At 39.5% G+C, this 113983-nt stretch carries 135 protein-coding genes and 1 riboswitch (1 of these 136 cut by a window edge); of the genes, 99 read left to right on the top strand and 36 right to left on the bottom strand.

All coding sequences use genetic code 11. From position 1 onward, the window contains the following. The 29 genes from rpsC to rpsI form a co-directional block, all read left to right on the top strand. Positions 1-423, top strand: the 3' portion of a protein-coding gene (gene rpsC / locus ACFSX4_RS10295; protein WP_377774272.1) for a 30S ribosomal protein S3. 222 nt of this gene lie to the left of the window's left edge; the window shows 423 of its 645 coding nt (coding positions 223-645); its start codon lies off the left edge, out of view; the stop codon is at positions 421-423. Positions 424-438: 15 nt separating this feature from the next. Continuing rightward, positions 439-873, top strand: coding sequence for a 50S ribosomal protein L16 (gene rplP, locus ACFSX4_RS10290; protein ID WP_377774270.1), 435 nt, complete (start codon positions 439-441; stop codon positions 871-873). After that, on the top strand, positions 863-1072 hold the full coding sequence (rpmC, locus tag ACFSX4_RS10285) for a 50S ribosomal protein L29 (protein ID WP_377774268.1): 210 nt from the start codon (positions 863-865) through the stop codon (positions 1070-1072). Before rplP ends, rpmC begins: the two co-directional genes overlap by 11 nt. Positions 1073-1090: 18 nt before the next feature. Next, positions 1091-1354 carry a 30S ribosomal protein S17 gene (gene rpsQ, locus ACFSX4_RS10280; RefSeq protein ID WP_377774266.1) on the top strand — a complete coding sequence of 88 codons (264 nt, stop codon included), beginning with the start codon at positions 1091-1093 and terminating at the stop codon, positions 1352-1354. Positions 1355-1382: 28 nt separating this feature from the next. Continuing rightward, positions 1383-1751 (top strand): 50S ribosomal protein L14, encoded by a 369-nt coding sequence (gene rplN, locus ACFSX4_RS10275; protein WP_377774264.1) that lies wholly within the window; start codon positions 1383-1385, stop codon positions 1749-1751. A gap of 27 nt (positions 1752-1778) precedes the next feature. Continuing rightward, on the top strand, positions 1779-2111 hold the full coding sequence (gene rplX, locus ACFSX4_RS10270; RefSeq protein WP_377774262.1) for a 50S ribosomal protein L24: 333 nt from the start codon (positions 1779-1781) through the stop codon (positions 2109-2111). 26 nt (positions 2112-2137) lie between these two features. Beyond that, positions 2138-2677, top strand: a complete 540-nt coding sequence (gene rplE / locus ACFSX4_RS10265) for a 50S ribosomal protein L5 (RefSeq protein ID WP_377774260.1) — start codon at positions 2138-2140, stop codon at positions 2675-2677. Positions 2678-2696: 19 nt separating this feature from the next. Next, a complete protein-coding gene (locus ACFSX4_RS10260) occupies positions 2697-2882 on the top strand; it encodes a type Z 30S ribosomal protein S14 (protein ID WP_377774258.1) in 186 nt (61 codons plus the stop codon). A gap of 30 nt (positions 2883-2912) precedes the next feature. Next, positions 2913-3311, top strand: coding sequence for a 30S ribosomal protein S8 (gene rpsH, locus ACFSX4_RS10255; RefSeq protein WP_377774256.1), 399 nt, complete (start codon positions 2913-2915; stop codon positions 3309-3311). 23 nt (positions 3312-3334) lie between these two features. Continuing rightward, positions 3335-3871, top strand: a complete 537-nt coding sequence (gene rplF, locus ACFSX4_RS10250) for a 50S ribosomal protein L6 (RefSeq protein WP_377774254.1) — start codon at positions 3335-3337, stop codon at positions 3869-3871. A 25-nt stretch (positions 3872-3896) separates the two neighbouring features. Then, entirely contained in the window at positions 3897-4259 is a 363-nt protein-coding gene (gene rplR / locus ACFSX4_RS10245; RefSeq protein ID WP_377774252.1) for a 50S ribosomal protein L18, read from the top strand. Between the two features lie 21 nt (positions 4260-4280). Then, positions 4281-4781, top strand: coding sequence for a 30S ribosomal protein S5 (rpsE, locus tag ACFSX4_RS10240; RefSeq protein ID WP_377774250.1), 501 nt, complete (start codon positions 4281-4283; stop codon positions 4779-4781). A gap of 15 nt (positions 4782-4796) precedes the next feature. After that, complete coding sequence (rpmD, locus tag ACFSX4_RS10235; protein ID WP_377774248.1) at positions 4797-4976, top strand: 50S ribosomal protein L30; 180 nt, start codon at positions 4797-4799, stop codon at positions 4974-4976. Between the two features lie 28 nt (positions 4977-5004). After that, positions 5005-5445: a 50S ribosomal protein L15 gene (gene rplO, locus ACFSX4_RS10230; RefSeq protein ID WP_377774246.1), complete on the top strand. Its 441-nt coding sequence runs from the start codon at positions 5005-5007 to the stop codon at positions 5443-5445. Further along, positions 5446-6744: a preprotein translocase subunit SecY gene (gene secY / locus ACFSX4_RS10225; protein ID WP_377774244.1), complete on the top strand. Its 1299-nt coding sequence runs from the start codon at positions 5446-5448 to the stop codon at positions 6742-6744. It abuts the gene before it with no gap. A gap of 13 nt (positions 6745-6757) precedes the next feature. Continuing rightward, positions 6758-7405 (top strand): adenylate kinase, encoded by a 648-nt coding sequence (locus ACFSX4_RS10220; RefSeq protein WP_377774242.1) that lies wholly within the window; start codon positions 6758-6760, stop codon positions 7403-7405. A gap of 146 nt (positions 7406-7551) precedes the next feature. Further along, positions 7552-7770, top strand: coding sequence for a translation initiation factor IF-1 (gene infA / locus ACFSX4_RS10215; protein ID WP_017547668.1), 219 nt, complete (start codon positions 7552-7554; stop codon positions 7768-7770). Positions 7771-7800: 30 nt separating this feature from the next. After that, positions 7801-7914: a 50S ribosomal protein L36 gene (gene rpmJ, locus ACFSX4_RS10210; RefSeq protein ID WP_003156543.1), complete on the top strand. Its 114-nt coding sequence runs from the start codon at positions 7801-7803 to the stop codon at positions 7912-7914. Between the two features lie 23 nt (positions 7915-7937). Beyond that, a complete protein-coding gene (rpsM, locus tag ACFSX4_RS10205) occupies positions 7938-8303 on the top strand; it encodes a 30S ribosomal protein S13 (protein WP_377774238.1) in 366 nt (121 codons plus the stop codon). Between the two features lie 24 nt (positions 8304-8327). After that, the gene (gene rpsK, locus ACFSX4_RS10200; RefSeq protein WP_377774236.1) at positions 8328-8717 is read left to right on the top strand and encodes a 30S ribosomal protein S11; all 390 of its coding nucleotides are present in this window, start codon (positions 8328-8330) and stop codon (positions 8715-8717) included. An 84-nt stretch (positions 8718-8801) separates the two neighbouring features. Further along, on the top strand, positions 8802-9746 hold the full coding sequence (locus ACFSX4_RS10195) for a DNA-directed RNA polymerase subunit alpha (RefSeq protein WP_377774234.1): 945 nt from the start codon (positions 8802-8804) through the stop codon (positions 9744-9746). Between the two features lie 19 nt (positions 9747-9765). Further along, positions 9766-10164 carry a 50S ribosomal protein L17 gene (gene rplQ / locus ACFSX4_RS10190; RefSeq protein ID WP_377774232.1) on the top strand — a complete coding sequence of 133 codons (399 nt, stop codon included), beginning with the start codon at positions 9766-9768 and terminating at the stop codon, positions 10162-10164. A 148-nt stretch (positions 10165-10312) separates the two neighbouring features. Further along, complete coding sequence (locus ACFSX4_RS10185) at positions 10313-11101, top strand: energy-coupling factor transporter ATPase (RefSeq protein ID WP_377774230.1); 789 nt, start codon at positions 10313-10315, stop codon at positions 11099-11101. Next, on the top strand, positions 11098-11961 hold the full coding sequence (locus ACFSX4_RS10180; RefSeq protein WP_377774228.1) for an energy-coupling factor transporter ATPase: 864 nt from the start codon (positions 11098-11100) through the stop codon (positions 11959-11961). Before ACFSX4_RS10185 ends, ACFSX4_RS10180 begins: the two co-directional genes overlap by 4 nt. Next, on the top strand, positions 11951-12748 hold the full coding sequence (locus ACFSX4_RS10175) for an energy-coupling factor transporter transmembrane component T family protein (RefSeq protein ID WP_377774226.1): 798 nt from the start codon (positions 11951-11953) through the stop codon (positions 12746-12748). The genes ACFSX4_RS10180 and ACFSX4_RS10175 overlap by 11 nt, the downstream gene beginning before the upstream one ends. 10 nt (positions 12749-12758) lie before the next feature. Beyond that, on the top strand, positions 12759-13490 hold the full coding sequence (gene truA, locus ACFSX4_RS10170) for a tRNA pseudouridine(38-40) synthase TruA (protein ID WP_377774224.1): 732 nt from the start codon (positions 12759-12761) through the stop codon (positions 13488-13490). 28 nt (positions 13491-13518) lie between these two features. After that, positions 13519-14172 (top strand): Yip1 family protein, encoded by a 654-nt coding sequence (locus ACFSX4_RS10165; protein ID WP_377774222.1) that lies wholly within the window; start codon positions 13519-13521, stop codon positions 14170-14172. 207 nt (positions 14173-14379) lie between these two features. Beyond that, entirely contained in the window at positions 14380-14817 is a 438-nt protein-coding gene (rplM, locus tag ACFSX4_RS10160) for a 50S ribosomal protein L13 (protein ID WP_377774220.1), read from the top strand. An 18-nt stretch (positions 14818-14835) separates the two neighbouring features. Beyond that, entirely contained in the window at positions 14836-15228 is a 393-nt protein-coding gene (rpsI, locus tag ACFSX4_RS10155) for a 30S ribosomal protein S9 (protein ID WP_377774218.1), read from the top strand. Between the two features lie 97 nt (positions 15229-15325). Here rpsI and ACFSX4_RS10150 read toward each other — a convergent pair whose 3' ends face one another. After that, positions 15326-15559, bottom strand: coding sequence for a tyrosine-type recombinase/integrase (locus ACFSX4_RS10150; protein ID WP_377775377.1), 234 nt, complete (start codon positions 15557-15559; stop codon positions 15326-15328). A gap of 506 nt (positions 15560-16065) precedes the next feature. Then, positions 16066-16599, bottom strand: a complete 534-nt coding sequence (locus tag ACFSX4_RS10145; RefSeq protein ID WP_377774216.1) for a hypothetical protein — start codon at positions 16597-16599, stop codon at positions 16066-16068. Between the two features lie 433 nt (positions 16600-17032). Here ACFSX4_RS10145 and ACFSX4_RS10140 point away from each other — a divergent pair, with 433 nt between their 5' ends. The 24 genes from ACFSX4_RS10140 to ACFSX4_RS10025 all read left to right on the top strand — a co-directional run bounded on the left by ACFSX4_RS10140 (position 17033) and on the right by ACFSX4_RS10025 (position 38228). Beyond that, entirely contained in the window at positions 17033-17473 is a 441-nt protein-coding gene (locus ACFSX4_RS10140; protein WP_377774214.1) for a LytTR family DNA-binding domain-containing protein, read from the top strand. Further along, positions 17470-17922, top strand: coding sequence for a DUF3021 domain-containing protein (locus ACFSX4_RS10135; protein ID WP_377774212.1), 453 nt, complete (start codon positions 17470-17472; stop codon positions 17920-17922). Before ACFSX4_RS10140 ends, ACFSX4_RS10135 begins: the two co-directional genes overlap by 4 nt. Then, positions 17900-18808 (top strand): hypothetical protein, encoded by a 909-nt coding sequence (locus tag ACFSX4_RS10130; protein ID WP_377774210.1) that lies wholly within the window; start codon positions 17900-17902, stop codon positions 18806-18808. The genes ACFSX4_RS10135 and ACFSX4_RS10130 overlap by 23 nt, the downstream gene beginning before the upstream one ends. A gap of 192 nt (positions 18809-19000) precedes the next feature. After that, complete coding sequence (locus ACFSX4_RS10125; protein ID WP_377774208.1) at positions 19001-19612, top strand: DeoR family transcriptional regulator; 612 nt, start codon at positions 19001-19003, stop codon at positions 19610-19612. 169 nt (positions 19613-19781) lie between these two features. After that, positions 19782-21125, top strand: a complete 1344-nt coding sequence (locus ACFSX4_RS10120) for a PepSY-associated TM helix domain-containing protein (RefSeq protein WP_377774206.1) — start codon at positions 19782-19784, stop codon at positions 21123-21125. Positions 21126-21227: 102 nt separating this feature from the next. Next, a complete protein-coding gene (locus ACFSX4_RS10115; protein WP_377774204.1) occupies positions 21228-21650 on the top strand; it encodes a FixH family protein in 423 nt (140 codons plus the stop codon). A gap of 97 nt (positions 21651-21747) precedes the next feature. After that, positions 21748-22350 (top strand): SCO family protein, encoded by a 603-nt coding sequence (locus ACFSX4_RS10110; protein ID WP_377774202.1) that lies wholly within the window; start codon positions 21748-21750, stop codon positions 22348-22350. A 215-nt stretch (positions 22351-22565) separates the two neighbouring features. Then, positions 22566-23699, top strand: coding sequence for a M20 family metallopeptidase (locus ACFSX4_RS10105; protein WP_377774200.1), 1134 nt, complete (start codon positions 22566-22568; stop codon positions 23697-23699). Positions 23700-24015: 316 nt separating this feature from the next. Beyond that, positions 24016-24573: a bifunctional transcriptional activator/DNA repair enzyme AdaA gene (locus tag ACFSX4_RS10100; RefSeq protein ID WP_377774198.1), complete on the top strand. Its 558-nt coding sequence runs from the start codon at positions 24016-24018 to the stop codon at positions 24571-24573. Next, complete coding sequence (locus ACFSX4_RS10095; RefSeq protein ID WP_377774196.1) at positions 24566-25093, top strand: methylated-DNA--[protein]-cysteine S-methyltransferase; 528 nt, start codon at positions 24566-24568, stop codon at positions 25091-25093. Before ACFSX4_RS10100 ends, ACFSX4_RS10095 begins: the two co-directional genes overlap by 8 nt. A gap of 224 nt (positions 25094-25317) precedes the next feature. Continuing rightward, positions 25318-26505: a Bcr/CflA family efflux MFS transporter gene (locus ACFSX4_RS10090; protein ID WP_377775375.1), complete on the top strand. Its 1188-nt coding sequence runs from the start codon at positions 25318-25320 to the stop codon at positions 26503-26505. Between the two features lie 207 nt (positions 26506-26712). After that, positions 26713-27951, top strand: coding sequence for an MFS transporter (locus ACFSX4_RS10085; protein ID WP_377774194.1), 1239 nt, complete (start codon positions 26713-26715; stop codon positions 27949-27951). 147 nt (positions 27952-28098) lie between these two features. Beyond that, positions 28099-29193 carry an NADH-dependent flavin oxidoreductase gene (locus ACFSX4_RS10080; RefSeq protein WP_377774192.1) on the top strand — a complete coding sequence of 365 codons (1095 nt, stop codon included), beginning with the start codon at positions 28099-28101 and terminating at the stop codon, positions 29191-29193. 261 nt (positions 29194-29454) lie between these two features. Further along, positions 29455-30135, top strand: coding sequence for a response regulator transcription factor (locus ACFSX4_RS10075; protein ID WP_377774190.1), 681 nt, complete (start codon positions 29455-29457; stop codon positions 30133-30135). Positions 30136-30440: 305 nt separating this feature from the next. Further along, positions 30441-31499, top strand: coding sequence for a siderophore ABC transporter substrate-binding protein (locus ACFSX4_RS10070; RefSeq protein WP_377774188.1), 1059 nt, complete (start codon positions 30441-30443; stop codon positions 31497-31499). A gap of 18 nt (positions 31500-31517) precedes the next feature. Continuing rightward, a complete protein-coding gene (locus tag ACFSX4_RS10065) occupies positions 31518-32534 on the top strand; it encodes an ABC transporter permease (RefSeq protein ID WP_377774186.1) in 1017 nt (338 codons plus the stop codon). Next, positions 32531-33589, top strand: a complete 1059-nt coding sequence (locus tag ACFSX4_RS10060; protein WP_377774184.1) for an iron chelate uptake ABC transporter family permease subunit — start codon at positions 32531-32533, stop codon at positions 33587-33589. Before ACFSX4_RS10065 ends, ACFSX4_RS10060 begins: the two co-directional genes overlap by 4 nt. Then, positions 33586-34338 (top strand): iron ABC transporter ATP-binding protein, encoded by a 753-nt coding sequence (locus tag ACFSX4_RS10055; RefSeq protein ID WP_377774182.1) that lies wholly within the window; start codon positions 33586-33588, stop codon positions 34336-34338. The genes ACFSX4_RS10060 and ACFSX4_RS10055 overlap by 4 nt, the downstream gene beginning before the upstream one ends. Positions 34339-34474: 136 nt before the next feature. Beyond that, a complete protein-coding gene (locus tag ACFSX4_RS10050; RefSeq protein ID WP_377774180.1) occupies positions 34475-34600 on the top strand; it encodes a hypothetical protein in 126 nt (41 codons plus the stop codon). 188 nt (positions 34601-34788) lie between these two features. After that, positions 34789-36069 (top strand): alcohol acetyltransferase, encoded by a 1281-nt coding sequence (locus ACFSX4_RS10045; RefSeq protein WP_377774178.1) that lies wholly within the window; start codon positions 34789-34791, stop codon positions 36067-36069. Continuing rightward, positions 36062-36718 carry a DUF6320 domain-containing protein gene (locus tag ACFSX4_RS10040; protein ID WP_377774176.1) on the top strand — a complete coding sequence of 219 codons (657 nt, stop codon included), beginning with the start codon at positions 36062-36064 and terminating at the stop codon, positions 36716-36718. Before ACFSX4_RS10045 ends, ACFSX4_RS10040 begins: the two co-directional genes overlap by 8 nt. Before the next feature lie 30 nt (positions 36719-36748). Then, positions 36749-37726, top strand: a complete 978-nt coding sequence (locus tag ACFSX4_RS10035; RefSeq protein ID WP_377774174.1) for an alpha/beta hydrolase fold domain-containing protein — start codon at positions 36749-36751, stop codon at positions 37724-37726. A 39-nt stretch (positions 37727-37765) separates the two neighbouring features. After that, positions 37766-38023 (top strand): hypothetical protein, encoded by a 258-nt coding sequence (locus ACFSX4_RS10030; protein ID WP_377774172.1) that lies wholly within the window; start codon positions 37766-37768, stop codon positions 38021-38023. Next, a complete protein-coding gene (locus ACFSX4_RS10025) occupies positions 37992-38228 on the top strand; it encodes a GNAT family N-acetyltransferase (protein WP_377775373.1) in 237 nt (78 codons plus the stop codon). The genes ACFSX4_RS10030 and ACFSX4_RS10025 overlap by 32 nt, the downstream gene beginning before the upstream one ends. A 167-nt stretch (positions 38229-38395) precedes the next feature. Here ACFSX4_RS10025 and ACFSX4_RS10020 read toward each other — a convergent pair whose 3' ends face one another. From ACFSX4_RS10020 to ACFSX4_RS10010, 3 genes are all read right to left on the bottom strand, one after another. Then, positions 38396-39616: an amidohydrolase gene (locus ACFSX4_RS10020; RefSeq protein WP_377774170.1), complete on the bottom strand. Its 1221-nt coding sequence runs from the start codon at positions 39614-39616 to the stop codon at positions 38396-38398. A gap of 17 nt (positions 39617-39633) precedes the next feature. Beyond that, a complete protein-coding gene (locus tag ACFSX4_RS10015; RefSeq protein WP_377774168.1) occupies positions 39634-40848 on the bottom strand; it encodes an amidohydrolase in 1215 nt (404 codons plus the stop codon). 82 nt (positions 40849-40930) lie between these two features. Next, entirely contained in the window at positions 40931-42496 is a 1566-nt protein-coding gene (locus ACFSX4_RS10010; protein ID WP_377774166.1) for a glutathione ABC transporter substrate-binding protein, read from the bottom strand. Between the two features lie 250 nt (positions 42497-42746). Here ACFSX4_RS10010 and ACFSX4_RS10005 point away from each other — a divergent pair, with 250 nt between their 5' ends. The 8 genes from ACFSX4_RS10005 to allB all read left to right on the top strand — a co-directional run bounded on the left by ACFSX4_RS10005 (position 42747) and on the right by allB (position 50882). Continuing rightward, on the top strand, positions 42747-43640 hold the full coding sequence (locus ACFSX4_RS10005) for an ABC transporter permease (RefSeq protein ID WP_377774164.1): 894 nt from the start codon (positions 42747-42749) through the stop codon (positions 43638-43640). Positions 43641-43651: 11 nt separating this feature from the next. After that, positions 43652-44572 (top strand): ABC transporter permease, encoded by a 921-nt coding sequence (locus ACFSX4_RS10000; protein WP_377774162.1) that lies wholly within the window; start codon positions 43652-43654, stop codon positions 44570-44572. A gap of 14 nt (positions 44573-44586) precedes the next feature. Continuing rightward, positions 44587-45597, top strand: a complete 1011-nt coding sequence (locus tag ACFSX4_RS09995) for an ABC transporter ATP-binding protein (RefSeq protein ID WP_377774160.1) — start codon at positions 44587-44589, stop codon at positions 45595-45597. Then, on the top strand, positions 45590-46615 hold the full coding sequence (locus ACFSX4_RS09990; protein WP_377774158.1) for an ABC transporter ATP-binding protein: 1026 nt from the start codon (positions 45590-45592) through the stop codon (positions 46613-46615). Before ACFSX4_RS09995 ends, ACFSX4_RS09990 begins: the two co-directional genes overlap by 8 nt. Before the next feature lie 43 nt (positions 46616-46658). After that, positions 46659-47435, top strand: coding sequence for a sensor histidine kinase (locus tag ACFSX4_RS09985; protein WP_377774156.1), 777 nt, complete (start codon positions 46659-46661; stop codon positions 47433-47435). 1 nt (position 47436) lies between these two features. After that, positions 47437-48123 (top strand): response regulator transcription factor, encoded by a 687-nt coding sequence (locus tag ACFSX4_RS09980; RefSeq protein ID WP_377774154.1) that lies wholly within the window; start codon positions 47437-47439, stop codon positions 48121-48123. After that, positions 48120-49421, top strand: a complete 1302-nt coding sequence (locus ACFSX4_RS09975) for a hypothetical protein (RefSeq protein ID WP_377774152.1) — start codon at positions 48120-48122, stop codon at positions 49419-49421. Before ACFSX4_RS09980 ends, ACFSX4_RS09975 begins: the two co-directional genes overlap by 4 nt. Positions 49422-49517: 96 nt before the next feature. Continuing rightward, complete coding sequence (gene allB / locus ACFSX4_RS09970; protein ID WP_377775371.1) at positions 49518-50882, top strand: allantoinase AllB; 1365 nt, start codon at positions 49518-49520, stop codon at positions 50880-50882. 116 nt (positions 50883-50998) lie between these two features. Here allB and ACFSX4_RS09965 read toward each other — a convergent pair whose 3' ends face one another. After that, entirely contained in the window at positions 50999-52102 is a 1104-nt protein-coding gene (locus ACFSX4_RS09965) for a 5-methyltetrahydropteroyltriglutamate--homocysteine S-methyltransferase (protein ID WP_377774150.1), read from the bottom strand. Positions 52103-52274: 172 nt separating this feature from the next. Between ACFSX4_RS09965 and ACFSX4_RS09960 the strand changes: the two genes are divergently transcribed. From ACFSX4_RS09960 to ACFSX4_RS09940, 5 genes are all read left to right on the top strand, one after another. Continuing rightward, positions 52275-52616, top strand: a complete 342-nt coding sequence (locus ACFSX4_RS09960) for a hypothetical protein (protein ID WP_377774148.1) — start codon at positions 52275-52277, stop codon at positions 52614-52616. 4 nt (positions 52617-52620) lie between these two features. Then, positions 52621-53778 (top strand): FAD/NAD(P)-binding protein, encoded by a 1158-nt coding sequence (locus ACFSX4_RS09955; protein ID WP_377774146.1) that lies wholly within the window; start codon positions 52621-52623, stop codon positions 53776-53778. A 92-nt stretch (positions 53779-53870) separates the two neighbouring features. Next, positions 53871-54419 carry a GNAT family N-acetyltransferase gene (locus tag ACFSX4_RS09950; protein ID WP_377775369.1) on the top strand — a complete coding sequence of 183 codons (549 nt, stop codon included), beginning with the start codon at positions 53871-53873 and terminating at the stop codon, positions 54417-54419. A 25-nt stretch (positions 54420-54444) separates the two neighbouring features. Beyond that, positions 54445-55455 carry a DUF2332 domain-containing protein gene (locus ACFSX4_RS09945; protein WP_377774144.1) on the top strand — a complete coding sequence of 337 codons (1011 nt, stop codon included), beginning with the start codon at positions 54445-54447 and terminating at the stop codon, positions 55453-55455. 11 nt (positions 55456-55466) lie between these two features. Continuing rightward, the gene (locus tag ACFSX4_RS09940) at positions 55467-56243 is read left to right on the top strand and encodes a hypothetical protein (protein ID WP_377774142.1); all 777 of its coding nucleotides are present in this window, start codon (positions 55467-55469) and stop codon (positions 56241-56243) included. Positions 56244-56615: 372 nt separating this feature from the next. Here the strand turns inward: ACFSX4_RS09940 and ACFSX4_RS09935 are convergent, their stop codons facing one another. Genes ACFSX4_RS09935 through ACFSX4_RS09925 form a run of 3 tightly spaced genes read right to left on the bottom strand, consistent with a single transcriptional unit; the run spans position 56616 to position 57600 of the window. Continuing rightward, the gene (locus ACFSX4_RS09935) at positions 56616-56882 is read right to left on the bottom strand and encodes a GNAT family N-acetyltransferase (protein ID WP_377774140.1); all 267 of its coding nucleotides are present in this window, start codon (positions 56880-56882) and stop codon (positions 56616-56618) included. Then, a complete protein-coding gene (locus tag ACFSX4_RS09930) occupies positions 56879-57085 on the bottom strand; it encodes a hypothetical protein (RefSeq protein WP_377774139.1) in 207 nt (68 codons plus the stop codon). Before ACFSX4_RS09930 ends, ACFSX4_RS09935 begins: the two co-directional genes overlap by 4 nt. 11 nt (positions 57086-57096) lie before the next feature. Then, positions 57097-57600: a GNAT family N-acetyltransferase gene (locus ACFSX4_RS09925; protein WP_377774137.1), complete on the bottom strand. Its 504-nt coding sequence runs from the start codon at positions 57598-57600 to the stop codon at positions 57097-57099. A gap of 101 nt (positions 57601-57701) precedes the next feature. Here ACFSX4_RS09925 and ACFSX4_RS09920 point away from each other — a divergent pair, with 101 nt between their 5' ends. From ACFSX4_RS09920 to argH, 7 genes are all read left to right on the top strand, one after another. Then, positions 57702-58061, top strand: coding sequence for a cupin domain-containing protein (locus tag ACFSX4_RS09920; RefSeq protein WP_377774135.1), 360 nt, complete (start codon positions 57702-57704; stop codon positions 58059-58061). Positions 58062-58063: 2 nt separating this feature from the next. Beyond that, a complete protein-coding gene (locus tag ACFSX4_RS09915; protein ID WP_377774133.1) occupies positions 58064-58465 on the top strand; it encodes a VOC family protein in 402 nt (133 codons plus the stop codon). A 16-nt stretch (positions 58466-58481) separates the two neighbouring features. After that, positions 58482-59435: a D-2-hydroxyacid dehydrogenase gene (locus ACFSX4_RS09910; RefSeq protein WP_377774131.1), complete on the top strand. Its 954-nt coding sequence runs from the start codon at positions 58482-58484 to the stop codon at positions 59433-59435. A gap of 50 nt (positions 59436-59485) precedes the next feature. After that, positions 59486-59656 carry a hypothetical protein gene (locus tag ACFSX4_RS09905; RefSeq protein WP_377774129.1) on the top strand — a complete coding sequence of 57 codons (171 nt, stop codon included), beginning with the start codon at positions 59486-59488 and terminating at the stop codon, positions 59654-59656. Between the two features lie 207 nt (positions 59657-59863). Further along, positions 59864-61177 (top strand): hypothetical protein, encoded by a 1314-nt coding sequence (locus tag ACFSX4_RS09900; RefSeq protein ID WP_377774127.1) that lies wholly within the window; start codon positions 59864-59866, stop codon positions 61175-61177. Positions 61178-61344: 167 nt separating this feature from the next. Further along, the gene (locus ACFSX4_RS09895) at positions 61345-62859 is read left to right on the top strand and encodes a Na+/H+ antiporter NhaC family protein (RefSeq protein ID WP_377774125.1); all 1515 of its coding nucleotides are present in this window, start codon (positions 61345-61347) and stop codon (positions 62857-62859) included. Positions 62860-62907: 48 nt separating this feature from the next. After that, positions 62908-64224 (top strand): argininosuccinate lyase, encoded by a 1317-nt coding sequence (gene argH, locus ACFSX4_RS09890; RefSeq protein ID WP_377774123.1) that lies wholly within the window; start codon positions 62908-62910, stop codon positions 64222-64224. A 70-nt stretch (positions 64225-64294) separates the two neighbouring features. On the opposite strand, the gene ACFSX4_RS09885 is transcribed toward argH, so the two are convergent. Continuing rightward, positions 64295-65200 (bottom strand): LysR family transcriptional regulator, encoded by a 906-nt coding sequence (locus tag ACFSX4_RS09885; protein ID WP_377775367.1) that lies wholly within the window; start codon positions 65198-65200, stop codon positions 64295-64297. A gap of 117 nt (positions 65201-65317) precedes the next feature. On the opposite strand from ACFSX4_RS09885, the gene ACFSX4_RS09880 reads away from it, so the two are divergent. After that, positions 65318-66499, top strand: coding sequence for an MFS transporter (locus ACFSX4_RS09880; protein WP_377774121.1), 1182 nt, complete (start codon positions 65318-65320; stop codon positions 66497-66499). Positions 66500-66535: 36 nt separating this feature from the next. Here ACFSX4_RS09880 and ACFSX4_RS09875 read toward each other — a convergent pair whose 3' ends face one another. The 5 genes from ACFSX4_RS09875 to ACFSX4_RS09855 all read right to left on the bottom strand — a co-directional run bounded on the left by ACFSX4_RS09875 (position 66536) and on the right by ACFSX4_RS09855 (position 71017). Further along, positions 66536-67216 (bottom strand): hypothetical protein, encoded by a 681-nt coding sequence (locus ACFSX4_RS09875; RefSeq protein WP_377774119.1) that lies wholly within the window; start codon positions 67214-67216, stop codon positions 66536-66538. A gap of 15 nt (positions 67217-67231) precedes the next feature. Continuing rightward, positions 67232-67588, bottom strand: a complete 357-nt coding sequence (locus tag ACFSX4_RS09870) for a hypothetical protein (protein WP_377774117.1) — start codon at positions 67586-67588, stop codon at positions 67232-67234. A 15-nt stretch (positions 67589-67603) separates the two neighbouring features. Then, a complete protein-coding gene (locus ACFSX4_RS09865) occupies positions 67604-68203 on the bottom strand; it encodes a TetR/AcrR family transcriptional regulator (RefSeq protein WP_377774115.1) in 600 nt (199 codons plus the stop codon). Positions 68204-68400: 197 nt separating this feature from the next. Next, positions 68401-69939, bottom strand: a complete 1539-nt coding sequence (locus ACFSX4_RS09860; RefSeq protein WP_377774113.1) for a metal ABC transporter solute-binding protein, Zn/Mn family — start codon at positions 69937-69939, stop codon at positions 68401-68403. A 28-nt stretch (positions 69940-69967) separates the two neighbouring features. Then, positions 69968-71017, bottom strand: a complete 1050-nt coding sequence (locus ACFSX4_RS09855) for a ZinT family metal-binding protein (RefSeq protein WP_377774111.1) — start codon at positions 71015-71017, stop codon at positions 69968-69970. Between the two features lie 188 nt (positions 71018-71205). On the opposite strand from ACFSX4_RS09855, the gene ACFSX4_RS09850 reads away from it, so the two are divergent. Together ACFSX4_RS09850 and ACFSX4_RS09845 are read left to right on the top strand one after the other, a co-directional pair. Then, complete coding sequence (locus ACFSX4_RS09850) at positions 71206-71934, top strand: SAM-dependent methyltransferase (RefSeq protein WP_377774109.1); 729 nt, start codon at positions 71206-71208, stop codon at positions 71932-71934. Between the two features lie 3 nt (positions 71935-71937). After that, on the top strand, positions 71938-72129 hold the full coding sequence (locus ACFSX4_RS09845; protein ID WP_377774107.1) for a hypothetical protein: 192 nt from the start codon (positions 71938-71940) through the stop codon (positions 72127-72129). Between the two features lie 147 nt (positions 72130-72276). On the opposite strand, the gene ACFSX4_RS09840 is transcribed toward ACFSX4_RS09845, so the two are convergent. The 4 genes from ACFSX4_RS09840 to ACFSX4_RS09825 form a co-directional block, all read right to left on the bottom strand. Beyond that, positions 72277-73782, bottom strand: coding sequence for a TcaA NTF2-like domain-containing protein (locus ACFSX4_RS09840; protein ID WP_377774105.1), 1506 nt, complete (start codon positions 73780-73782; stop codon positions 72277-72279). A gap of 21 nt (positions 73783-73803) precedes the next feature. Beyond that, positions 73804-74595 (bottom strand): zinc ribbon domain-containing protein, encoded by a 792-nt coding sequence (locus tag ACFSX4_RS09835; protein ID WP_377774103.1) that lies wholly within the window; start codon positions 74593-74595, stop codon positions 73804-73806. Positions 74596-74891: 296 nt separating this feature from the next. Continuing rightward, positions 74892-75584, bottom strand: coding sequence for a type 1 glutamine amidotransferase domain-containing protein (locus ACFSX4_RS09830; protein WP_377774101.1), 693 nt, complete (start codon positions 75582-75584; stop codon positions 74892-74894). A 20-nt stretch (positions 75585-75604) separates the two neighbouring features. Continuing rightward, positions 75605-76606, bottom strand: coding sequence for an NADP-dependent oxidoreductase (locus ACFSX4_RS09825; RefSeq protein ID WP_377775365.1), 1002 nt, complete (start codon positions 76604-76606; stop codon positions 75605-75607). A 154-nt stretch (positions 76607-76760) separates the two neighbouring features. Between ACFSX4_RS09825 and ACFSX4_RS09820 the strand changes: the two genes are divergently transcribed. After that, the gene (locus ACFSX4_RS09820) at positions 76761-77360 is read left to right on the top strand and encodes a TetR/AcrR family transcriptional regulator (RefSeq protein WP_377774099.1); all 600 of its coding nucleotides are present in this window, start codon (positions 76761-76763) and stop codon (positions 77358-77360) included. Positions 77361-77458: 98 nt separating this feature from the next. Here ACFSX4_RS09820 and ACFSX4_RS09815 read toward each other — a convergent pair whose 3' ends face one another. The 3 genes from ACFSX4_RS09815 to ACFSX4_RS09805 form a co-directional block, all read right to left on the bottom strand. Further along, complete coding sequence (locus ACFSX4_RS09815) at positions 77459-77821, bottom strand: hypothetical protein (RefSeq protein ID WP_377774097.1); 363 nt, start codon at positions 77819-77821, stop codon at positions 77459-77461. 15 nt (positions 77822-77836) lie between these two features. Continuing rightward, on the bottom strand, positions 77837-78358 hold the full coding sequence (locus ACFSX4_RS09810) for an acyl-CoA thioesterase (protein WP_377774095.1): 522 nt from the start codon (positions 78356-78358) through the stop codon (positions 77837-77839). A gap of 116 nt (positions 78359-78474) precedes the next feature. Further along, complete coding sequence (locus ACFSX4_RS09805; protein ID WP_377774093.1) at positions 78475-79359, bottom strand: LysR family transcriptional regulator; 885 nt, start codon at positions 79357-79359, stop codon at positions 78475-78477. Between the two features lie 246 nt (positions 79360-79605). On the opposite strand from ACFSX4_RS09805, the gene ACFSX4_RS09800 reads away from it, so the two are divergent. Beyond that, positions 79606-80070, top strand: coding sequence for an SRPBCC domain-containing protein (locus ACFSX4_RS09800; RefSeq protein WP_377774091.1), 465 nt, complete (start codon positions 79606-79608; stop codon positions 80068-80070). A 69-nt stretch (positions 80071-80139) separates the two neighbouring features. Here the strand turns inward: ACFSX4_RS09800 and ACFSX4_RS09795 are convergent, their stop codons facing one another. The 4 genes from ACFSX4_RS09795 to ACFSX4_RS09780 form a co-directional block, all read right to left on the bottom strand. Next, entirely contained in the window at positions 80140-81198 is a 1059-nt protein-coding gene (locus ACFSX4_RS09795; protein ID WP_377774089.1) for a hypothetical protein, read from the bottom strand. After that, a complete protein-coding gene (locus ACFSX4_RS09790) occupies positions 81191-81730 on the bottom strand; it encodes a sigma-70 family RNA polymerase sigma factor (RefSeq protein ID WP_377775363.1) in 540 nt (179 codons plus the stop codon). Before ACFSX4_RS09790 ends, ACFSX4_RS09795 begins: the two co-directional genes overlap by 8 nt. A gap of 128 nt (positions 81731-81858) precedes the next feature. Next, positions 81859-82059, bottom strand: a complete 201-nt coding sequence (locus ACFSX4_RS09785) for a hypothetical protein (RefSeq protein WP_377774087.1) — start codon at positions 82057-82059, stop codon at positions 81859-81861. Positions 82060-82142: 83 nt separating this feature from the next. Continuing rightward, entirely contained in the window at positions 82143-82784 is a 642-nt protein-coding gene (locus ACFSX4_RS09780; protein ID WP_377774085.1) for a FusB/FusC family EF-G-binding protein, read from the bottom strand. 270 nt (positions 82785-83054) lie between these two features. Between ACFSX4_RS09780 and ACFSX4_RS09775 the strand changes: the two genes are divergently transcribed. Further along, positions 83055-83705 (top strand): MOSC domain-containing protein, encoded by a 651-nt coding sequence (locus ACFSX4_RS09775; RefSeq protein ID WP_377774083.1) that lies wholly within the window; start codon positions 83055-83057, stop codon positions 83703-83705. A gap of 140 nt (positions 83706-83845) precedes the next feature. Here ACFSX4_RS09775 and ACFSX4_RS09770 read toward each other — a convergent pair whose 3' ends face one another. Beyond that, the gene (locus ACFSX4_RS09770) at positions 83846-84868 is read right to left on the bottom strand and encodes a hypothetical protein (protein ID WP_377774081.1); all 1023 of its coding nucleotides are present in this window, start codon (positions 84866-84868) and stop codon (positions 83846-83848) included. A 202-nt stretch (positions 84869-85070) separates the two neighbouring features. Here ACFSX4_RS09770 and ACFSX4_RS09765 point away from each other — a divergent pair, with 202 nt between their 5' ends. Continuing rightward, a complete protein-coding gene (locus ACFSX4_RS09765) occupies positions 85071-86834 on the top strand; it encodes a metallophosphoesterase (RefSeq protein ID WP_377774079.1) in 1764 nt (587 codons plus the stop codon). 35 nt (positions 86835-86869) lie between these two features. Here the strand turns inward: ACFSX4_RS09765 and ACFSX4_RS09760 are convergent, their stop codons facing one another. Next, the gene (locus ACFSX4_RS09760; RefSeq protein WP_377774077.1) at positions 86870-88054 is read right to left on the bottom strand and encodes an MFS transporter; all 1185 of its coding nucleotides are present in this window, start codon (positions 88052-88054) and stop codon (positions 86870-86872) included. Positions 88055-88265: 211 nt separating this feature from the next. Between ACFSX4_RS09760 and ACFSX4_RS09755 the strand changes: the two genes are divergently transcribed. The 8 genes from ACFSX4_RS09755 to ACFSX4_RS09720 all read left to right on the top strand — a co-directional run bounded on the left by ACFSX4_RS09755 (position 88266) and on the right by ACFSX4_RS09720 (position 95556). Next, positions 88266-89198, top strand: a complete 933-nt coding sequence (locus ACFSX4_RS09755; protein WP_377774075.1) for an AEC family transporter — start codon at positions 88266-88268, stop codon at positions 89196-89198. 44 nt (positions 89199-89242) lie between these two features. Next, positions 89243-89887 (top strand): phosphoribulokinase, encoded by a 645-nt coding sequence (locus ACFSX4_RS09750; protein ID WP_377774073.1) that lies wholly within the window; start codon positions 89243-89245, stop codon positions 89885-89887. A gap of 133 nt (positions 89888-90020) precedes the next feature. After that, positions 90021-90124, top strand: a riboswitch (SAM riboswitch). Positions 90125-90195: 71 nt separating this feature from the next. Continuing rightward, positions 90196-91293, top strand: a complete 1098-nt coding sequence (locus tag ACFSX4_RS09745) for a 5-methyltetrahydropteroyltriglutamate--homocysteine S-methyltransferase (protein ID WP_377774071.1) — start codon at positions 90196-90198, stop codon at positions 91291-91293. A 30-nt stretch (positions 91294-91323) separates the two neighbouring features. Further along, a complete protein-coding gene (locus ACFSX4_RS09740) occupies positions 91324-92430 on the top strand; it encodes a 5-methyltetrahydropteroyltriglutamate--homocysteine S-methyltransferase (RefSeq protein ID WP_377774069.1) in 1107 nt (368 codons plus the stop codon). A 127-nt stretch (positions 92431-92557) separates the two neighbouring features. Next, complete coding sequence (locus ACFSX4_RS09735) at positions 92558-93553, top strand: zinc-binding dehydrogenase (RefSeq protein WP_377774067.1); 996 nt, start codon at positions 92558-92560, stop codon at positions 93551-93553. 109 nt (positions 93554-93662) lie between these two features. Further along, complete coding sequence (locus tag ACFSX4_RS09730; protein ID WP_377774065.1) at positions 93663-94070, top strand: hypothetical protein; 408 nt, start codon at positions 93663-93665, stop codon at positions 94068-94070. 33 nt (positions 94071-94103) lie between these two features. After that, positions 94104-94886, top strand: a complete 783-nt coding sequence (locus tag ACFSX4_RS09725; protein ID WP_377774063.1) for a Cof-type HAD-IIB family hydrolase — start codon at positions 94104-94106, stop codon at positions 94884-94886. Between the two features lie 205 nt (positions 94887-95091). After that, positions 95092-95556, top strand: coding sequence for a Dps family protein (locus ACFSX4_RS09720; RefSeq protein ID WP_377774061.1), 465 nt, complete (start codon positions 95092-95094; stop codon positions 95554-95556). Between the two features lie 161 nt (positions 95557-95717). Here ACFSX4_RS09720 and ACFSX4_RS09715 read toward each other — a convergent pair whose 3' ends face one another. From ACFSX4_RS09715 to ACFSX4_RS09680, 8 genes are all read right to left on the bottom strand, one after another. Next, positions 95718-96644, bottom strand: coding sequence for an ABC transporter substrate-binding protein (locus ACFSX4_RS09715; RefSeq protein WP_377774059.1), 927 nt, complete (start codon positions 96642-96644; stop codon positions 95718-95720). Between the two features lie 187 nt (positions 96645-96831). Further along, positions 96832-97488, bottom strand: coding sequence for a metal-dependent transcriptional regulator (locus tag ACFSX4_RS09710; protein ID WP_377774057.1), 657 nt, complete (start codon positions 97486-97488; stop codon positions 96832-96834). A 46-nt stretch (positions 97489-97534) separates the two neighbouring features. Next, positions 97535-98629, bottom strand: coding sequence for a metal ABC transporter permease (locus ACFSX4_RS09705; protein WP_377774055.1), 1095 nt, complete (start codon positions 98627-98629; stop codon positions 97535-97537). After that, the gene (locus tag ACFSX4_RS09700) at positions 98626-99498 is read right to left on the bottom strand and encodes a metal ABC transporter permease (RefSeq protein ID WP_377774053.1); all 873 of its coding nucleotides are present in this window, start codon (positions 99496-99498) and stop codon (positions 98626-98628) included. Before ACFSX4_RS09700 ends, ACFSX4_RS09705 begins: the two co-directional genes overlap by 4 nt. After that, positions 99498-100223: a metal ABC transporter ATP-binding protein gene (locus tag ACFSX4_RS09695; protein WP_377774051.1), complete on the bottom strand. Its 726-nt coding sequence runs from the start codon at positions 100221-100223 to the stop codon at positions 99498-99500. The genes ACFSX4_RS09700 and ACFSX4_RS09695 overlap by 1 nt, the downstream gene beginning before the upstream one ends. A gap of 24 nt (positions 100224-100247) precedes the next feature. Next, positions 100248-101177, bottom strand: coding sequence for a metal ABC transporter substrate-binding protein (locus ACFSX4_RS09690; protein ID WP_377774049.1), 930 nt, complete (start codon positions 101175-101177; stop codon positions 100248-100250). A 146-nt stretch (positions 101178-101323) separates the two neighbouring features. Beyond that, entirely contained in the window at positions 101324-101740 is a 417-nt protein-coding gene (locus ACFSX4_RS09685) for a hypothetical protein (protein WP_377774047.1), read from the bottom strand. Between the two features lie 12 nt (positions 101741-101752). Beyond that, the gene (locus ACFSX4_RS09680; protein WP_377774045.1) at positions 101753-102469 is read right to left on the bottom strand and encodes an SDR family NAD(P)-dependent oxidoreductase; all 717 of its coding nucleotides are present in this window, start codon (positions 102467-102469) and stop codon (positions 101753-101755) included. Positions 102470-102578: 109 nt separating this feature from the next. On the opposite strand from ACFSX4_RS09680, the gene kynU reads away from it, so the two are divergent. From kynU to ACFSX4_RS09625, 11 genes are all read left to right on the top strand, one after another. After that, on the top strand, positions 102579-103844 hold the full coding sequence (kynU, locus tag ACFSX4_RS09675; RefSeq protein ID WP_377774043.1) for a kynureninase: 1266 nt from the start codon (positions 102579-102581) through the stop codon (positions 103842-103844). Then, positions 103844-104470: a cyclase family protein gene (locus ACFSX4_RS09670; protein WP_377774041.1), complete on the top strand. Its 627-nt coding sequence runs from the start codon at positions 103844-103846 to the stop codon at positions 104468-104470. Before kynU ends, ACFSX4_RS09670 begins: the two co-directional genes overlap by 1 nt. Beyond that, positions 104463-105305 carry a tryptophan 2,3-dioxygenase gene (locus ACFSX4_RS09665; protein WP_377774039.1) on the top strand — a complete coding sequence of 281 codons (843 nt, stop codon included), beginning with the start codon at positions 104463-104465 and terminating at the stop codon, positions 105303-105305. Before ACFSX4_RS09670 ends, ACFSX4_RS09665 begins: the two co-directional genes overlap by 8 nt. 13 nt (positions 105306-105318) lie before the next feature. Continuing rightward, positions 105319-105639, top strand: a complete 321-nt coding sequence (locus ACFSX4_RS09660; RefSeq protein ID WP_377774037.1) for a hypothetical protein — start codon at positions 105319-105321, stop codon at positions 105637-105639. 209 nt (positions 105640-105848) lie between these two features. Next, a complete protein-coding gene (locus tag ACFSX4_RS09655) occupies positions 105849-107150 on the top strand; it encodes a pyrimidine-nucleoside phosphorylase (protein ID WP_377774035.1) in 1302 nt (433 codons plus the stop codon). A gap of 9 nt (positions 107151-107159) precedes the next feature. After that, the gene (locus ACFSX4_RS09650) at positions 107160-108323 is read left to right on the top strand and encodes a UTP--glucose-1-phosphate uridylyltransferase (RefSeq protein WP_377774033.1); all 1164 of its coding nucleotides are present in this window, start codon (positions 107160-107162) and stop codon (positions 108321-108323) included. Then, positions 108323-109030 carry a PAQR family membrane homeostasis protein TrhA gene (trhA, locus tag ACFSX4_RS09645; protein WP_377774031.1) on the top strand — a complete coding sequence of 236 codons (708 nt, stop codon included), beginning with the start codon at positions 108323-108325 and terminating at the stop codon, positions 109028-109030. The genes ACFSX4_RS09650 and trhA overlap by 1 nt, the downstream gene beginning before the upstream one ends. 77 nt (positions 109031-109107) lie before the next feature. Then, positions 109108-109920: a pyrroline-5-carboxylate reductase gene (proC, locus tag ACFSX4_RS09640; protein ID WP_377774029.1), complete on the top strand. Its 813-nt coding sequence runs from the start codon at positions 109108-109110 to the stop codon at positions 109918-109920. 63 nt (positions 109921-109983) lie between these two features. Further along, on the top strand, positions 109984-111531 hold the full coding sequence (locus ACFSX4_RS09635; RefSeq protein WP_377774027.1) for an amidohydrolase: 1548 nt from the start codon (positions 109984-109986) through the stop codon (positions 111529-111531). A gap of 82 nt (positions 111532-111613) precedes the next feature. Next, positions 111614-112666 carry an Mrp/NBP35 family ATP-binding protein gene (locus tag ACFSX4_RS09630; protein WP_377774025.1) on the top strand — a complete coding sequence of 351 codons (1053 nt, stop codon included), beginning with the start codon at positions 111614-111616 and terminating at the stop codon, positions 112664-112666. A gap of 13 nt (positions 112667-112679) precedes the next feature. Then, a complete protein-coding gene (locus ACFSX4_RS09625) occupies positions 112680-113453 on the top strand; it encodes a KinB-signaling pathway activation protein (protein WP_377774023.1) in 774 nt (257 codons plus the stop codon). The last annotated feature ends 530 nt before the right edge of the window (positions 113454-113983 follow it).

Raw genomic sequence — 113983 nt, 5'->3', positions numbered from 1 at the left:
GTAATCGGTAAAGGTGGTAGCGAAATTGATAAACTTCGTACTGCTTTAACTAAATTAACTGGCAAAAGAGTACACATCAACGTTATTGAAATCAAAAAAGTTGATATGGACGCTAAACTGGTAGCAGAAAACATTGCCCGTCAATTAGAAAACCGTGTATCTTTCCGTAGAGCACAAAAGCAAGCGCTCCAACGTGCTATGAAAGCAGGAGCTAAAGGTATCAAAACACAAGTATCTGGTCGTTTAGGCGGTGCTGATATTGCACGTGCTGAAGGATATAGTGAAGGAACTGTCCCACTTCATACTTTACGTGCTGACATTGATTATGCACATGAAGAAGCTGACACAACATACGGTAAATTGGGTGTCAAAGTATGGATTTATCGTGGAGAAGTTCTTCCTGTCAAAAATGACAATAAGTAAAGGAGGAAATTTGGAATGTTATTACCTAAAAGAGTAAAATACCGTCGTCAACACCGTCCCGACACTAAAGGTCGTTCAAAGGGCGGAACACAAGTAACATTTGGCGAGTACGGTTTACAAGCGACAACAACATCTTGGATCACATCAAGACAAATCGAATCAGCACGTATTGCAATGACACGTTACATGAAACGTGGCGGTAAAGTATGGATCAACATTTTCCCACACACGCCGTATACAAAGAAACCATTAGAAGTACGTATGGGTTCAGGTAAAGGTGCAGTTGAAGGATGGATTGCAGTTGTAAAACCTGGACGTATTATGTTTGAAATTGCTGGGGTGGAAGAGGAAGTAGCAAGAGAAGCGCTTCGTTTAGCTAGTCATAAACTTCCAGTAAAAACTAAAATCGTTAAACGTGAAGAATTAGGTGGTGATACGAATGAAAGCTAAAGAAATCCGCGATTTGACAACAACTGAAATTGAAACAAACGTTAAAGAATTGAAGGAAGAACTCTTCAACTTACGCTTTCAGCTAGCTACAGGTCAGCTAGAAAACACTGCTCGTATCAAAGAAGTAAGAAAAACTATCGCAAGAATGAAAACTACTATCCGCGAGAGAGAGCTGGAAGAAGCTAAGGCTAATCAATAATTATAGGAGGGTTATACAGTGGAAGGTAAAAACGAACGCAAAGTTTACCAGGGCCGCGTAGTATCCGACAAAATGGATAAGACAATTACGGTAATGGTTGAAACTTATAAAAAACACCCTATCATTGGTAAACGTGTAAAGTACTCTAAAAAGTACAAAGCACATGATGAAAAAAACACTGCTAAAATGGGCGATATCGTACGTATCCAGGAAACTCGTCCGTTATCAGCAACTAAACGTTTCCGTCTAGTGGAAGTCGTTGAAGAATCAGTAATTATCTAACAATCGAAGATAAAGGAGGTCCATTCGCATGATCCAACAGGAAACCCGCTTAAAAGTGGCAGATAACTCAGGTGCTCGTGAAGTACTAACGATCAAAGTTTTGGGTGGAACTGGCCGCAAAACTGCGAATATTGGTGATGTTATTGTTGTAACTGTTAAGAATGCAACACCAGGTGGCGTTGTCAAAAAAGGCGACGTTGTCAAAGCTGTAATTGTAAGAACTAAATCAGGCGTACGCCGTGAAGACGGTTCATATATTAAATTTGATGAGAACGCATGTGTAATCATCAGAGACGATAAAGGTCCTAGAGGTACTCGTATCTTCGGTCCAGTTGCACGTGAACTTCGCGAAGGAAACTTCATGAAGATCGTTTCACTTGCACCAGAAGTATTATAATCATAAATAATAAGGAGGTGCGCTTCCATGCACGTAAGAACAGGAGATAAAGTCGTTGTAATCAGCGGCAAAGACAAAGGCAAACAAGGTACTATTTTAAAAGCCATCCCTTCAAAAGACCGCGTTGTCGTTGAAGGTGTGAACATGATTAAAAAGCACCAAAAGCCATCTCAAATGAATCCTGAAGGTGGAATTCTTGAAACAGAAGCACCAATTCACGTTTCAAACGTAATGCATGTTGATCCTGAAACAGGAGAACGCACTCGTGTCCGTCATGAAATCAAAGAAGACGGTACAAAAGTGAAAATTGCTGCTAAGTCTGGTAAAGAAATCCCGACAGTAAAATACGAAAAGAACTAAAGCATTAGTGGAAGGAGGTCAATATAGTGGCACGTTTAAAAGATAAATACAATGAGTCAGTAAAAACTGAGCTTGTAAACAAATTTAACTATTCTTCTGTAATGGAAGTACCAAAAATCGAAAAAATCGTTGTGAACATGGGTGTTGGTGATGCAGTTCAAAACTCTAAAGTACTAGATACTGCAGTTGAGGAACTTGAAGCAATCACTGGTCAAAAAGCACTTATCACTAAAGCGAAAAAATCAATCGCAACTTTCAGACTTCGTGAAGGAATGCCAATCGGCGCTAAAGTAACACTTCGCGGTGAAAGAATGTATGAATTCCTGGATAAACTAATCGCAGTTTCATTACCACGTGTAAGAGACTTCAGAGGTGTTTCCAAGAAATCATTCGATGGTCGCGGTAACTACACATTAGGTGTTAAAGAACAGTTAATTTTCCCTGAAATTGACTACGATAAAGTATCTAAAGTAAGAGGTATGGATATCGTAATCGTTACAACTGCGAACACAGACGAAGAGGCGCGCGAACTTTTAACACAGTTTGGTATGCCATTTCAAAAGTAAGCTATAAGGAGGCGAAATTGTGGCTAAAAAATCAATGATTGCTAAACAGCAAAAAGAACAAAAATATAAAGTTAGAGAATATACACGCTGCGAAAGATGCGGACGTCCGCATTCAGTAATTCGTAAATTCAAACTATGCCGTATCTGTTTCCGTGAACTTGCTTACAAAGGCCAGATTCCTGGTGTTAAAAAAGCAAGCTGGTAATCGCCATAAATTGAAAGGAGGCAAATTGTAATGACAGTATCAGATCCAATTGCAGACATGTTAACACGCATTAGAAATGCGAACATCGTTAGACATGAATCATTAGAAATCCCTGCATCTAACATCAAAAAAGAGATTGCAGAAATTCTTAAATCAGAAGGTTTCGTAAAGAATGTTGAATATATTGAAGATGATAAGCAGGGCGTAATTCGTGTATTCCTTAAATACGGTGCGAACAACGAACGCGTTATCACTGGACTTAAAAGAATCTCTAAGCCTGGCTTAAGAGTATACGCGAAGAGAGAGGAACTGCCTAAAGTACTTAATGGTTTAGGTGTTGCATTAATCTCTACTTCAGAAGGTGTGCTTACTGATAAAGAAGCACGCAAAAGAAATACTGGCGGGGAAGTACTCGCATACGTTTGGTAATAAACTTTTAGGAGGTGCAATTAATGAGCCGTGTAGGTAAACGTATTATTAATATCCCAAATGATGTTACATTAACAATCGACGGATCAACTGTTACAGTTAAAGGTCCTAAAGGTGAACTTGTAAACACTTTTAATGAGGATATGTCTTTTAATCAAGAAGAAAATACTCTTGAGGTTGTAAGACCAACTGATTCTAAAGAGCACCGTACGATTCATGGTACAACTCGTGCCCTGATCAACAACATGGTTGTTGGTGTTTCAGAAGGATTTTCAAAAGAACTTGAGCTTGTCGGTGTAGGTTACCGTGCTCAAATGCAAGGTAAGAAATTGGTTCTTAATGTTGGACTTTCTCACCCGGTTGAATTTGATCCTTCAGACGATCTTACTATCAGCGTTGATGGTAATACTAAAGTTAAAGTTGAAGGAATCAACAAAGAATATGTTGGAGCACTTGCTTCTAAAATCCGTCAGGTACGTCCGCCGGAACCTTATAAAGGTAAAGGTATTCGTTACAAGGATGAGCGTGTTCGTCGTAAAGAAGGAAAAACTGGTAAATAATTATTAAAGTGAGGAGTGAATATTAATGATCTCGAAAATTGACAAGAATAAAGTACGTCAGAAGAGACATCAACGTGTGCGTAACGTGTTAAGCGGTACTAGCGAAAGACCACGTTTAAACGTTTTCCGTTCAAACAAAAACATTTATGCACAAATCATTGATGACAGCGGGCAAGTCACTTTAGTCAGCGCTTCTACACAGGATTCAGATTTCAAAGGTGAAAATGGTTCTAACATTGAAGCTGCCAAAGAAGTTGGCGCACTTGTTGCAAAACGTGCTAAAGATAAAGGTATTGAAAGCGTAGTATTTGACCGCGGAGGCTATTTGTATCATGGGCGAGTACAAGCTCTTGCAGAAGCAGCGCGTGAAAATGGACTGCAATTCTAATAGAAGGAGGGAATAACATTTATGGCTCGTAGAGAAGAGAAAGTACAGGAATTCGAAGAGCGAGTAGTTACGATTAATCGTATCGCTAAAGTAGTTAAAGGTGGACGTCGTTTCCGTTTCTCAGCACTTGTAGTTGTCGGAGACAGAAAAGGACGTGTTGGGTTCGGTACTGGTAAAGCACAGGAAGTACCTGAAGCAATCAAAAAAGCGATTGAAGCTGCTAAGAAGGATTTGATCAATGTACCTATGGTAGATGGAACTATTCCACATGAAATCATTGGTCGATTCAGTTCAGGCCGTGTATTTATGAAACCAGCCGCTCCTGGTACAGGGGTTATCGCAGGTGGACCGGTTCGTGCCGTATTAGAGCTTGCAGGTATCACTGATATCTTAAGTAAATCACTTGGTGCAAACACACCAATCAATGTGGTTCGTGCAACAATGACAGGTCTTGAAGAACTTAAAAATGCTGAAGACGTTGCGAAATTACGCGGCAAATCAGTAGAAGAGATTCTAAATTAAGGAGGGACATCAATAATGGCAAAGATTAAAATTACCCTCAAAAAAAGTATCATTGGTAAGCCGGAAACTCAAAGAAAAACTGTTGCTTCATTAGGTTTGAGAAAGCTTAACCATTCTGTTGAGCATGAAGATACACCTCAAATCAGAGGACAGGTTCGAAAAGTGAGTCACTTGGTTACAGTAGAAGAAAAATAATGATATTATAAAAATGGGAGGTGTACACATGAAATTACATGAGATGAAACCAGTTGAAGGTGCTCGTAAAGCACGTAACCGTGTTGGGCGTGGTATGTCTTCAGGTAATGGTAAAACTGCTGGTCGTGGTCATAACGGTCAGAACTCACGTTCAGGCGGTGGAGTTGGTCTAACTTTCGAAGGTGGACAGCTGCCTTTATTCCGTCGTATCCCTAAGCGTGGTTTTACTAACATCAACCGTAAAGAATACGCAATCGTAAGCTTGAGCGATTTAAACCGCTTTGAGGACGGTACTGAAGTTACTCCAGCATTACTAGTAGAGAACGGCATTGTTAAGAATGAAAAGTCTGGTATCAAAGTACTCGGAAACGGTACTCTTGAGAAGAAGTTAACAATTAAAGCTCATAAGTTTTCTAGTTCAGCTGCTAAAGCAATTGAGGAACAGGGCGGAACTCCAGAGGTGATCTAATTGATTAATACGATCTCCAATTTCTTTAGAATTAAAGAAATACGCAACAAGATATTCTTCACTTTGGCAATGCTTGTGATATTTAAAATAGGTACTTATATCCCGGTGCCGGGTGTTGACCCAAGAGTATTCGATATGAATATGGGTGAACAGGGTATTCTCGATTTGATGAATACTTTCGGCGGCGGCGCATTAATGAACTTCTCCATCTTAGCGATGGGGATTATGCCTTATATCACGGCCTCTATCGTAGTACAGTTACTGCAGATGGATGTTGTGCCGAAGTTTGCTGAATGGGCTAGACAGGGAGAAGTCGGCCGTCGTAAACTTGCACAGTTTACAAGATATTTCACAATTGTTCTGGCATTTATCCAGTCAATCGGTATGTCTTATGCATTTAACCAAATGTTCGGCGGTATGTTGATTGATAACAATCACTACAGCTCGTACTTACTCATCGCACTTGTATTGACTACAGGAACAGCATTCCTTTTATGGCTGGGTGAGCAGATTACGAGTCACGGAGTGGGTAATGGTATTTCAATCATTATCTTCGCAGGAATTCTTTCCGCACTTCCGAATGCATTGATTCAGTTATATCAACAAAGATTTACCGGAGCAGAAGATACAACAATGGCAATTATAGAAGCTGCTGCATTAATCATCTTTTTACTGCTGCTTACTGCTTTCGCAGTATTCATATTACAGGCAGTACGTAAAATACCGATTCAATATGCGAAGCGTCAACGAACGACTTCACAATTGGCACCGCAGTCAACATTCCTGCCGTTGAAAGTGAATCCTGCCGGGGTTATTCCGGTTATTTTCACAATGGCATTCTTTATGCTTCCGCAGACCTTATCGTTATTCTTCCCGGATGCTAACTGGGCTCAGCAAGTAGCAAGATTCGCCGACCCTTCAAATTGGCTTGGCATGATTTTCTATGTAATAATCATCATTGCGTTTACGTACTTCTATGCTTTTGTACAGGTAAATCCTGAGAAAGTAGCTGACAATCTGCAGAAGCAGGGCAGCTATGTACCAGGAATACGGCCGGGTAAAAACACACAGGATTATATCACTTCAGTGTTATACAGACTTGTGTTTGTCGGTTCACTGTTCTTAGCTGGAATTGCAGTACTTCCGCTGATTATTACGAACTTCATGGATCTGCCGCCCGCAATTCAAATTGGCGGTACAAGCTTACTCATTGTTATCGGTGTTGCATTAGAGACAAGTAAACAATTAGAAGCACAAGCGAATCAGAGAGAATACCGTGGTTTTAGAAAACGTAGGTAGGAGGATAACGCGGATGAATATTATATTGATGGGATTGCCTGGTGCCGGCAAAGGTACTCAGGCGGCCAAAATTATCAAGAAATACCCGATCCCTCACATTTCTACCGGTGATATGTTTCGTTTGGCAATTAAAAATGAAACAGAACTGGGTAAAGAAGCTAAGTCCTACATGGACAAGGGTGAACTCGTCCCTGATGAAGTGACAATCGGCATTGTAAAAGAAAGATTGTCACAGAGTGATGCAAGAGACGGCTTTTTGCTGGATGGCTTTCCTCGTACTGTTGAACAGGCTGAAGCACTCAATGGTATTATGGATGAGCTTGGTACTCAAATTGATCGTACGATTAATGTTGAGGTTGAAGAAGAAGAGCTGATGAACCGCTTAACTGGCAGACGGATTTGTGAAGTCTGCGGTACTGCTTATCATTTAGTGTTTAACCCGCCTAAAGAGAGCGGCGTATGTGACCTTGATGGTGGTAAGTTATACCAAAGAGAAGATGACAATCCTGAAACAGTGGCGAACCGTCTTGAAGTAAACTTGAAGCAGACAGCACCGCTTTTGGATTTCTATAAAAATCAAAATGTCCTTTCCAACGTTGATGGATTAAAGGATATTGATGAGGTCTTTAGTGAAGTTGATGAAATTTTACAGGACTTATAGAATATTCACCTCTTTCGGTACTTTAAGGTGAATGTGGAAAGTAGCTTGGTAAATATATGGGTTCAATATTTTAACGTTAAGTGTATATCAATCTTCACCTGAAGTATATTTCGAATGAAATATAAAGCTGTAAAGGGGGAAAAAAAGTGAGTAAACAAGACGTAATCGAACTTGAAGGTACAGTACTTGATACTTTACCGAACGCAATGTTTAAAGTAGAACTCGAAAATGGACATGAGATCTTGGCTCATGTATCAGGTAAAATTCGTATGAATTATATACGTATTCTTCCTGGCGATAAAGTAACGGTAGAAATGTCACCATATGATTTAACACGTGGCAGAATCACTTATCGTTTTAAATAATGGACTCCACATTTTAAGGAGGTAATACACGTGAAAGTAAGACCATCAGTAAAGCCAATCTGTGAGAAATGTAAAGTTATTCGCAGAAAAGGTAAAGTTATGGTAATCTGTGAGAACCCTAAGCATAAACAGAAACAAGGATAATATAAAATCGGAGGTGTCAAACTATGGCTCGTATTGCAGGAGTTGACGTACCACGTGACAAACGTGTCGTAATCTCTCTCACTTATATCTACGGTATCGGTCCGACTAGATCTAGTGAAGTTTTAGCAAAAGCTGGTGTTGATGAGAGCACTCGCGTTAAAGATTTAACAGAAGACGAATTAAACAAAATCCGTGAAGCCGTTGATGGTTATAAAGTCGAAGGTGACCTTCGCCGTGAACAAAACCTAAACATCAAACGTCTGATGGAAATTGCTTCTTACAGAGGTATTCGTCATCGTCGTGGACTGCCGGTTCGTGGTCAAAAGACTAAGAACAACGCTCGTACGCGTAAAGGTCCAGTAAAAACAGTTGCTAATAAGAAGAAATAATAACTGATAAAGGAGGAAGAATAAATGGCTCGTAGACAACAATCTCGTAAGCGTAGAGTGAAAAAGAATATTGAAGCTGGTGTGGCACACATCCGCTCAACATTTAATAACACAATCGTAACTATTACTGATGAATTCGGTAATGCTCTATCTTGGTCATCTGCAGGTGCACTTGGTTTCAAGGGTTCAAAGAAATCCACGCCATTCGCTGCACAAATGGCTTCAGAAACTGCTTCAAAAGCAGCTATGGAACACGGACTTAAAACAGTTGAAGTAACAGTTAAAGGTCCTGGTGCTGGCCGTGAAGCTGCGATTCGTGCATTACAATCTGCAGGTCTTGAAATTACTGCAATTAAGGATGTTACTCCTGTACCGCACAATGGTTGCCGTCCACCAAAACGCCGCCGTGTGTAAGTAGTTCCGAGAAGATAGAAGTGACGCTTTAGAACACATGGTTGCATAACATTTCCGGCGTTTAAAGGGAGGAAAAGTTTACAAATGATAGAAATCGAGAAACCTAGAATTGAAACAGTTGAAGTATCGGAAGATTCTAAGTTTGGTAAGTTTGTTGTTGAACCTCTTGAGAGAGGATACGGAACAACACTTGGGAACTCCTTACGTCGCATTCTTTTATCATCATTACCTGGTGCGGCTGTAAAAACGATAGAAATCGAAAACGTACTGCACGAATTCTCAACAGTTGAAAATGTTGTTGAAGATGTAACAACAATTGTCACAAGCATTAAACAGCTTGCTCTTAAAATTTATTCTGACGAAGAAAAAACTTTGGAAATAGATTTTAACGGCGAAGGTGTTGTGAAGGCTTCCGACATTACTCATGACAGTGATGTTGAAATCCTGAATCCAGACCTTAAAATTGCAACTGTCTCAAGTGGTGGACAGTTCAAAATGCGCATGCTCGCAGATAACGGCCGCGGATACGCACTTGCTGATGATAACAATAAGAGTGAATTACCAATCGGTGTCATTCCAGTAGACTCTATTTACACACCAATTGAGCGTGTGAATTATACAGTGGAGAATACACGTGTAGGACAAATGACAAATTTCGATAAGCTGACTTTGGATGTTTGGGCTGACGGCTCAATCACACCGCAGGAAGCTGTTTCGTTGGCAGCTAAAATTATGACTGAGCATTTGAATATTTTCGTTGGTCTGACTGATGAAGCTCAAAATGTTGAAATCATGATTGAAAAAGAAGAAGACCAGAAAGAAAAAGTACTTGAAATGTCTATTGAAGAACTTGATTTATCTGTACGTTCATATAACTGCTTGAAACGTGCCGGTATTAATTCTGTTCAGGAATTAACCGATAAATCAGAACCTGATATGATGAAAGTACGAAACTTAGGACGTAAGTCACTTGAAGAAGTTAAGTTCAAACTCGAAGACCTAGGCTTGGGCCTTCGTAAAGAAGACTGATTAAAGGAGGTAAACTTTCATGGGTTACAGAAAACTAGGACGTACATCCAACCAAAGAAAAGCGATGTTACGTGACTTAGCAACATCTCTTATCGTGAGCGAGAGAATCACTACAACTGAACAACGTGCGAAAGAACTGCGTAAAGTTGCTGATAAACTTGTTACACTTGGTAAGAAAGGTGATCTTTCTGCAAAACGTCGTGCGGGTCAAACTGTACGTAATGTAGAAATCATCAATGAAGATGGAACAACTCAATATGCACTTCAAAAATTATTTGAAGATATCGCTCCACGTTTTGAAGATCGTCAAGGTGGATACACTAGTATCAAGAAATTAGGCGAACGTCGTGGTGACGGTGCTGAGCTTGTTGTTATCGAATTCGTAGAAGGCGCTGCAGTTGCTACTGAAGAAGCCTAATCTATAAAAGCAGATTGAGTGTCACGATGATAGTCCTTCATGGACTATCGTCTAGCTCTACGTATCCTGCAGGCTATAATTAAATATTTCGCGCGGCTCTTAATGCAGGGTACGCGCTTTTTTTACATATAATGAGGCGGTGGAAGATATGATCGAACTGGATAATATAACATATAAATATAAAGAAGACGGTGCAGTCGTCCTCGATCATATCTCTATGGCCATTGAGCAGGGTGAGTGGCTGTCTATAATCGGTCATAACGGCTCCGGGAAAAGTACACTTGTTAAAATTATTATGGGTATCATCAGTGACTACAGTGGAATAATTAAAGTGAATGGTATTGAACTCAACAGCAGCAACAGTTATGACATCAGAAAGAAATTTTCAATTGTATTTCAGAATCCTGATAATCAGTTTGTCGGTGCGACTGTGGAAGATGATGTCGTTTTCGGTCTTGAAAATCATGGTGTACCAAGACAGGAAATGATTGAACGCACTGAAGCTGCGTTAAAGGCTGTTAATATGATTGATTACAGAACACATGCACCGGCACGCTTGTCAGGCGGTCAGAAACAGCGGGTTGCCATTGCCGGGGCACTCGTTATGAACCCTGATGTTTTAATATTGGATGAAGCAACTTCCATGCTTGATCCGGAGGGCAGAGCTGAAGTGCTTGAGATTCTGCGTGAGATTCACAAGACAGGCAGAACAACGATTATTTATATTACACATGACTTAACAGAGATTGAGGACAGTGACCGTGCAGCAATTTTAAAAGATGGAAAAGTGATCAGCAGTGGAACAATTGAGGATATATACAGTGACACTAAAGCATTAACCGGCAGCAATCTTGTACTGCCGTTTCAGATGGAAATATCTGATTCGCTGTTAGGCGGTACATACGTCACATATGATGAGCTGGTGGAACGGTTATGAATATTGAAGTTAAACAGTTAATGAGCACGTATAACGCCAATACACCGTTTGAACATTTAGCTTTAAATAATGTCTCAACCACATTTGAGTACGGTAAATACTACGGTATTATCGGTAAAACCGGATCCGGGAAATCAACGCTGATCCAGCACTTAAATGGTCTCTTACTGCCGTCATCGGGTGAAGTCAGTGTAGATGATTTAACACTTAGGAAAAAAACAAAACAAAAATATATTCACCAGGTGAAACAGCGGGTGGGCATGGTTTTTCAATTCCCGGAACACCAGCTGTTTGAAGAGACGGTTCTTAAGGATGTGATGTTCGGTCCTTTAAACATCGGCATGTCAAAAGATGAAGCAGAAAAAAAGGCAGTCGAATATCTGCATCTGATGAATATTCATGAAGATGACTTTAAACGCTCGCCATTTGATTTATCCGGCGGACAAATGAGGAAAGTTGCGATTGCAGGTATCCTTGCCATGGAACCGAAAGTACTGATACTGGATGAACCGACTGCGGGTCTTGATCCGAAAAGCCACATTGAAACAATGCAGCTGTTTAAGGAAATCCATCAAAGAATGGGGATTACTGTTATTCTGATTACCCATGATATGAATGATGTTTATGAATATACAGATGAAGTGAAGCTTTTAAGCAGCAGCCGTCTGATTACAGAGGGCAGCACAGAAAAAATACTCACCAATCAGTCACTTCTTGAAGAATACCACCTCGATATACCACATGTAGTAAGACTGACACAGGACCTTCGGAAAAAAGGTGTTGTACTCAGCAGGCTGCCGAAAAATACAGAAGAATTTATTATTCTGTATGAAGAGTGGAGGGATAATCATGCTGAGTAAAATGCTGCTCGGCCGGTATATTCCGGGTAACAGCCTGGTCCATGGACTGGACCCCAGAGCTAAAATTCTGATGGTTCTGATGTTCATGGTCATTGTGTTCTTTGCCAACCACTGGACCGGATACGTACTGCTGATACTATTCGTACTGCTGATTACAAAGATGGCCAACCTAAGAGTGATATTTTTATTTAATGGTTTAAAGCTCATATTTATTATTATTCTGTTTACTTTCTTTATGCATTTGTTTTTCACAAAAGGCGGAACAGTTCTATTGGACGCCGGTTTCTTTACGATTGAATCTGAGGGAATCATAACAGGGATATACATCACTATCCGCTTAATGATGCTTGTTGTCGTTACAACCATACTCACTTTGACAACCAGTCCGATTGACCTGACAGATGCGATTGAGAAGCTCGGCACACCGCTTAAGAAAATAAAGGTACCGATGCATGAGCTTGCGATGATGATGTCCATCAGCCTGCGATTTATACCGACCTTAATGGATGAGACAGAGAAAATTATAAAAGCACAGAGTGCAAGAGGTTCTACCTTTATGACAGGACCTTTAAAATCACGGATCCGTGCACTGGTGCCTGTTTTCATCCCGCTCTTTATCTCTGCATTTAAGCGTGCTGAAGAGATGGCTGTCGCGATGGAAGTGAGAGGATACCGTGGGGAGGAAGGACGTACCACCTACCGCGTGCTGAAGTGGACAAAGAAGGATACGTTTGCGGTAATTACGGTTATTTTATTTGGAGTCATTTTATTTTTAGTGAGACAGTGAGGGACAATTAATGCGCTTATTAGTAAAACTGCAGTATAACGGACAGCACTTTCACGGCTTCCAGTACCAGCATGGTCTCCGTACAGTGCAGGGAGAGCTCGAAAGTATACTCACAAAAATGCATAAATCCTTTGTCCGGATTCATCCGGCTTCACGCACGGACCGCGGAGTTCATGCATTGGAGCAGTGTATTCATTTTGACACAGAACTTGCGATACCCAGTGAGCGCTGGAAATTTATATTGAACCGGAATTTATCTGAAGACCTTCATGTTTCAGAAGTGACAGAGGTAGAATCATCCTTCCATGCAAGGTATTTAACGACCGGGAAAACATACCGCTATAAAATATATACGACGAAGGATAGAAATCCATTTTATATGGGTTTAAAAACGCACCATCCCTATCCGCTGGATATAGAGAAGATGAAGTCTGCAATGGCACCGTTTATCGGTGTGCATGACTTTACAAGCTTCTCAAGTGCTAAAGGCACCATTCAGAATAAAGAGCGTGAGATTACGGATTTCCGGCTGATTGAAACAGAAGACGGGTTTGATTTTGTGATTACAGGAAGCGGCTTTTTATATAATATGGTCAGAATTATTGTTGCCTATATTCTTGAGGTCGGAGAAGGAAGGCGTGAAGAAGACACACTGAACATTATTAATGCGAAAGAACGGACGCTCGTGCCGAGAACAGCACCGGCGGAAGGACTTTATTTGGAAAGAATATATTATGACTAAGATTTAATACATTCAGGGAGGCTCAATTATGCCGGATACAGAGTTAAATGAATTGAATCACACAAATAAAAAAGATCTTAATATTTTCAAAATGTTTACATCACCGTCAGATGAGTTCAAAAAGCTTAAGGGACCGTATTCACTTATGGGACCGATTATTGTTATGATGGTGCTGCTTCTATTTTTCACACTGCTCCTTGCAGTTGTGATGGAATCAGGGAATATCACAGCAATTTCAGGTATAATGATTTTCGGAGTGCTGTTCTCTTTTATCGGAATCTTTATCGGCTTTTTGTTTGCCGGAGTTATTTTGTGGGGGATTGCTCACATTTTTGGTGGTAACATCGGTTTTAAGCAGGCTGTATCGATTCAGATTCTGACCAGTATTATTGGTGTTCTCGGTGGTGTAATTAATACCGTGATTGCGGTAATATTCAGTCTCAATGTTGAGGGACAGTACACCGGTTTAGGCGGGCTTGTGGCACAGGAGAACCCGGTGTGGGCGTTTCTTTCTGTGCTGGACATCTTCACTATATGGTCCGGTATTCTTGTTGCCCTCGGAATAAAGATTGTGACATCACTCAGCTGGGGGAAATCAATTGTTGTCATGCTGCTCACCATTTTGATCCCGGCATTTTTCAGTTTCATCATTAACACTATACTGAGTGGTATGCCCGTTTAAAATTTGAACAAATTATTTAATGAAAATAGGGAATGTCATTGACAAACAGGCATAAAAACGGTATTATAATTAACGGTATATTTTTATATCACCACCATGATAAGCCCCGGAAAACTTATTGTGTAAGAGATATAGAAGAACGAAGAATTATTTAATTTAAAATGGGAAATAAGAAGTGCACAGGCACTGTTAACAGGAGGAAAAATAATGCGTCAAACATTCATGGCTAACGAAGCTAACATTGAACGTAAATGGCACGTAATTGATGCTGAAGGTCAGACTCTTGGTCGTCTTTCTTCAGAAGTAGCATCTTTACTGCGCGGAAAATATAAACCAACTTTCACACCACACGTTGATACAGGTGATCATGTTATCATCATCAATGCTGGTAAAATCTACCTATCCGGTAACAAAGAACAGGATAAAGTGTATTACAGACATACTGGATACAGAGGTGGAATCAAATCAGTTACTGCCGGTGAACTTAAAGCGAAAAACCCGGTACGCCTGCTTGAAACATCTATCAAAGGCATGCTTCCTAAGAACTCATTAGGACGTAAACAAGGCAAGAAACTTTATGTGTATGCAGAAGACACTCATCCACATGCAGCACAACAACCAGAAAGCTACGAGCTTCGCGGTTAAGAATAGGAGGGTATACAATTGGCTAAAGTAGAATATTATGGAACAGGTCGTCGTAAAAACGCAGTTGCACGTGTACGTTTAGTACCAGGAGAAGGAAATGTTACAATCAACAAACGTGACATGAGAGAATACCTTCCATTCGAAAGCTTAATCTTGGATTTAAATCAGCCGTTCGCAGTTACTGAAACAGAGGGTAACTATGACGTATTAGTAAACGTTAAAGGTGGCGGATTCACTGGACAAGCTCAGGCTATCCGTCATGGTATTGCAAGAGCATTGCTTGAAGCAAACCCTGAAAACCGTGGATCATTAAAAAGAGCAGGTCTCTTAACTCGTGACCCACGTATGGTTGAGCGTAAAAAACCAGGTTTCAAGAAAGCACGTCGTTCACCACAGTTTTCCAAGCGTTAAAATATTGTCACATCAATGTTTATGGCACTTCCCATTTATTGGGAAGTGTTTTTTGTTTATTTTTGGTACGAAAATTGGTGCGCCTATTTTTTTTCAATTAATCCATTTGGATTGATTTTAACCGCTGTTCAAACTTTTGATAGGTCGATAAATCTACCACATTTGGCGTGTTCACATAGCCCTGAGTAGTTTTCACATCGGAATGGGTTAATGCCCTCGAAATTTCTTCCATTGAAGCACCGCCTTCATAAGCCAGTGTACTAAAGGTATGTCTTAACTTGTGGGGAGAAGCATGTGCCAGATGTTTATGGCGATTTCTGACCGATTTGATATGGATGTCGTTGCTGAGTTGAATGAAAAGTAAAAAACAGGAAAGACATTATTATGATATTAGAAATTGAAAACTATGTAAGCATGAGTGGCGACGTAGAGTAAGGTGACCAAGATACCATTTAATCACTCATTGAGCAGTCCTATCAAAATATCAAAAGTACGTCTTTTAATGATATATAATTGGAAAGCTCATTAAGATATTAGATGGTGACAAGGAAATCGAGGCACTGATTAAATTTTTATCCATACATTTGACTGGAAAGAATTTCAGTCGATCTTTAAGTAGCCTTGATTTAATTCAATTCTCCCAATTCATGCGACCGAGCGTCATTGAATTGTATGCACAAACAGAGGAAGAAACATATATTAATTGGTTTGATAAAAAATAAAAGTGAATATAATAAGCCCCTCACAGTGCAAAAACAAAAACTGTCACCGTGAGGGGGCTTTGATTAAAGTCATTTGTAAATTTTAGTTACTATTATTTCTTAAATTTGAGGTGTATTATTCGATTCTTCGGTAAAAATCCATTAGATAATCATAGTGGGTTTTCAAGTAATCATTAAATAATCTCGGCCGAATTTTTTTTAGCTTTCCTTTGTAATAAGCCCAACATTTATCTTTATCATCCTTAAACACTATATAAGGAGCAACATTTTTAGGTGTATTGCCAAGTCCGTCACAAAAAGCTAAGATTCTTCTAGCTTCTCCTTCTGGAATATAATTTTCCTGTCTTGTTTCAGTAACTTTTAATTGATTTTTAAAATCATAGTTACTTATATCTTTTGGATTTTCATAAAGTACAGTAGCAATACATAAAACGTTACTAATATGAGCATTTCTTGGAATTAAATCAAAAGATAATTGCTCAGATATTCTTCCATTCTCCATTTCTGTAGCACTTTTAAATTCAAAATTGCGTAAATCTAATTTAGGAGTGGATTGTTTGAAAATTTTTCCCAAGGAAATTATAACTGCCCCTACCGTACCAATAGAAGTAAGTATTTCCCAAATATGAGTTCCGAAGTATTCTAACATTAATTTTATTTCTCCCTTTCTCTTGAAACTACTTAATTTTAACACAAATGGTTATAGTACAAAATGACGTTTCATCTATATTGTTAAACATGATCTTAATCTTAATATTTCATAAAATTATGTGGTATTACTTCTTAAGATTCAGAAGAAAAATTATATAACTAAACTAAGATAAAATAACCATTAGCATGAATGCTTATAGTTTTACAGTTACTGTTATGAATTTTTATTATATTAGTTAATTCAAAATTGTATAAGAACATATAATTAATCATAATCAATAATCCATCAAATTTTGTAATTTTCTAAGACATGGTTGTAGCATCTGACGAGAATAATTTAACCGTTTAGTTAAAAAATATGACCACATAGAAAAAGAGTATTTTTATTCTTATTAGACCGTGTTTTAATACAGTTGTAGGAGGTTATGTAAATGAAATTAAAAATTGACATTGATTCGAGTATTCAAGAGCCATCTATAGTAATTCATACTAATGAAATTGATGATAAATTAAAAAATATTATTGAATTCATTGAACAAGAAACAAGGACAAAACAAATTAATGGGCGTATCGGCAAAGATATATATCTGATTCAAATAGAAGATGTCTATCGTTTTTATATTGTCGATAAAGTATTGACGATGGAAACAAAAGATAAGACATACATTGTTGATTATAGATTGTATGAAATAGAGAAAATTATTGCAAACTCTTTCTTAAAAATTTCCAAATCTGAAATTATCAACTTTGATTATGTTGACTACCTTTCATTTACGAATAGTGGACACGTTCAAATTTTTATGAAAAACAAAAAATCTACATATTCATCAAGAAGATATTTGAAGAGTATAAAGGAGCTGTTAAAATTATGAAGCGTTTAATTCAAGGTTTGAGAACAGGGTGTTTTATTGGGGTAATTATGTCTCTTATATTTTCTGGAATATTTGCTCAAGGGGAGTACTATCCAATGTATCCTGGTTCATTTATGGGGGAGATATATTATGAGAATTTAACACCTTATCAGGTGACATTAATTGCCGTAATTGTTTGGGGATTGATTGGTCTGATGTTTCAATTTGGCCAAATGATATTCACCCATACAGATTTAAGTTTAGCTGTAGCGACAATATTACATTTTCTCATTACAATGACATCGATGTTTATACTTGCGCTGTTAGCCGGATGGTTTCCTCTAAAAATTCTTGGAATTACCATCTATATTACAGTATTTATAATCGTATATATTATCATTTGGAATCTAACACGTCGGAAATACCAAAGAATGGTGGATGGTATTAATGACACACTTCAAAAACAATGATAAATTACGTACTTTATATACTATTTTTAAAATATTTATAGTATCTATTACCGCTATATTTCATCGTGAAAAAGCACTCGCTATTACTGGCTTACTAGGCTTTTTAATTGCTGCTTTTTCAGCTATGTATATATATTTACAAGGTGCAGTTATTCCTCCGGAAGGTAACATTGAAAATGTGTTCTCATTTACAGCAGCGATCGGTATTTTTTTATTGTCTATCGCTGCAATCTTACCGCTGGCTTCCTTTTCAAATCAACATAGAAAAATAATACGTTGGCTTTTTGTCACTATCATTTTATATTGTTATATCATAGAAACCATTCAAAACTTTCGGGGGCTTAATCCTCGATTCTCGGAAATGGGGGGTATCATTGATACTATCGCAGGTATTTTATTTGGTATAGTGTCTATTGCTCTCGTAATTCTCGGAATCATATTGACCATTCAATTTTTGAAGATGAATACTCCTTTATCACGTCCTATACTCATCATCGGCATTCGGTATGCTCTAGTTTCAGTGTTTATAGCTAACTTAGCAGGTATTATGATGATTATTTTACAAGATCGTTTATTTGGAGAATCAGGGAATTTTATTATTCTTCACGGTGTTGGCTTCCATTCATTGCAGACATTAATAATCATGGCATGGATATTAGAACGTTCAAAACAATATTTAAAGAGACAACGATTTTTTCTCCACACAGGAAGCATTGCCTGGCTAATGGCTTTGTTATTTATAGCTCTGGGTACTGGGTTAGGAATTTCTATGTCTGAAGTCAATTTATTTCTAATTGCCACTGTTACTTGTTTATCAATTTGGCTGTTCGTTTTTGTTTGGTCTATTGCTGGTTGGTACAGAGAAATTCTACCCAATAAAGTATAGTTCTTATAATCTTTTTATTAAACAATTTCGTGGGTATTGGTTCTTAATAATCTTTAAATAATAAAACATGAGAATGCTTGATATGAAAAGCTTTATTTTTATATGTCCAGTATAAAGATATAGAATGGTTTGTATACAATAGATCTAATTGGTATTATCTAAATAATAAATAAAGTATAGGGTGCAAAGTGTATGGTGAAAACTAAAAGGCAGGAAAAAATATATAATTTAATCGAAGAACAAAAAGAAATAACCATAAAAAAATTAAGCCAACGATTCAGTGTGTCCGAAATGACGATACATAGAGATTTAAAACTATTAATTGACGAGGGGCTAGTTAAGAAGATATTTGGTGGGGTTCAGTTATCAGAGGCATCAGCTGATGTACAACAAAATCAGTGTGCGTTTTGTCAAAAGTCAATCACAGTCGAAGGAAAACTTAACTATCAACTTATTTTATCAAATAATAAAATAGAAAATACTTGCTGTGCACATTGTGGTATATTAAGACAAAAACAAATAGAAGATAAGGTTGTGCAGGCATTGTGTCATGACTTTATCACCCATACAACAATCAGTCCTTTTTCAGCGTGGTTTGTGATGGATACCGGCATTCATTTAGGATGCTGTGAGCCACAGGTGCTGGCCTTTGGAAATAAAGATTATGCAGAAAAGTTTGTTAAAGGTTTTGGAGGAGTAATTCTCTCTTTTGAAGAAGTATCTAAGAGATTAGAAGGAGAAATGGATATATCGTGCTGTTCAAACGTTGATAAACATAATCAATCAAATAGTAAGAACAAGTAACAATCAGAATATATTCTGATTGTTATTTTTATGTTATCTATAACATAAATTAACACAAAGTTCACATAAAGAATGATAAAGGTATCGAAAGTAGTGTTACGATAAAGTCAATTCAGTAATCATTCTAGAACGATTGTTGAATACTTTAAAAAGTTAAGAGGGAATTTTTATGAAGATTAATTACAATCCTTTTCAGCGATTACACGTTTATGCTGCTTTTTTTATTACACCATTGCTGATAACATTAACTGTTTCAGGCATCGGTTATTTATTTTACAACGAAGTGGAAGATGTAATCTACGAAGATATGTTTTTCGGGGAAAGTGGAGAAACTTACCAAACTTTGGATGAAGGAATTGAATCCGTTCAGCACGCCCATCATGGACTGTCCATTTCAAGGATCAGTCTAATGGGTGAAGAATATAATAACAGAGTAACTCTTGCAGATGCAGAGGGAAATCAAACTTACGTATTCCTTGATGATAACAATCAAATTGTGGGCAGTCAGGATGCAAATTATACATATTCTAACATGACGAGAGAATTCCACAGTTCTTTAATGACAGGTAATACATTTATTAACTACCTGGTTGAGTTAACAGCCTGCTGGACATTATTTATGATTATTTCCGGTTGTTACATGGTTATTAAGAAAAAACTTTTATCAAATAAATCTAAAAAATTCAAATTTCAAAAATTGCATGGTGTACTCGGCTTAATTATTGCCATACCGTTATCTATATTCATTATCACAGGACTGCCTTGGTCTGGGTTCACGGGTGCACAAATTTATAAGTTAAGTGAAAATGTGCCTGAATGGGGAAATACAGAATTGAGTGTTAATCCACCCAACTCGGATGTTAACGAGATACCATGGGCGACAAGAAGCAGTAACAGCCCTGTATCAGATCAGGCAAATGATGAGGAAGATTCAGAACATGCCGGACATCATGGCGACTCAGGTGGAATGACTGATATACCGTATCAACTGGATGTTGAGGAGGTTCAGACCCTTGCTTTAGAGGAAGATTTAAGCTATCCTTTCTCGATTGTATATCCATCCGATGAAGAGGGTGTATTTACAGTATCTAAGGGAAGTAATTCGGGTATTACAGGCCTTGATGTATCACCGTATGAAGAAACAACAGTATATTTTGATCAATATTCCGGAGAGGTACTAGGACAGATTAGTTTTGAGGATTACGGTTTAATCGGCAAGTGGTTTACATGGGGAATTCCACTGCATGAAGGACATTTATTCGGGTGGCCAAATAAGGTGTTAAATTTAGCAGTATGTTTAGCATTTCTAAGTACCATTTTCTTTGGATTCTATTCAATGGTTAAACGCAGTAAAGAGTTTAAGAATGTATTTCCGAAACGGACAAATAAACCATTATCCTGGGGGACTGTTCTTGTACTGGCTTTCCTGGGGGTATTGATGCCGTTATTTGGAATATCACTTATTGTGATTGCGATTATAGAATTTATATTAATTAAACGAAAGAGAAATTAGAATTATACTGTGACCGGTATATTAAATTCATTATTCTAATAAGTTTTAGTTCTGATTATGATGGGTTCAAAAAAATTTATAAAATGAGCAGGAGGAACAAAAATGAAAATAAAAAGTTTTTTAGTAATGCTGATTAGTTTATTGCTGCTGTCTGCATGCAATACCAGCGATGAGGACACACATGGTGACCATGCAGATATGAATCATGATGCGCCGAATGAGGATGATATAAGAACATTGGAAGTGGACTTAATGGTGCCTGAAGAAACAGTTTCATCAGGTGAGGCAGTAGAGATTAGTGCTCATGTAACATCAAACGATGAGGATGTAGAAGATGCAGATGCTGTGATGTTTGAGATTATACGTGATGAAGAAAGTTTGGCTATGATTGAAGTTGATCATGATGACAGCGGAGTATATAAAATAGAATATACATTTGAATCTCCCGGAGACTACACTGTCATCGCGCATGTTGATGCTTTTCAGCTGCACACAATGCCGAGTAAGGAAGTTATTGTAGAATAGAGTCGGTCATATTTTATGAATAATCTGTAATCGTATCTATTGAAAGGTAGTTATTTGATATAATGGAAGTACTAGAATAAACTTTGGGGGCTTGCTTATGGAAAAATTACTGCTTGCAATGATAGTGTTTTCAATAATATTATCATCCTGCAGCGCAGGGCAGGTTGAAATTATGCCGAGTTACGGAAATGAAGTCAGTGATTTTGAAGTCACAGACCAAAATGATGAAGCATTTAAAAGAAGTGATATGGATGGTAAGGTATGGCTGGTCAATTTTATTTTTACCAACTGTAAAACTGTCTGCCCACCAATGACAATGAATTTAACAGAAACTGCAAAAGAACTTGAAGATGAGAATGTTAAGAATTACGGTATCCTTAGTTTTACTGTGGATCCTGAAGAAGATACACCTGAAGTAATCGCAGATTATATCGGATGGTTTGATATCCCGGAAGAGACCGAGTGGCATTTGGTTACGGGATACAGTCCTGATGTGATTAAACGATTTGCCAAAGCAAATTTTAAAACGAACGTTGATCCCCCAAAAGCGGGTGAAGACCAAGCAACCCATAGTACAGCGCTGTATTTGGTTGATGCTGAAGGGACGATCATTAAGCACTACTCGGGCATTGACTTCGGAGATGATAGTTACCCAATAGAGGAAGTAGTCAATGATGTCAAGACACTCGCACCAAGATAAAATTTAAATAATAGCTGTCAGCTGGAAAATGTGGCCTGTTTATAATAAAAACTTTTCAAGATTCCCAACTTTTCTTGGTTGGGAACTTTTTTTATTATAAATTATAATGAAAGAGCTATCTTGTAGTAGAAGCACCAGATATGCCTATTGAAATGTATGGATATAGATTTTGGGATATTTTTAGGACATATTTCAAAATGAGTGGAGGGGTTGAAATGTACGGCGATTCAGCTGTGGAATTAACGAAAGAACTGGTTCGTATTGAATCTTTTTCTGTGAAAGGGAAGCAGAAAATAACAGAATTTATGTACCGTAAAATTCTGAATGAGACAGATGCTGATGTGAGGATAATAGGCAGGGATACCGAGAATCCATATGTCATCGCTCATTATAAGAATGGGGAAGGCTGCAGACTGTTACTGCAGGGACACCTGGATACGGTATCTCCTGGGGATATGAATGAGCCTTTAAACCCTGTTGAAAAAGATGGTGCAATATACGGGCGTGGTTCATGCGATATGAAGGCTGGATGTGCGTGTAATTATATGGCGTTTAAGTATGCGTGTGATCACCATCTGAAGGGGGAAGTTTATTTAATGTATTCGACAGATGAAGAGACATATGCACAGCAGACTGTAGATGCCTTTGAAAAAGGTCTGCTGCCGGTGTGTGATCTGGCAGTCATTCCGGAACCGACCAGCCAGAATTTGATGGCGGCTCAAAAAGGGAATGCCTGGATTAAGGTTACATTTTTCGGCAGAAGTGCGCATGCCAGTATGCCGGAAACGGGTGAGAATGCGATATACATGGCTGTTGAATTTATAAATCAATTTAAAAAGTTTACGGCTGAAAAATATATCCGCAACACACATCCGTTATTAGGACAGGCTAAGATGAATGTCGGCATGATAGAAGCGGGGACTGAGGCAAACAGTGTACCTGCTGAATGTAGCATAGTGATTGATAAAAGGTATCTGCCGAATGAAAATATCACAGATTTTCAGGAAGAAATTGATATTGTGGCCGAAGAAGTGAAGCGTACTTATCCAGCGTTTAATTACCAGGCGGATGTTATCGTCGACTGCACACCGATGGAGATAGACCGTGAATCGGAAAAATTCATCAGTGTCAAAAAGGTACTGGAAGAGACACTCGGCAGGCAGATTGAAGTCGGTGTATTCGGTGGATGGGGGGAAGGCGGCACGCTTGATAAGTATCAGACGGATACAATATATTTTGGTCCGGGGAGTAACGCCTTTGCACATACAGCTGAAGAAAGAGTCGGGGTCCAGGCGGTTAAGGAAGTGACGGACGGGATAATCGCTGTTTTAAATAACAAGTGCCGGTGACACCATTCGTTTGGTTTTGGATAAAAATTTACTTAATACGCCGGCAGGAAAAAATCAAAACGATTGTCATGTACAAATCTTGAACACGTTATTTTTACGTGTTCAATTTTTTTGTTTTTTTGAACACGTTTAACTGAAATGATAATAAATGTGGAATCTTTGAGAGAACTTATTGATAATCCTGCTGCAGGAATGCTTTTTATTATCAATTCTTAAACACTTCATTGAAAAATAGTTTTCATATCTTGCTTTTTAATCGGGAAATTGTATTTATTCATCAGTTTTTGTGTAAGAATCAAGTAAAGGAGATGAAGTGATGATTTTAGAGCTTACGGAAGAAAGAAAACAGGCAATCATTGAAAATGATCAGTGTTATGACGGCTGTTTCTTTTATGCTGTAAAAACGACGGGAATATTCTGCAGACCATCATGTAAATCCAGGGTTCCTAATTTTGAGAATGTCACTATCTTTTCAAGTGCGGAGGATGCACTGAAAGATGGCTACAGGCCGTGTAAGAGATGTAAATCGGGCGGCAGAACACTACCTGATGAAGAATGGATATCACATGTTGAGATGTATATAGACATGAATTATGCAGAGCCGTTAACGCTCGCGTATATCGCAGAGCACTGTCACAGCAGTCCATACCATCTTCATAGAGTATTTAAGAAAATAAAAGGCATCACTCCGCTTGAATATGTACAGAACAAAAGAATGAGAGAAGCTGAAGAATACTTGAAAAACAGTCATTTTACAGTAAAGAAAATTGGTGAATTAGTCGGAATTTCCAATGCCTCACGGTTTTCTACATTATTTAAGGAAAGACATGGACAGACGCCGAGTGATTTTAGAAAGGGGAAAGGAAATGAATAATGAAACGGGAGAAATCATTTACTACGGGACATTATCATATGGAGACCAGGTAATCTATACTGCGGCCACGGAGCAGGGATTGTGTTTTGTCGGCAGTCCGGCCGGCGGATTCAGTGAACTGGAGGTCTGGGCAAAGACATACAGAAATGATTCAAAGTTAGTGGAGCAGGCGGTGCATGTCGGACCGTATGTTCAACAGATTAAAGAATATTTGAATAAAGAAAGAACAGAATTTGATATTCCGGTGGATTTAAAAGGGACTGATTTTCAGGAATCAGTATGGGCAGAACTCAGAAAAATTCCATACGGAGAAACGGTGTCGTATTCGGATATTGCTGAAAGAATAGGCAGACCGAAGGCTGTACGTGCAGTTGGCAGATCGAATGGATTAAATCCGGTGATGATTGTTGTGCCCTGCCATAGAGTGGTTTCTAAAAACGGTAATTTAACAGGGTTCCGCGGTGGGCTGGAAATGAAACAGATCCTTCTTGAAATAGAAAGCGTGAAGCGGCAGGTATAGAACAACTGGTAGATTTAAAAAAACTAAACCAGTCCAACAGACAGTGGACAGAATTATGGCGCAGTCATCAGGATCATCTACAGGTACCTGCATCATAATTCTGTCTGCAAATATATAATGACTGCGTTTTCAGAGGGAGTGCAGGTGATTCTCCTGTTGTGCCGGAGCTGTATATATCATAGAATTAACGGGGAGGTGGTTGTATCATCCAAAATAATGATAACATCATACATAATCCAACCGGCAGGAAACGGTTGGGCCTTGCGTTACTTCTTGGTCTCCTTGCAGTTATGGGACCTTTAAATATTGATATGTATTTACCAAGCTTTCCCGGTATCGCACAGGATTTAGATACCAGTATCTCTTTAGTTCAGGCGAGCCTTACTGCCTGTCTTCTCGGTCTTGCATTCGGTCAGATTATTATAGGACCGCTCAGTGATGCGAAAGGCAGAAAGAAGCCGCTTCTGATTTCAACATCATTATTTGTTGTATCATCTGTACTTTGTGCAGTGGCACCGAATATTTATGTGCTGATTGCTGCAAGGTTTCTGCAGGGTTTTACGGCTTCAGCCGGTGTGGTTCTTTCACGTGCAGTCGTACGTGATGTATTCAGCGGCAGAGAACTGACAAAATTCTTTTCTCTGTTAATGGTAATCAACGCCGTTGCACCAATGGCAGCACCGATGGCCGGCGGCGCAATACTGATTCTGCCTTTTGCGAGCTGGCATACGATATTTTTATTCTTAAGTCTGATCGGGCTCTTTATTGTAATTATCGTTGCTTTGAACCTTAAGGAAACACTGCCTGAGGAAAAACGCATTAAGAGTTCCGGAACAGCGACACTTCGTACGATGGGCAGTCTTCTGACAGACCGGTCGTTTATCGGTTATGCAGTACTGGTCGGATTTGTGCATGGCGGGAGCTTTGCGTATGTGTCGGGGACACCGTTTATATACCAGGATATTTACGGCGTTTCGCCACAGACGTTCAGTGTGCTGTTCGGAATTAATGGGATCGCGATTATTATAGGAAGTTTTATCATCGGCCGTCTCGGCGGTATTGTTCATGAAAAACAGCTTCTGAAAATAGCAGTGATTACGGCAGTCAGTGCAACATTTCTACTGTTAATCGTTTCGATTATAGAAGCGCCGCTTCCTTTTATCGTCGCTTTAATTTTTATTTATATGACCACGATGGGGATGACAATCACCAGCACGTTCACACTCGGTATGTCCGAACAGGGCCATCGTGCAGGGAGTGCAAGTGCGGTGCTTGGTATGCTGCCTTTACTGCTCGGCGCGATATTTTCTCCCCTTGCAGGTGTGAATGAAGACTCTGCTGTACCGATGAGTATGATTCTCTTCTGTACATCATCCGTTGGACTCATTGCGTTTTTAAAACTGATAAAATAAAAAACGGCAGATTCAGCAGAAAATTGTATGAAGAATAGCTTAAAAGGAGGCATTTCCCAGTTCCGGGGGAGTGTCTTTTTATATATGAACACTGTTAATTGAATGCAGTATATTTCACCCGTCCGGCAGGTATTTCTTTTCATCAAATAAAAATGTGTATTTTCTGAAAATATACTTGAACAGTATGTATAATACTGGTATGTTTTAGTGAATAAATATATCAGCAGGGAGATGGTGCGTATCGCATCCGGTAAACGCTCAAAAAATATTGTAACCATCGCCCTGGTGACGGCTTGCTGCCTGCTCGGCGACTCGATGCTTTATATCGCACTGCCGATTTACTGGCGGGAGGCGGGGCTTGACGGACTTTGGCAGGTAGGGGTTCTGCTTGCAGTGAACCGCTTTGTACGTCTGCCTTTAAATCCGGTTGTCGGTAAAATTTACGGAAAGATTTCTTTGAAGGCTGGCTTGATGTTTGCGGTTTTCCTGAGTATTATTACGACTGTCGGTTACGGTTTTGCCGGCAGTTTTGCCGCATGGCTTGTTCTTAGGGCGTTATGGGGGCTCGCATGGTCCTTTCTTAGAATCGGAGGATTGTCGACGGTATCCATATACGGCGGGGATAACAAGCAGGGTGAGGCAATGGGTGTTTATAACGGGCTTTACAGGCTCGGGAGTCTCGGCGGTATGCTCGGCGGCGGACTTCTGACACCATTTTTCGGCTTATCCTGGGTCTCTATTATTTTCGGTCTTTTTTCGGCGTTCGGTATCATCCTGCTCGCAGCAGTATATAAAACAGAAAAACTTAAAAAAGATCCATTGAAGAAGAAGGAAAAGAGAATGTCTCCTGTGTCATTGATACAGAAGCATGCCCTCATTATGGGCAGCAGCTTCGGTATCACGATGATTATCCAGGGTGTTTTTGCAGCGACATTATCGACACTGATTGTTTATCATTACGGAGACGCGGTTGATTTCTGGTCGGTGGCAGTTGCATCTGCTGCATTGTCAGGTATTCTGCAGGCACTTCGCTGGGCATGGGAGCCGTTTCTCGCAAAGCAGGTCGGTATATGGTCGGACGGTAAAAAAGGACGCATTCCATATTTAATCGGCTCGCTCTTCATCGGCGCCGTCAGTTTTCCGCTCCTTATCGTGTCTTTCTCCCCGTTAATCTGGGTCGGTGTCACCATCCTTGCTATGCTGGTATCCACAGCACTCACGACCCTCGTTGATGCGAGAGCTTCGGATGAAGCGCAGGGGCAGGACAGAGTACGTTTCTTCACGTATTATACGGTCATTCAGGACTTAGGTGCAGCGGCCGGGCCGTTCCTTGGCTACATATTAATATCATTCGCGTTCGGTTACGAAATGTTATACATCCTTTGCGGCGGATTTTTATTCATCATGATGTTTTTATGGATGAGAAAGAAAAGCAGTGTGCATTAGAGATAAATACTGCTGGAAATAAAGGAATTCTCTCCTGGTAATATCACCTCAAAACGTAATCATGCAACAACTTTAAGCACAGGGTCAGATATTTTGACTTATGACAGTCATACTGATATTCTACATGATTGGTGAGGAGGATAATTGATGCAGACTGATGAGAGAGAATTATTTCAGCCGTTTCGTTTCAGAAGCGGTGTGACGATAGAAAACAGAATGGCAATGGCGCCGATGACAACATGGGCCGGGAACACAGATTTGACGGTGTCGGAGGATGAAATCGAGTACTACAAAATCCGCGTAAACGGTGTGGGACTTGTTATTACGGGCTGTACACATGTAACGAAAAACGGTCAGGGTTTTACGGACGAGTTTGCTGCTTATGAGGATTCATATGTGCCGAGTTTGAAACGCCTTGCTGAAACCGCAAAGTCAGGCGGTGCGCCGGCAGTACTTCAAATATTCCATGCAGGGAATAAAACGCTGCCGGACCTCGATGTAGTGGGACCGTCCGACATCAGCGGAGACAGTAAAACTGTACGTGAACTGACTAATGAAGAAATTCTGGATATTATTGAAGCATTTAAAGAAACGACAAGAAGAGCGGTAGAGGCAGGATTTGACGGTGTTGAAATCCACGGTGCCCATGGTTTTCTTGTACAGAATTTCTGGTCGCCCGGGACGAATAAACGAACAGACGAATGGGGCGGCTCTCTGGAAAAAAGACTTCGTTTTCCGCACGAAGTAATTAAAGCGGTAAGAAGTGCGATTGATGAATATGCCCAAAAGCCGTTTATGCTCGGTTACCGTTTATCGCCGGAAGAATCATCTGATCCGGATGGTTTGAGGATTGAAGATACATTTAAGCTGGTCGAGTTTCTGGAAACAGAGAACATTGATTATGTTCATATTTCACTCGGTGATGCTGCAGGTACACCTGTTGGAAATTACGACCAGCCGACTGTACGTTTAATCTCTGAAAGAACGGAGCTGCCTGTAATGGCTGCAGGATCCATCGCAACACCGGAAGCTGCACGGAATATTAATAGTCTCGGTGCCGATTTGATTGCGGTTGGCAGAGGATTAATCATTGATCCGAGATGGGTGGAGTTATTCAAAGAAAATCAGGAAGAATCGATTGAAACAGTGATCAAAAAATCCGATTCTGAGCATTTAAAAATACCAGATAAACTTTGGAAGATTTTTGAACAAAGAAAAGGCTGGCTGAATATTGAAGAGTAGGATACACCCCTAAAGTTAGATACATCTAATTTTAGGGGTTTTTATATATGTTTTGGTATGAGCGATGAAAACATATGGCGTGAAACACACGATAAATCTGTGAAATGTTTTTAAATGGCGTAATATTCACAGGATTTTCACAGTGATTCACGTTATAATATCTTTAAAATAATGAAAATGATTCTCATTATCATGGTGTTGGTATAAAATAAAGTGACATAAACATATTCAGTATGAAGAGAAACAGGGGGTGACTTTAATTTGAAACAAGTGCTGGTAATTAAAAATGAACAGTCCTCATCGAAAAAGATTGTCAGCGGTCTCGCACGTGAAGAAGGGTTTACTGTAACACTTCATGATGAAAGCCAGGGGTTAGACATTGTGCTCGAAAAAAACTGGGATATCATTGTTTTGGACTGGGATTCACTCAGTATGTCAGGTCCTGAAATATGCGCCTGGATCAGAGAGGTCAAAATGACACCGATTATTATTGTGACCAATCAGATCTCAAGTGAGGACTGCATCGCTGCATTAAGAGCAGGGGCGGATGATTATGTCAGGAAGCCTTTTGAAAAGAAAGAGCTTGTCGAGCGGATAAAAGTCATTCTGCGCCGGAGTGTACGGGTGAATGACAGTGAAGCGGTGCTTCTTAAGTTCAATGATATTCTGGTGGATACATCAAGAAATGTTGTGACAAAAGCCGGGAAAGATGTTTCATTGACGCGGAGAGAGTATGATTTACTGTTGTTTTTAGTAAAGAATAAGAATGGTATATTGAGCCGGGAAATGCTTTTGAATCAAGTCTGGGGATATGACATGGCTGTAAATCCGAATGTTGTAGATTTATATATCAGCTATTTAAGAAAGAAAATCGGCTGCAGTAAACAGAGCAGATATATCAGTACAGTACACGGCAGGGGATACACAATGAGTGAAAGGTAATGTTTCATAAAATTCTGCCCGGTTTTTCTAAGGGCAGCCCGTATTTAAAAGATTTTTCCTTAAATTCAGTCTTCACATGATTTTCAAAGAATTAAAATCTATACTTTTCCATATAACATCTAATTGAAAATGATTATCATAAGCAATTAGGGCGGGATGGTTATTTAAAATTGATATATTGGAGGAGGACCGCGGCATATTTTCTGTACATATTCTGTTTTGAGAAAATCTCAGTTTCTGACTAAGGATTCGAGTGGGTCGGTATTGAGTAAAATAATTTTATAATAAAGGAAGAGGTTTGAGAAATGACGAAATATAAATTTTTACAATTAACTGTATTGATGGCTGTATTTGCTCTGGTACTTGCAGCATGTTCCAACTCTGGTGATGAAGCAGAGACGGATGATTCAAATAATGAAACATCAGAAGAAACAACAGATGATTCAAACGCTGAAGAAGGTTCTGATGAGTCAGCAGATGCCGGAACAGTTGAAATTGAAGATGCACACGGTACTGTAGAAGTTCCGGTAAACCCGGAATCAGTTGTTGCGCTTGACAACAGAACGTTTGAAACACTGGATGACTGGGGAGTTGAACTGACAGCTGCAGCAGTAAGCCTGATGCCGAGCGGTTTAAGCTACCTGGACAATGATTCTATTGAAGACATCGGTAATCACCGTGAGCCTAATTTAGAAGCAATCGCAGCAGCAAATCCGGATCTGGTTATCGTTGGTCAGAGATTCAGCGGCTACTATGAAGATATTAAAGAATTAGTACCGGAAGCAGCAGTAATTGACCTAAACGTGAATGTAGATGAAACGGCTGAAACACCTGGAGAAAACTTAGTTAACGGTCTTAAAGACAACACGACAAAGTTAGGACAGATTTTTGAAAAAGAAGCGGAAGCAGAACAGTTAAATGCTGACTTTGATCAGGCGGTTGAAGATGCTACAGCAGCTTATAACGGCTCAGACACAGTGATGAGTGTAATTGTTTCAGGTGGAGAAATTGGTTTCTCAGCACCGCACAACGGACGTGTCTGGGGTCCTATGTACGAAATCTTCGGATGGGAACCGTCACTTGAAGTAGAAGGTTCAACTGAAGATCACCAGGGTGATGATATTTCCGTTGAGGCTATCGCTGACAGTAATCCGGACTGGATTATGGTGTTAGACCGTGATGCTGATATGGATGAGGAATCTACACCTGCACAGGATGTAATTGAAAACTCACCGGCGCTTCAAAATACAACAGCTGTATCAGAAGGGCAAGTGATTTATGCACCTGCAGATACTTACCTTAACGAATCTATTCAAACTTATATAGAGTTATTTGGAGATATTTCGAATACTTTAAATCAGTAAGACAAGGGGCATGAGGCAGTGCTTAAAAAAATAACAGGCGGGGTTGGGAGAGATTCCCATGCCCCGCCTTATAATCATAATAAAATATGGACAAAATCATTTATCGCAGCAGTGATTGGTGTGATGATTCTGGCCATTATATCTTTATTTGTAGGTGTCTATGATATACGGGGCCAGGAAGACGGCTGGGACATGTTTTTCATTACCCGTGTACCGAGAACAGCAGCTCTATTACTGACAGGTGCCGCCATGGCGATGGCAGGTCTTGTGATGCAGCTGATTACACAGAATAAGTTTGTTGAACCCACCACAACAGGGACAATGGAGTGGGCCGGTCTCGGACTTTTATTTGTGTACCTGATGTTTCCGTCACCGACACTTATGCTTAGAATGCTCGGGGCGATCGTTTTTTCCTTTGTGGGAACAATGGTCTTTTTCTTGTTTTTAAGAAGAGTTAAACTTCGTTCATCTCTGATTGTCCCGATTATCGGATTAATGCTCGGGGCGGTTATTTCTGCATTTTCCACATTTGTCGGTCTGTTTTTCAATATGTCCCAGAATATCCAAAACTGGTTTATCGGCTCATTCGCCCCGATTCAGGCGGGCAGATATGAGTATTTATGGATTATCATTATCATTACTATTTTGATTTTTATGCTCGCAAGCCGCCTGACGATTGCGGGTCTTGGAGAAGATATCGCAAAAAGTCTCGGCTTAAACTACAATACAATCGTTCTGATTGCAACAATGCTGATTGCGGTTGCGGTTGGTATCGTTGCTGCCGTAGTAGGTAATCTGCCGTTTCTCGGCTTGATTGTTCCAAATATCATCTCGATGTTCCGGGGGGATGACTTGAAGAGCAATCTGCCCTGGGTCTGTGTTCTCGGTATGGGAATTATCACCGTCTGTGATATTATTTCAAGAACGATTATTATGCCGTTTGAAATCTCTGTCTCTGTCATTCTCGGCACAGTCGGTGCAGTGGTGTTTATTATCATCTTACTCAGACAGAGAAGACCAAGGAGGCTGCGATGAGTATATTCCAAAACAAAGAAACAAATGTTGACCATCGGGGCCTTCACCATAAGAAACGGTCGGCGAAAGCCTTCCGCAACAAAAAAGAACGTATAAGATACTGGGTACTGCTTATTGTACTCACAGCCGCGGGTTTATTATTTTCTTATGGTCTGCTTGTTTATAATAATCCTGTACCTGTTGATTCTCCGTCATTTGCGCCGATAGCGAAGCGGCGGATGATTGCTGTGACGGCGATGATTATTGCTGCGGTCTGTCAGAGTTTGGCGACTGTAGCATTCCACTCTATTACAAACAACAGAATTATTACACCATCTCTTTTAGGGTATGATTCACTTTATTCTGCGATTCAGACCAGTATGATGTTCTTCTTCGGCGCAGGGGCACTGGTGAATTTTACCGGAACAGGTCCTTTCCTGCTGCAGGTAGCGATGATGGTGATGATGAGTTTAATCTTATACGGATGGCTTCTTTCCGGGAAGTACGGGAACTTACAGCTGATGCTTTTAGTAGGTATTATCATCGGAGGCGGCTTGAACTCTGTTTCTACATTTATGAGAAGAGTGCTTTCACCGTCAGAGTTCGATTTACTGCAGGCAAGATTGTTCGGATCGGTCAATAACGCAGATCCTGAATATTTTCCGATTGTCATTCCAATCGTTATTGTGGCAGGTGCCTTAATACTTATCCATTCCAGACATCTGAATGTGATGTCACTCGGAAAAGATGCTTCAACATCATTCGGCGTCAATCACAGGGCGCATGTGATTTATATATTGGTACTGATTGCGGTGTTAATGTCTGTTTCAACTGCTTTAATCGGTCCAATGACTTTCTTCGGCTTTTTAGTTGCAACACTCAGTTATCAGGCAGCACCGACATATGACCACAGATATGTGTTCCCGATGGCACTTGCGATTGCTTTTCTGGTGCTTACAAGTGCATACTTTACGATGTATCACATATTCGATGCACAGGGCGTTGTTTCAATCATCATTGAACTTGTCGGCGGATTAATATTCTTAATCGTCATTTTAAGGAAGAGGTCTCTATGATAAAAATTGAAAATGTTAGAAAATTATATAATGAAGAAGTTGCGATTGGTCCTTTGGAAATTGATATACCAAAGGCAGGACTCACATCTTTAATCGGTCCGAACGGAGCAGGAAAATCTACGACACTCCTGATGATCGGCAGACTGCTCGACATTGATGAAGGGCAGATTGCTGTGGCTGAGATGGATGTTGCCGGTACCAAGTCCAAGGACCTTGCCAAAATACTGACCATACTGCGCCAGGAAAATCATTTTGTCACAAGATTGACTGTAAGACAGCTGGTCGGTTTCGGCCGTTTTCCGTATTCAAAGGGCAGATTGACGAAAAAAGACGAGGAAATTATATCAAAGTATATTGATTTTCTGAAGTTAACGGCGCTTGAAAACAGATATTTAGATGAATTGTCCGGCGGACAGCGGCAGCGCGCCTATGTAGCGATGGTGCTGTGTCAGGAGACAGAGTATGTATTACTGGATGAACCGCTGAATAATCTGGATGTGGCACATTCTGTCCAGATGATGAAACACTTGAGAGAAGCGGCAAATGAATTCGGCAGAACGATTGTGACTGTTCTCCATGATATTAACTTTGCAGCACAGTATTCCGACAGAATCTGTGCGATGAAAGAAGGTCAGGTTGCTGCTTTCGGCAGTGTCGATGAAGTCATGCAGCCGGATATTTTAACAGATATTTTTGAAACAAAAATTGAAATCATTGACGGCCCTTACGGCAAAGTGGCGATTTATTAGGAAAAAGTACGTGTGAAGCAGAATGACACCGTAATTTTTAAATTGATGAAGTCTCGCTCTCAAGACGAATAATCTTGGGAGTGAGGTTTTTTTATATGAATAAAACAATTTAGGAGTGGTGGCTTGATATGCCGAGATGTTTGAATTAAGAATAGTGTATGCTGCAGGTTCGTTTTTATTTCTCGTACTCGGTTTTATAATTATTGCTGCTGCAGCGGACCAGCGGAAGTCATTCTACTATGAGAATGTTGAAAACGAATAGGGAAATAAAGCCCGTCAGTCTGTTACAATTGCCGTAACGTGAAAATACAGGGTGTATAATGACAGACTCAGCTTATTTTAAGTTTGAGTCTGATCTTTTTAGTATAATAGATTGTAAGGATAAATCATTGGTGATGTCTGTAGATGATTAAGTAAGGTCTAACGTATAAATATACTGGGGGTGGACAGATGGATCAGTGGTATAGAATTGATAACACAGGAAAAATATTTCATGCGGTATCCAATGCAACGAATTCGTCTGTCTTCAGGGTGTCCATGATACTTAAAAGGCAGGTTGAACCGGAAATCCTGCAAAAAGCACTGGATGTTGTGGCAGTGCGTTTCCCGACACTGACTGTCCGGGTGCGGAGAGGTCTCTTTTGGGATTTTATGGAGCACAATGATGAACAGTTACTAGTGAAGCCGGAAACGGATTATCCATGCGGTCCGATTCATCCGAAAGAAAATAATGCGTATCTGATACGTGTTCTTTATTTCAAGAAAAGAATCTCTGTGGAAGTGTTTCATTCACTGACAGACGGTGCTGGTGCCGTTGAGTTTTTGAAGACACTCGTCTATCAGTACTTAAAAGAGCTTAAAAAAGATTTATCGGAGGACGGACTGGTACTGACGCCGGAAGATAATCCACACCAAGAAGAAATAGAGGACAGTTTTGAAAGGTATGCGACCTCTCATGCGGTAAAGCGTCCCGGACGGCGTGCAGAAAAGGCTTATCAGATCCACGGGACACCTTTTAATACACCAGGGATTAATGTTGTCCACGGTGTCATGGACGGCGCGGCATTAAATGCTTATGCCAAGGAGCGGGGCACATCACTGACAGCGTTTCTTACAAGTGTGCTGATTCAGGTGATTCACGATAAGAAAATGACTCAGGATATGACGGATGGTGTGGTTTCTGTCGCGCTGCCGGTTAATTTGAGGCGGCAGTTTCCGTCTGTCACACTCAGGAATTTCTTTTCTGTCGCAAATATTAGTATTCCGATGGATGGATATATTCATTTTAATGAAATTATTGACGAAGTCTCCGGACAGCTCAAAGAGAATACGGATAAAGAAAACCTTCAGAAGGGTATTAACCGTTTTGTGTCCTTCCAGCGTAATTTCTGGATGCGTGTAGTGCCCGTCTTTTTAAAGTATCCGGTCATGCGCTTTGCGTTTAATCAGGTGGGTGAACGTGCTAAGACTTTGACATTAACGAATCTCGGTAACGTCAAACTGCCGGAGACGATGGCGCCGTATATCGACAGGATGGAAGTCATCCTTTATCCGACAAGAAAAAGCCCGATCAACTGCGGTATCAGTACTTTGAACAATCACCTGACGATTACATTTGCACGGTCTATCGAAGAAAATGATATTATCCAGTCATTTTTTAAAGAACTGAGAGTGATTACGGGACTTGATGTGACGGTGTACTCCAATGACTGGGGGAATGTTTATGAATAAATGTCCGAACTGCGATGTGCAGGTGAGTCAAAGTACCTGCCCGTTATGTTATACACAGCTGGATACAGAGGAGAGGCAGTATGAATGGTATCCCGATTACAACAGTGAAGAGCAGAGGATACGGACACGTATTTCAAGGCTGTCCATCCTTGCCGGGAGCCTTGCGGTTTTAATCTGTTTAATGATTAATATTATTATTCTGCCGCAGTTTCTATGGGTGTTTTATGTGGCGGCTTCTGTTTTTTACGTGATGGTATCCATCAGTCACACGATATTGTCAGGATCACATATCGGCGGAAAAATTACGATACAGGTCATCAGTCTGACAATTTTACTGCTGGTAATTGATGCGATGTCAGGCAACCTGCAGTGGTCCGTGGACTATGCAGTACCGTTTTTGATTATTGCAGGGATACTGTTGATTTCAATTATTATTTTAAGAGTACCTTTAAAGTGGACCGGCTACTTCAGCTTTTTGCTGATGATGATTGGGATGGGATTCATTCCAATTATTTTATACGTATCACAGGTATCTCATGTACTTTGGCCGAGTCTTACTGCGGCATTATTTGCAGTCACTGTGTTCTCTGTATTTCTGCTTTTTGCCAAGTCGTTTATGACGCAGCTCAGCAGACGGTTTCATATTTAATAAGCACCGGGACATGAAAGGAATGATTAAATGAAACATATGCTTAAAGTTGCCGCATGGACGGTAAGCGGCGTCATCAGCCTCTGGTATATCATCCAGGCAGTAATAGTAGAGAAGAGAAGTGTCGGCAGTAAGCTTGCGGAAGATATTATTAAAGTGTTTAACTTTGATCTTGCGGAAGTTGATGAAGAAATGCTCGAAAAAAATATGGAGCACAACCGGAAGGAATATATCCTGCGTGACGGGGTGATGCGTTCTGATGTGACAGCATTTCAGGATTCTGGTATGAAAGTGTTCAGAGTCAGTCCGGCGGAGAAAAAAAGTACGAGACGGGTGCTTTATTTACACGGCGGCGGTTATGTCCATCAGCCGTCATATTTCCACTGGCTGTTTATTGATAAGATGGTGCGTGATACAGGGCTCGAGTTTATCGTGCCGATTTATCCGAAGGCACCGGAATATACGTATCGTGATGCCTACAAAAAGGTTGCAGCACTCTATCAGGACCTGCTTAAAGAAAGTGACGAGGAATTAATTTTTATGGGGGACTCGGCAGGCGGCGGTCTTGCGGTCGGCTTTACACAATGGCTGGCATCAGAAAATATGGCAATGCCGAAAGCAGTCATCATCATATCCCCATGGCTCGATATTACGCTTGAAAATCCTGAAATGGCTGAGTACGCGAAAGTAGATCCTATGCTTGAACCGTATAATTTGAAAATTATCGGCAGAATCTGGACAGGGGACAGCAGTCCGGACAATTATAAAGTCTCCCCGATACAGGGTGAACTCAAAGGACTGCCGAAAATATACATCTTTGTCGGCACACGGGAAATCTGTCTTCCGGATACCCGGAAGTTTGTCAGCCTGCTTGAAGAAGCAGAGGCGCCTCATGAATACCATGAATACCCGATGATGAATCATGTATTCCCACAGTATCCAATTCTTGAAGGGGCACGGGCAAGACGTGAAATTATTGAAATACTTGAGAAGGTTGAAGAGGAATAAAGGTTGAGGTACTGATAATTATAGAGATAGGAGCTATATATGGAAATTTATACAGAGAGGTTGAAGCTTGTTGCCAGCAGTCCTGAATTTATTTCTGGATTGAGTCAGAGTGGTTATCAAGAAGGACCTCATGTTAAGGCGCATTTAAGTGAACTTGAGAAAGACCCATCTACTCTGGGCTGGGGTGTATGGATTATTCTAGAAAAGAATAGTGACGTAATTATAGGTGATGCCGGATTTAAAGGAAAACCGTCTGTAAAAAAAAATTGTAGAAGTAGGATATGGTATTCTTCCTGAATTTCAAAATAACGGATATGCAACTGAAGCAGTACTTTCACTAATTGAAATGGCTTTTGAGAACAACGAGGCGGAAGTAATTCATGCAGAATGTAGAGCGGACAATATCGCATCAATAAAAGTTTTAAAAAAGCTTAACATGAATTTGGTTCATAGAGAGAAAAACATGCTGTATTGGAGTTTGACATCTGTAGGAACTATTTGAAATGATATGAGTGAATGTTTAACATCATTTAAAATTTTACCGCTTTTTAAAGTTAGAAAGATTCCTAACTTTAAAAAGCGGTTATTTATGTTGAATCGATTATAGAATGGTGTTTAAAATCCTCTATAGATAGTTTTTGGGGGGGATTATTTATTAAGGATAGAATTTTATTTGACAGTACCATAGACAATGTTTCCGTTAACCATGACCGCTTCCCGTGGAAGTCTTCTTGCTATTAAGTGTGCGGAAGATACTGCGTCTGTAAAAACAAAATCAGCTTCATCATCTATTTTTGGCCAAACCTGTTTTCCCTCTTTATTTAAAGGTGTAATACCTCCTGTAATATATTTCAAGGTTTGTGCAATAGAAATTTCATCTTTTTTTCCTGTTAGGTCGCAGAATGTTGTTAATTTTTCCAGAACATCTCCGGTTCCAAATGGCCCCCAGGAATCATAGAAGCCGTCACACCCCAGATGAACTGATACACCATATTGATCAAGTAAGTCAATTGGAGGTAGAGTATGATTGATTGGAATTGTTGACATAATAGAGATATTATTCTTTTTCAATCTTTCAGCCAGTTGGCTGGCTTTTACAGTAGGAATTTCTCCGATGGAAAATGCGTGACTAATTGAGCTTTTCCCTTTCCATTCAGATTGTTCGACTAAATCAATCCATTTATCAATCGTGTACCAGCCGACATGCCCGCCGTCATGAATATGAAAATCTACATCTGTATTAAATTCATTTGCAATTTCTAAAGTTGTTTGCAGGGATTCCTCAATATGCCCGTCAATCCCGGCAGGATCCAGCCCGCCAACCATAGTTGCTCCGGAGCGCATCGCTTCTCTCATTAGTTCAGGGACATTATCTCTCATAAGACCGTGCTGCGGAAATGCAATGATGTCAGAAGTGATTTTACCACGAAATTTATCTAATGCTTCCACCACACCCTCAAGATTTTTTAAACCAATGTAAGGATCAATATTAACATGAGTTCTGATATGTGTTGCACCGTAAGACAATAAAGTTTCAATCATGTGAGTCGCACGGTCAACTGTTGAATCGGAGAGTGAATTTAACTCAGCAACTTCGAGTTTTAACCGTTCCTTTAAATTATTTACGGGTATAACTGATTTCCACCCTAGTCCCATGTAGGTTTTATCTAAATGATTATGCATTTCTTTAAAAGCTGGAAGGGCTAATAAATTCTTAAAGTCTTGCTTTTCAATAGAATCATAAATTTTTTGATTCCCATCAACAATTTTTTTGATCTTCCCATCTTTAATTTTAATATGAAAAATATCTGTATTTGTATATGAATAGTTGTCATTATCTGTATAACTTTCAGTTTCTAATTTAACGTTTAGTAACCATTTTTCTGTCATAAAATGAACACATCCTTTTATATGGAATGAACTAATTGTCCTCTTGAAACAACTTGTTTAATTTCTTTTCTCCGCGCAATGGTCTCAGCAGAACAACTTGCGTCTACTAACAGGAGATTTGCTTTATCACCAATTGCAGGCCAAACTTGTTCTCCGTCTTTATTTAGAGGTGTAATACCGCCACTCGCGAATTTCCACAATTGAGCTAGGCCGGATTCATGTTTAATGTTAAAACGTTCTGCCAGTGTACTGAGTTTTTCTATAGTGTCTCCGGTCCCGAAAGGACTCCAGTGATCTGTTAAACTATCATGTCCGACTGAAACTTCAATACCGTTTTCTGCTAATGTAAGTACAGGAATGGTTGGACGATTAATCGGTATCGTGGTAGTTATGTCTATACCGGCTTCTTTCAGAGCATCCATCATTGCAATTAAGCGTTCGCCATGAATATCTCCAAGAGCAATAGCGTGGCTGATTGTAACACGACCTTGTAATTGATGTTTTTTTGTTAGATTAATTAGTTTGTAGAATGTAAACTCACCAAGTGTGTCCCAGTCGTGTAGATGAATATCAATACCACTGTCTGATTCAGAAGCAATATCAAACATTGTGGATAATGATTGGTCGATATCACGATCAATAGTCGCTGGATCAACACCCCCGACTAAAGTAGCACCGTTTCTCATGGCTTCCCGCATTAAAGGTGTGACTTCACTGCGTAATAACCCATGTTGAGGAAAAGCAACGATTTCATAAGTAATCAGATTCTTATATTTTTCGAGTGTTTCGACTGTTACCTTTAAATTTTCTAACTGAATAGAAGGGTCTATATTACAATGGGTACGAATATGAGTATGTCCATTTTTAATAAGATGTCGAACAAAATTATCTGCACGTTCTGGAGCAAATTCAAGTTGTTCAGGTAACAATTGTTGCTCTTCTTCTATTCTAGTGAGTATCCCATTGGTAATTGGCTTGGGTGCTTTCCAAGGGCCGCTAAAGTAAGTTTTATCAATGTGAATATGCATTTCTCTAAAACTCGGGAGTAACAGTTGCTCGTCGGCATTATAAACTTCCGTATTTGATGGAACAGGTATGTTATTTTCTATTTTTGAAATCACACCATTCTCTATGAGAATATCCTTTGTTTGAGTTATCGTAGAATCAGGGTTATTGTTATTTTTTTGAATGCCATACTCTAATAGTACATTTTGCAGCAATAAATTAGTCAATTGAATTCCTCCTGCATAAGAATAATTGGAGGGTCACTGACCCTCCATAGATTGTTAAAATATTGAAATAGGTTTAATAATATTATTCTACTGTAGCTTCATTGATCATAATGTAGTTAGTAGGGCTGAGCCAGAAGTTATGAACATCATTATTTGATACAGCCATTTGTTCAGAATTACGAATTGGTACATAAACAGCATCTTCTTCAAGCTCTATTTTTTGAGTTTGTTCATATATCTCCAAACGTCTTTGATCATCAGACTCTTGTCTGGCTTCTTCTATCAAGCTATCAACCTCAGGATTAGAGTAATAAAAATGGTTTCCAGCTGAACCGAAAGAGTTCGTATGGAACAGGTTATACTGGTTATAATCACCATCACCAGTAGCATTACCCCATCCACCGATGAACATGTCGAATTCACCTGAATCCATTGCTTCAATGTATGCACCATATTCTAAAACTTGAATATCCACTTCTACGCCTATTCCTTTTAGTTGTGATTGTATAACTTCTGCCATATTAATACGTTCCTGACGGTCACTGGTAACTAATGTGACGGATGAGCCCTTATCAAACTGACTACTTTCCAACAGGCTTTCAGCCTCATTGATATCATATTCAAAAGGTTTCACATTGTCGCTGAAGCCAAATACGCTCGGGCTCATAGCAGATGTAGCAACTGTACCAGTTCCTTCGTATATACCATTGATAATCGCTTCTCTTTCAATGGCATGGCTGACGGCTTTACGTAAATTCACATCATCAAATGGTGTCTGTCCTGTGTTAAATCCGATGTATTCAACACCAAGACCCTCTCTTTGAATTAAATTTACCTGATCAGAAGATTCGACACGATTCAGTTCAGTAACAGGTACATTATCACTGATATGTGCTTCGCCCGTTTCGACCATGGCTAATCGAGTAGTACTTTCCGGAGTGATTTCGAAAATAACTTCATCGACTTTAGCCGGCTCTCCCCAATAATCTTCATTTTTGGATAAACTAATGGATTGACCGGAATTCCATGATTCAAATACAAAAGGACCTGTTCCAACCGGTGTGTCAGATAAAGAGTCAGGATTTTCCTGAACTGATTTAGGGCTAAGTATGCTAGTTTCCTGGCTGGCAAGAATAGACAGTAAAGGTGCATAAGGCTCGTTGAGAATAAGCTGGACAGTCGTGTCATCAACAACAACAACTTCTTTTATCATGCTGACTTTATCTCGTTGAGGTGATCCCGTCTCGGGGTCAAGTAATCGATCAAGAGTCACTTTGACAGCTTCAGCATTAAACGGTTCTCCATCATGGAAAGTAATACCTTCTTCTAAGGTGAATTCCCAAGTGACATCATCTAATTGCTCCCACTCTGATGCCAGATTCGGAACAATTTCCATATCTTCATCAAAAGTTACAAGATTCTCATATACTTTTTGATAGATGAAATTTGCTGATGGAATATTTGTTATAAATTGTGGATCTAAGCTGGTTGCATCAGACATAGTGACAATACGTAAAGTTCCCCCTTCATTTTCTGTATTCTCTTCCTCTGAAGTGCTTCCATTATCATTTCCTCCAGTTGAACAGGCTTGCAAAAATAACATTACAACAACAATTGCAGAAAAAAACCAATACCTTCTTTGTTTCATAATCTCCACTCCCTAGTATTTAATTTGAGACGTTATAAGTATTATAAAAGATTATTGAAAAGAAGTTGTGTGAAAAATTTGCAAAGATTTTAAAAAATTTGACAATTCAATAAATACTGATTGATAAAGAAAAATTTTTCTTCTATGATTTTAAAATAAATAGTGGCAGATTCAAATATTTATAAACAAGGCTAAAGAATTTTGAAGTAGTTAGAGAAGTTAAATTTTAATTAAGGGGGCATTAATGCTTATGGGGACCGTGTTAGAGAAGGAAGATTTTAAGAAGCTTAGAAAAGAACGGCGAATAAGAAATATAAAGGATTTTGGAGAACGATTGTTCCATAATAAAGTTGCGGTAATTGGAGGAGTCATTGTTTTGTTTTATATTATTGTGGCATTGCTCGCACCTATACTTTCACCATATGATCCATACGCTATTAACTTGGAAAATAGGATGCAGGGACCTACATGGGAACATTTGATGGGAACAGATGATAAAGGAAGAGATATTTTAAGTCGTATAATTTACGGTTCAAGGTTATCGATGGGTGTCGGATTTGCAGCGGTTTTGTTCGGCGCTTTTTTTGGCATTATTATGGGACTTATTGCTGGTTATTATGGTGGAATAGTAGATTCTGTTATCAGTAGGATTTTGGATATAATGCTTGCGTTCCCGGGAATCTTACTTGCCTTGGCAATTATTAGTGCGTTAGGACCTAGTTTATTTAATGTCATGGTTGCAGTTGGGATATTTTCTGTTCCACTATTTGCAAGAATTGCTCGAGGCTCAACTATGGAAGTTAGAAATTTAGAATATATTGATGCTATTAAAACACTGGGAGCAAACGATGCGACCATTATTTTTAAACATATCTTCCCAAATATTTTATCTCCGTTAATTATTCAGGGGACTTTACGTTTAGCTACTGCAATTCTCTCGGCAGCAGGACTATCTTTTTTAGGACTTGGAGCTCAACCACCATCATCGGAGTGGGGAACTATGCTTTCGAGTGGAAGAGACTTCTTATTCAGTGCGCCTCACATTGCAATATTTCCAGGATTGGCAATAGCGTTACTAGTAATGGCATTTAATTTGTTTGGAGATGGACTTCGTGACGCTCTAGATCCGAGAATGAAATTTTAGGAGGAAGAATAATGATTCTATTTTTAACTAAAAGATTACTACAAACTATCCCTGTAATTATAGGTGTAACATTAGTTGTTTTTCTAATCATGCAGATGGTGCCTGGAGATACAGCGCAAATTCTTGCGGGAGAAGGCGCATCACAGGAGACTGTTGAGGATCTTAGAGAAGAGTATGGGTTAGACCAACCTTTACATGTTCAGTATATAGATTATATGAGTGGCGTGATAAAAGGGGATTTTGGTAATTCCCTGAGAAATAATCAGTCTGTTTCCAATGAGATTATGTCAAGACTGCCTATATCAGTCGAACTGGCGCTCTACAGTACATTTATAACAGTAGTTCTTGGAGTTATCGCAGGAATTGCATCTGCGATAAGACCGAATTCCATTTCAGATATGACTGTAATGATTGTTACTTTGTTGGGAATATCTTTCCCAAGCTTTTTCCTCGGTATATTACTCATGTATTTCTTCTCTGTTCAATTAGGATGGTTACCGGTTTCAGGGTGGGAGAGTTTTAGACATATGATTTTACCAGCCTTCGCTTTAGGAGCAAGTGGAGCCGCCATAGTAGCGAGGATGACCCGATCCAGTATGTTGGAAGTAGTGCGTCAGGACTATATGAGAACTGCTAAAGCAAAAGGTTTAAGTGCGTATTTAATTATATATAAGCATGCTTTAAGAAATGCGCTGATACCGGTTATCACAGTGGTTGGATTGCAATTTGGTGCATTGCTTGGAGGAACGGTTTTAATAGAGTCAGTATTTGCAATTAACGGACTTGGAAGACTGATAGTTGAATCAATTAGAATGCGTGATTTACCAATGGTTCAAGGTGGAGTGCTTGTAGCTTCTTTAGTATTCGTCTTTGTGAATTTACTTGTAGATATTTTATATAAATTTTTTAATCGTCGAATTGATATTAATTGATGGGAGCTGAAAAAATGGAGAACCATGAACATGCTTTATTAGAGATAGAAGGATTAAAAACTTATTTTAAGACAAAACAGGGAACTGGAAAAGTGGTAGACGGAATTGATTTAACTTTAAACAAAGGAGAAACTCTGGGTATTGTCGGGGAATCAGGCTGTGGTAAAAGTATGACATCGTTGTCTATTCTTCAACTAATACCACATCCAGGGAAAATAGTGGGTGGGCATGTTCGATTGAATGGTGAAGATTTGGCTCATAAATCAGAAAAAGAGATGAGAAGGATTCGTGGGAATCAAATTTCGATGATTTTTCAGGAACCAATGACTTCATTAAATCCAGTCATTACAATTGGAGAACAAATTGCTGAAACCATCCGCCAGCATCAAAAAGTCGGACGGAAAGAATCTCATGTCCGCGCGGTTGAGATGCTGAAGTTGGTAGGTATACCATCTCCGGAAAAAAGAGCTAAGCAGGAACCTTACCAATTGAGTGGGGGGATGCGTCAGCGTGTAATGATTGCAATGTCTCTGGCCTGTAATCCAGAAGTATTGATTGCTGATGAACCTACAACAGCTTTAGATGTCACGGTTCAATCACAAATATTAAAGCTCATGAAAAATTTACAAAAACAAATCGATATGGGAATTATATTTATCACCCATGATTTAGGGGTTGTTGCGGAGACGTGTGATAATGTCGCGGTAATGTATGCAGGAGAAATCATTGAACATTCAACAACAAAAGAATTATTTAAATCTCCTAAGCATCCTTATACACAAGGTCTTTTAAATTCGCTTCCAAGACTTAACGAAGATCAGGATGAATTGATTGCCATGAAGGGCAGTATCCCAAGCCCTATGTACGAACATATAGGCTGTAAGTTTGCTGAGCGCTGTCCAGTTGCACAACCGGAGTGTTTTGAAAAAAAACCAGAATTGATTGAATACGATGATGGAGAATACAAGGTTCGATGCTTTGTGTTTGATAAAAATAAAAAGAAAGGAGAAGAGGTGTATGAGTGATTCTATTCAAAGTAACCAAGCATTATTAGAAGTAAGAGAGCTGAAACAATATTTCCCTGTAAAAAAAGAAAAAATACGACAAAAGAAACAGTTTGTGAAGGCGGTTGACGATATTTCTTTTTCCATCAAAAAGGGTACGACCTTAAGTATTGTAGGCGAATCCGGATGTGGAAAATCGACAACAGGAAGAGCGATATTACGCTTGGATGAGCCTACATCGGGACAAATTATTTATGATCAAGTGGATTTGGCGAATATTTCTAGAAAAGAATTAAAAAAAATGCGTGGTCAAATTCAAGTTATTTTCCAGGACCCATTTGCTTCACTAAATCCAAGAAGGACAATCAGAAAAATGTTATATGAAGCAATGGATATCCAGCAGTCAGTCAAAAAAGAAGATAGAGAAGCAAGGATGATTGAACTTATGACATTGGTTGGCTTACCTCCAGATTCATTAGAGAGACTGCCTCATGAATTTAGCGGGGGACAGCGTCAAAGAATTGGCATTGCCCGGGCGCTGGCGGTTAATCCGGAATTAATTATTTGTGATGAAGCGGTGTCCGCTTTGGATGTGTCGATACAGGCCCAAATAATTAACCTTTTAAAAAAATTGCAAAAAGAACTTGATTTAACATATTTATTTATCTCTCATGATTTAAGTGTAGTTCGTCATATCTCGGACCGGGTTGTTGTAATGTATTTAGGTAAGATTGTTGAGATAGCAGATAAGAAGGATTTATTTTCAAAACCATTGCACCCATACACACAAGTTTTATTATCGGCTATTCCAACAATAGATATGAATGAAGAAAGAGTAGAAATAGAAGTCAATGGTGATGTCCCTTCACCGATAAATCCGCCAAGCGGTTGCCGATTCCATACAAGGTGTCCGTTTGCAACAGAACTCTGTAAAACCAAAGAACCTGAATTAGCTGAAAAAGAGAATGGAACAGGGAATCATTTAGCAGCCTGCCATTTTGCCGATGAAATTTTCAATAAAAACAGTATGAAGATATGATATAATTTTTCTTTAATAATGGTTGGGGGAGAGGAGGATATAGATGATTAGTCTTGAAACTTTCTCCTTTTATATTATGATTTGTGTATTAGCTCCGCTTATCGGGGCTTTTACCATATTGTTTTTGTTTATTTTTGAAAAAAGATTTGAGGCTTTGGAGACACAAGCTAATAAACTTGCGCTTGAAAAAGAACTTCAGGAAAGTAAATATGAAATATTGAGTCAGAAAATACAACCTCACTTTTTTTTCAATACTTTAAATATGATACTTAGCTTAGCAAGGCTGGATAGAAAGAAAGATTTAATCCATTCTATTGAAACATTAGCAATCTTTATGAAGAGAAAGTATACAGTTGATGAAATGCTCAATACAGTTCAAGAAGAAATTACATATACTAAGCAGTATTTAAATATCCAAAAATTACGTTTGGGCCGGAGACTGGTGATTAATATTGATATTGATGATGAAGCCAACAAAGTTTTAATTCCTTCATACGTAATTCAAACACTTACAGAAAATTGTTTTAAACATAGTTTTGAAAAAAACGAGGGTATGGCCCGGTTGAGTATTTTGATTCGAATTGTTGACCAGAATGTACGGCTGGAAATATGGAATAACAAAAAGCAGGAATCAAAAGTGAGAAATGACAGAAAGAATGTTGAAGAGAGTAATGGAATTGGTCTGGAAAATATACGTGAACGTTTGAATCTTCTCTACCCCCTGCAAGGAGCGGAGCTGTCTTTACACGAATTTGAAAGTAATACTTTAGTATGCATGGTTTGGCCTATTCAATACAAATCAAATGAGGAGGAGAATTAATTTGAATATCCTTTTGATTGATGATGAGCAACTTGAATTGGATCAGTTAGAGTACTTACTAGAACCCTACCTTAAGAATCATCAAATTTTTCAAGCAAATGATGTCACTGAGGCTCTGAATGTTTTAGAAAATCATAAAATTCATCTTGCTTTGGTAGATATTCATCTGCCGGGTACTTCTGGATTAGAGTTAGCGAAACAATTAAAGAAATCAGGGAATACAAAAGTGATTATAGTTACAGCTTTCCAATCTTTTGATTATGCGCAACAAGCCTTAAGGATTAAAGTGGACAATTATATCACCAAACCAATTGTAGAGGCTGAGTTAATAGAAGTAGTGATGCCATATTTAAAAGACGTGCCTTATTCACCAATTATTTTACAAGTGATTGATATTATTCAAGAAAGGTATCATACGAAATTAACATTAAATAAAATTGCCGATGAAATTCATGTGAACCATGCACACTTAAGTAGGAAATTTAATGATGAAGTTGGAATCAGTTTTCCAGATTACCTCAATGATTATCGAATAGAGGCAGCAAAAAAATTATTGAGGGGAAACTCATCTATTGCGATTATTGCTGAAGAGTGTGGTTTCAGTGGTCAACATTATTTTAGTGTATTATTTAAAAAGAAGGTGGGAAAGACTCCGAGTGAATTCAAGAAGGAGAGTCAGAATCAGTGAGGGATGAAATTAAAAAATATGTGTTAACCAATAAAACTGTATTTGATATTTCTTTTGGAGTATTACTGTTTATTTTAAGGTGGCTGTCTATTACTATCGTGGTATTTTCTTCCGAGTTGCTAATTAACTACGGTATTCTTGGAGCGATTAGTTTTATATTAGCGATGGGGGCAGCACTTATTCTTTTTAGTGAAATTGCCCGGAGAATTAAGCAGCGGTTCCATAATAAATCTTCGTTGGAAGATATTATTAATATTCGTACTGAAGGAATAACCAGAAGAGTAATGCTTACGATGTTACTTCTTTTAAATCTTAGCTTACTAGTAATTCAGGTGTTTGCAGTAACTCTTATGTTGGATACAGTGTTTAATCTGCCTGCTTACACAGGACATATGATTTTTTTCTCTCTATTATTCTTTTATGTTGTAATTGGAAAGGGAAAAGTTATTATTAGACTTTCACCACTTTTCGTAACAATAATATTTTCTTCTGTAATATTAATTCCGGTGTATTTTTTTATTCAGGAAGGTGTGAAGCCGGTTTATGATGGAATTTGGCTTTATCACCCGTACCTATTATATTGGAAAAATGATAATAACCTTCCTTTAGTGTTAACGTCTTTTTTACTTTTTTTAAGTATTTTAACTGTTGACCGTACGACCTGGCAGCGGTTGCTGGCACTAAAAACAAACCAGGTGAGAGAAGCAATCAGTATGAGTGGAATAACAATTGTAACGATTTTATTAGCTGTTATTTCTATGGTATTGATATCATTATCTAATGAAGGATATACTAATGCCTCGACAGTACTATTTAACTTGGTTCATCAGTTACAAAGTCCTGTATTAATTGGTTTATTTATATCATTCTGCTTTGTGATATCTCTGTCTGCTCTTGGTTCAGAAGTACATACATTGGTAAAGATTATTCAAAGGTCAATAACAAGGCTGATAAATCGTAATGAAAGATTAACAAAGGTTAATGAACCAGTGTTAGTACTATTAGTAATTCTAGTACTTTTCTTTATAGGGCTTTATGCTCCAAATAATCTGTTGGGATTTTTATTTGCTTATGGTATTATTTGTGCCTCCATGATTACACCGATGTTGATTATAATATTGACTAAATATTCATTGCCACGTCATACGGTGCTGATTATCTTTTCGGCAATCACACTTGGTTTTGTAATGTATTATGCATATGGCATATTTTCCGGTGTCTGGGTGAGCTTTTTATTATCCGCAGGAATTACAGGTTTAACTTATTCTGTACAACTTCTAAAGAGAAATAGATATTAATGGATAATTATAATCTAATTTAAGTGATATAGAAAAAATAACCTTTGAAAATGGTATTCTACCGACTACGAATATAAAAAAGAGATGAGTTTAATGATGAAATTTGACACAATTATTAAAAATGGACTGGTTATTCTTGAGAATGACAGTCATGAAGTGGATATAGGAATCACAGATGGAAAAATTGCTGCGATAGGACAAGGTTTAGGGCATCAAGGAGAGATTATTGATGCAGAGGGACTGATTGTTTCACCGGGAATGGTGGATGCACATGTCCATATCACTGAACCCGGCTGCGGTTATCGTGATGACTGGGAAGGATATGAGAGCGGCACACGTGCTTCTGCAAAAGGCGGCGTGACGACATTTATTGAAATGCCTTTAAATCAAGTGCCTGCAACAATTGATCAGCAATCGATTCAGGAAAAATTTGAGGCTGGGAAAGGTAAGCTCACTGTAGATGTCGCGAGTTACGGCGGGCTTGTTCCGTTTAATTTGAATGGTGGAATTCAGGAACTGGATGCAAATGGTGTGGTGGCATACAAGTGTTTTTTAGCTACATGTGGGGATCGTTCAATTGATAAAGACTTCATGAATGTCGATGATTACTCACTGTATGAAGGGATGAAACAAATCGCTGAAACGGGTAAAATACTTTCTGTCCATGCCGAGAATGCATCAATCACTGACGCTTTAGCAGAAAAAGCAGTTAGGGACGGTGAGACCACATTGAGTGCCTATGTTGAAAGCCGCCCTGTATTTACTGAGGTGGAAAGCATTAGAAAAATTATTCTATTTGCCAAAGAAACGGGCTGTCGTATTCATATTGTTCATGTATCATGCGAAGAGGGTGTCGAAGAAGTTGTGAACGCACAAAAAGAAGGTTTGGATATTACATGTGAGACGTGTACGCATTATCTATATTTCTACAAGGAGGAGCTTGATAATATTGGGGCGTCAGTTAAATGCTCACCGCCTATTCGTGAGCGCTCCCGTCTCGATGGAATGTGGGACAGGCTGTTTAGAGGAGACATTTCTTTTGTTACATCCGATCACTCTCCCTGTGCTCCGAATTTAAAGAAGACAGACAATGCCTTTGAAGCATGGGGCGGTATAGCGGGTCTGCAGAACAATGTGGATATACTTTTCGATGAAGCCGTTCAAAAAAGAAATATGTCTCTCGTTCAGTTTGCAGATATTATCGCAGCGAATCCAGCGAAGCGTTTTAATTTAACAACAAAAGGAAGTATTACCGTCGGAAAAGATGCAGATTTTGTATTTATTAAAAGAAATTCACCTTATGAATTAAAAAAAGAAGATTTGGCTTACCGTCATAAAATAAGTCCTTATGTTGGCCGGACGATAGGTGCAGAGGTTGTAAAAACTATACTTCGAGGCATTGAAATTTATGATCAAAACACGGGTATCACAGATCAGAAAATAGGAGAATTTATGGTTTAGAAATATTTGAGGAATAAAATCCTCCAATACGGATAAAATCCCTTGTTCACAGTTAATATCAAATATAAATAGAAGCGGCAGTAAGAGTTTTTCTTACCGCCGCTTTATTGTGATTTCTACAAAAAGTCCTTACACGATACCAGCAAATCAATCTTTTTCCACTGGATGTCTTCATCAATGGTGTTTCCTTCTTCCACAGAAGCAAATCCGCATTGAGGGGACAGTGCGATATTATCACCGACTACCGCCTTTGCGTTCTCATATCTTTCTTTAATCTCATCATGTGTTTCCATTTTCGGGTTTTTAGTGGAAATTAAACCGACAACGAATGTTTTATCTGTCCCTTTCAAGACTTTCCACGGGTCGAATGAACCGGAACGTTCATCATCATACTCAACAAAAAAGCCGTCATAAGGCAGTGTGCTGATGATTGATGCCACGGAATCATAATGCCCTGAGAATAATGGGTTTCCTTTAAAATTCCCTTTACAGAAATGATTGCCTATAACAAGGTCTGCGGGCTTATTTTCAAGGGATTTTGAAGTCACTTTTCTAAACCATTCAAGTACTTCTTCTTTTGTGTAGCCGAGACTCTCTACTTTTCCAATGAAATTATCATCGATTAAATAAGTCCATGACGTATCATCAATTTGAAGGTAGCGGCAGCCGTTGTCGTATAAATCCTGTATTGCTGCCTGATATGCGGATGCAATATCGTCAATGACCGCTTCAATATCATCACCATAGTATGGTGTATCTTTAATTCCGAGCTGAAGGTAGTGATCGACAAGAATCATGTTTGGTCCTGAGATGGCTTTTTTCGCCTCTACATCTTCATGTTTTTCCGCACATTGTTTCAAGAAGTTCCAGGCATCAATTTCAGGATGATTTTTATTCTTATCATAAGAAATTTTACCTTCAATGCATCCGAGTTCGATTTTATGGACAACCCCGCCGCGTTCTTTCTCAAAATGCTGTGTTGTAAAACCGTCAAACTCTTTCAGCCAGTCAAGATGCCACCATCTGCGTCTGAACTCACCATCTGTTACGAATTTTAAACCATGCGCCGCCTGCTTATCCACTAAGTCTGAAATCTCTTTATCTTCAACTGCTCTAAGCGCAGAGAGTTCAATGTCTCCGTTAAAATATTCTGCACGTGCCTTTTTAATCGTATCGGGTCTTAAAAATGAACCCACGATATCATATTTAATATCCAGCATAGTTACATCTCCCAAAGATATATTGTGAGGAATCCTCCTCTTAATCACGTAATTAATTATATGTATATTTAGAATGTTTGTAAAATGAATCTTCAATTTATATAAATATTGAAATAAGAATCATTTCGTGATAAATTAAATCGTAACAATTACGTTTTGTGGAGTGGAGAAAATGTATGAATATTTGAATGAATCTGTGACGAACCAGTCAATTTATCAGATATTAACAGAAAAAGAACAGGTATTTTATCAAAAGATTACCCGTGCTGAAGATAAAATCGCAGAGATGTCGAATACAGCTGAAGCGTTTATAGAAACAGTCAGTGTATCCGGTATATATGAAAGAGCAGCAAGAGAATATGGTATTCCGGTGTATAAAGTGCTGGAAGTACTCGAAAATATAGAAAACAGAATCGACAAATATATGGAACAGAAGAGACGTTATGAAACGACTGTCGGTGAATGCCGTTACGTTCAAAGATTTTATATTGATGAGAACGAGAAAAGAGGTTAAGCGTATGTATAAATGGATGATAATAGGCGGTGGCATTCAGGGAAGCTGTGTGGCTTCTCGTTTGTTGTCAGAAAAGAAAGTAACTCAAGAGGAATTGATTATTATTGATCCTCATGCCGAACCCTTGGAGCGGTGGAGACATACAACAGGAAAAATTGGGATGGATTATTTGAGATCTCCTGTTGTCCATCATTTAGATACGAACCCTTTTAGTTTAAAACAGTATGCATCTAAGCATGATTATGCTGCTTCTTTTAGAGGACAGTACAAACGGCCGCGTCTCGATATGTTTAATGAGCACTGTTTGGATTTGATGGAAGAGACAGGCGTGATGAATTGCTGGAAACAAGGCACAGTGAACCGGCTTTCAAAAACAAAAAACGGGTGGGAGGTTGAACTTGATGATGCTTCATGTGTTACCAGTGAGAAAGTGATATTGGCGATTGGTGTTAATCATGTTCCCTTCTATCCAGAATGTATGGATAAGTATAAAAAAGAGGAGAGTATCACACATGTATTTGATATGAATCATCAACTTCCGGACTCCGGCGATGTGATTATTGTAGGCGGGGGTATGACAGCCGGACATCTGGCGTGTACACTATCCAGTAATAAAAATATTCAGTCTGTTCATTTAATTAAACGTCATCCATTCAGAATCAACCGTTTTGATAGTGATCCGGGATGGCTGGGACCGAAATACATGGATGGATATCACAATGTGACAAGTTATAAAGACAGACGGTTGATGATTAAAGAAGCGCGGAATAGAGGATCTGTCACGAAGGATTTATATAAAAAGATTAAAAAATATGAAAGGAACGGTGATTTGAAAGTTCATACCGGGGACATTAAAGATATGATAGAGACAAATGGACGCTTCAGGTTGGAACTCCAGGGTGGAAAGGTGCTGGAAGGGAGTGCGGTAGTACTTGCGACGGGTGCAGATATTAAAATGCCGGGGAAATCCTGGATTGATCCGGTTATAAAAGAGATGAATCTGCCTTGTGCGCCCTGTGGATTCCCGGTAGTGTCCAAATCATTGGAATGGAAGCAGGGACTTTATGTGGCAGGTGCACTCGCAGAACTTGAAATAGGACCTGTTGCAAGAAATATTGCCGGCGCCAGAAAGGTATCGGAAAGGATTACCCAGTTTGCATAACATTAGGATATTGAGTATCAGTCAATGGCTGATGCTTTTTTATGTTATGATATACAAAATATGGATATGGAATTTGGAGAACAGTGATGAATATGAATGGAATAATAAAAGAAACGAAGCGTCTCTTTATCCGACCGATGAAAAGAAAAGATTACCCGGCATGGCTGCATTCATTTCAAAACCGGAAGCCGTCACAGTATAAATATGATCCGGGTATCATGGATATGAGTATCTGCACTGAGGCGTGGTTCCAATCATTGGTGGATAAACATAAAAAGATGGCTGAAGATGATGAGGTTTATGTGTTCGGGATTTTTAGAAAAGACGACGGGGCACATATCGGAAACATTGATTTCTCTACGCTTCTCAGAATGAATTTTCAATGGGCGTGTTTCGGCTATACTGTACACAATCAGTATTTCAGGCAGGGAGACGGCAGTGAAGCGGTCAAAGCGGCCTTTGAAATTGCCTTTGAACACTTGAATTACCAGCGTATAGAGGCCCATATTAATCTTGATAACCATCCGTCGATTAAACTTGCCGAGAGTGCCGGTATGTCGTTTGAATGTGTGAGACAAGGGTTTATATATGAAGATAATCAGTGGACAGACCATCTGGTTTATACGATTCAAAGAAGCTGAATACTAGAGAATAGGTGATAACATGATGAGTCAGAACTTTATAAACTTTGCTGATAATGAATGTAAGGGTTCGAGCCGGTTATATGAACAGCTCTCACTTCATATTGCCAAAACGCCGTGCCTCCTTAATCTATGCAGAAATATTTCCAGAAATCAGCCGGTGCCGAATTTATTTTTTGCAGCGGTACATTACCTTCTGTTAAAAGGGTATGATGACAGACTGTCAGAGATGTATCATGAGAAAGACATCGATTTCAACAGCTTATTCGATGCATTTGAAGAATTCTGTCTGGAACATCAACAAGCACTCATTCAGGTAATGAATCAGAAACGTGTACAGACTAATGAAGTACGGAGAACAGCGTATTTGTATCCTTTATTTAGTATGATCAGTCAGAAAAATGATGCACCAATTAGTTTGATAGAAATTGGAACAAGTGCAGGGCTCAATCTGTGTGCGGATCAGTACCGTTATGTTTATGAGGGAGTGGAGGGAACATTCGGCAACAGTACATCAGAGCTTGAAATTCATTCTAAAATAATTGGAGAAATGACGCATGATTTAAATCATATTCCTGATATAAGAGACCGGATTGGAATTGATTTGAACGTAATGGATTTAAATACAGACGATGATTATTTATGGCTGAAGGCATTAATATGGCCGGAACATCACCAAAGAAGAGAGATGCTGAAGGCAGCTAAAGAGATAGTGACAGCTGAGAACGTTGAATTGATTGAAGGGGATGCTGTATCTATTTTGGACAGTACCGTTCAGAATATTAATACAGAAAATACACTCTGTATTTTTCATACACATGTCGCTAATCAGATGAGTGAAGATCAAAAAGAAGAACTTCTTAAAGCAGTCGATTTAATCGCTGACGGAAGAACGGTGTATCATATATATAATAATATATTTGATAAAAAACTACGTATGGATGAATATACCGGCGGCAGAAAAAACAGTTATCTAATCGGTGAAACAGACGGACATGGCAGGTGGTTCGAATGGAAAATTCAACAGTTTATATGAGGGGGAGCGGGATGTATTATTCAACAGAGGAGCGGGAAGCAGAATACCAGGAAATGCTTAAGTTTCTAAAGGAAGACCGGGATGTCATCGGTATAGTTCAGATTGGTTCGGGGGTCTCCGGTTATAACGATGTATTTTCGGATATTGATTTAATGGTAGTGGTGAACAGTATCGATTCGGTGGACGGCGTCAGAAATCATATCATGCAGTATTTTGAAGGAGAAAATCTTCTTTATTCAAAAACATTTGCTTTTACAGAACATATTCTGATGACAATCAATATGCTGAATCATTTTCTTGAGTTTAATATATCTGTAATGACTGTGAAGGATATATCGATGAAATCGAAGATGATAAGGTGCATATATGAAGAAACGGGAGAGGTTTCAAGAAAGATTGCAGCGTTATCTGAAGCGTATGAAAAGAAAGAAAGTCTGGATCAAATGTGGGTGGATACATTTGTATATTATTCTCTCACGCTTTTTAGAGAATTTGAAAGAGAAAATTACATTTATATCAATCATATACTGGAAGATTTAAGATATTATACACGAACGATTCAGGTTGAGAATGAAGGGAAAAAGCTGCATCAATTCAAGGCCTTTAACACGTTAGATGAAACATTTATTAAAAAGTATCTTGATACATATACTGAGAATCAGAACAAAGAGGGGCTTATTAAATCATTCAACAAAATTAAATTGCTGTTTATAGAAGTGGTTGGAAACAGTGAAACGCTCAGTCTTGGTGAAGTGCTCCGCAGTGCACTGCTTAAGACCGAATACTAGATGGGGAACACAGTAAAACAGGCACAGGGCATCTGGGAATCATGACTTATTTATTGAAGGGAATCAATTGGAAATGATGACTCATCTAAGGTGATACTGAACGAGTACAAGGATTAGAATCAATTTTTGATTCGTTGTTTCTCTATATTATTGGAAAGGGATGTGGTGTCAGTAATCATCTGTTCTGCCCTGTGCGCTGTACTGTTTTCCAAAAGGTGGTTACTCTTATGGAACAATATCTCTATAAGATGTCTGAATGTGATATAGAATAATCAGAATAAAGATATTCATATATTTAGGTTACCCTAAAAATTATGTTTAGTCAACCTAAAATGATATCTTTAAGTAATAGTGAGGTGTAGTATGTTACTCTTATTTAATATATTTTACACATCTGTTCCGTGAGGTTTGAAAGCCGGCAGATTGATAAAACCGCTGTGCCTGAGTGTTGGATATCCAGTAATCCAGTTCAATGGAATGGCAGTCCAGTTCTTTTGCTTTCTTTTCGAGGCGTTCCATAATGAACTGGCCGAAGCCCTGGCCCTGCTGTTCTGAACGGATACAGATTTGATCAATGAACAGTACTTTTTCTCTGTATTTAAATGGATTTTCCGGTTTTTCATCTATTTTATATATCACATATCCAGCTGGGACACTGTCACAATACAGCACTTCGAAATCATGTCACTCTGTGTGATTAAACTTGAGAAAAATGATTCAATGTCTTTTTTTATATACGGTTTAAAAACATCAGGATGTTCTGCAACATGCAGGTCCTGGACCTCCTTGTTGAGTTCTGCAATAAGGCCGGCATCCAATGTACGTCTGAGATTCAGTTCCATACGCATCCCCTTTACAAAATTTTTTCATAGTATAAAAACTGGTCGATTTTTCCGGGCAGTATTTCTTCTTTGTCACCGGTTTTAATATGTTTGAATCCGGCATGTGTTAATACTTTCTGTGAGCCGATATTGGATAGTGTAGTCTGTGCATTAATTTTTTGCAGTGCTTTTTCTTCTGCAGATGTAATCAACTGCAGTAACGCTGACTTTGCGATTCCTTTCCCTGTGTACTGTTCACCGATACGATAACCGACCTCTGACACATGGCGGTCTATTTTTGTTAAATTGATTCTGCCGGTAATTTCATCAGAAGTATTCATGATTAAATAAAAAAAGTCGACACCGTTATTTTGGCTTTTGATAAGAACATCATTTCTAATCACAAAATTTGGATATTCATAATAAGCGTCACCTCTGCCGGGGACGCTCTGTTCAAAATACCGGCGGTTGAGTTTTTCAAATGCGTAAAGCTGTTCAAATAATTCTTCAGAGAGCGGGCGTAAACTGATTTCCATGATATATTCATCCATTCTTTATGATTTACTGTTAAGGTTATTATAGATTAAAACATGGCTGTAAGGGGAATAATATTATTACTTTAGGGGGAGAGTGTTTTGTGAAAATATTTCATTTTAACGGGCAGACAGGCCGTCGGGTGACGAAGTATGGTTCAAATTTCATATTAAACAAAATGATTCAGACAGAACAGCCGGCACAGATTGTACATATGGACTTAAAGGGCGGCGACAATATCGGTGCGCATGAAACACATGTAAATCAGTTGTTCATTGTGACCGGCGGCAGTGGATATGTCAGAGGCTGTGAAGATATCTGGTACGAAGTATCTTCTGGTGAGGCGGTGGGTTTCTCTGCCGGAGAAGTTCATGAAACACGGACAGACAGCGGTTTAACTGCGATTGTGATTGAATCGGAATCCATGGATTCCGGACAATTTATGGAGGAAAAGGAGCGTTGAATATGCACGGTGGTATTCATCATATTGAGATCTATACGGGCAATTTAAATCAAAGCCGTGAATTTTACAGTAACATTTTAGGGAAGCTCGGCTATACATTGTATCAGGAATGGGAAGAAGGATTCAGTTTAAAACTTGGCAGTACGTATATTGTTTTTGTACAGGCAGAAGAAAAGTATCTGATTAACGGCTATCACAGAAAGAATATCGGCTTAAATCATCTGGCATTTTCAGTGTCGGATACAGAGTCAGTGGATGAATTGAGGCAGTATTTAATAGACAGTGATATTCCGCTGTTATATGACGGGGAATATCCGTATGCGGGCGGCGGAAGTCATTATGCTGTTTATTTTGAAGACCCGGACCGGATTAAGCTTGAAATTGCTGCTGAATATAATGAATAAAATATGAGGGGGATAAATGATGGAAAGAATTCTGGCAGTACATATGGATTTGGAAGAGGAATATGTGAAAGAAATTGAAGAAGCGGCGGAAGGGTGGTCTGTTCATACAGGCAAAGATTTATCCGAGGATATTTTAAAAGAGGCGGAGATTTTATTTCACTGGAAAAAAGATAAGGAGGCGCTCTATTTTAAAAATGACTGCCTGAAGTGGGTACAGACATTCAGTGCAGGAGTGGACTCACTCGATTTAAAGCAAATATCTGAAAAGAAAATTACTTTAACCAGTGCGAGCGGTGTGCACAGGTATCCGATTTCAGAAACTATTTTTGCTTTCATGCTTGGATTTACAAGGGAGTTTCATACGTATCAAAAAGCGCAGCAGAAAAAAGAATGGAGCAGGACAAGGCCGGGCGGTGAAATTCACGAAAAAACCATTGCGATACTCGGTGTTGGTGAAATCGGACGGGAAACTGCCAAAATTGCGAAGGCATTTAATATGACAGTGCTCGGTGTCAGGAATTCAGGAAAAGCGGTAGATAATGTGGATGAAATGTATACTCCGGACCAGTTGACAGAAATTTTAAGAAGGAGTGATTTTGTTATTTCAGCACTGCCTCTTACAAAAGAAACTCATCACTTAATCGGTAAAGCACAATTTGCTGAGATGAAAGACAGTGCGTTCATCGTTAATATCGGACGGGGACCTGTGGTGGATGAAGCGGCGCTTATAGAGGCACTGAAAAATAAACAGATCGCAGGTGCAGGACTGGATGTTTTTGAAAGTGAACCATTGTCAGAGGAAAGTGCACTGTGGGATATGGATAATGTAATTATCACACCTCATACAGCAGGATCCACCGACCATTATAATGGGAGAGTAGTAAGGGATATCTTTATTCCGAATTTGAAAGAATATCTCAGAGGAGCACAACCTTCAATCAACAGGTATAATCACGAGCGTGGGTACTAAATTTAAGTTATAATGGATATTAATGGATGATATGAATCGGGAGGGATAACATGAATCAAATTATTGAAAAAGAGACTTCACTCGTTCTTTCAGCAGTACAGTTTATGGCTGTACGTATTTTCAATATCATTACTTTAGGCAAAATAAGTGCTGCAGTGAGAACAGAAAAAGCATTAAAAGCTGAGTTTCAGGAACTGAAGAAAAACAGAAATAAGATTTAAAGGCTGCCCCCGGAATTTTCCGGGGGTATATTATATATGAACAGCGGGGAGCAGGCGGTACAGTTTTGAAAAGTTATGATATATTTGAATGAATACATAGGAATATTTATGTACTGTCGTTCTCTGGGAATCCGGGTCATTGGAAACTGAGCATCCAATAATCATCCGGTAATGACGGCGATTATGGAAAATAGGGGAGGGGTTATTTTGCTGAGTATAGGTATTGTCGGTTCTGAATCAACTGCGGCGCGAATTCTGGCGCTTTCAGGCAATTTTAAAGCAGAGAATGATGTTACATTTGTTAAGTTTGCCTATGATAACGTACAGGATACACATAGTATTGTCAGAGAAAATGATGAGCGTATTGATATATGGCTGTTTTCAGGGGAGTTGTCCTTCATGATAGCGAAAAGGGCGCTTTCAACTGATGATCACCTGGTCTATGTAAAAACAACTGAAGCGAACCTTTATAGATGTTTTTTAGAAATCGGTCATGATCATAATAACACTGTTGATACTGTAAGCATCGACGATAATGCAGAGGACACAATCAATGACGCGATGGAGCAGCTGAGTTTTAATTTCGGGGAGATTTTTATTCAAACCTATGACGTGGATACAGATATTGAAGGATTGTATGAACATCACCTGTCATTGTATGAAGCAGGAAAAGTTAAAGCTGTGATTACGAGTTTTCAGAAGGTTTATAGTAATCTCTCTGAACAGGGAATTCCGGCATACTGGTATACGATGAGCAATACAGAAATTAGGCAGGCGCTTCTTATAGTAAAGGAAAAGATGAAGACACTGTATTTTAAGGAGACACAGATTGCGATTGTTATGGTGGATATGGACGGGTTCGATAAAATTATTGAAAATGCAAAAAGTCCGTATCAGCTGCAGTATATGGAGCTGAAGATTAAGGAACAGTTGATTGAGCTGTGTCAAAGCTTGAACGGCTCTCTACTTGAAAAAGGGAACGGCAGGTATGCAATATTCAGTTCCAGGGGGATTATAGAAAAGAATATCGGGAAAATTAACCAGTTGAAGCAGTCATTCAGCAACGTGCATAATATTACGGCTTCTATTGGAATCGGGTTTGGGGAGACCGCTTTTTCAGCAGAACTGAATGCGGTGCAGGCGGTCCGACAGACTGAAAAACGAACGCATCCCGAGTCTGTAATGATTCAGGATGAGGGGGTTGTCATTGAAACCCGCGGGAATAAAAAGCATATGGCATTTTCAACGGTTTCAACAGAAGGTATTGTGTCGGACAAACTGAAGGACGCGAATATCAGCTTACGGACGTATAATAAAATTATCGGGATGATTAACAGCCTTGGAAGGCCTGAATTTACATCAAAAGACCTGGTGAATCATCTTCACATTGAGGCGCGTAATTCAAGAAGAATAGTAACGAATCTCAGTCAGGCCGGTCTGTTGGAACATGTAGGGGATCAGGCATCAGAGACAAAAGGCAGACCGAGTAAAGTATACCGGTTAGTGAGTGTAAAAGATTAAATAGAAGTCCGGTCAGAAGAGGAGTATAATAAATGCTGCTCTTCTTTTTATTTTAAATATTGCAAATATTTCATTAATGGTGTATTATGAAAACATCATTATAGGTATGTTAAAGGGTATTTACCCTTTAATGATCTATATCATTAAAGAAACAAGGGGGAACTAAAATGGAAGATTGGGGATTTTGGTCTGTATTACCTGCAATTATCGCAATAGTTTTAGCGTTTGCTACAAGGAATGTTATATTTTCTTTATTTGTCGGTGCATTCTCGGGGATTTTAATTTTGTCGCTGGGTAATCCGCTGGACGCGATTCGAACACTGATTGGAGATTATTTCTTCGTGCAGTTGTCAGACGGTTATAATGCAGGAGTGATTGTGCTGCTGTTATTTATAGGTGGTTTTGTTACTCTTATGGAGAAATCAGGCGGGGGCCGGGCTTTTGCCGGAAGTGCCACCAAGTTTCTGAATACAAGGGTTAAAGCACAGATGGGTACATGGTTCGGCGGAATTATTATTTTCTTCTCGGATCTTGGCACACCGCTGATTGTCGGCCCTGTTTTTGAATCATTATATGACAAATTGAAGATTTCAAGAGAAAAGCTGGCATGGATTATTGACTCTACAGCATCACCTGTTGCTGTAATGGTGCCTTTTATCGGCTGGGGAGTCTATATTATGGGACTCATCAATCAGGAGTATCAGAGACTCGGAATCACAGAGAGTGATTTTACCGCTTTTATGAACTCCCTGCCGTTTTTCATATATCCGATTCTTGCGGTGTTGATTGTACCGTTGATTGTATTTACAAAACTTGATTTCGGACCGATGAAAAATGCTGAGAAAAGAACATTTGAAACAGGTGAGAGATTCTGGCCGAACTCAAAACCAATGAGAATGCCGGAAGATTTGAAAGCAGCTGAAAATTCAAGAAGTAAGCCGATTTTAATCTGGCTGCCTCTGATTGTATTGTTTGTGACGTTATTTGGCTTATTAATTCCGCAGGGATTCCCGATGACGCCGGTTGACGGGGATATTTTCAGAGTGGCCTTAACAACAGCATATCTGTTTGCAGGTCTTACACTGCTTATTCTGATGGTTGGTTTTAAAGTGAAAACAATCGCAGAGTCATTTGAAATTTATACTTCAGGTATGCAGAAGATGACAAACGTAATTATCATTTTGATTTTAGCATGGTCTTTAGGCGGCGTGCTGGGTGCAATGGGAACTGCAGAGTACATCGTTCAGCTTGTTGACGGTAATGTACCGTTAGTATTTGTTCCGTTACTTATCTTCATCGTTGGTGCGGTAATGTCCTTTGCGAGCGGTTCATCATGGGGAACTTTTGCGATTATGCTGCCTCTGGCGATTCCTTTGGCATTTCATTTGGACATTTCAATTTATATCGCAATCGGTGCAGTGATTTCAGCCGGGATATTTGGTGACCACTGTTCACCAATCTCAGATACAACTGTCCTGTCTTCAACCGGTGCAGGATGTGACCATATTGATCACAATAAAACCCAGATTCCAATTGCGGTCTTTAACAGTGTGATTACAATGGCAGCACTCATGTTTGCCTCAATCACAGAAAGTCAGTGGACAGCATTGTTCGCGATAGTATTAATGGTTATTGGTACATTTATATTGAGCAGATTTAATTTTAAAGAAAAGAATGCATAGTATTAATGGTTGAATATGACCGATAAACATCAAGGAGGAAATTGAATAATGAAGCTTTGGGGCGGACGTTTTCGAAAAGCAGAAGATCAAATCATGGAGGAGTTCAACAGCTCTCTCGATATAGACAGACGTTTATATTTTGAAGATATTACGGGAAGCATTGCACATGTAAATATGCTGACTGCCTGTGAAATTCTGACTGAAGACGAAGGACAGAAAATATTAGACGGTTTGAAGTCTATTCTTTCTGATATTGAAGATGGCAGACTTAAGGTTGAAGGAGATTACGAAGATATTCACAGCTTTGTCGAGGTCAATTTGATTGAAAGAATCGGTGAGGTCGGAAAGAAACTTCATACTGGACGTAGCAGAAATGATCAGACCGCAGTGGATACAAGAATGTATACAAGAAAGAAAGCACGGGAAGTTATCGATGTGCTCGTGACACTGAAAGAAAGTCTTAAAAAGACCGCCGATGAGAACCCTGTTATTATGCCGGGATATACTCATCTTCAGCGGGCACAGGTCATTACATTCAAGCATCATTTGATGGCCTACTATGAAATGGTTTCAAGAGATATTAAAAGAGTGGAAAATGCACTGGAAAACATGGATGAGAATCCTTTGGGCTGTGGTGCACTTGCAGGGACTACACATGATATTAACCGTGAAATGACAACAAAAGAACTTGGGTTTTCAAAGGCAAAAGCCAATATGATGGATGGTGTCAGTGACAGAGACTACCTGATTGAGTTGAGTTCAGCATTTGCTGTTTTGATGATGCATTTAAGCCGTCTCAGTGAAGAACTGATTTTATGGAGCAGTCAGGAATTTGATTTTATCGAAATTGATGATGCCTACTCGACCGGCAGCAGTATCATGCCGCAGAAGAAAAATCCGGATGCAGCAGAGCTGATTCGCGGTAAGACTGGACGGGTTTACGGTGCATTAATGTCACTCCTGACCGTGATGAAAGGCCTTCCTCTCACATATAACAAGGATATGCAGGAAGAGAAAGAGATTTTCTTCCCGGCACTCGACAACACAATCTCATGTGTGAAAATTATGAGTCATATGATTGAAACCCTTAAAGTGAAAGAAGAAAGCATGAAACGTGCAGTGAAAAAAGGATTTTTAAACGCGACAGAGCTTGCGGACTATCTGGTGAAGCAGGGCGTGCCGTTCAGAGATGCCCACGGAATTGTCGGTAATATTGTCATCTACTGCGAAAATAATGAAAAAGGTATTGAAGACTTAACAGTCGAAGAGCTTAAAACATTCAGCAGTGATATAGGTGATGATATCTATGATTATATCGATTATGAAAACATCCTGAAAAAAGGAACAAAAGTCGAGTTGTTGTAGCAGCTGACGTTGGCTTATAACGGATATTTTATCTAAGGAATCTACAAACAATTATGCAAAAGACCAGCCTCTAAAGCTGGTCTTTTGCATTTCTTAAATAGGTAATAAAGGTCTCAATCAGTTCACGTTTCAGTGGATTTTTATCTGCGATGGCATCAAAGTGAATATCTGTATTAAACGGGTAGCCCATTGAAATAGCAGTGATGGATTCATTCTGCAAATAGGGATCGTTATAAAGCATTAAATCCGATACAATACTGACGCCGGTGCCATTAGATACCGAACGGAACAGGACACTCGGGTTTTTAGTATTGAATAGTATATTGAGCGGACCGTTTTCAGCTTCAAAGTGTTCGATTTGAAGATTGTAAAATTCTCTGTCGAACAGGATGAAAGGGTACTGCTGTATGTCATAAAGTGTCACAGTATCATGAAATGCAAGTCTTGAATCTTTAGGAACAATGGCTTTGAAACGGGTGGATAAGAAGAGTGGATATACTGAGAACTCAGCGGCAGCTTCTTCATTCGCATGAAGTGAACATAATCCGATATCCGCTTCCCGACGCGATGCTGCGGCAATGATTTCATCGTTCTCTCTTTCTATCATCTGCACTTCAATCTGCGGGTAATCTTCCTTGAAGCGTGCGAGTGCCTGAGGGATGAGTGTCATAAATAATGATGGTGTTGTCGCAACAGTCAGTGTTCCCTTAAGTGTCGCAGAAAGTGTAGTGGCTGTGTCTCTAAGCTTTCTCTCAGCCTCAAGTATTTCCAAAATAACCGGAATCAGTTTTCTGCCGTTCTCTGTAGGAATAGTGCCGCTTCTTGAACGCTGAAACAAGCGGTGCCCGAGTTCCTTTTCAAGACTGACGATGGACTGACTTAATGCAGACTGGCTGATATGAATCTTTTCTGCGGCATGGGTCATTGAGCCGGTCTCTATAATCCCTTTTACATAATTTAATTGGTCAAAGTTAATTCTTGGTCACCTTCCATAAGTTCGGCTAATGTAAACATCTATTATTTTAATTATACAATAATAATATTAATACCTATACTGATATAGTAATGTTTTTAGAAAGCGGTGTTTATTACTATGACAGAAAAGATATGGACTAAAGATTTTCTTCTGATTACTTTTGTTAATTTTTTAATGTATATCATTCATTATTCACTGATTGTTACCATGACAATCTTTACGATAGAAAAATATCACGCCAGTGAAGGCATGGGTGGTCTCGCGGCAGGAATATTTATCATCGGTATGCTGTTCGGCCGGTTATACGCCGGTAAGTACATCGACCAGGTGCAGCCGAAAAATATACTCTTGATCGGGCTTTTTGCATCCGTCATAACCATTGCGTTGTATTTTACGATTCACAGTCTGGTGATATTGATGCTTGTCAGATTCCTTCACGGTATTGCATTTGGTATTTCCTCAACATCGACAGGTGCAATTGCCTCTAAAATTGTACCGGAATCCCGTAAAGGGACCGGTATCGGCTACTATGCGCTGAGTACAACGGTCGCATCCGCCATCGGTCCGTTTATCGGTATTCTGATTAACGGAGAACTTGGATATCAAGTCAACTTTGTCTTCTGTCTTTCAGTCATTATCTTCAGTCTGTTAATGTCTGTTTTTGTGAATAAAGTCCCTGTAACACCTGTTTCAGCGGCGGAAAACGAATCAGTGAAAGGCATCTCAAAATATCTTCAGAAAGAAGCACTGCCGATTTCAATTGTTGCGGTATTTGTCGGTGTGGCATATGCAGGTGTGCTGTCATTTTTAACAGCTTATACAGAAACCATCGGCCTCGTAACAGTAGCAAGTTTCTTTTTTATTGTGTATGCAGTAAGTACACTCGTTACCCGTCCGTTTACAGGTAAAATATTTGATTACTACGGTGAGAATAAAGTGATGTATCCGGCGTTTATTTCATTTATTATCGGACTCAGTATTCTGGGATTATCGACCACCGGTTTTACGCTGCTTTTGTCAGCCGTATTTATCGGTATCGGCTACGGTACGCTGATCCCAAGCTCCCAGGCAATTGCGGTCAAAGCAGCACCGAAAGAGAAAATCGGTCTTGCGACATCTACATTTTATATGCTTGCAGACCTTGGTGCCGGATTTTCACCATTTATCCTCGGGCTTCTCATTCCCGTCCTCGGCTATCGTCATCTCTACCTGGCACTTTCCGTGTTGGTACTTTTATTGATCGGACTTTACTATATCCTTCACGGCAGAACAGCAGCTGCAGAAAGAAAAACAGTATAAAAGTATAAAAAAACGTCCCGGAAAGGGACGTTTTCATTATTCACCGAGTTTAATTTCATCTACAAAAATCATTTTCCGGTAATAATCGAGCTCCACTAAATCAGACGGGCTGAAGTAGTCTTTTTCAGGAGGCAGGTGGCTGAAGCCGGCTTCACTCAGCATCCGTGCGACAAACTGGGAGCAGAACATGATATTCGGCCGGAAAGAATGCCGTGTCAGAAGTCCGACTAAATTATACGAACTGCCTTCCTCATTAATTGTTTTAATATTTTCTTTCAGCGTTATCTTTTGTTCACGTGTACACTCGAGTCTGTAAATCAGTATTTTAGCATTTTCCGATTTCTGCAGGAACTTTATCGTTTCATGGTTCATGCCGGGTTTATGAAGTCCGTTTCCGCTGTTGAAGCTGACAATAGTGTTCAGTTCGGGGTCAAATGACAGTGAAGCATGATTGTATTCTTTTTTTGTAAATAAAGAAATCATGTCATTCGCAGGGGTTCCGGTATATGAAATCACAACATAAATATTAGAATCATCCATGGTCTGATCGACAGCTTTGAAATAGTCATCATCCAGGGAGTCTTTATTAATGTACTCAAAAGAGTTCGTACTTTTCATATTTTCTGTGAGTGTCTTTAAATTACTGCCGTTCAGCTTCTTCTGCAGGCTGCCGACTTTACCGATATCACGACTGATCATCTGATGATTTAAATACAAATTGTTAAAGGATACTCATCTGCCGCCGTCCCGATTCTCATTAAATTTAATATATCTATCCACAAAAAGCGGAGCAAAGATTAAAATCATCAGAAACAGACGTTCAATCAGTGAAACACCGAGCCAGGAATCGGAGTTGTCGAGCATATTAACCGCAATGGTAATCTGTATACTTAAACAAATGGAGTAGAGTATGAGTGACAAAAACTTGTTCCACTTAGTAATGACACGTCTGAAAGTCAGCCATACCAAATAGATAAATGTGATAATGTAACTGTATATAAAAGCGGGCAGAGACCCGGATATTAACATGTAGCAAAGTGCGAGTATAATCATGATATTCAGGATGGATTTATCTTTTTTGTTAATCATTTTATTTATAGTCCTTTACTGTATTAAATATTTTAGAAACACTTCAGGAGAAATGAGTACATAATCTTCATCTAATGTGTGTTTCATGACAGCGGTGCCCTGAAGTGACGCGAAATAGTGGATGGCGAGACTGTAGCTGTTTCCGGAATTAAAGACATGCTTTTTCTGCCCGGCTTCAATTAATTTTGAAAGACTGTTTATCATTTCTTTGTCAGTCCTTATAATTTCATCAAGAAGTAATGAGTCCGTATTTTTCAGTGTCAGGTGCTGTGCGATGAGGAGCATATTTTTTGTTGTCCGGTCATCGTTCTGCAGGTCATTGAAAATACGGCCGGTGACGTCTTCCAGTGTTTCACGGGGCGTCTCTATATCTTGAAATTGAACGGTAATATGTTTAAGACCGTCAATCGCGTCCCTTAAAATTTCTTCAAACAGGCTCTGTTTTGAATCAAAGTATCTATAGAGGAGTCCTGTACTGATACCTGCATCCTTTGCGATATTTTTAATTGTAGTATTTGGATATGTGTTTTTGATGAAAGTATCCACTGCAGAACTTAAAATATGTATCCTTGATGATTCCCTCATCTTTTTGAACCGCTCGGTTTGAGTATTCACATCAGACAGCCTCCTTTTATATTAATGAATGAATGTTCATTCATTATAAAATAATATGTATGTTAAAGCAATTTATTTTGACAGTTAATATCGCTGTCGCCTGTACTATGACTCATTCAGAAAGTTGAAAGGATCAGCTAAAAACCGTAAAGTAGCCACCAAAAAAGGCACACTTCTTAAAGTGTGCCCGGGTTAATCTATTCAGTTACTTTTACGAGTGTTTCTAAATTGCGCTGCATCAATGAAATATAGTCTTCTCCGTTATCAATGTCTTCTTCTGTACGGACTTCCATATTATGAATGACTTCTGCTTCAGCACCAATCTCATCCTGGATGACTCTTGAAATTTTGCCTTCGTTATTCTGCTCATACAGTACATAGTCGAGGTTGTAATCCTGTGCAGCATTGATGAGTTCACCAAGCTGTCTCTGGGAAGGCTCATCTGTCATTGAGTATCCTGTAATCGGAATTTGTTCAACACCGTACTTTTCCCAGTAGCCGAATGCCGCATGCGGAACGATGATATGTTTCTCTTCTCCGTCATTCAAAGTGTCATTAAATTCCTGATCAAGATTTTCCAAATCAGCTTTTAACGACTCAAAGTTTTGGGAATAAAGTGCTTCCTCTTCAGGATTTAAAGCGGTCATTTCATCTCTCACGATCTCAGCAACTTCGATCATTTTCAGCGGATCAATCCAGATATGAGGGTCTGAATCCTCATGGTCATCGATAACAATATCTACTGCATCGGATTCTTCGATGACTTCACCGTTCTCATCGAGAGCGGCAACTTTTACCTGAGCAAGTGAACTGGTTGCTTCACCTTCAAATACAGTCTCATCAGACTGATCTGATTCCTGCCAGTCTTCATCGTCCGGCGATAGTGTATACCACTGCAGTGTATCGTAGTCGAGGTCCGCTGAAACATTCAGTTCGACGATGTCTCCGGTATGATAATGACCTGCAAGGTCTTCAATAGTAATACTGCCGTCTGAGGATGTGTCATTACCCGCTTCTTCGGTATTTTCTTCATTCTGATCTTCATCATGATGTGCATCTTCACCTTCATGATCATCAATAATGATATCGACAGGCTCGGATTCAGTCAGTACTTCATGGCTCTCATCAAACTGTTCAGCTTTTACCTGAGCGATTTCATCAGTTGCTTCCAGTTCAATTGTATCATGATATTCACCACTCACTTCAGACCACTCATCACTTTCAGATGCGCGGGTATACCAGTGAAAATGATCAGTTCCTCCTGTATATTCAGCGGTGATTTCAATCGTATCACCAGTGTGATAATGATCTTGCACACCTTGAAGTGTAACAGAAGCATCTCCAGAGTCTGCTGGTTCTTCTTCGTTATGCGGTGTTTTCTGGAACAGCTCTTCATGTTCAGACAGACCGATTAATTCAACATCTTCACTGCCGAGCGCTGATGCGATAGAATCGGAAAAAGCTTCCATCGAGTCACCGACATAGAAAAAAGCATCTCCATCTGCAAACTTGGTCATTTCCTGAATGGTCGGCTCGTAGGAATGACCGTCCGCACCGGGAGGATAAACTGATGACACATCAACAGTATCGCCGCCGATTTCCTGCGCAATATATTCAAGAGGATAAACAGTAGTATAAATAGTTAAATCCGTTTCACTCTCTGATTCATTACCGTTTTGGCATGCTGCTGCGAGTGCAGCAGCAATGATTAAAAATATTAATTTAAAATTTTTCAATTTAATAAAATCCTTTCAAATCTTGATACTAGTGTAACAGTAAATCATCGACAATTTGTTGAGTACTGTAATCTACAGGGTAGTATGTCGGCCAGTGATCTACTTCATCAAGCAGTTCATCTCTGTCATCGCCCCAATACAGGTGGTAGTGACCGGATTTTTTCGGTGCGATATTATGATCACTGAACTGTACAAATTGAGGCGCTTCTTCATCACCGGATTCAAGTTCAAATACAAAACGTACACCGCGGTTGCCTGCTTCATATTCCAAAACTTCATAGCCGTCATTTACGTAAGTACCTGAATATGTTTCATCCCCGTCGTGGAATGTAAATTCCCCGTCTTCGGTAATGTCGATATTATCTACTTCAGTCGCATAACCTGTCTCATAATATTCTTTATATTCTTCAAATGTCATTCCGTCTTCTTCTTCGGCTCTTTGTTCGTAAACTTCATCGAGGTCGCCGTTTTCAAAATAAGGATATACAGATTTCCATTCTCCTGCCCAGTCGGAAATCTCTCTGTCAGCGATATCTTCATCATCAAAGTAACCTTCGTATACTTCACTGTCGTGATCATCAATTGTAACAGTGACCGGTTCGGATTCTCCGATGACATTATGGTCGCCGTCATACAAAACAGCCTTAATCTGCTGGCTGTCTACAGCCTCTGCGTCAAAAGTACTGCTTTCAGCACCTTCGACAGCTTCCCATTCACCTTCATCTCCGCCTCTTATGTACCAGTGCCAGTGACCGTCTCCTTCATCAGCATCAGTTTCTGCTGTCAGGCTGACAGTATCCCCGGTGTGATAGTGGTGTGCAAACCCTTCGATTGCCACATCTCCGGCGTTTTCATCTGAAGATTCGTCATGGTCGTGAGACTCTTCGCCATGATCATGGGATTCTTCGGTCTCTTCAGATGCAGCTTGTTCTTCACTTTCTTCTGTTGATGCCTGTTCTTCAGTTGCCGCTTCATCTTCAGCACTGTTGTCAGCAGTTTCTTCCTCTCCCTGACATGCTGCCAGCATTAGAGCAAGAGATAATATTCCTGCACTTTTTAATAAAGTGATTTTCTTCATGTATAACCGCTCCTTTGTTTTAATCGTAATAATTACGTTTTAAATAGTATCATCATATTCTGATAAATACAATAGTTTTTTAGGAATGTTATATCGAACAGTTTAACTTTCCCGTGGACAGGGCATGGTTATAGTAAGGAAACTGTGGGTTTTAAATGCAGCTGAAGGTACTCGACAGGAGGGAACAAATGAGAAAAGAGATTAAAGATATTAGAGAAAATGAAAAAATATATCATGAGACTTTCTACGAAAAAGAAACCATATATGAACAGGGGAGCTGGCTGAGTCAGCCGGCAAAGAATGTGATGGAGGCTTTAAAGTGTGTGGATATCACAAAAGAGATAAATGTTTTGGATCTTGGATGCGGGACAGGGCGTCATTCAATAGTGATTTCTGAAATGTTGAAACCGGGTTCTGCCGTGGACTGTGTAGACATACTCGATTCAGCTGTTGAAATATTGTTGAAGAATGCGGAGAAATTCGGTGTAGAGGAAAAGATTAATGGCATAGTTCAGGAAATAGATGACTTTTTTATAAAGAAACAGAGGAAGTATGATTTTATTGTTGCGGTGTCTGCATTGGAGCATGTAAGAGATGAAAATACATTTGATGAAGTACTGACTGCCTTGAAAAATCATTTAACTGAAGCGGGTGTGATATGTTTAATCATTAATTCCGGAATTATTGAAAAAGACAAATATACAGGTGAAGCACTATTGCCTCAGTTTGAAATTAATATGACTACAGATATGCTGCTTGATAAATTAAGGTCAACTTTTAAAGAGGAAGAATTAATAAAAGAAGAGATTAAGCATTTAAACTATGAGATATTAAGGGGAAATAGAGCAGTTAATCTCACAACAAATGCTGTGACATATGTTGTGAAACATTCGAAAAAAACAATGCAGGGAGTTTAAATAATGGGAAATGTTTATTATGTTATTTACGCACTGATTCTCGGGATACTTGCTGTATATACTGGAGAAATAGTGACCTTTATTATGCTGGGTCTGATATTGATGAGTCTTGAAAATATTCATCGGACTATAAAAAAGAATGTATCAGAAGATGAATCAGGAAGCGGCACAGATATTAAACAGAATGATGTTTAGCCTATGAAGTGAAGGGGTTCGAGAACATTGGGTATATTACTGCTGCAAAATAAAAGGGTTTTAACTTAAGAACCCGGGGAGATTAAATACAGGTTGATAATTATTTAAAACAGGCACTGCGCATTTACTGCGGCAGTGCCTGTTTGTTTATAAGTCTTCAAAATTAGTGATGATGAGTGATAAATCATCAGAATTATATTGAATTGTATATTTTGTACGGAATGTTGCAGGGGAATCCAGATTGTCATGATTTCTTCTTGTGGAAGTCTCAATCTCAATGGTGTCGCCATCACGTGAGTAGTTTGAGAATCTGATATTACTGATTGTCATATTTTCAAAATTACTATTGTCGATATTGGATTGAAGCAGGCTTTCGATATCTGAATCTCCCTGGATATAATCCTCGACTTCATTAATGTCTTCCATGAAGTACATACTTTGCAGTGCAGTAAAGTAACTTCTGATAAATGATTCTGTTTCATCTTCTAAATTTTCTTCAAAATCTTCACGTTGTTCTTCAACGGCTTCTCTTTCCTGAACAGTATCATAATGGTTCGTGATTGCTTCATCATCAAACTGCACTTCAATTTCGTGGTGGGGGAGTTCCGGGTTGTACTGCCCTGATAAGTCCTCAGGTGATATGTTTAATGTGACCGGAGACATATCAAATGTTTCACCTTCGAAATTTAATTGTCCTGTAAATTCATATTCCTCGCCGTTTTTCAGAGGACCTACAAAGGTGGAGTCAAAGCCGGGAAGTTCTGTCTCTTCAACTTCTTCACCATTCATATTAAAGGAGATATCATCTTCTGAAATATCATATAAATATGAGGAGGGCAGAGAGGCTGAGAATGATACATAATATAAATCCACATCGAGATCAGCACCAACATTGCCAGAAGAGTCATAGTCGGCAAAATCAATAGAAACTCTTGCATCAAAGCTTTCCCCGTCTTTAATTCCTGTACCGGAAAAAGTGTATTTCCCGGGAATTAATTCATTGAATTTTTCTTCGCTGGTCTGCCATTCCACAGTATCGCCGTTCAGTTCATAAGAGAATGTATCCACGATATTGTTGTTGTTCGTCATCACATTGTACTTGGGGATTGTGACAGCGTAATCGTCAAATAAACCGAGATGTTTTCCTGTTTGTTCTACGGCGGCAAGGTCATAGCCGTTAGAGGTAATATTTGGACTGGAACCATCATTTGAAAGATTCTCTTTAACCTCATTCATCCATGAACCAAACTGGGAAAATCCAATTTCATTATCTACAAATGCGATATATGCAGCTGCTTCTTCATCTGATATGTCTGTTGAAACTGCATCTTTTAGTGCAGCGGGATCTTCATTCGCAACGGCATTATTGAAATCGTCAACCATACCATCCGGGGAATATACACTCTCGAGTATTTTATAAGTAATGAATAAAGCAGCAGCAAGAACCAGGACGCCACCAATACTGCCGAAAAGAATCTTTTTCTTTTTAGGGTCCATCGGTTTTTGTGGTTCTGATGGCGGTGTTTTTCTGGTGTATTCTGAGTGTGCAGTATTATTTTCATTTTGTGTGCTTTCTGACTGATTAGTACCACACTGTGTACAGACTTTTGAGTCATCTCTCAATTTTGCACCGCAGTTTTTACAAAACTTCATATTTATCTCCTCCACTTGTAATTAAAAAAAGCTGTTGAATTCATTAAAGAACGATGCTGTTGCCTGTGCTACTACAACTCTGATAATAATGTAGTAGGCAATGGCACTGAGTACGATATAGATTGCTATGGAATAGTAAGTGTCAAATTTTGCATTATTGTTCTCAGCGTATTTAAGAAAAATATATAATGGTGAGAAGGAAAATAACGCTGCACCGATAAAAAAGAAAAAAGCACCAATTTCATATAATGAAATCAAATTTAACAGTATACCGATGATGAAAAGACTGATGATGATAATTGAAGTAATTGAAAAATCATATAGAACTTTCTCAATAGGTGCGGAATTAACAGTAAGAACTTTATTCATTAAAAAAGTAATGAAGAAAAACAGCGCGAATATCAAGACTGCATATAAGAATGTATAGAAAAATACAGATATAGGAACGAAAGCTTCACCATAAAAACCTTGAACACTCGATGTAGTACTTCTCATTGTAATAAATGCAAGTAAGCTGAAGAGTAAGAGCAAGGCAGCAGGGACACCTCCGGAAACAGCAGCGGGAGAGAATGATTTTGAGCTGATTAGTTGAGCAGGCTGGACAAAGGCACTTTTGATCAGATTCCAACTGTCATTGAATAATGTGCCTGTGTTGGTACTGCGGGATTCTGTATTCGTTTCTGAAGTAGACTCATTGTTTATGTATGATTCATTTTGTTTTCCGGCTTGTGTCACTGAGCTTACCTCATGACCGCATTCACCGCAAAATCTATCACCGCTGAATACTTCTGAACCACAATTTTGGCATTTCATATTATTGTTACCTCCAATAGTTATTTTTACCAATTATAGCATTGAGAGTAATGCCTAACAATACTCTCAATTAGATAAACTTAGTGACAAAATAGATGACTTAAATTCTAGAGGTAAATAAGAATTTAATGCGTAGAAAATTATGTTATTCATGTGTTTTCATGAAGCTTGCGAGAGTAGGAGTACTAGAAAAGTGAATTTGAGGCATTAAAATACCACCAGAGAATTCCAGAGAAATATCAGGATTACTGGTGGCTGCTTGAAGTGTACTTAAATATGGATATTCATGTCTTCATTTATAAAGAATTCTGCAGTGCGGCCTTTACTTTTTCAGCAACTTCTTTTGGAGACTGTGGATTTTGTCCTGTAATTAGTCTCTGATCTTTAACGGTAAATGATTTGAACGGGATTATGGATTTAGAATATACCGCACCCTGTGTATTTAATAGTGATTCGAGTAGAAAAGGTACATAGTTTGTGCGGCGTGCCAATTTTTCTTCAAGTGTAGAAAAGCCTGTCAGGTGTCTGCCGGAGATGAAGTAGCTGCCGTCTTCGTTTTTTACATCAATCAGTGCAGAAACACCATGGCACACGGCTGAGATAATGCCGTTATTTTTATGAACAGTTAAAATTGCTTTTTGAATATCACTATTTCCCGGGAAATCAAACATTGTTCCATGTCCGCCGGTGAAATAAATGACATCATACAAAGAACTGTCCGCTTCACTGATTTCTCTGGTATTCGAAAGCATCTCCATGAATGTTTCATCTTCATAGTATTTTTGAGTTGTTTTATCAAGCATTGCTTTTGAGATACTGGCGGGATCAATAGGTATCCGTCCGCCGGAAACACTGAACAGGTCAATTTCAAAATCGTTATTATTAAATACATCATAGAAATGAACTAGTTCCCCGAGCCAGAGTCCTGTCGGTTTTCCGGTCCCTGTATATTCAGTTGCACTGGTATTCACAATCATGATTTTCTTCACAATAAACACTCCTTTACGGATTAAATCATTTTGACAATGATTTTTCCTTTTGCTCTGCCGGACTCTGAGTATTCAATGGCTTTTTGTGTGTCTTTAAAAGCAAATACTTTATCAACAACCGGGGTAATTTTGTCATCATTGATGTATGTGTTAATAATGTCCAGCTGTTTACCACTTGATTTCATAAAGAAAAACTCATAATCAACATTATATGTTTTAGAAAGCTTCGTTATTTTCCGAGAAACCATCTTTAACAGTATATTTTTAAACAGATTGAATTGATGTTCTTTACCCGTCTCAACATTTGGTGAACCATTGATGGAGACAATTTTCCCACCTTTTTTTAGTATTTTGAAGGAATCTTCGAGATTCTTTTTACCCATCGTATCGAATACTGCGTCATAATCCTTAAGTACTTTACTGAAGTCGGCGTCTTTATAATTGATTACTTCATCAGCACCCATCGATTTTGCGAGTTCACGGCCTTTATCACTGGTTGTTGTCGCAATATATAAACCCATTATTTTTGCGAGCTGAATGGCAAAAGTACCGATGCCGCCTGAGCCCGCAGGAATAAAAATCTTATCTCCGGCTTTTAAATTCAACCGGTCATTCAGTGCCTGATAGGAAGTCAAACCGACTAAAGGAACAGCTGCCGCTTCTTCAAATGATAAATTTTCAGGCATCGCAGCAATCTCTTTATAATCAACGGAAATATACTCTGCAAAAGTACCAATCTTACTTTTTCTCGGCCGTCCGTATACTTTATCGCCTTTTTTAAAGTCTGTTACTCTGCTGCCGGTATCCACGACTTCGCCGGAAAAATCATTACCCAGGATTAAAGGCATTTTATAATTGAAAAACAGACGAATGCCGCCGCCGTTCCTGATTTTAAAGTCTACCGGATTGATGCTTGCGGCATGAATTTTAACCAGTACTTCATCATCACCGATCACCGGAAAAGGCATATCATTCATTTTTAACGGAGTATTTCCATATTTCTCTATTGTCATTGCTTTCATGGTTTTATTTTTCATTTACTGCACCTCATAAAAAGTCTATTTGTGTATGATTCACTTTCATTATGATTGATTATTTACTATTTACAATATATAATTTTTTAAAGTTGTATAGATTTAGACACTTGTTTAAAAATGTCAATTTAGGATGTGTAAAATGATGAAGCACCATATTACAGATAATATAACAAAAGGGAAGGAAAGAAATCTCAAAGCCTTTTCAAAAGCTATGTTCAATCTCATAGAGTTTAAATCTTTTGATGACATTACAGTGAGTGAAATCTGTGATGAAAGTCATTTTCCGAGAGCGACATTCTATAACTATTTTTATGATAAATTTGATTTGATGAATTACTGCTGGCATTTGATGTCGAAAGATATTGATATGGATATACACAGTGATATGAAATCTGAAGAAGTACTGCTCAATGCTTTTGACGGCTTATATTCATTATTTGAAGACAATCAAGTATCCGTTAAAAAGATATTGAGACATAATACTTGTGAAAGTCAGCTGATTACAAGTTTTTCGAATTTCCTAAACCAGTCGATTAAAGCTGAAATGAGCCGTTGTTTAAACAACAAAGATCTCTCGCTCCCTGTTGGACTTATTTCAAATCATTACAGTAATACGATTATGCTTCTTTTGGAGTGGATTTTTGTCGATAACAACAAAATGACTATCGACAAGGCACATATGTATTTAAAAAGTTTGTTGAATCATCAGTTCGAATCACCGTTGAATGTCATTCACTAAACTAAAATACAAAAGATCTCTGCCTTCTTCTGTAAAGGCAGAGATCTTTTGTAGCTTGTGTTTAACGTTCATACAGTCGATATTTATACTATGACATATTATTTTATGATGGCATTATTGGCAAGTGCTTCAGGTTTGGCACCGAGTATGAGAAGAAAAATCTCTGGTGCATCCTTATACCGGTTATTTTGAATCAGCTTCAAAAAGGCATTGAAATACGGTCTTTCTTTCAGCTGTTTAACTTCACTAATCAGGACATTAAGTACTGACGGCCGGATGAATTTTGGTTTTGGTTCTTTAGAATCATCCGTGATTAAGTCTGCCAGATACATATATGGAACCTGCATCTGCCGGGTCAGACTGGTAACGTGCTTAATGTGCTCATATAATTCAGGGTAGCTGAGGCTGAGTTTGGTCACGTCCTCTTCAATTCGATACAGCGTCTTTTGACTGGTATACATACTTCTCTCTCCTTTCTATTTATCCCACGGTTTTTTGATTTCAATATGATTAGTAATTTCTTTACTGTGTTTTCTGCGTGTCCGGCGCATTTCTGCACGTTCTTCACCGGATCCATATAAATATTTTTCTTCATCTGTTTCTGGAAGAACAGCGGGCACTTTAATCGGCCGTTTGTTATCATCAAGCGCAACGAAAGTCAGAAACGCGGTTGCTGCGACCTGACGTTCTTCAGTGAGTATATCTTCAGTAATTACTTTGCAGAATACTTCCATACTGGTATTCCCTGTATATGAAACAAAAGCATCAATGCAGACGGAGTGAGATTGTGTAATTGGATGGAGAAAATCAATGGAGTCAATGGATGCAGTGACACACTCCTTCGCTCTCGCATGACGTCTTGCAGAAAGGGAGGCGACATTATCAATACGCTTCATTAATACGCCGCCGAAAAGTGTGTTGTAGTTATTTAAGTCATTGGCAAATACCTGATCTACACTGATGACTTTACTGTCTCTTGGATTTTTATACTGTGTCATAAATTACGATACCTTCTTTTTTGTATGATAGTTATCATTGTAATTCATGAATAATAGTAATAAAAATACATAAAATTCATAGAAAATATAGCTTCAGACTATGAAAGCGGTTGATATCAGCTGTCGCTGTAGGCAGCTTCGAAGAAATTGAGCCATTCTCTCGTGAGTGCATTGAGGTGTTCTGCCTTGTTCCAGATGACACCTAATTTCCAGTGCATTTCAGGGTTTGAAATATCTACGGTCACAAAAGACTGGTGAAGCATGGAGGCACTGCTTTTCGGCAGAATACAGACACCCAGGTTGGCATCAATCATCTCCTCGATGAATTTCCACTGCGCTGTCCAGGCGATAATATCCGGGACGAACCCTGCTGTTTTACATGCAGACATAATAATTTCATTCAAATAAAAATCCTCATCAAACATAATCAACTGCTCTTTTTCAAGAAGCGAAAGTTCAATGCTGTTTTCAGCAGCAAACGGGTGATCCTGATGCACCACAAGACTGAGTGGTTCATGGATAAAACGGTAGCTTTCAAACGACTTACTGTGTGTTGGAAGGACTGTAATTCCGACATCAATTTCATTATTTTCAAGATGTTGTTCAATCGCTCTGCTGCCGCCTTCAATCATTTGAAAAGTGACTTCCGGATACTGTCTGTGGAAATCTTTAATCACTTTGATCAGCTTTCTGACATTCATGAGCGGTGGCAGTCCGATTCGGAGCTGTCCCTGATAAATACCCATCATATTTTTTAAATCAGCCGGCAGTCTTTGATGCAGCCTTAAAATTTCTTCACACTGGTCAAAGAGTACTCTGCCTGCATCTGTTAAAGCGAGACGACGCTTATCACGGTCGAATAATGTTACATCAAGTTCTGCTTCAATATCTTTGATGGCTTTACTGAGTGTAGGCTGTGAGATAAATAGTACATCAGCAGCTTCTGTCATTCCCTGTTCTTTAATAATGGTCACAAAATATTTCATCTGTTTAATATCCATAGTGCGTCACCCGTTCTTTTTGTTTCGATATTATTCCCTATTATAGAGGAATTTACCGGCGGATGAGAAGCATTTATTCATTATAAAAAGACAAGCTGTGTTGTGTATTATTCGTCGAAATGATGTAAAATTATAGTAAGCATCAAGGGTAAAGTGAATATGGAAATACGGTAATGATACATCATGTTGTGAGAATGACAGGTATACGGATGATTGCCAATCTTGATTAAGAAGTGAGTGATGATAATGAAAAATACCAGAGTGGACCGTGCATTTAAATTGATTCATGCACCGGAAAAAGATTTATATTATGCACTTTTAAAGTCGAGCATGTTGATCCAGTGGCTGCCGCCTGAAGGTATGACGGGGGAGGTCAATTACTTTGATCCGCAGACCGGCGGTGAATTTAAAATCACTTTGAAATACGATGATGAAGAAATTCAGGGAAAAACGGATGACAGTCACGATGTAGTGAAAGGGAAGTTTGTGGATATGATCCCGCACAAAAAAATTGTGATGGATGTCGTATTTGAGTCGGACCAGCCGGAGTATGGCGGTGTAATGCGGCAGGTGTGGCAGTATGAAAAGCGGAGTTCAGGCACTATGGTGAGTATTGAATGCTTTAATGTCCCGGAGGGAATCAGTCAGGATGACCATGAAACCGGGTTAAATGCATCGCTTAACAACCTGGAGCAGTTTATTGTGAAATAAATAAAGCACCCCTGAAGCTGGATTGTAATTTTCAGCTTCAGGGGTGTATTGTATTTTCCCGGGAAATTTTTATTTCGTGTGAATGATGATATCGGTATCTTTAAAACGCTTATCACCGCTGAAGTTGACAAGTTCAGGTAGTTTCAGGATAGATACTGTGAGCTCGGAAGCTTCATTGAGTGATTGTATGTCACCGATATTTTCATCTTCAAAATAATCATTTTCGAGCATGGCATAAGACCTGTCGCTATTCTGACTGACAGAATTTTCGATGAAATAGTATTCAAGTCCTTTTTCATCAGTGAGTAAAATATAGTGTCTTTCATCGGACGGTTCAGCTGATAAACTAAAGTACGCATCAATCGGAGATAAATTAAAGCTGTTCAGATGGACTGAATCATCTCCAAAAAATACCGTTTGATCCAGTGTAATGCTCTGTGTATCTTTTTTCAGCGGTTCAATGGATGCAGTCGTATGAAAACTACCCAAATCATAGTAATGGACACGCTCATTCCCATTATCATAAAAGAAAAATAATTCCTCAACAAAAATCTCTATTGAGAGTTCACCGTCAGGAATAGCTGTTGTGAACGGCTGAGTGATGACCGTCGACTCAATATTTCCATCAGTTTCAGGGTGTGTGCCGTGTGCCGTGAAACGTGTTGCAGTTATGTTATCATTGATGACCGCTTTCAGCATCATCCGGGCACCTTCAGCACCTTCAGGTAATTCGACATGGAAGCTGTAGATAATGAACTCATCGCCAACCATTAAATCAGTAATACGTATGCCGATATCTTCATACTCAATAGTTTGATTCATAGCGACAGTGTAACGTGAGGCATCTTCAGAAAAAACATCGGTTAAATTGAAATTCAGTTCCTCCAGGAATTGTGATACCTGCGCCTGGATTGTCTGATTTAACATCAGAAGCGGTGACAACAGTAAAATGACAGCTGCAGCCAATGCTAAAACATATCTTTTTTGTTTAAAGCGGCCGGTCGTTTTTTTATTTGAATTCTTACCTTTAAAATTTGAATAGTAATGTTCAATTTCTGAGGTGTGCATCGGCTCTGAAGAGACGTCTCCGGCGTTAATATCATTAAATTTTTCATAAATCTTACTCATTTGAAGCACCCCCCGTCTCTGCCTGAAGCTTCATTTTTTTACGCAGACGCGATATACAGTTATACACATTGCTTGTTTTCATACCGGTCTTTTCTGATGCTTCTTCCGGGCTGAATCCCTCTATATAAATTAAAGTGAGCAGTTCCTGATCAATAAGAGGCAGAGTTTCTATCAGAGAAAACCATTCCATTTCCCATAAAGACAATCCATCATCACTGCGGCCGATGACAGTCATGTCATCGAACGTGTCGACAAGGGCATCTTTGGAGTGCTTTCGAATGATATTAATGGCTTTATATTTAGTGATGACGAGTATCCAGTTTTTAAAAGAAGATTTTTCGGGATGATAATTATCTATATTTTCCCAGACAGCAAAGAGTACATCGTTGATACACTCGTCTATACAGTCACTGTGACTGTATAGATGTCTCAGTGCAGTCATTTTAATTAAGCCGCCGTATTTTTTAAGAATTTTTTTAATCGCTGTTTCATCTCTATGTTTAATTCTTTTAATAATCCGCTTATCACTCATATCCAAACCTGCCCACCTCTTTTCCTGTCTTAATGATACATTCGTCTGATTTCGTGATATTCTATCAACCTAATTATATTTTTATTTCAAATAAAAACAACCTGATACAGAAGTATCAGGCTGGGAAATTAATGCATTATATTCAGCATAACTAAAACGGCGGTTGAGATAAAGAATACAGCAACAGATATACGGGCCGGGGCTTTAACATTAAAAGTGTCTATTCTTAAAATATTTGTGAGTTCCAGCGCTCTCAGACTGCAGAAACCACCCATCGCAGCAGCTGAAATTCCGAATATAAGGAATGTAATAATGATTAAAACTTCCATATAAATTTTAACACTCCCTTCATTGCTTACAGCATACCCTTTATATGGAAAATAAAACTGCCGGGATTCCCGGCAGTTTTACGTTAAAATATTTTATTGATAAATTGGTGGAAGCGGCTGATGTCTGAAATCTGCTGGTTGCACTTCTCACTGTCACGGCAGATGTAATCACCCTTTTTAGTGTAACGACCGTCACTGCCTGTTTTACTTTTATTAAGAAATAAAGAAACATCAGACTCGGTATTGCATATATTACAGAATCCTTTGACTGTCTGCGGTGAAAGATCACCGTAGAAGCCCTGCAGTGTATCGTTCATATCATAGTAGAGAATATATTTTCTCTGGGAGGATATTTCGTTCCAGCCGATAAATGTACTTTCTCTGTACTGTCCGTCACTGATTGAAGGTACTCTGAGCTTTTTCACTTTCCTGAATGTCTTTTCAATCTGCTTTTGAGTCGGTTCAGTAAATGGAATGACATATTCCTTTAAGTGATCAAGAACCTTTTCACACTGAGATTTAGACAGCTTAATATCCATTAAAGTGTCAATCTGTGCATCCAGTGTATCACCAGCATCTTTTAAATAATCTTTAATCAGAAATTTGGTTTCTTCCTGAATATTTTTAATCATTTTTAAGTCGTTGACTGAGTGATAAGTGTTCAATAAGTGGAAAATATGTTTTTTTACAGCGTTATACTGGTATGGGTATATGATTGGTTTCATTTTAAATTATCCTTTCACAATGAATCATCGGTTATTTTTGAAGATACTTTGTGAATGAAATATTTTCTGCAAAGTACCTTGTTATAAGACAGGTGTCTGCAGTATTAAAGATGAGGCATTGTGATACATCATAAATATCATCTCCTGTGGAGCAAAATCGGTTATACCCACTGATTATATCACATTTGATGAAGCTGCATTTTGAAAAATACCCGGGGAAAGCGTATGATAATTTTAAGATTGAATTTCAGAATGAGGGGGAATCGGTGAATGACGGCAAAAAAGATAGTTAAATTATCTATCGGCAGACCAAAACAGATGAATTACAAAGAAGGCGAAATGCTTACCGGAATCGATAAAAAAAGAGTTGAGTCTGCACACTTGGGATTTGATGGTTTTGAAGGGGATGATGTTGCAGATAAAAAGCATCACGGCGGACCGGACCGTGCAGTATGTGTATATCCGCATGAGCACTATGCGTTCTGGGAAAATGAATTCGGTACAGGACTGCCGGACGCACCGTTTGGCGAGAATTTGACAGTTACGAACATGACAGAGCGTGATGTGTGCGTTGGAGACATATACAGAATCGGCTCCGCACTGATTCAAGTCACGCAGGGAAGAATGCCGTGCGTAACGATTAATAAGCAGACACAGAAGCAGAAACTGATGAAAAGAATGATTGATACCGGCTACACAGGCTACTTATGCAGGGTAATTGAACCGGGAACCATTAAACATGATGATGAAGTTGAATGTGTGGAATCCGGTACGGTCAGTGTGTACGAGTCACATGAAGCATACTACCATGATAAAGAGAATATCGAATTGCTGAAAAGAGTAACAGCAGTCGATGTGCTTGCAGACAGATGGAAAACGAGACTTGAAGAGCGTTTAAAACGATTGATGGAAGGTAACTAAATAGATTATTTCCCGGGAAATGTAGTTGTGTGTTTTAGTCCAATGAGGACCCGGATTTGTTCAGAATCAGTAAGAACTCGGGTATGAAAAGGATAGAGATGTTTTGAAGTGATTAAAAAGAGTCCGGATATCCGGACTCTTTATATCTGATCTTCAAGAGCAGCGAGGTTTTCAATAAACGTATTATATATCAGATATGAATACGACGGGAAATCCTGGCTCGCATCCATAAACGGATAGGCAATCATCTGAATCACTTTGTCACCGAGGAAAATAACATATGCTGCGGTGGCGGCACTGCCGGGGTAGTCATCTGTCGGTGCAGCGCTGATCATGAGCTGCTGGAAGACATATCCGTGATGGTTAATCTCAGCAACAGTAAAAACGTCAGGGTCAACTGCCGCAACTTCTTCTATAGATGTAAACTGACCGAGCGTTTCCAGTGTTTCTAAATTAGAGATATCGGCTTCATAGTAACCGGGTGTAATCGATGAGAAAATCAGCTGGTCATTTTCGAAGATAAATGAAATTTCAGCCATCATTGAAGGTTCTCCGGCAGCATCATTATACATTTCATCATCCGGGTATCTGTAAACCACCATATGCACTGTATCTGAAAAGTCCGCTTCATTCTTTTCAAGACCGTCCGGCATTAAATCTTCTATTTCTTCCGGTGTTGATCCGGTGTCATCGGGATTTGTGTATTCCCGTAATGTATAGTTCTCTGTAATGTCCAAATAGTCTTCCCATGCACCGTAGCCGATCTCATTTGTAAACGTGTCGTCCTGAATCATATTAAGGTAATCAGAACCTCTTGTATCCATCTCAATATCTGCAGTACTCGGAATCAGAGCTTCTGTACCTTCCAGGGTCGTTTCAAGTGTATTGCCTTCATCCGGTGTGGTAGGATCTTCATCAGTGACTTCTGTTTCGACAGGGTCTTCTGTATTTTCAAGTGATGTGTCATTTTCTGTCTCACTGCTGTCTTCATTTCCATTCTCGTTTTCTGTGGTGTCCGCTGTACTTTCATCTGAAGAATCTGTTTCACTGCCGGCTTCCGTTTCTTCGGATGCGTTATTTTCTTCCGTAGAACTGTCTTCGTCATTGCTGCATGCGGCGAAAAGCAGCATAAAGGCGGCTGTGATATACATCAAGTATTTCATAATGTTACCTCCTCTTTGAATAAAAACCATTTAAAGGTATATACCCTAAAAAAATAAAATCAGCAGTAAAAATAAAGTATATTAATATGAAATATCATTAAGTTAAGATTTCTTAACATGAAATTAAAACAATCTCCATATTCCTTCTATAACATGATATGTGCAGGAGATACTTTATTTACATTAACTAGGAGGGCATTTCATGAAACTCAATCATCTAACCAGCAGGAAATTAATGATGAAAATAATGGCGGGCGGCCTGCTTGTATCAGCGGCAGCAGGCGGGGAAGTGTATGCAGAAGAAGATGGTTTTAATCCCGAACTCACAGAAGAGAAGCCGGAAGTGGCACCGGTCGAAAAGAATAATACACCAAACCGTGTCATTACGACATTTAACGGGAATACCACATCTGAAATGGGATTCAACTGGTATACAACAGATTTATTTGAAGATGCGAAAGTCTGGGTGTCTGAATCTGAGGACTTCGAAAATGCGGTAGAATTTGAGGCTCAGGCAGAGGAAGTGACTTCAAAATATGGTGAACGTGATGAAGACGGGCACTTTATTTTTGCGGATGTAGAAAAAGATGATGAGGGAGAGACGGTGGAGAAGGACGGTCAGCCTCTGATTAACGGGTATTACACAGACAGTCAGGCAGCAGGCGATGAGTGGATGTACGGCAGTGCAGTCGGTCAGATGGATTTAACGGATGTGACGGAATACTCATACAAAGCACAGGCGGCAGAACTTAAGCCGGATACTACATATTACTACAAAGTCGGCAGTGAATCAGGAGAGCAGAGTGAAACCGGGGAATTTAAAACGTCTGGTGAAAAGGGTGACGCTTTTAAATTTGTACATTATACAGATACACAAAATGCCTATTGGAATGAAAACCTGAGGAATGAAGCGGCATTCGGAGCGGATACTTTAAAGAACGCCCTGGAAACAGCAGAGGATACAGACTTTGTCCTCCATACTGGAGATGTTGTGGAAGTGGCGGAAGTGGAAGATGAATGGGTGGATTTATTTGAGCAGTCACGTGAATCGTTCATGAGTGCACCAATGGCAGTGGTGCCCGGGAATCATGATGAATATGCTCTCGGAAGTTATGAGGAAAGGCTTCCTGAAATATTCAACCAGCATGTCAATGTGCCGGTGACCAATGATAAAGTGGACGGTGGTTCATATTATTCCTTCGATTATAACGGGGTGCATTTTATTACACTGAACACAAATGACAATAAAGAATCTGAAGATAATCCGGAAGGTAAGGCAATCGGAGAGGAACAGATGAACTGGATTACTGAAGATGTGAAGAAGGCGCGGGAAAACGGTGCAGAGTGGATTGTTTTGAATTATCATAAGCCGCTTTATTCGAAATCCTATCATTCATTAGTTGATGAAGATGTGCAGAAAGTCAGAGAGGAATTAACAGCATTAATCGATGAACTGGATATTGATATGGCACTGCAGGGACATGATCATGTCATTTCAAGAACGCATTCGTTGAAGCATGTATCGACGGAGGAGAACTTCTCGAATGCTGTAGTGGAAGATGTGGAAACATTTGAAGGGGACAACGGTGTCGAATACATGAAGAACCCTGACGGCACAGTTTACGTGCTGCCAAATACCGGGGGTACAAAGGAATATGATGATATCTACTCTAAAGGTGTGGATCACGTGCATAAGGTCAGACCGGAGCTTGAGTGGATGACACAGGGAGATATTGATTATTATAACGGCCTTTTCGGCTTCGGCGGCCAGCCGCAGGAAACAGATGATTTTGAGGAATCTCATTCTAACAACCGCGATTCAGACACTCAAAATTTTGCCGTATATGAAGTAGAGGGCGGCGAAATGACAGTCAGCATGTATCAGGTGGAAGGTGAACTGTTAGAAGGTGAAGAGAGAGAAGTCGAGCTTGTCGACCAGTTCGGTATTTCAAAAGATGAAGAATAAAAAAAGATCCGTCACAATTAAGTGACGGATTCTTTTTAGGATTGCTGCGGTGATTCGAATAAGCTTTTATCCTCAAATCTGCTGCCGATTACCATGGACAGCCCGCCGAATAAAATCATTCCGGCAGCAACGAGTGTAATACCTGTGTAACCGAGGCCGGACCCGAGGAGTACACTGCCGAGTGTGGCACCGATTGAGTTGGCAAGGTTGAATACTGACGCAGCGAGTGTACCCGCAAGTGCAGGCGCCTCGACAGCGGCAAAAATGATTTTTGCATTCAGTAACGGAGTAGTACCGAAAGTGCCTGCACCGAATAAAAAGCTTGCGAGGTACGCAAATACAGGTGTACCAAGCATCACCGTGAATAAGAGCAGTATCACACCAAGTGCAGCCATGGTCATAATCAGACGTCTTGTTAACATGTTCGGCTGTACGGCACCGGACAGAAAGTTTCCGCTTACAGCACCGACACCGAATAAGAACATGCTGATGGTGATACCAAGAGCACCAAAGCCTGTAATATCACGGAGCATCGGCTCCATGAATGTGTAGGCGGTAAAGACACCGGAAAAACCGAAGACGATGATGAAAATAACCATTAACACATTCTTGTTTTTAAATACCGATAATTCATTTCTGACTTTAGGAATCTCTTTTGGACGATAGTTCGGTGTAACAAAGAACAGTCCGATTAAAGTAATTACACCAAGTGCAGCAATCATCCAGAAGACAATACGCCAGTCGAGTGTTGCACCGATAAATGAACCGAACGGAACACCAAGCATAATCGCAATCGTCAGACCGCCGTTAATGGCTGCGATACTGCTTGTTTTTTTATGCGGTGGAGAGATTGCCATGGCCAGGCTCATAGTCAGACCGAAAAACGGTGCATGCATCGTTGCAGACAGCAGCCGGGACAAGAGCAGTGTCTCGAAATTCGGAGCAAGAGCAGCGACAACATTACTGCCGATAAAGACAGCGGTCAATATGAGTAACAGCAGTTTAGGTGAGAAACGCAGTGTCAGCAGCCGGACTGCCGGACCGAATACCGTCACACTGATGGCATATACACTCAGCAGTAACCCTGTCGTTGCAACCTGTACATCTAAATCCTGTGCAAACTGGGTCAACAGTCCGGTAACTACATATTCGGTCATCCCGATTGCGAATGTACCAATCATAAAAACGGCAAGAACAACTCTGCGTGAAACATTAACCATGATAAATCCTCCTTTATATATCTGTCTTAAAACATGAGTGATATATTATTACATTTATAGTGTGGTGTCTAGGGGGATTCAGGAAGTTTTTTATAGAAAATGTTTTCATTATTTTCAAGAGTCATATAAAAAGAAGTGAATTTATATAAGTGTAGTTTTTCTTATTACTATCTCATGATAAAATAAGAAGTACTTATAATATAGAAAAGAGATGAGTATATTGAATTATATCAGCCTGCTTTTTGTTGATATTATTGTACCGATTCTCATTCTGATCGGAATTGGTACACTGCTTCAGAAGAAATTTCATTTCAGACTTCAGCCGATTGCGAATCTTGTAACATACTGCTTCATGCCTGCGGCAGTGTTCATTAATATATATTCGGCCGAGATAAATTTGTCACTTCTGACTGAACTCGTCATATATATGGCGCTGTTTGTGTCAATACTGATTATTACCGGCAATGTGTTTTCCAAAATACTAAATTTAAAAAGAGATGAACAGACAGTGTTGAAAAACAGTATTTCTTTAATGAACTCCGGCAATTACGGGCTGCCGGTCAGTCAGCTTGTTTTCAGTGCACACCCGCTTGGTGTATCGGTCCAAATTATTGTGCTGGTGATTCAGAATCTACTAACTTATACATACGGTCTCTACAATTTGATTTCTGTATCCAAATCTATCATTGATATCTTAAGAGATCTTTTGAAACTGCCGATTATTCATGCATTATGGATTGCGGCTCTCTTCAAAATAGTGGATATACCTATTCCAAACTTCGCACTGGTGCCGATTGAACAGCTTGCCGGCGGCTTTGCAGCACTGGCATTAATACTGCTCGGAATGCAGCTTGAAAGTATTGAAGTGAAAACATTCCACAAAGTCATCGGATGGGCATTAGTCGGCAGACTCATTTTGAGCCCGGCGGTGGCACTGGGATTAATCTATCTCTTAGGAATAGATGGTGTGATTGCACAGTCTCTGTTAATCGCAAGTGCATTCCCAACATCTAGAAATACTGCGACCCTTGCCCTGGAATATGATGTAGAGCCGGAACTTCATGCACAGACTGTACTGTATTCAACACTTCTCAGCAGTATTACAGTGACAGTTGTGATTTATCTGGCGATGAATTTATTTTAACTATGATAACAACGAGATATTCAGCTGAACAGGAGGAAATATTAATGAAAAAATTGGTAGAAAATATGATTCGATTCATAGAAGTTTCAAAGGAAAAGCATCTGATTATCGGTATATCCGGGCACGGTGCAGCAGGTAAGACAATGTTTGCTGAAAGATTATGCAGTGCTTTGGAACCGGGGACATACAATTATTTGAATACAGACCCGTATATTATTCACGGCACGTATAGAAAACATCTGGAAGCGGTATATGAATATAATGGTCAAATCCATCGTTTTAAACCGACGGCATGTATGCCTTCCGCCCATGAATTATCTGGACTGGAACGTGATTTGAAAAGTATTAAAGGCGGTCGTGATGTACTGACTATTCATAAAGAGTGGATGCCTGAAGAAGTAATGTCTGCGGGATACAGCGTCACTGTTGTGGAAGGAATGTCAATTGCTTTTCTTGATCCGGCACTTTTTGACTGCTCGGTTTATATTTATACTGATGGAGAGACGGAATTGAACAGAAGGCTCGACAGAGATATTAACGACCGCGGCCGTAAAACAGAGGCATTATATCAGTCCCACGAAGAGAGAAGAATACAATATGAATTATTCATGCACCCTGAAAGCGTGCATTTTGATATACTAGTCAATCATTCCAACGACCAATTCAAAATTGAACGGACATGTTTCTAATATGCCGCCATTGATTCATCCGGATAGATCATTCAGAGTATAAACAAGAGGACCGGCTGAAGCATTTTGATACTTTACTTATTGACAGAAAATTAGATATAGTTTAACATTCTCACTAATCAAATAAATCTGATTCTTATCCAGAGAGGTGGAGGGACTGGCCTGTCGATACCTCAGCAGCGGACCATTAGGTACTGTGCTAATTCCATGGAGCTTATATGAGCTTAAAGATGAGACGGTTGAAATAAGCCCTTTCTATCTTTGAGATAGGAGGGGTTTATTTATTAAATCAAAAAGGTGGGGTTTCAATGGCAGCAGGAGTGAATGGACCATTTAAGGCGGATCATGTCGGCAGTCTTTTACGGCCGGAACGGATTCATCAGGCACGTAAGGATAAGTCGGAAGGAAAAATTTCGGCGGATGAATTATATGAAATTGAGACGGAAGAGATTAAGAAGATTGTTGATAAGCAGATTGAAGTCGGCTTAAAAGCAGTGACTGACGGTGAATTCAGACGCCGCTTCTGGCATACTGACTTTTTAGAGCACATTACAGGTATTGAAGGATATGTGCCGGATCAGGGTTATTTATTCGTCGGTGAAGAAACAGAGCGATACAACGTCAGAAATATAGGGAAAATCGGTTTTGATAAAAATCACCCACACGTCCGTGACTTTAAACTTTTTAATGAAATTGTCGGTGGACGGGCTGTTGCGAAACAGACGATTCCGAGTCCGAACCAGCTGTTTAACGCTGGGATCAGAAACTATGATATTTATCCGGATGTTGAGGATTATGCCGACGACATTGTTAAAGCATATCAGGATGCAGTTACTGCATTTTATGATGCCGGCTGCAGGTATTTACAGTTTGACGATGTATATATCGCAGGGTTGAATGCGGATGAAATTCCGTTTAACGACACAGATTACAGTGTTGATGAGTTAATTGAACTGGCACTGCGCGTCATTAACGGTGTGCTTGAAGTAAAGCCGGATGATTTAGTGATTACGACGCATTTATGCCGCGGGAACTATCGTTCAAAATGGGCATTTGAAGGCAGTTATGCGAAAATTGCCCCGGTATTGTTTGCGAAAGAGAAAGTGGACGGCTTCTTCCTCGAGTATGATGATGATCGTTCAGGTGATTTTAAACCGCTGAAAGAAATTCCTGACGGCGGCCCACAGGTCGTGCTCGGACTGTTCACATCAAAGCATGGTGAACTGGAAGACAAAGAAGAAATTAAAGCGCGTATTGAAGAAGCAGCGGAATTTATTCCGAAAGAGCAGATTTCTTTAAGTCCGCAGTGCGGGTTCGCATCTACTCACCACGGGAATATTTTAACTGAAGAAGCACAGTGGAATAAATTAAGATACATCGTTGAGTTATCAGAAACGCTTTTATAAAAATAAACATAGATTGAAAGAGGGACTATTTTGACGAATACAGTATTTACAGGACCATTTAAAGCGGATCATGTCGGCAGTTTACTGCGTCCGGAACGTATCCATCAGGCGCGTAAAGATAATGCCGAAGGGAATCTCTCAGACGAAGAATTATACGATATTGAGACGAAAGAGATTCAAAAGGTTGTAGACAAACAGATTGAAATCGGTCTCCGGGCAGTGACAGACGGTGAGTTCAGACGCCGTTTCTGGCACATTGATTTCATGGAGCACATCGGTGGTGCGGAAGGCTATATTCCTGAGGAAGGCTATTCCTTTAAAGGAATGAAGACGGAAGCTTACCATGTAAAGAATACGGGGAAACTTAAATTTAACCCGGATCATCCGCATGTAAAAGATTTCATTCTTTTCAGGGATATTGTCGGCGACCGTGCGGTTGCGAAACAGACGATTCCAAGTCCGAACCAGTTCTTTATGTCCGGTATTAGAAATAAAGAAATTTACCCTGATATATTTGAGTATGCAGAAGATGTTATTCAGACTTATAAAGATGCGGTTCAGGCATTTTATGATGCCGGCTGCCGCTACCTGCAGCTTGATGATGTATATATCGCATCATTAAACAGTGAGGATATTTCATTTTTAGATACTGACCTCGACAGACAGGCATTGATTGAGCTCGCATTAAAAGTGGTTAACGGCGCGCTTGAAGATAAGCCGGATGATATGGTGGTCACAACACACTTATGCCGCGGGAATTACCGTTCCAGATGGAGATATGAAGGCAGTTATGCACACATTGCCCCGGTATTGTTTGCGAAAGAAAAAGTGGACGGATTTTTCCTTGAGTATGATGATGACCGTTCAGGCGACTTTGAACCATTAAGAGAAATACCGACAGAAGGTCATGCGCCGAAAGTCGTCCTTGGTGTATTTACATCAAAGCATGGTGAACTTGAAGATAAAGAAGAGATTAAAGCACGTCTGAAAGAGGCATTGGAAATTCTTCCGAAAGAACAGATCTGTTTCAGTCCGCAGTGTGGTTTTTCCTCAACGCATCACGGTAACGAGCTGACAGAAGCGGATCAGTGGAATAAATTAAAATATATTATCGAACTTTCAAATGAACTTTTATAATGAACGAACCAGGCCGGCAGTGACCGGGCTGGTTTTTTTAGGATAAGGTTTTAAATTCTATGATTAGAGGAATAGATATACGTTCGAGTTATACAAAAATACTTGAGTTTAAAGGAGATATATCATTATGAAGGCAGTGTTTCATGAAGGTGAAAAAGGTTTGGCAGGTGTGCAGTACGGTTCAGTGGAAAAGCCTGAGGTCAGTAAAGGTGAAATACGCGTGAAATTAAAAACAGCCGGATTAAATCATAGAGATTTACTTGTGCCTAACAGGCATGATGAGAAAGATCCTTACTTTATACTGGGTTCTGACGGTGCAGGAATTATTGATGATGTCGGGGAAAATGTAACAGGTGTACAGCCGGGTGAAGAAGTGATTATTAATCCTGCACTTGGCTGGGAGAAGAACAGTGCGGCACCGCCGGCTGGTTTTGAAATTATGGGATTCCCGTACCATGGAACTTTCGGTGAATATGTGACAGTGCCGGCTGAGAATGTACTGCCGAAACCATCACATTTATCATGGGAGGAAGCAGGGACGTTTGCATTAGCGGCAATGACTGCATACCGTGCACTGTTTACACGCGGTAATCTTAAGTCCGGAGAGACTGTATTTATTCCGGGAGCGACAGGCGGTACGGGAATATTTTTGATTCAGATGGCAAAAAGTGCCGGAGCGAGAGTGATTATTTCGTCTCGTTCAGAAGATAAACGGCAGAAGGCCCTGAGTCTCGGTGCAGACTTTGCAGTCGGCAATGACGAAGACTGGAAAGAAAGCCTGAAAGATGAACAAATTGATTTAATTATTGAAAGTGTCGGAGCTGCAACATTTAACAAGGCGCTGGGTGTACTTAAAACAGGCGGTACTTTGACAGCATTCGGATCTTCAACAGGGGATACGATAGACTTTAACCTGCGCAGCTTTTTCTATGGTCAGTTCAATTTACTTGGCACAACTATGGCAAGTACTGAAGAACTGAAAGAGGCTTCTGAATTTGCCGCGAAAAATAACATTAAGCCGATTATTGATTCGGTGTATAAACTATCTGACTTTAAAAAAGCATTTGATGAAATTGAAAAGGGTGGCATGATGGGCAAAATTGTATTTTCACTGGATGCTTAGAATATCCGGATTCATATCATTCAGCATATATTAAATGTATAATAGAGACGTAAAAAGTCAGGTTTCACATGAAACTGATGATTATTTTAATGCTGAGAGGTTTGAAAAAGTGCACATATTATTATTTATTTTATTTGGCGGACTGTTGATAAAAAGCGGCTATACGCATTTTATTTCGAAACGGAAAAGGTACTTTGCTTTTGATGACAGGCGTTATACTGAGGAAGATGATTTTTTGAAAATCGAACGTCTTAATATCAAAATGCTGGAGCGTGTTTTCCTGATTATGATGACGCTCACATATGCTGTAGCTTTAGTATTGTTGTTTACAGGGCAGGAATCATTATCAATATGGGTGCTTGCGACTGTGCTGGCATGGCAGTTTCTACTGAGCAGTGTCATTGATTTTAAGTTATACACAGCATTTCATGATAAATCACACCTGGTATTATCTGTGATATGGATTATTGCGGTTGTGATTGTTTACGTAGGTGTTTCACGTATTGATGTTTTTTAGTATGCAAATTAAATCATTATAGAGGTGTAAAGAATGAAGGAACAGAATATTATCTTTTTTGATATCGACGGTACATTATACAATGGAGAGAAAAAGATACCGGAATCAACAAAGAAATCAGTCAAGCAGTTAAAAGATGACGGCCATATTGTTGCGATTGCAACAGGACGTGCGCCTTTCATGTACGAAGATTTAAGGAAAGAGCTTGGAATTGATACTTACATCAGTTTAAACGGGCAGTATGTGGTTTTGGAAGGGGAAGTTGTTTATGAGAACCCTTTAAACAGCAGCAGACTTAAAGAAATTACGAATCTTGCCATCCAAAATGAACATCCGCTTGTATATTTGGATGAGAAAGAAATGTATTCAAATTTTCCCGAGCACCATTATGTTGAAGCGGGACTGGATTCTTTAAAAATAGATATTCTGCCGCAGGAAGAATCACATGATCACAAAGATAAAGATGTATATCAGACACTCCTGTTCTGTCCGGAAGGTGAAGAGGGGATATATGAAAATCAGTTTAATGATGTGTTTAAATTCTACAGATGGCATGAGCTTTCTATGGATATCACACCTAAAGCAGGGTCTAAGGCAGAAGGCATTCAAATTGTTACGGATAAACTTGGTTTTTCAAAAGAGAAACAGTACGCATTTGGTGACGGTGTCAATGATATTGAGATGCTTCAGGCAGTACACAACAGCTATGCCATGGGAAATGCGAAAGATCACGTGAAGCAGGCGGCAAAGCATGTCACTAAAGATGTAGAAGATGACGGTATTTATCACGGATTGAGAATGGCCGGACTGCTGTAATAAAATTAATTGAGAAAAATTCTCAATCGATGTTTATAATTGTGTTTTTAGGGTAATCATACAATGGAAAGGGATAATAAAAACTCTTATTTATAATTATTATAAATAGTGTTGACATTTAACCCGTTCAGTATTATAGTATATTTAGAAGTTATTTATAACGATTCTAAATAAAAAATAATATCACAAGGAAAGGTGATTTTTCATGGTACAAGTACAAGACAAAACACAAGTAGTAGAGGCATTAAATAAGCAGTTAGCGAATAATACAGTATTATGGACAAAGCTTCATAATTACCATTGGTATGTTAAAGGCGCAAACTTCTTTTCATTACACGTTAAATTCGAAGAGCTTTACGATGCAACAGCAGTATATGTAGATGATCTTGCAGAAAGAATCCTTGCAATCGGCGGTGCACCAATCGCTAAGCAGACTGAAGCTATTGAAGAAGCAAGTGTAGAAGAAGGCGAATACGGTTTAGATGCACCCGCAATGGTTAAGCAGTTATCAGAAGACTTTGATGTATTAATCGCTGAAATGCACCAAGGTGTTAAAGTTGCAGAAGAAGCTGGCGATGACAGCACTGCAGATATGTTCATCGGCATGATTACAGATGTTGAGAAAAATAACTGGATGCTTAAATCCTACCTTGGAAACGAAGTAGAATAATATAAGTTTTGAAGAGTGCAGCGTTGGCTGTGCTCTTTTTCTTTTCCGAATAGAGCAGCACCCAATAGTTAGTAACGCTGACATAGAAAAAAGTATGCCTTGTCATTCAAGGCATACTTTTTTTAGTTCTGCTGATTAAGACTACAGATTCTGAAGGGAACTTATTCTTCTCCGAGAAGACCTTCTTTATAAATGTCCATCAGATATTCAAGTGTAGTCGGATCACTGTAACTTGTTGCTTCAGTATCAATTTCGATAACATTGCCGTTTTTAACAGCCGGTATTGACTGCCATACATCATCTTCGGTAAACGATATGTCTGTATTTTTACCACGGCTCAAAATAATGTAGTCTCCTGCAAATTCTGAGAGCGCCTCCTGGGATATTTCGTAGTAGCCGTCGTTTGACACTGCATCTTCTACTTTAGGCGGCATGTTTAAATCCATTGCCTGGTATAGAATTTCAGTGCCTCTGCCCCAGGCTTCACCAAACACATAAAATCCTTTACCATCTGTTTCAAGAACAGTAACTGTCACATCATCACCGTGTTTTTCTTTTATTTCCCTGCCGATTTCTGAAGCGCGGTTTTCAAAGTCTTCAGCCCATTCTCTGGCTTCATCTTCTTTCCCGACCAGTTTTCCAATTTCAATCTGCTGCTCCAGATAATCGAGTTTACCCCATGTGTATGTAACAGTAGGTGCAATTTTTTCGAGTTCTTCAAGATTCTCCATATTGGCACCTGCAATAATTAAATCGGGTTCTTCCGCAAGTACTGTTTCAGGTTCTGCTTCAGTGACCTGCGACACATCTGAAAGTTCATCTTCAAAGAGAGGGTTCGCTTTACTCCATTGGTCTGCACCGACAATCTCTGTATCCAGTGAATGCAGGTTAGGTGCGTAGGCAAGTGCAACAATACGTTTTGGATCAGCCGGAATTTCTACAGGTCCGAATTCTGACTCATAAGTCACAGTAGAATCATCAGATTCAGGTGTGTCCGCTGCAGTGTCTTCGCTGTTGTCTTCCGAATTACATGCAGCAAGTGAAACAGATATTACTAAAAGTAATAAAAAACTTAATAATTTATTCATTATGTCACCTTCCGAATATATTGATATTGATAATCATTATCAACTAAAGATTTTATGCTAATAATGAGCAGATGTCAATGTACTATACGGATATTTGATGTATGTTTCTGTATTTAGGGAAATTAAACACCATTTCAAAAAAAATAAAATTCCTGCTTTAAATCAAAACAGGAATTATCATTACAAATTATTTAATTTTTTCCACGAATAGATACTGACCGATGGTAATACTGATTTGAATATCTGTATCGTCATCTTTTTTCTTTAGTGTGACAAGATCAAGGTCTTTATCAATCTCATCGACAGTAATTTCATCACCAATATTTAAATTATGGTTTTTAAAGTACTGAAGCAGTTTCTTATCATCAACAATTCTTGAAATCATCACCGTCTCATGTTCATTGATTTCAGTTAAGTTGAATGTTTCTTCTTCCTGAACGTCCATTAATTCCGGACTGATTGCACCGCCGTGAGGGCAGTATTCAGGAAATTCAAGGAACGCTTCAAGTCTGTCGGCGACAATAGTACTCGTTGCATGCTCCAAAAGTTCCGCTTCGCGGTGTACCTCATTAATATCAAGATTGAGTTTTTCAACAAGGAACACTTCCCATAAGCGGTGCTTTCGGATGAGCTTTTTGGCATATTCTGTACCTTCTTCGGTCAGCATACTGCCTTTATACGGCGTATATACCACCCATCCGACTTTTACGAGACTGTTCATCATCTCGGTCACCGTCGGTGGTGACAGATTCAGCCGGCTGGCTATCTCTTTATTGGAAACCTGCAGCGTTCTGCCGCCAAGTTCAAATAATATCTTTAAATAATCTTCTTTAGTAGGGCTCAAAATTACCCCTCCAATGACTTTAATGTACCTCTATTATGAATAAAAATCACTGTGCTGGCAACTCGTATTTGATACGGGTGTAATGTGTGTATTCTTCACCGCGGTCAGTCAGCTTGTATTTTTTATCTTCTTTTTCAATATAGTCATTGAGCAGAAGGTATTCAATGTTTTTATAGAAAGCTGAATCATCCAATCCGAAGTGTGACTGGATTTCCTCTCTTGTCAGTGCCTGATGGCGGTCTTCATTCATCAGCATTAAAATCATTGCTCGTGTGAATGTTTTCTTCTGCCTGCGTCTTTTTAAGACGGTGCTGAAGTAACCTTTTGGATTCACAAGAAAAACAATTAAAAAGATAATCAGCGCGACGAATGATGTTGCGCCTGACATGGAAACATCAAGCATCATACCGAACATATAGCCGAGAGAACTGTTAATCACTGCAAAAATACAGGACAGAATAATCATATGGCTGAGACGTTTGACGAGCAGATATGCTGTAACTGCCGGCGCTACAAAGAAGTTAATGACAAGTATTGCACCGACCGCATCAAATGCAGTGACTGCAGTGACAGAAACAAGTCCCATCAGAAGGTAGTAAATCAGTGTTGTACTGAAGCCGATAATATGTGAATAGACCGGATCAAAAGTTGATACTTTCAGCTCTTTATAAAATAAAGAGATAAATATAATATTAATGATCAAAATAATTGAGAGCTGAAAGAGTGCATTCGGCATACTGAATCCGAATAATTCAATTCTGTTCAGCGGTGCATACAGAACCTGGCCCATAAGGACAACATCAATATCCAGATGCACATTGTCGGCATATCTTGATACGAGTATGACGGCTACAGCGAACAATGCGGTAAAGACAATACCAATCGCCGCGTCCTGTTTAACGAGTCTTGTATTCATAATCAGGCGGATTAAATAGATTGTAAATAATCCAACAACTGTTGCCCCGAAAATCAAAAGCGGTGAACGCAGATCATTTGTGATGAAGAAAGCAACCACGATACCGAGGAGAATCGTATGACTGATGGCATCAGTCGTCATGGATAAACCTCTCAGTACAAGAAAAACACCGAGAACAGCGGTCGCGAGTGCTGTGACGATTAATACGTATAATACTTCAATCATAAACTAACACCCTGCTTTCTTCTGATACTTTTTCTAATCAGTCCTTTTCTGCCGAACAGCATGGAGAATATAACCAGTACACTCAGTGCAAGAATAATTGCCGGTCCTGTGGCAATCCCTGTCATTACTGTGCTGACATAGGTGCCGGCAAATGCTGAAACTGCACCTGCACACCCTGCGATAATCAGAACAACACTGAAGCGGTTCGACCATAAGCTGCCGATGACAGCCGGTGCAACGAGCAGGTTAACGATTAAAATCGCACCGACTGCCTTCAGTCCGACTGCGATTAACACAATTGTCATGGATAAGATGGTAAAGTTCATCCATCTGCTGCTGATTCCGACGGTATTACTGTATACCGGGTCAAAAATATAAATGCGTATTTTTGGATATAGGACGATAAACAAAATAATGCTGATAATGGATGCGCCGATAATTAAGTAAACATCGCTTCTCAACATATAAGCGGCCTGTCCAAATATAAAATTATCAATCCCCTGCGTGCTGCCGTAATCAGGATTACCCTGTACAAAACTCTTCAGTGCCATACCCAGTCCGAAAAAGGAAGAGAGTATTAACGCAAGTGCACTGTCCAGTGATACTTTGGAATAACCGCTGATGATTTGAATGGCAAGGAATGCGATAATACCGAATATCACAGCACCAAGTGCGAGTGTGTATGTCTCCATCACCCCGAAAAGCATGAATGCTGCAAGAACACCGGGGAAGGTAGCATGGCCGACAGCATCACCAATCAGGCTCTGTCCTTTAATGACACTGACAGTGCCGACAATACCGCTCGCAAAGGACAAAATAACTGTGCCGAGTGCAACGATATAAAAAGAATAACTTGTTAGAACATCCATTACTCCCTCACGCTCTTTTCATAGTAAGCCTGATTAATATTTTCCTGATTCCACACATCCTCTATCGTTCCGGAGGAGAGGATGGTTTTATTTACGATGATGACATGGTCGAAGTAGTCTTCAACTGTATCAAGGTTGTGGTGGACCACTAAGAATGTTTTTCCTTCCTTCTGAAGGTTCTTCATTGTATCGATGATTAATTTTTCTGTGGTGATATCGATACCCTGAAGCGGTTCATCCATGATGTAAATATCTGCATCGTGACATATTGCACGTGCCAGGAATACACGCTGGCGCTGACCACCCGATAATTCTGATATCTGACGGTCTTTGAAAGCTTCCATCTTCATAATTTTCAGTGCATCCATTGCGATTTCTGTATCTTTTTTATTGGTCCGCTTAAACCATCCTTTATGAACATAGCGTCCCATTAAGACGACATCTAAAACAGTTGCAGGGAAGTCCCAATTGACTTCCCCTTTCTGTGGTACATATGCAACATTTTTTAAAGCGTCTTTTAATGGTTTATCTTCAATATTTATCTCACCGGAGATGGGTTTAATCAGCCCCATAATTCCTTTTATTAAAGTGGACTTGCCGGCACCGTTCGGACCGACAATCGCAGTACGGCTGTTTGGTTTCAATGACATGTTTGCATGCCATACGACCGGTTTTTCATCATAAGCGATACTTAAGTCTTTTACTGTTATTGTATCTCTTTCCATTGTCATTCTCCTTAGTCTGCTGAATTACTGCAGGTGATCTGAAATTGTATCAATGTTATGGCGGAACATATCAATGTAAGTGTCACCTTCTTCCCCAACTGGTGCAAGGGAATCTGAGAATAATGCTTCATCATCGAGACCGACGACTTCAACTTCACCGCCGTCACTTTCCACCACTTCCTGAAGACGTGTCATACGGTCCGGGTTTGTTGTGGTTTCAACAAAAATGGCGCTGATATTATTTTCGACAATCATGTCAGCTGTTGCTTGAATTTGATTGTTTGATACTTCAGAGTCTGTAGAGAATCCCTGAGGTGCGTGAACTTCAAGATCATAAGACTCAGCAAGGTAGCCGAAAGCATCATGCGGTGTGATGACGATACGTGATTCTTCAGGAATTTCATTCACACGCTCTGTTACATACTGGTCAAGTTCATCCAGCTCTTCAAAGTATGCATTTAAATTTTCAGTGTACTGTTCTTCCCCGTCCGGATTGTGTTCAATCAGTGTATCTGAAACATTTTCCATCGCCTGTTTATATAAATCAATATTGAACCAGAAATGTGGATCCACTTCTACTTCACCGTCTTCTTCCATTTCCTCTAAATCAGAATCGGAAAAATCTTCAGCGGCTGCAACACCGTTTTCAAGTACATCACCCATTCTGCCTTCAAAATGAAGACCCTGGTACAAGATGACATCTGCCTCGCTTAATGTCTGTAAATCACTCGCTGTCGGTTCATAAACATGCGGGTCTTCCCCGGCTGGAATAATTAGTTCTGTATCGAAGCCGTCGACACCATCTTCAAGCACATTAACCATGTCATAAAGAAATGTGGTTGTGACAGCAATTTTCTCCTTCTCTTCACCGTTGTTACCGGCAGCTTCGTCACTGCCGCAGGCAGCGAGTATCAACAGGATACTCATTGTAAAAAATAAAGTCAGTTTTCTCATGTAATCTCTCCTAATGTCGTTTTATAGTTTATTAATAATATGTTTTTAGGATATCCTAAACTTTTATATTAGTCAATCCTAAAATATAAAATTACAAAATGAGATAACAAAGAAACCCCCTGATTCAGGGGGAAGCTACCGGATTATTATTTTAACAGTGATTCTTCTTCATCTTTTGAGTGAATTTCATTTATTAATGTGACTGAACTTGAGTAATCAACAAGCTTCTGGAAGTTCACTTCGTCATTCTGAAGTTCTTTTTTCATTAAATCAGTAATAATCCGGATTAATTGGTGGTCCCGGGACAAATGATGAATCTTTTCTGTGAGTTCGGGTCTTTCGCTGAGTATTTGATTGTAAAACCCGTCCTGTGATGATTCATCGTGGTGCGGAATGATGTCTGTTTCGATAAATTCAATGAATGACTCCATTTCTTTACTGAGCGTTTCGTATTCAAGTGATGAGATTGACTGTTTCATTTTTATCCTCCATTCACTGCACCCGGCCATCATGTCATTGTGAATATTTTGATGCGCTTTAAAATCATATAATTTATGATTCATAAATAAAATCTCCTAAAGGGGCTCGGGGTTTGTTGCCCACATCTCTGCATTTTTAACGAATGTGCGTGGATGAATTTTCAGGTTGTTCACAATAATATCCGCAATATCTTCAGGATGTGTCATCGTCTCTTCTTTAAGCTTACTTTCGCCGACTAAATCGGTGAGTACGGCAGAAGGTGTGATATATGACATACGGATATTATGTGGACGCATCTCCTGGAGCAGTCCTTCAGTCATACCGATTACTGCAAATTTGGTTGCAGAGTACAAACCGCCGTTTTTACCTGAACGGAGTCCTGAGACTGATGCGACATTGACGACATCCCCTGAATCCTGCTCGACCATTTTAGGAAGGACGGCTTTTAACATATGGTACATACCGAACACATTGACCTGCATCATATGTTCAAAGTCTTTGAATTCCGACTCTAAAAATGAACCGTGTTTCATTATCCCTGCGTTATTGATGAGTATATCGATATGATCAAATGTTTCGCTGATCTCACTGATGATTTTTTCTACATCATCCGGGTTTGATACATCACCTGATGCACCGATGACTGTAACACCTGTTTTCTTCAGCTCACCTATGGCCTCGATTAATGTGTCGTGATCCCGGCCGGTCACAGCGACATTGACGCCCTCATCAGCTAGAGCTTTCGCAGTTGCGAAACCGATTCCCCGGGAGCCGCCTGTAATAATTGCATTCTTCTTTGATAAATTCTGCATATTCATTCCTCCTCTTTAATTTACATTTTAACAAAGCATACACTGACTATCATTGAAAGGGCACTTTATCATATAATAAGTGTATCAGAGATAAAAAAGAGGTGCAGAGATGGAGAAATGGCTGAAAGCGGCTCAGGAAAAAGACAGTAATGATGTGTTAAGATCATTTCGGGATGACTTCTATATATATGAAGGAAAATATTATATGGATGGAAATTCTCTCGGATTATTATCAAAGTGTGCAGAAACAGCGCTGCTGAATGTACTGGATGACTGGAAGCGGCACGGGATTGAAGGCTGGACTGCCGGAGAGCGGCCGTGGTTTTATTTATCGGAAACCATCGGCAGACAGATGGCACCGCTCACCGGGGGAGATGTGTCGGAAGTACTTGCGACGAATTCGACCACAACGAACATCCATCAGACCGTCCGGACCTTCTACAGACCGACGAAGGACAGATACAAAATTTTAGTGGATGATTTAAATTTCCCATCCGATATATACGCCTGCCAGAGTGTTCTTGATGATTACGGGTATTCTGACGGTCTTGTGAAAGTGCAGAGCCGTGACGGTCATACCCTTAAGACAGAAGATATTATTGCAGCGATGGATGAAAGTGTTGCGGTGATACTGCTGCCTGCTGTACTTTACAGAAGCGGCCAGATTCTGGATATGAAAACACTGACTGAGCATGCACATAAGAAGGGAATTATTATTGGATTTGATTTATGCCATTCCATCGGTGCAGTTCCGCACCATTTGACAGAGTGGGATGTGGATTTTGCAGTCTGGTGTACATATAAACACTTAAACGGGGGACCGGGTGCAGTCGGTGGTGTTTATGTGAATAAAAAACATCATCACATGGACGTCAGCTTAAAAGGATGGTTCGGCAATAACAAGGATACGCAGTTTGACATGGTACATGAGTTTGACCAGGCCGGGGACATCAGCCAGTATCAGATTGGAACGCCGCATGTGTTTTCTCTGGCGCCGTTAATCGGTTCCCTTGAACTATTTGAAGAAGCAGGGATTGAGAGAATTCGTGAAAAGTCACTCGAGCTGACGGATTTTATGCTGGAAATGATTGATGCGGAATTAAAGGAATATCATATTGAAGTGGTATCGCCGATGGACCGTACTATTCGCGGCGGGCACATTTTAATCGGTCACGAAAAGGCTGCGGGAATCAATGAAGCATTGAAATCAAAAGGTGTGATTCCTGACTTCAGGGCACCGGGTTATGTGCGTATTGCACCTGTTGCACTGTACAATTCTTTTGAAGATGTATATCACACGGTACGCATTTTGAAAGATATAATGGATGATAAATTATACGAAAAATTCGGAAACAAAAGAGGAGTTGTTGCATAATGTGGATAGATATTACCCAGACATTAACCAGCGATATTGCACACTGGCCGGACGACACACCGTTTTCTTTCGAAGTTGCTGTGACAAAAGAAAATTCCGGGTCGGTCAATATCGGTAAAATTACAACAAGCACACATATCGGTACACACATTGATGCACCGTTTCATTTTGATGATGCGGGTGCAACAACAGAACTGCTGGACATTAACCGTTACATCGGTGATGCGACAGTGATAGAACTTAATGAAGAAATAATTACGCGTGATATACTCGAGCACCACGAAATCAGAGGGACGATTCTTCTGATTAAGACAAGACAGGAGATTGATACTTCCGTATTTTTAAATAAAGTGCCGGTACTGTCAGAGGATGCAGTGGAATATCTTGCCCTTCTCGGCATTGAGCTTTTTGGTATCGATGTGGCTTCAGTCGATCATATTGACTCCAAAACACTGGATATTCATCATAAACTATACCGTAATAACATTATGATTATTGAAAATGTGGTACTGACGGAAACGGACCCTGGGTATTATGATTTTATTGCACTGCCGTTAAAAATTGAAGGCGGCGATGGTTCTCCTGTCAGAGCGGTAGTGAGAAGGAAGGAAAATGATAATGAATAATTATCAGGATAAAACACTGCATAACGAGAATGTGAAAACAGACTTTTCGAAGGATATGACATACAGTGAGTATCTCGGCCTTGATAAGGTGCTGTTTGCACAGGATATGATTACAGAAGAGCATGATGAGTCGTTATTTATTATTATTCATCAAGTTCAAGAGTTGTGGATGAAGCTCATTATCCACGAAATAAATTCCGCGATTGATGATATTAAGGTTGATGATTTCCGGCAGGCATTTAAAAAACTGTCACGTGTCGCAAATATTCATAAGCAGATGATCGGCGCGTGGGATGTCCTTGCGACAATGACACCGAGTGATTATTTAAAATTCAGGGATTCCCTCGGTAATGCATCCGGTTTCCAGTCCTACCAAAACCGTATGATGGAATTCAGTCTCGGTTATAAAACGACACATGCTCTGAAAATTTATGAAAAAGATCCTGTGATTCACCAGTTACTGAAAGATCAGCTTGAAAAGCCGAGTATTTATGATGAAACGATTCGTGCAGTTGCGCGCCAGGGCTTTGAAATTGATGCGGCGGTGTTTGACAGGGATGTAACAGCAGATTATGAACCGCATGAATCCGTGAAAAATGCGTTCAGAGAAATTTATTTAAATGCTGATGAATATTTTGATTTGTATGAGCTTCTTGAAAAACTTGTCGATATTGAAGACAGATACAGTCAGTGGCGTTTCAGACATATGAAAACAGTTGAACGTATTATCGGTTTTAAGACGGGCACAGGTGGAAGTTCCGGCGTGAATTATTTGAAACGTGTGATTGATAAAACGTTTTTCCATGAACTATGGGAGTTAAGAACAGAATTATAAGGAGGCGGCATTGATGAGAGATTATGGACAGACAAATATTTTTGATGATGTCATCAGGGAAGATGAGACTTTTGTCATTGTAGTGCAGGAAGTGATATCCCATGCGTCAGGTCTGCAAAAACGTGTGCTCAGAGAATATCCGAGCTTAAATATGTCTCAGATGAAAGATTTGTTCAATCATTTAAGAGATTTTTATCTTGAGGAGTCTTTATCAGACGACGGCAGTTATTTTGATATTACAGTCTATACTAATGAGGAGTATGCCGGTGAAAATATATACGCACATGTGAAACGTTACCGGCATGCGAAAGAATGGACATCAACAGCTAAATAATTTTCAAGCCTCTTAACAGATACCAAAGCGTATCATTAAGGGGTTTTATTTTATTTCAAACGAAGTTAATCTCTGGTCAGCACTTAAAATACGGTTTGATTTGTTGCGCAAACTAATAAGCTTTATAATAGAGTTGAACGGATAAAGGTCAGTGAATATTAATGAGTGATATCATTTAGAATTGAATTTATAAATAGGAGGAAAATATTATGAGAATGGTGGACATTATTGCAAAGAAGCGTGATGGCTATGCATTAACAAAAGAAGAAATTGAGTTCTTCGTAAATGGCTATACAAACGGCGAGATTCCGGATTATCAAGTTTCGAGCCTGATGATGGCGGTCTTTTTTAATGATATGAATGAGGAAGAACGCGCAGCTTTAACAATGGCAATGGTGAATTCAGGCGACACTATTGATTTGTCGCAGATAGAAGGAACGAAAGTCGATAAGCATTCTACAGGCGGGGTCGGTGATACGACAACATTGGTGCTGGCACCATTAGTGGCGGCACTCGATGTGCCTGTTGCGAAAATGAGCGGACGCGGTCTCGGGCATACCGGTGGTACGATTGATAAACTGGAGGCCGTTGAAGGGTTTCATGTAGAGATTACAGAAGATGAATTTATTGATATCGTTAACCGGGATAAAGTAGCGGTTATCGGTCAGTCGGGTAACTTGACGCCTGCAGATAAACTGCTTTATGCACTGCGGGATGTGACAGCAACTGTCAATTCGATTCCTTTAATTGCAAGCTCAATTATGAGTAAGAAAATTGCGGCAGGTGCCGATGCGATTGTACTCGATGTGAAAGTCGGGGACGGTGCATTTATGAAGACAGAAGAAGATGCGGCTGAACTTGCACATGCAATGGTTTCCATCGGTAATAATGTCGGACGCCGTACAATGGCAATCATCTCGAGTATGGAAGAACCGCTCGGACTTGCAATCGGCAATGCGCTGGAAGTCGAAGAAGCGGTAGAAACGTTAAGAGGAGAAGGACCGGAAGATTTAACGGAGCTGAGTCTTGAACTCGGCAGCCAGATGGTGGTACTCGGCGGTAAGGCAGAGACACTTGAAGAAGCACGTGAAAAACTTCAGAATGCATTAAATGATGGTTCAGCTTTGGAAAAATTCAAAGTGTTTTTAAGAAATCAAGGCGGAGATGATTCAATTGCTGATGACTTGTCCAAACTGCCTCAGGCAGAGTTTACTTTCGAGGTGAAAGCGGAAGAAGCGGGCTACGTTCAGCAAATTGGTTCTGAAGCAATGGGTGTAGCTTCAAGTATGCTTGGTGCAGGCAGACAGACAAAGGACGATGTGATTGATCTCGCTGTGGGTATTAAGCTCAACAAAAAAGTCGGCAGTAAAGTTGAAAAAGGCGATGTATTGGCAACCATTTACAGCAACCGTGAAGATGTGGAAGAAGTAGCACAGAAAATTAAAGACAACTACCAAATTGGTTCGGAAAAGAAAACTGTCAAATTGATTAAACAGATTATTACGGAATAAGAGAGGAATATGGATAAGATGATAGAACAATGGATTAAGCAGTATAACCAGCTCGATGAAAGTACACAACAGAAATTAGAAGAAAGTTTTAAGGCGCTTGACCTTGATGAAATCAGCCGGACATATGAAAAAGTATATGTAAACCCTGAAGCGATTGATATGCAGCGTATTACAGAAGTGCCGTATACATCAAAAGAAGAATTGTCGAATGATGCCATCAAACAACTGGAGGATATCTCCTATGAAACGGTGATGGATGGACAGGCTGCTGTACTTCTTATGGCAGGAGGGCAGGGAACACGTCTCGAATATCCGAGGGCAAAAGGAACATTCAGTTTTGACGGTGTTTCTCTGTTCGAACTGCAGTCCCGCCAGATTAAGAAGTATGAAATGAACGGCGTACTGCCGGTACACTGGTATATTATGACGAGTGATATAAATCATGAAGAGACTATCGAGTTCTTTAATGAAAAGGAATTTTTCGGCCTGCCGAAAGAAAATGTTCACTTCTTTAAGCAGGAACATTTCCCTCCGATTTCAAAAGAAAAAACGCTGCTTTTGACTGCAGAACAAAAAATAATGATGACACCGAACGGTAACGGCGGTATTTTCAGTTCACTTGCATCAAGCGGCATGCTGGATGATTTAAAGTCACGCGGTATAAAACATGTATTTATGAATAATGTGGATAATGTAGTGGTTAAAGTGCTGGACCCTGTATTACTCGGTGTGCACATTAAAGATGATAATGAAGTAACATCAAAATCCATTGTTCCTAAAGAAGGCGAAAGTGTCGGCCGTCTGAGTCTTGTAAACGGAGAAAAATCAGTAGTAGAGTACACTGAACTTCCGGACGGTTCAGAAGATAAGTTTAAAAACGGTAACATAGGTATTCATGTGTTCAGTACAGATTTTCTGAGTAAAATTGCTGAAGCTGATATGCCGTACCATCTGGCATTGAAGAAGCTTGAATTTTTAGATGAAGATTTGAACGCATCGAAAGATGAAGTGTTGAAATTCGAGAAATTTTACTTTGATGCATTTAAGCTGGCAAAAAAACATCATACACTTCAAGTGGACCGGAAGGGTGAGTTTTCACCACTTAAAAATAAAGAGGGGAAAGACTCAATCGAAACGGCGTATACGGATCTTAAAAATGAAGGGTTGATTTAATGACTGCCTACAACGGTACAAAAGAGTACAAAGAGCAGAAAGATATGAGTGATAAAATTGAAAAATCACTAAAGAAAATTGTACCTTTAACATTTGGTGAAGAGGTGGGGAACAGTGTCAGCCACGGTGTCGCTGCACTATTGTTCATCTGTCTGCTGCCGTTTACTGCAGTCTATATGTATATTTCCGGAGGCACAGTCCATGCAGTCGGCGGTTCAATATACGTCATTAGTATTCTCCTGATGTTTTTAACGTCGACACTGTATCATTCAATGGCGCATAATACCCAGCATAAGTACATTATGAGGCTTCTTGATCACAGCTTTATCTATGTAGCAATCGCAGGGACGTACACGCCGATTGCACTTTCTGTAATCGGCGGTACGTGGGGGATAATCACGCTTGTTATCCAGTGGAGTGCAGCAGTTTTAGGTATTTTATATAAGGTGCTGAGCCCGAAAGTAAATGAGAAGGTGAGTCTTGCCTTTTATCTTGTAATGGGATGGATGGCTGTAATATTTGCGCCGCAGGTCATTAACGGTACAGGATGGACTTTCGTTATACTTATTCTCGCAGGCGGATTAAGTTACACGATTGGTGCATGGTTCTATGCACAAAAAACACGTAATTATTTCCACATGATATGGCATTTTTTCATTATCATTGCCAGCCTGTTACATTATGCAGCAATCGTATTTTTCATATAATCAGGATTTACTGTTCACTTTTTAGGGTAGTTTGTTAACATAAGAGAGCGAGAGAATACAGAAATGGAGTGAGACATATGAAAATCGTATTTTACGGTGCAGGTAATATGGCAAGTGCAATTTTCATCGGTATGATTGAAAATAAAGTTGTCGAACCGTCTGATATTTACCTGACCAGTAAAAGTAATCAGGACAAAATCATGTTCTTTAAGGAAAATCTGGGTGTGAATGTATCCTATGATGATGCAGAGCTGATGAAAGATACGGATTATGTTATTTTAGCCAGTAAACCGCAAAGCTTCCCGGAAGTTGCGGCGCGCATCAGACCGTACCTGGAGGAAAACACAAAAGTAGTATCCGTAATGGCCGGTACTCAGATTAAAACAATCCGGCGGGAGCTTAAAAAGGATAATCCAATTGCGAGAATTATGCCGAATACGAATGCGCAGGTCAGACATTCAGTAAACGGTATTACGTATTCCAAAAACTTTGATGACAGAGACGAACTGGTTAAATTAATGGAGAGTTTTGGCGAGACTGTTCAAATTGAAGAAGATGAGATGCATAACATCACTGCTGCAACGGGATCCGGATCAGCATTCTTGTACTATATTTATGAGAAATATGCAGAAGGCTTGATGGAGCTCGGATTCAATGAAGAACAGGCGATGTTTCTGACACGGAACCTCGTGATTGGTGTCGGCAAGATGGTTGAGGAATCCGACCTGCCTTTCAGCGAACTCAGGACGAATATTACTTCGAAAAAAGGAACGACGGAAGCAGGACTTAATGCACTTGACGGTGAAGGTGTGAAACAGATACTGGTGGCAACATTAAATGCTGCTGCTAACCGAAGTGAAGAGTTAAGCCAGGATGACAAAGTAAAATAGAAGATATATTTGAATACTTCATATACAATTCAGTATATGGAGTATTTTTTTGGAGGAGATTCCGTGAGAACTTTATTTTATAATGGAAGAATTTATACAATGAGACGGCCGTATGAAACAGTTGAAAATGTACTGATTGAAGATGGAAAGATTATTGGAACAGATGTAGAAATCAGTGACGCATATGAGATGTTTGATCTGGAAGGGAAAACAATGCTTCCTGCATTAACCGATGTCCACATGCATCTGGTAATGCTCGGTAAAATGCTGAAATCACTTGTACTATATGAAGATACTAATATTAATGAAGTGAAGCGGAAAATCAGCGCGTATGAATCCGGTAATGAACGGGACACTATACTCGGGTATGATGAAAATAATTTTCCCGACCAGTATCGTATGACAATGAAAGAACTTGATTTACTGACAGATAAGCCGACGCTTGTAATGAGAGTGTGCCAGCATGCCGGATTTGCGAATACAGAAGCATTTCAGTCTGCTGGAATAGATGATAATGTTGAAGATCCGCCGGGAGGTTATTTCGAGCGTGATGCATCCGGCAGATTGACCGGCTGGGCGTATGATTCTGCAATGGAACTGCTCAGGAATCGACAGGTGAATGATGATGAAGTATCGGTCGGCGATGATATCACCACAGCGGTGAACTACCTTCATTCACTCGGAATAGCAAATGCACACACGGAAGATATGTCGAGTTACGGACCGTTTGAAGTTCCGCTTAATGCTTACTTAAATACACTCGGGCCGGACAAACTGAAATTCAGAGTGAATCTTCTTCGTCATGAACAGGTATATGAAGAGATGGTTAAGAAAGATATTCAGTATCAGCCGGACTGGGTGGAAGAGGATGCGATGAAAATATTTTCCGACGGTGCCTTTGGCGGAAAGACAGCATTGTTAAGAGAACCTTATGAAGGCAGCGAAGATACAGGCCTGCAGATACACAGCAGAGAACAGCTGGAAGCAAGAGTGAAACTGGCGCGTGAAAATAATGATGCTGTCGCTGTCCATATCATCGGTGACAAGGCACTTGAGATTGTACTTGATGCGATTGAAAAGTTTCCGGTAACAGCGGGGAAACATGACCGCTTAATCCATGTCAGCCTTGTGAATCCGGATCTTCTTAAAAGAATGGCAGAGCTTGATGTGGTTTGTGATGTTCAGCCGACATTTTTGACTTCGGATATGCCGTGGGTGGAATCGTACATCGGAAAAGAGAGGGCGGATTATTTATACTTGTTTAAGACATTCAGGGATAAAGGCCTTTGTATCGGCGGTTCATCAGACGCCCCGATTGAAGAAGTGAATCCTCTCTTAGGTATTCATACGCTGGTTACACGACGTGGGAAGACAGGTGTTTATAACGAAAAAGAAATTCTCGACAGACACAGCGCGTTTGAAATGTACACGACAGAAGCGGCAAAGATTGTTTACCGTGAAGACCGTGCAGGAATGATTAAAGAAAACTATTTTGCCGACTTTGCTGTGTTTGATAAAAATGTGATGGAGATAGAAGCTGATGAACTGCTGTCGACAACAGTTGAATATACAATAATTGATGGTGATACGGTGTATCAAAATAGTCACTAAATTAAAACAGTTTATTGATATTTCATAGATTGAGTATGTTATTATGGAGATATTGAATTTAGAGTAATAAAGGAGAAATTCCATGTTAACGATAAAAGAAGTAGAAGAACTCTTGGGAGAATTGAAAGACCCGATACTAAATGTTCCTTTAAAAGAAACAGAAGGTATTAAAGAAGTTAAAATAAAAGAAGAAAAATCACATATCAGTGTGAAGATTGCCATCGGCCGCATGGGTGGCCAGGAGCAGCTGGATCTTCAAACGAAAGTGGTTAATATATTAAAAGAGAACGGTGCAGAAACTGTCGGCATCAGATTTGAAGAACTGGATGATGACTTGATTGAGCAGCACAGGGGCTCAGCAGGCAGTGAAACTGAAAATAATATCAGTGACGGGAATACAGAGTTTATCGCGATTGCTTCCGGTAAAGGCGGCGTTGGAAAATCAACAGTCTCTGTAAACCTCGCAGTGTCACTTGCAAAGCAGGGCAAGAAAGTCGGTATCATTGATGCGGATATATATGGATTCAGTGTGCCGGATATGATGGGAATTGTTGAAAAACCAGGTGTTGACGGAGAAAAAATTATTCCGGTCGAACGTTACGGAGTCAAAGTGATTTCCATGGCATTCTTTGTTGAAGAGAATACACCGGTCATCTGGCGCGGACCGATGCTTGGTAAAATGCTGACGAGCTTCTTTAATGAAGTGGAATGGGGAGAACTGGATTATCTTCTTCTCGATCTGCCGCCGGGCACAGGTGACATTGCACTGGATGTTCACCAAATGCTGCCGCACAGTAAAGAGATTATCGTTACAACTCCGCATCCGACTGCTGCATTTGTGGCAGCAAGAGCGGGATCAATGGCGCTTCACACAAAACACGAAATTCTCGGTGTAATAGAGAACATGAGTTATTTTGAAAGTGAAAATACCGGACAGAAAGAATATATATTCGGAACAGGCGGCGGTGAAAAGCTTGCACTGGATTTAGAAGTACCGCTGCTCGGCCAGCTGCCTCTCGGCCAGCCGGAGTGGGATCAGGATGATTTTGCACCTTCTATTTATAAGAAAGGGAAAATCAGTGAGGTCTATGAAGAAATAGCAGAAAGAATTATCAGTGAAACTAATGAAAAGTAATGAGGAATAACAGATGACATCAAAATATTTGGTGAAGTTCTATTTAAGAACTTTACTCATCGGAACAATCATTTCTACTGTAATCAGTTTATTTGTGGAATATGAGAATGTAACCAGCTATTTATTCAGAGGCGAAATAGGTGAATTCCTCGCAGGTGTTGTATGGTTTATTACCTTCGGTTTGTTAATTGCGACAATCAGCCAGGTTATTTTCTTCATATATCTGTTTGTACATCCGCTCGGCGTCGGTATATTTAGAAGACTTTGGCCGTATGTACAGCTCTTGATTATTATGTATGCAATATTTGATCTCTTCTATTTAAGATTTTACAGAGTCGGACTTGATACCGGTCATATGTGGAGCTATCTTGGGATTCCTGTAATAATTATTGCAGCAGGAGTTCTCGTTGCAAGACATAAAATGAAAATAACAGGTGACAGGAATATATTTATACCTTCATTGTTCTTTATGATTGTAATGACATCAATCACGATGATTCCATTCATCTTTGTTGAAGACACTTCATGGATTGCAAGGTCAGTCTTTGCGATTATAGTGATGAATGCATTCCAGCTCATCATGATGCCGAAATATATAGAAGCATCTGAAAAAGAAAAAATAGAGCGTGGGAGAGTCACTAAGAGTGACAGGAACAAAGAGAGAAAGAAAGAAGAGCAGGAAGCGGCGGATAAAGAGAGAGCGAAAGAAGAATCACAGGTAAAGACACGTAATAAGCTTAACTATAAAAATAAAACTAAAATTGCTAAGAACAATAGTAAGAAGTAGTATGAAGGTATCCGGTTCCTACACCGGATATCTTTTTTTGATTGAATGAATTAAATCCATTGACACTGAAATACAATCCTGATATTATATAAAAAGTCGCTGAATAAGTGACGAAAAAACTACATGGCAGCACACATTCCGGGGTGTAAAATTGACACTTGAGTGAGGCTGAAAAAGTGTGTAGTATATAAACGGTCGCTGTCCGACAGACACGATGCACAAGCGTGACAGAGTGTAAAAGTGGTACTTGCTTGAACGGATTCGAGCGTGTAACATAGGACGAGTCGTAAAGAAACGACGCGGCAGGAAATGAGTATCGGGTGTAAAACTGCCCCTTGCATTTCAAACCGAAACAACGTAATATAGTAAGGGTCGCTTGAGAGAGTGATGTGAATCGACAGTCCAAACCAACTGAAAAAAGTTGAAAAAAAGACTTGTCAAACGATTCAGAAAATGGTAAGATAGAAAAGCAACACAAAACGAAGCACATTGAAAACTGAATGACAATATGTCAACGTTAATTCCAATAA

This window comes from Corticicoccus populi (genome assembly GCF_042686195.1).
Taxonomy (GTDB): Bacteria; Bacillota; Bacilli; order Staphylococcales; family Salinicoccaceae; genus Corticicoccus; species Corticicoccus populi.
This window is presented reverse-complemented; position numbering and strand designations above follow the sequence as displayed.

What these genes read in the sequence shown, in the direction of transcription:
- ACFSX4_RS09995 (WP_377774160.1), top strand. Translation starts at nt 44,587, where the DNA reads ATGGAGAACCATGAACATGCTTTATTAGAGATAGAAGGATTAAAAACT.
- ACFSX4_RS09960 (WP_377774148.1), top strand. Translation starts at nt 52,275, where the DNA reads ATGTATGAATATTTGAATGAATCTGTGACGAACCAGTCAATTTATCAG.
- ACFSX4_RS09795 (WP_377774089.1), bottom strand. Translation starts at nt 81,198, where the DNA reads ATGAGTAAGATTTATGAAAAATTTAATGATATTAACGCCGGAGACGTC.
- ACFSX4_RS09825 (WP_377775365.1), bottom strand. Translation starts at nt 76,606, where the DNA reads ATGAAAGCAATGACAATAGAGAAATATGGAAATACTCCGTTAAAAATG.
- truA (WP_377774224.1), top strand. Translation starts at nt 12,759, where the DNA reads ATGCGCTTATTAGTAAAACTGCAGTATAACGGACAGCACTTTCACGGC.
- ACFSX4_RS09925 (WP_377774137.1), bottom strand. Translation starts at nt 57,600, where the DNA reads ATGGAAATCAGTTTACGCCCGCTCTCTGAAGAATTATTTGAACAGCTT.
- ACFSX4_RS10070 (WP_377774188.1), top strand. Translation starts at nt 30,441, where the DNA reads ATGACGAAATATAAATTTTTACAATTAACTGTATTGATGGCTGTATTT.
- ACFSX4_RS09755 (WP_377774075.1), top strand. Translation starts at nt 88,266, where the DNA reads ATGAGTATATTGAATTATATCAGCCTGCTTTTTGTTGATATTATTGTA.
- ACFSX4_RS10165 (WP_377774222.1), top strand. Translation starts at nt 13,519, where the DNA reads ATGCCGGATACAGAGTTAAATGAATTGAATCACACAAATAAAAAAGAT.
- ACFSX4_RS09940 (WP_377774142.1), top strand. Translation starts at nt 55,467, where the DNA reads ATGTATTATTCAACAGAGGAGCGGGAAGCAGAATACCAGGAAATGCTT.
- ACFSX4_RS09850 (WP_377774109.1), top strand. Translation starts at nt 71,206, where the DNA reads ATGAGAAAAGAGATTAAAGATATTAGAGAAAATGAAAAAATATATCAT.
- rpmC (WP_377774268.1), top strand. Translation starts at nt 863, where the DNA reads ATGAAAGCTAAAGAAATCCGCGATTTGACAACAACTGAAATTGAAACA.
- ACFSX4_RS10035 (WP_377774174.1), top strand. Translation starts at nt 36,749, where the DNA reads ATGAAACATATGCTTAAAGTTGCCGCATGGACGGTAAGCGGCGTCATC.
- ACFSX4_RS10050 (WP_377774180.1), top strand. Translation starts at nt 34,475, where the DNA reads ATGTTTGAATTAAGAATAGTGTATGCTGCAGGTTCGTTTTTATTTCTC.
- ACFSX4_RS09630 (WP_377774025.1), top strand. Translation starts at nt 111,614, where the DNA reads ATGTTAACGATAAAAGAAGTAGAAGAACTCTTGGGAGAATTGAAAGAC.
- ACFSX4_RS10145 (WP_377774216.1), bottom strand. Translation starts at nt 16,599, where the DNA reads ATGTTAGAATACTTCGGAACTCATATTTGGGAAATACTTACTTCTATT.
- ACFSX4_RS09705 (WP_377774055.1), bottom strand. Translation starts at nt 98,629, where the DNA reads ATGATTGAAGTATTATACGTATTAATCGTCACAGCACTCGCGACCGCT.
- ACFSX4_RS09905 (WP_377774129.1), top strand. Translation starts at nt 59,486, where the DNA reads ATGAATCAAATTATTGAAAAAGAGACTTCACTCGTTCTTTCAGCAGTA.
- ACFSX4_RS10180 (WP_377774228.1), top strand. Translation starts at nt 11,098, where the DNA reads ATGAATATTGAAGTTAAACAGTTAATGAGCACGTATAACGCCAATACA.
- ACFSX4_RS10135 (WP_377774212.1), top strand. Translation starts at nt 17,470, where the DNA reads ATGAAGCGTTTAATTCAAGGTTTGAGAACAGGGTGTTTTATTGGGGTA.
- ACFSX4_RS09965 (WP_377774150.1), bottom strand. Translation starts at nt 52,102, where the DNA reads ATGCTGGATATTAAATATGATATCGTGGGTTCATTTTTAAGACCCGAT.
- ACFSX4_RS09835 (WP_377774103.1), bottom strand. Translation starts at nt 74,595, where the DNA reads ATGAAATGCCAAAATTGTGGTTCAGAAGTATTCAGCGGTGATAGATTT.
- ACFSX4_RS10125 (WP_377774208.1), top strand. Translation starts at nt 19,001, where the DNA reads ATGGTGAAAACTAAAAGGCAGGAAAAAATATATAATTTAATCGAAGAA.
- ACFSX4_RS09745 (WP_377774071.1), top strand. Translation starts at nt 90,196, where the DNA reads ATGGCAGCAGGAGTGAATGGACCATTTAAGGCGGATCATGTCGGCAGT.
- ACFSX4_RS09785 (WP_377774087.1), bottom strand. Translation starts at nt 82,059, where the DNA reads ATGGAAGTTTTAATCATTATTACATTCCTTATATTCGGAATTTCAGCT.
- ACFSX4_RS09650 (WP_377774033.1), top strand. Translation starts at nt 107,160, where the DNA reads ATGGATAAGATGATAGAACAATGGATTAAGCAGTATAACCAGCTCGAT.
- ACFSX4_RS09800 (WP_377774091.1), top strand. Translation starts at nt 79,606, where the DNA reads ATGAAAAATACCAGAGTGGACCGTGCATTTAAATTGATTCATGCACCG.
- ACFSX4_RS09810 (WP_377774095.1), bottom strand. Translation starts at nt 78,358, where the DNA reads ATGACACAGTATAAAAATCCAAGAGACAGTAAAGTCATCAGTGTAGAT.
- ACFSX4_RS09930 (WP_377774139.1), bottom strand. Translation starts at nt 57,085, where the DNA reads ATGGAACTGAATCTCAGACGTACATTGGATGCCGGCCTTATTGCAGAA.
- ACFSX4_RS09820 (WP_377774099.1), top strand. Translation starts at nt 76,761, where the DNA reads ATGATGAAGCACCATATTACAGATAATATAACAAAAGGGAAGGAAAGA.
- ACFSX4_RS09695 (WP_377774051.1), bottom strand. Translation starts at nt 100,223, where the DNA reads ATGGAAAGAGATACAATAACAGTAAAAGACTTAAGTATCGCTTATGAT.
- ACFSX4_RS09665 (WP_377774039.1), top strand. Translation starts at nt 104,463, where the DNA reads ATGAATAATTATCAGGATAAAACACTGCATAACGAGAATGTGAAAACA.
- trhA (WP_377774031.1), top strand. Translation starts at nt 108,323, where the DNA reads ATGACTGCCTACAACGGTACAAAAGAGTACAAAGAGCAGAAAGATATG.
- ACFSX4_RS09760 (WP_377774077.1), bottom strand. Translation starts at nt 88,054, where the DNA reads ATGGTTAATGTTTCACGCAGAGTTGTTCTTGCCGTTTTTATGATTGGT.
- rplF (WP_377774254.1), top strand. Translation starts at nt 3,335, where the DNA reads ATGAGCCGTGTAGGTAAACGTATTATTAATATCCCAAATGATGTTACA.
- ACFSX4_RS09945 (WP_377774144.1), top strand. Translation starts at nt 54,445, where the DNA reads ATGAGTCAGAACTTTATAAACTTTGCTGATAATGAATGTAAGGGTTCG.
- ACFSX4_RS09690 (WP_377774049.1), bottom strand. Translation starts at nt 101,177, where the DNA reads ATGAGAAAACTGACTTTATTTTTTACAATGAGTATCCTGTTGATACTC.
- ACFSX4_RS10185 (WP_377774230.1), top strand. Translation starts at nt 10,313, where the DNA reads ATGATCGAACTGGATAATATAACATATAAATATAAAGAAGACGGTGCA.
- ACFSX4_RS09805 (WP_377774093.1), bottom strand. Translation starts at nt 79,359, where the DNA reads ATGGATATTAAACAGATGAAATATTTTGTGACCATTATTAAAGAACAG.
- ACFSX4_RS09735 (WP_377774067.1), top strand. Translation starts at nt 92,558, where the DNA reads ATGAAGGCAGTGTTTCATGAAGGTGAAAAAGGTTTGGCAGGTGTGCAG.
- ACFSX4_RS09870 (WP_377774117.1), bottom strand. Translation starts at nt 67,588, where the DNA reads ATGATTAACAAAAAAGATAAATCCATCCTGAATATCATGATTATACTC.
- ACFSX4_RS10195 (WP_377774234.1), top strand. Translation starts at nt 8,802, where the DNA reads ATGATAGAAATCGAGAAACCTAGAATTGAAACAGTTGAAGTATCGGAA.
- ACFSX4_RS10040 (WP_377774176.1), top strand. Translation starts at nt 36,062, where the DNA reads ATGAATAAATGTCCGAACTGCGATGTGCAGGTGAGTCAAAGTACCTGC.
- rpsE (WP_377774250.1), top strand. Translation starts at nt 4,281, where the DNA reads ATGGCTCGTAGAGAAGAGAAAGTACAGGAATTCGAAGAGCGAGTAGTT.
- ACFSX4_RS09855 (WP_377774111.1), bottom strand. Translation starts at nt 71,017, where the DNA reads ATGAAGAAAATCACTTTATTAAAAAGTGCAGGAATATTATCTCTTGCT.
- kynU (WP_377774043.1), top strand. Translation starts at nt 102,579, where the DNA reads ATGGAGAAATGGCTGAAAGCGGCTCAGGAAAAAGACAGTAATGATGTG.
- ACFSX4_RS09910 (WP_377774131.1), top strand. Translation starts at nt 58,482, where the DNA reads ATGATGGAAAGAATTCTGGCAGTACATATGGATTTGGAAGAGGAATAT.
- ACFSX4_RS10095 (WP_377774196.1), top strand. Translation starts at nt 24,566, where the DNA reads ATGAATAATGAAACGGGAGAAATCATTTACTACGGGACATTATCATAT.
- ACFSX4_RS09685 (WP_377774047.1), bottom strand. Translation starts at nt 101,740, where the DNA reads ATGAATCATAAATTATATGATTTTAAAGCGCATCAAAATATTCACAAT.
- rpsH (WP_377774256.1), top strand. Translation starts at nt 2,913, where the DNA reads ATGACAGTATCAGATCCAATTGCAGACATGTTAACACGCATTAGAAAT.
- rplR (WP_377774252.1), top strand. Translation starts at nt 3,897, where the DNA reads ATGATCTCGAAAATTGACAAGAATAAAGTACGTCAGAAGAGACATCAA.
- ACFSX4_RS10000 (WP_377774162.1), top strand. Translation starts at nt 43,652, where the DNA reads ATGATTCTATTTTTAACTAAAAGATTACTACAAACTATCCCTGTAATT.
- ACFSX4_RS10045 (WP_377774178.1), top strand. Translation starts at nt 34,789, where the DNA reads ATGGATCAGTGGTATAGAATTGATAACACAGGAAAAATATTTCATGCG.
- ACFSX4_RS09985 (WP_377774156.1), top strand. Translation starts at nt 46,659, where the DNA reads ATGATTAGTCTTGAAACTTTCTCCTTTTATATTATGATTTGTGTATTA.
- ACFSX4_RS09680 (WP_377774045.1), bottom strand. Translation starts at nt 102,469, where the DNA reads ATGCAGAATTTATCAAAGAAGAATGCAATTATTACAGGCGGCTCCCGG.
- rpsK (WP_377774236.1), top strand. Translation starts at nt 8,328, where the DNA reads ATGGCTCGTAGACAACAATCTCGTAAGCGTAGAGTGAAAAAGAATATT.
- ACFSX4_RS10120 (WP_377774206.1), top strand. Translation starts at nt 19,782, where the DNA reads ATGAAGATTAATTACAATCCTTTTCAGCGATTACACGTTTATGCTGCT.
- ACFSX4_RS09715 (WP_377774059.1), bottom strand. Translation starts at nt 96,644, where the DNA reads ATGAATAAATTATTAAGTTTTTTATTACTTTTAGTAATATCTGTTTCA.
- ACFSX4_RS10030 (WP_377774172.1), top strand. Translation starts at nt 37,766, where the DNA reads ATGGAAATTTATACAGAGAGGTTGAAGCTTGTTGCCAGCAGTCCTGAA.
- rpsM (WP_377774238.1), top strand. Translation starts at nt 7,938, where the DNA reads ATGGCTCGTATTGCAGGAGTTGACGTACCACGTGACAAACGTGTCGTA.
- rplM (WP_377774220.1), top strand. Translation starts at nt 14,380, where the DNA reads ATGCGTCAAACATTCATGGCTAACGAAGCTAACATTGAACGTAAATGG.
- proC (WP_377774029.1), top strand. Translation starts at nt 109,108, where the DNA reads ATGAAAATCGTATTTTACGGTGCAGGTAATATGGCAAGTGCAATTTTC.
- ACFSX4_RS09955 (WP_377774146.1), top strand. Translation starts at nt 52,621, where the DNA reads ATGTATAAATGGATGATAATAGGCGGTGGCATTCAGGGAAGCTGTGTG.
- ACFSX4_RS10020 (WP_377774170.1), bottom strand. Translation starts at nt 39,616, where the DNA reads ATGACAGAAAAATGGTTACTAAACGTTAAATTAGAAACTGAAAGTTAT.
- ACFSX4_RS10010 (WP_377774166.1), bottom strand. Translation starts at nt 42,496, where the DNA reads ATGAAACAAAGAAGGTATTGGTTTTTTTCTGCAATTGTTGTTGTAATG.
- ACFSX4_RS09845 (WP_377774107.1), top strand. Translation starts at nt 71,938, where the DNA reads ATGGGAAATGTTTATTATGTTATTTACGCACTGATTCTCGGGATACTT.
- ACFSX4_RS09670 (WP_377774041.1), top strand. Translation starts at nt 103,844, where the DNA reads ATGTGGATAGATATTACCCAGACATTAACCAGCGATATTGCACACTGG.
- allB (WP_377775371.1), top strand. Translation starts at nt 49,518, where the DNA reads ATGAAATTTGACACAATTATTAAAAATGGACTGGTTATTCTTGAGAAT.
- ACFSX4_RS09880 (WP_377774121.1), top strand. Translation starts at nt 65,318, where the DNA reads ATGACAGAAAAGATATGGACTAAAGATTTTCTTCTGATTACTTTTGTT.
- ACFSX4_RS10080 (WP_377774192.1), top strand. Translation starts at nt 28,099, where the DNA reads ATGCAGACTGATGAGAGAGAATTATTTCAGCCGTTTCGTTTCAGAAGC.
- ACFSX4_RS09775 (WP_377774083.1), top strand. Translation starts at nt 83,055, where the DNA reads ATGACGGCAAAAAAGATAGTTAAATTATCTATCGGCAGACCAAAACAG.
- ACFSX4_RS09840 (WP_377774105.1), bottom strand. Translation starts at nt 73,782, where the DNA reads ATGAAGTTTTGTAAAAACTGCGGTGCAAAATTGAGAGATGACTCAAAA.
- ACFSX4_RS09790 (WP_377775363.1), bottom strand. Translation starts at nt 81,730, where the DNA reads ATGAGTGATAAGCGGATTATTAAAAGAATTAAACATAGAGATGAAACA.
- rplN (WP_377774264.1), top strand. Translation starts at nt 1,383, where the DNA reads ATGATCCAACAGGAAACCCGCTTAAAAGTGGCAGATAACTCAGGTGCT.
- ACFSX4_RS09990 (WP_377774158.1), top strand. Translation starts at nt 45,590, where the DNA reads ATGAGTGATTCTATTCAAAGTAACCAAGCATTATTAGAAGTAAGAGAG.
- rplO (WP_377774246.1), top strand. Translation starts at nt 5,005, where the DNA reads ATGAAATTACATGAGATGAAACCAGTTGAAGGTGCTCGTAAAGCACGT.
- ACFSX4_RS10055 (WP_377774182.1), top strand. Translation starts at nt 33,586, where the DNA reads ATGATAAAAATTGAAAATGTTAGAAAATTATATAATGAAGAAGTTGCG.
- ACFSX4_RS10060 (WP_377774184.1), top strand. Translation starts at nt 32,531, where the DNA reads ATGAGTATATTCCAAAACAAAGAAACAAATGTTGACCATCGGGGCCTT.
- ACFSX4_RS10110 (WP_377774202.1), top strand. Translation starts at nt 21,748, where the DNA reads ATGGAAAAATTACTGCTTGCAATGATAGTGTTTTCAATAATATTATCA.
- rplP (WP_377774270.1), top strand. Translation starts at nt 439, where the DNA reads ATGTTATTACCTAAAAGAGTAAAATACCGTCGTCAACACCGTCCCGAC.
- rplQ (WP_377774232.1), top strand. Translation starts at nt 9,766, where the DNA reads ATGGGTTACAGAAAACTAGGACGTACATCCAACCAAAGAAAAGCGATG.
- rplX (WP_377774262.1), top strand. Translation starts at nt 1,779, where the DNA reads ATGCACGTAAGAACAGGAGATAAAGTCGTTGTAATCAGCGGCAAAGAC.
- ACFSX4_RS09780 (WP_377774085.1), bottom strand. Translation starts at nt 82,784, where the DNA reads ATGAAACCAATCATATACCCATACCAGTATAACGCTGTAAAAAAACAT.
- ACFSX4_RS09720 (WP_377774061.1), top strand. Translation starts at nt 95,092, where the DNA reads ATGGTACAAGTACAAGACAAAACACAAGTAGTAGAGGCATTAAATAAG.
- argH (WP_377774123.1), top strand. Translation starts at nt 62,908, where the DNA reads ATGAAGCTTTGGGGCGGACGTTTTCGAAAAGCAGAAGATCAAATCATG.
- ACFSX4_RS10005 (WP_377774164.1), top strand. Translation starts at nt 42,747, where the DNA reads ATGGGGACCGTGTTAGAGAAGGAAGATTTTAAGAAGCTTAGAAAAGAA.
- ACFSX4_RS09770 (WP_377774081.1), bottom strand. Translation starts at nt 84,868, where the DNA reads ATGAAATACTTGATGTATATCACAGCCGCCTTTATGCTGCTTTTCGCC.
- ACFSX4_RS10130 (WP_377774210.1), top strand. Translation starts at nt 17,900, where the DNA reads ATGACACACTTCAAAAACAATGATAAATTACGTACTTTATATACTATT.
- ACFSX4_RS09750 (WP_377774073.1), top strand. Translation starts at nt 89,243, where the DNA reads ATGAAAAAATTGGTAGAAAATATGATTCGATTCATAGAAGTTTCAAAG.
- ACFSX4_RS09765 (WP_377774079.1), top strand. Translation starts at nt 85,071, where the DNA reads ATGAAACTCAATCATCTAACCAGCAGGAAATTAATGATGAAAATAATG.
- ACFSX4_RS10100 (WP_377774198.1), top strand. Translation starts at nt 24,016, where the DNA reads ATGATTTTAGAGCTTACGGAAGAAAGAAAACAGGCAATCATTGAAAAT.
- ACFSX4_RS09950 (WP_377775369.1), top strand. Translation starts at nt 53,871, where the DNA reads ATGAATGGAATAATAAAAGAAACGAAGCGTCTCTTTATCCGACCGATG.
- ACFSX4_RS10115 (WP_377774204.1), top strand. Translation starts at nt 21,228, where the DNA reads ATGAAAATAAAAAGTTTTTTAGTAATGCTGATTAGTTTATTGCTGCTG.
- ACFSX4_RS10140 (WP_377774214.1), top strand. Translation starts at nt 17,033, where the DNA reads ATGAAATTAAAAATTGACATTGATTCGAGTATTCAAGAGCCATCTATA.
- ACFSX4_RS09915 (WP_377774133.1), top strand. Translation starts at nt 58,064, where the DNA reads ATGCACGGTGGTATTCATCATATTGAGATCTATACGGGCAATTTAAAT.
- ACFSX4_RS10105 (WP_377774200.1), top strand. Translation starts at nt 22,566, where the DNA reads ATGTACGGCGATTCAGCTGTGGAATTAACGAAAGAACTGGTTCGTATT.
- ACFSX4_RS09625 (WP_377774023.1), top strand. Translation starts at nt 112,680, where the DNA reads ATGACATCAAAATATTTGGTGAAGTTCTATTTAAGAACTTTACTCATC.
- ACFSX4_RS09725 (WP_377774063.1), top strand. Translation starts at nt 94,104, where the DNA reads ATGAAGGAACAGAATATTATCTTTTTTGATATCGACGGTACATTATAC.
- ACFSX4_RS09655 (WP_377774035.1), top strand. Translation starts at nt 105,849, where the DNA reads ATGAGAATGGTGGACATTATTGCAAAGAAGCGTGATGGCTATGCATTA.
- rpmD (WP_377774248.1), top strand. Translation starts at nt 4,797, where the DNA reads ATGGCAAAGATTAAAATTACCCTCAAAAAAAGTATCATTGGTAAGCCG.
- ACFSX4_RS09660 (WP_377774037.1), top strand. Translation starts at nt 105,319, where the DNA reads ATGAGAGATTATGGACAGACAAATATTTTTGATGATGTCATCAGGGAA.
- ACFSX4_RS10220 (WP_377774242.1), top strand. Translation starts at nt 6,758, where the DNA reads ATGAATATTATATTGATGGGATTGCCTGGTGCCGGCAAAGGTACTCAG.
- ACFSX4_RS09700 (WP_377774053.1), bottom strand. Translation starts at nt 99,498, where the DNA reads ATGGATGTTCTAACAAGTTATTCTTTTTATATCGTTGCACTCGGCACA.
- ACFSX4_RS10175 (WP_377774226.1), top strand. Translation starts at nt 11,951, where the DNA reads ATGCTGAGTAAAATGCTGCTCGGCCGGTATATTCCGGGTAACAGCCTG.
- ACFSX4_RS09815 (WP_377774097.1), bottom strand. Translation starts at nt 77,821, where the DNA reads ATGTATACCAGTCAAAAGACGCTGTATCGAATTGAAGAGGACGTGACC.
- ACFSX4_RS09895 (WP_377774125.1), top strand. Translation starts at nt 61,345, where the DNA reads ATGGAAGATTGGGGATTTTGGTCTGTATTACCTGCAATTATCGCAATA.